Below are 115,343 nucleotides of genomic sequence, written 5' to 3'. Positions count from 1 at the left end.
GACGGTGCGGCGCCGTCCGGGAGATCCTCCGCGTCCACGCCGCCGTCCCGGGCCAGTTCGTGCCTGAGCGCGGCCAGTTCGGAGCCGCCCGCCATGTGGTGGGTGAGCTCCTCCAGGGTGACCCGCTCGCGGGGGGCGTCCAGTTCGACCTCCCCCAGGCGCAGCACCGTGAAGTGGTCGCCGACCAGATGGGCGTGGTGCGGGTTGTGGGTGATGAAGACGACGCCCAGGCCGCGTTCGCGGGCTGCGGCGATGTGCTTCAGCACCACACCGGACTGCTTGACGCCCAGCGCCGCCGTCGGCTCGTCCAGGATCAGCACCCGGGCGCCGAAGTGGACGGCGCGCGCGATGGCCACGGACTGCCGCTGGCCGCCGGAGAGGGTGCCGACGGGTCGCTCCAGGTCGTCCAGGACGATGCCCATGGCGCGCAGCTCCCGGTCGGCGACGCTCTTCATCCTCGCGATGTCCAGCCGCCGGAAGGGCCAGGGGCCGCGGGTGAGCTCCGAGCCGAGGAAGAAGTTCCGCCACACCGGCATCAGCGGCACGGTGGCCAGGTCCTGGTAGACGGTGGCGATGCCGCGTTCCAGGGCTTCGCGGGGGCCGGAGAGGCGCACCGGTTCGCCGTCGATCAGGTACTCGCCCTCGGTGTGCCGGTGCAGCCCGGAGACGATCTTGATGAGGGTGGACTTGCCCGCGCCGTTGTCGCCGAGGACGCAGCTCACCCGGCCGGGGCGCACCTGGAGGTCCACCCCGCGCAGCGCGTGGACGTTGCCGTAGGACTTCCCGACGTTCCGGAGGACGACGACCGGCTCGGCGCCGGCGCCCTCGGCGCTTCCGGTGGTTCCGGTGGTTGCCATGGGGGTCACCTCCTGGTCGCCGAGCGGCGGACCCACAGATTGACGAGAGTCGCGAACAGGAGCATGACGCCGAGGAAGAACTTGAACCAGTCCGGGTTCCAGTTCGCGTAGACGATGCCCTGGGAGACCATGCCGAAGATGAGGGCGCCGATCACCGCCCCGGCCGCGGAGCCGTAGCCGCCGGTGAGCAGGCAGCCGCCGATCACCGCGGCGATGATGTACAGGAACTCGTTGCCGACGCCCTCGGACGCCTGGACGGTGCTGAACGAGAACAGCAGGTGCATCCCGACGAACCAGGCGGCGAACCCGACTCCCATGAACAGCGTGACCTTGGTGAAGGTGACGGGGACGCCGACGGCGCGGGCGCTGTCCTGGTCGCCGCCGACCGCGAAGACCCAGTTGCCGTACCTGGTGCGCAGCAGCAGCCAGGTGGCGAGGGCCGCGAAGAGCAGCCACCACAGCACGGTGATCTTGACATCGACCCCGCCGACGGTGATCTCCGAGGCGAAGACGGCCTTCGCCTGGTCGAAGCCGTCCATGTCGCGGATGGAGTCGCTGGCGACGTTGTCGGTGAACAGCTTGGTGATCGCCAGGTTGAGGCCCTGGAGCATCAGGAAGGTGCCGAGCGTGACGAGGAAGCTCGGCAGCCCCGTCCTGACCAGCAGGAACCCGTTGAGCGCGCCGACCGCCAGGGAGAAGACCAGGGCGACGACGACGCCCGACCAGACGTTCAGGGTGAGCTGGAAGCTGAGGATGGCCGCCGTCAGAGCGGAGCTGGTCACCGCGACGCCGGCGGACAGGTCGAACTCGCCGCCGATCATCAGCAGGGCCACGGCCAGCGCCATGATGCCCATGGTCGAGGCCTGGTAGAGCACGGTGGCCGTGGAGTCGATCTGGCGGAAGGCCGGGGCGGCGGCGAAGAAGAAGGCGTAGACGGCGATCGCGCCGATGAGCGCGCCGATCTCGGGGCGGCCCAGCAGCCGGCGCAGCAGGGAGCGCTCGGCGGTGCGGCCGTCCCGGTCCCGGCCGGGGACCGGGACCGGCGCCTCCTCCGCCGCGGCGGGGACGGGGGCCGCGGGAGTGGCTGCCTGGGACATGCCGGTCACCGGGTTCCCTTCTCGGCGAACCCGGCGATGTCCTCGACGTTGCTCCTGTCGACGAACGCCGGCCCGGTCAGGACCGGTTCCCGGCCGCCGCCGCTGTAGTTGCCGTTGGTCCGGTGGAGCCAGAGGGCGTCGACGGCCAGGTAGCCCTGGAGGTAGGGCTGCTGGTCGACGGCGAACTCGATGTCGCCGTCCTCGACCGCCTCGACCAGGTCCTTGTTGAGGTCGAAGGTGGCGACCTTCGCCTCGCTGCCCGACTCGTCCACCGACTGGACGGCGGTCATGGCGAAGGGCGCGCCCAGGGTGACGACGTAGTCGATGGAGGAGTCCTGGCGCAGCTTGGCCGCGATGGTGGACTTCACCGAGGGCATGTCGGTGCCGTTGACGTAGAGGGTCTCGATCTCGCCCTCGAAGGTCTCCTCGACGCCGGCGCAGCGTCCCTCCAGGCCCACGTGGCCCTGCTCGTGGATCACGCAGAGGCTGCGCCCGGCCCCCAGTTCGTTGAGCTTCTCCCCGAACGCCTCGCCCGCGACCCGGTCGTCCTGCCCGAAGAAGGAGAGCGCGCCCTGCTCCTTCCAGGAGTCCAGGCCGGCGTTGAGGGCGACGACCGGGATGCCCGCCTTGCGCGCCTTGGCGACGGCGGACTTCATGGCGTCGGGCTTGGCCAGGGTGACGGCTATGCCGTCGACCTTCTGGTCGATGGCGTTCTGGACGAGGTTGGCCTGCTCGGACGCCTTGGGGTCGCTGGAGTACACCAGCTCGACGTTGTCCTTGGCGGCCGCCGTCTGGGCGCCCTTGCGGACCAGGTCCCAGAAGGTGTCGCCGGGGGCGGAGTGGGTGACCAGGGCGATCTTCATACGGGGGGTGTCCGCCCGGCCGGTGGACGCCTCCTCCTGGGCTTCCTGCGCCTTCTTGCCGCCGGAACTGCTGGAACAGCCGGCGAGGACCAGAACGCCCGCCGCGCAGGCGGCTGCGAAGGCGGTTCTGCGGGCGTGACGGATGGTGCGGTTCATGGTCGTCCTGCACCTCGCTGGTGGAGTGAACGGAAAGAGGGACCGGGTCGGCCGGGCGGTGGGGAGCGCGTCCCGCGCGCCGGGGGCGCTTCCGGCCGCTGGACCGGGCGCGCCTCCGCGCCGGAGGGGGCGGCTCCTTGAACGCTCGACTGCCCATACTTTGTCATGACAACACTTCATCTTGACGTAACAGGCCGATAACATTGCGCGGAAGCGGTCCGGACGTCCTTATGTAACGACAAATTATGGACGGGGGGTGGCGGCATGTCCGTGCGCGAGGAGCCGCCGCCGGTCCCGCCCGGTAGGGTGCGGCGGACGATCGCCGAGGGGGAGGGGAGGCCGATGGCGGAGGCAGACGCGCCGGACGGGCAGCCGTGGTGGGTGCTGTCCGAGCGGGAGGCCCGGGCCGGGGAGCGGCGCGTACAGCGGGAGACCCCGCCCCACCTGCGCTTCGAGCCCACCCGCACCCTGGCGGCCGTCACCGTGGCGCTGCTCGGGGTGTGCGCGGCGGCGGACGCGTTCTCGCTCGCCGTGAGCGTCTGGCGGTACACGCTCGTCCGGGGGGAGGCCGGCTCGCCGCGGTACGGCGCCGACCCGCTGATGCCGGCGGACCTGCTGTACGCGGCCCCGGGCCTCCTGTGGACCCTCGCCCTGGTGGCGACGGCGATCCCGTTCCTGATGTGGTTCCACCGCTCCCGCCTCAACGCCGAGGCGTTCGACGCGGCGGGGCAGCGGATGGGCGCCGGCTGGGCGGTGGGCGCCTGGTTCGTACCGGTGGCCAACCTCTGGCTCCCCAAGAGGATCGCCGATGACGTCTGGGACGCCAGCAGCCCGCCCGGCGCGGACGGCACGGTCCGCTACCGGGCGTCCAGGGGGCCGCTGAACGCCTGGTGGGCCCTGTGGCTGGCCGCGAACGTCCTCTCCGGGATCGCGGGCGCCTGGTACGAGGAGGCCGAGACCTTCCAGGAGGCCGGGGGCGCCGCCGTCCTCAACGCCCTCTCCGGGGGCGTCGGCGTTCTCGCCGCCGTGCTGGCGATCCGCTTCGTCCGCCGGCTGACCGGCATGCAGTACGCCCTCCACGCGCACCGCCTGGCGCTCGCCGCGGAGCCGACCGCGCGGTGACCATCCGTCCCCGTGCCCGGACCGGGCACGGGGCGCCGGCCGGCCCGCGAGGCCGGCCGGGCCGGCCTGTCAGCCCTCGCGCCCGACGGTGTCCTCACGGGTCGCGCCGGAGGGCCGCTGGTAGACGTCCGGGATGTTGTCGTGGTCCTCGTCCCGGTTCTCCTCCTCCCACAGCCGCTTGTACTTGGCGTTGCGGGCCCGGAGGAAGACGCAGGCGAAGAGCGCGGAGACCAGCGAGCCGATCAGGACCGCCGCCTTGACGTGCTCGGCGGTCTCGGCGTCGGTGAAGGCCAGTTCGCCCACCAGCAGCGAGACGGTGAAGCCGATCCCGGCGAGCATCGCGACGCCCGCCAGGTCCGCCCAGGCCAGGTCCTTGCTGAGCTGGGCCCGGGTGAAGCGGGCGGCCAGGTAGGTGCCGCCGAAGACCCCGACGAGCTTGCCGAGGAACAGGCCGATCATCACGCCCAGCGCCTCGGGCTGGCGGAAGGTCTCGGCCAGCGCGCCGCCGGAGATGCCCACGCCCGCCGAGAACAGGGCGAACACCGGGACCGCGAAGCCGGCCGACAGGGGCCGCACCAGGTGCTCGATCCGCTCGGCCGGGGACTCCTTCTCGGCCGGGTAGCCCTCGCTTCCCTTGAGCGGGACGACCCGCAGCAGCATGCCCATCGCGACGCCGGCGATGGTGGCGTGCACCCCGCTGGCGTGCATCAGCGCCCAGATGACGACGCCGAGCGGCACGTACACGTACCAGCCCCGCACCCGCAGCCTCTGGTGGAGGAACCAGAACACCGCCAGTCCGGCCAGGGCCCCGGCCAGGGCGGTCAGGTTGAGGGCGGAGGTGTAGAAGACGGCGATGACGATGATCGCGCCGAGGTCGTCGACGATGGCGAGGGTGAGCAGGAACGCCCGGATGCCGGAGGGCAGGTTGGTGCCGATCACGGCGAGCACGCCGAGCGCGAAGGCGATGTCGGTGGCCATCGGCACGGCCCAGCCGTCCATCTGCCCGCCGCCCGCGGCGTTGACGGCCACGTAGAACAGGGCGGGCACCACCATGCCGCAGACCGCGGCGACCACCGGGAGCGCCGCCGCGGCCGGACGCCGCAGCTCGCCCAGGAGGAGTTCGCGCTTCAGCTCGATGCCGGCGACGAAGAAGAAGATCGTCAGGAGGCCGTCCGACGCCCAGTGGCCCACCGACAGGTCGAGGTGGAGCTCGGGGATGCCGAAGTGGAAGTCGCGGACGGACTCGTACACGTCCCCCCACGGGGAGTTCGCCCACACCAGCGCCACCACGGCCGCGGCGAGCAGCACCATGCCGCCGACGGTCTCGGTGCGCAGCGCGTCCAGCAGGAAGCGCCGCTCCTGGAAGGGGGGCAGGCCGAACAGGGACGTGCGCTGCTTGGGGGGAGACGACATGGGCGGGCCTTTCGGAGTCGGTTCGCGGACAGGGGTGGAACGTCGCCGACCAGACTTCCCGGCACACCTATGAAGATATGGAACGAGCCGACGCGGTTGATCATGCGGCAGCCCCCTCCACCGTACCCGTACAGACGTCCGGTCATACCCGCGGGGGAGGCGGCATCCGGGGTGGGCGCGCTCCCACCGCCCCCGGCCGCGGCCCGTCCCCGCCGTCCCGCGCGCCGCGCCCCGGCGGCCCGGGGCCGTACGCTGTGCCCGGTGACCCGGGCTGCACGGCCCGGCACGGAGGGTTTGGAACGAGGGACGGAGGGCCGGGCCCGGATGAGGAAGCGCGGCGGAATACCCGACTCCTACCTCGGCGACTACCCCGTCCTGCTCGCGGAGGTCTCCGAGACCGGGCGGCTGCCGCGCCGCGCCGAACTCGACGCCTCCCGCGAGGTGGGCGAGCGCGCCGCCGAGGCGGGCCACGGTCTGCGCGAACTGGTCGGCCTCTACCTGTCCGAGACGCGGCGGCTGTGGGGCACCCTGCCCGGGGTCGCCCGGTCGGCCACGGCCGCGGAGCGGGCCCGCACGGGGGACGCGCTGCTGGCCGCCGTCGAGGCCGTCGTCGCCGCGCTCGGCGAGGGGCACGAGCGGGCCCAGCGGCTGGTCGTGCGGCAGGAGGAGGCCGAGCGCCGCGAGTTCGTGGACGACCTGCTCTACGGCCGCAGCGACCTGGGCCGGCTCGCCGAGCGGGCCCAGCGCTTCGGTCTGCGACTGGCCCGCGCGCACGTGGTCGCGGTGGCCGCGGGCACCGAGAAGTACGACGACGTCCACCCCGCCGTCCGCCGCATCGAGCGCGAGCTGGTGGCCCGCTTCGGCGAACGCGACGTGCTGCTGGCCAGCAAGGAGGGGCGGCTGGTGTGCATCGCCGCCAGCGCGGAGCGGGCGGTGCTGGACGCCTTCGCCCGCCTCGCCGAGAATCCCGGCCCCGGGTACCCGCCGGCCCGGCGCGTGGCGATCGGCCGCGGCCACAGCGGACCGAGCGGTGTGGTGCGCTCCTACGAGGAGGCGCTGACCGCCCTCGACGTCGCCGACCGGCTCGACCTGGAGGGAGTCCGGCTCAACGCCTCGGAACTGCTGGTCTTCCCCGTGCTGCTGCGCGACCGCGCGGCGATGGCCGACCTGGTGCGGAGCGTCCTGGGCCCGCTCACCCAGGCCCGCGGCGGCGCCAAGCCGCTGCTGGACACCCTGGCGATGTGCTCGGCGGCCGGCTACGTGAACGCCGAGGCCGCCCGCCGGCTGGGCGTGAGCGTGCGGACCCTGACGTACCGCCTGGCGCGCATCCGCACCCTGACCGGCTACGACCCGGGCGACGGTCTCCAGCGCTACACCCTGGAGACCGCCGCGATGGGCGCCCGGCTGCTGGGCTGGCCCGACAAGCCGCTCTAGGCGTACCCGGTCCCGCCGGCGGCCGCGCGGTCGGCGGCGGGGAGGAAATCACGAATCCGGCTTGACCCTCACGTTGCGTGAGGCCTGAGGGTGGGGTGCATGAGCGACCACTACAACGCTTTCGACATCAGCCCCGTGCCCGCCCCCGGCCCGGACGCGGTTCCGCCGGAGCCGTTCCGCGGCATCTACGGAATGCCCGCGTTCGCGACGATCCCCACGGACGACCTGGCGGCGTCGGTGGACTTCTGGACTCGCGGGCTCGGGTTCTTCGAACTGTTCGGCATCCCCGGCCGGCTCGTGCATCTGCGCCGCTGGGCGTTCCAGGACGTGCTCCTGGTTGCGGAGGAGAGCGTTCCGGAGCGGGCGCCGGCGATCGGCCTCAGTTTCGCGTGCGTGCTCAGCCAGGTCGATCCCCTCGTCGAGGCCTGTCGTGCGCTGCGCCCGGACTCGGTCGACGGTCCGCGGGACACCCCCTGGAACACCCGTGACGTGGAGGTGATCACCCCCGAGAACGCCCGGATCGTCTTCACCGCGGCGAAGCCCTTCGACCCGGACAGCCAGGAGGCGCGGAACCTTGCGGCCGTCGGAATCACCCCGCCGGGACTCGGCGACAATGAGGGGCATGCCTGATGCCGCTGACGCCGACGGCCTGACCGTCGGCCAGGTCTCGGCGCGTCTGGGCGTGACGGTCCGCGCGCTGCACCACTGGGACGAGATCGGCCTGGCGCGGCCGTCGCTGCGCACGGCTGCCGGATACCGGCTCTACACCGCCGGCGACCTGGAACGCCTGCACCGCATCGTCGTCTACCGCGAACTCGGTCTCGGCCTGGACGGGATCCGGAGCGTCCTGGACGACTCGACCGCGGACGTGCCCGGCGCGCTGCGCGCGCAGCGCGCCCAGGTCGCCGAACGGATCGAGCGCCTCCGGCGGCTCGGCGCCGGACTGGACCGGATGATCGACGCCCACGAGCGCGGCCTGCTGCTGACCGCCGAGCAGCAGGCCGCGATCTTCGGCCCCCGGTGGAACCCGGACTGGTCCGCCCAGGCCCGCCGGCGCTACGGGGACACGGAGCAATGGCGGCAGTACGCCGAACGCTCGGCCTCCCGCGGTCCGGAGGAGTGGCAGGCCGTCGCCGACGCCGTCGCCGAGTTCGACCGCGCCCTCGGGGACGCGATGGACGCCGGCGTCACGCCCGGCAGCCCGGAGGCGAACCGACTCGTCGAGCGGCACCGCGAGGTTTTCGCCTCGTACTTCCCCCTCACCAGGCAGATGCAGGTCTGCCTCGGCCGCATGTTCGAGACCGATCCGGGGTTCGCCGCCCACTACGACGGCATCCGCGCCGGCCTGGCCACGTGGTTCCGCCGGATCATCGACGCCGACGCGCGTGCCCACGGCATCGACCCCGACACCGCGACCTGGGAGTAGGGCGCGGGGCCGGAAGCCCGTACCCGTGGGGTGCCCCACCGCGGCGCTCGGGCCGGGCGTCGAGCGCCGCGGTGGGGCACCCCACGGCCCCCGGCGGCCGATCGGCCGACCGCGGCCGGCCTCGGCCGACTTCGTGAACGGGTACGGCCGGGCGGGAGGCGCTCGGGTGCGGGAGGGGCGGAGGTCAGGCGTCCGCGCGGCGCAGCTCGACCACCGGGATCGTCCGTCCCGCGCGGCTCTGGTGCTCGGTGAAGAACGGCTGCTGCCGCACGGCCTCCTCGAACAGCTCGTCCCGTTCCCGTCCCGAGGGCACGACGGCGGTCGCCGGGAACTCCTCGTCCCCGATCTCGACGGTCACGGCGGGGTGGGCGACCACGTTGCGGTACCAGTCCGGGTGGCGCGGCGCCCCGTTGGCGGAGGCGATGACGCACAGCCGGCCGTTCAGGCGGAGGAACATCAGCGGGGTGGTCCGGCGCTTCCCGCTCCGGGCGCCGGTGTGCGTGAGCAGCAGCAGTTTCCCGGCGTCGATGCGATCGCCGATCATCCCCTTGCCCCCGTTGGCCCGGAACTGCTCGATCACATGCCGGTTGAACGCCGCGATGTCCATGGTCTTCTCCTGACGGTCGGTCGGTTCCCGTCCGGGAACGATAGGGCCGGTTCCTCCGGAAGGGGACGCTCCGCAGCGGTGTCCGGAGCGGTTCCACCTGTTGCCGGACGTGAACAGGGCGTGAAGACTGCCGGATCCCGGCAATGTGGGAGTTGACGCTGACGTGTCAACATACGAGCGCGCCGCAGCCGTCAAGGGGGTGGAGAGATGAGCGAGTTCATGCGTGCCGCCATGGACTTCCCCGCCAGTCTGTTCGGGTTCGGACTCCTGGTGGTGCTCCTCTACTGGCTGTCGGTGCTGGTGGGGGTGGTGGGCGTCGATGTCCTGGACGGGGGAGAGGGCATCGACGCCGACACGCCGCCACCCGGCCCGGCGGGGGTGCTGGCCGCCGCCGGACTGGGCGGAGCACCCGTCACCGTCACCCTGTCGCTCCTGATCGCCCTTGCCTGGTTCGTGTCACTGAGCGGTACCGCCCTGACCGAGAGCACCCCGGCGCGCGTGCTGGTCCTGCCCGCCGCGCTGCTCGCCGCCTGGGGCGGCACCCGGCTGCTGGTCCGCCCGCTGAGCCGGCCGGCGCTCCGCGAGAGCGGGACCAGCCGCCGCGACCTCGTCGGCCGGACGTGCACGATCCGCACCGGCCACGTCAGCCACCGCTTCGGCCAGGCCGAGATCACCACGGACGACGGCTCGACGGTGCTGGTCCAGGTCCGCGCCCGGGGCGAGGACGCCGCCGCCCTCTGCGCCGGGCGCACCGCCCTGGTCTTCGACTACGACGCCGACGGCGAGTTCTTCCACGTCACCCCCTGGGACCCCGCACCGGCCCCCGAACGCCCGGCGCGCTGAGCGCGCCGCACCCGCCCGCGGCACCCCGCACCCTTTCGCACCCCCCGCGTCTTTTCCGCGCAAGCCGCCGTCCGGACGCCCCGCCGCGTCCCCGTGCGCCCGCACCGGCACTCACAAGCTCACAAGCCCGCACGACCCGACAAGGAACCCACCGCCATGGACGCCATCTCCACAGGTCTCGGCGTGCTCCTCGCCGTGCTCCTCCTCATGGGCACCGCCCTGCTGATCGTGGTCAGCCGCCTGTTCCGCAAGGTCGAACAGGGCAAGGCGCTGATCGTCTCCAAGATGCGCAAGGTCGACGTGACCTTCACCGGGACCGTCGTCCTGCCGGTCCTCCACCGGGCCGAGGTGATGGACATCTCGGTGAAGACCATCGAGATCGCCCGCACCGGCAGCGAGGGCCTGATCTGCAAGGACAACATCCGCGCCGACATCCGCATCTCGTTCTTCGTGCGGGTCAACAAGACCGTCGAGGACGTCGTCAAGGTCGCCCAGGCCATCGGCACCGAGCGCGCCAGCGACCGGGCCACCCTCCAGGAGCTGTTCAACGCCAAGTTCTCCGAGGCCCTCAAGACCGTCGGCAAGCAGCTCGACTTCGCCGACCTGTACACCAAGCGCGACGAGTTCCGCGACCGGATCATCGCCGTCATCGGCACCGACCTCAACGGCTACAGCCTGGAGGACGCGGCGATCGACTACCTGGAGCAGACGCCGCTGGCCCAGCTCGACGCGGACAACATCCTCGACGCCCAGGGCATCCGGAAGATCACCGAGCTGACGGCCGCCGAGCACGTGCGCACCAACGAGCTCCAGCGCCAGGAGGAGAAGGAGATCACCCGGCAGAACGTCGACGCCCGGGAGGCCGTCCTGGAGCTGGAGCGCCGCCAGGCCGACGCCGAGATCCGGCAGAAGCGCGAGATCGAGACCGTCCGCGCCCGCGAGGAGGCCGAGACCGCCCGCGTCCAGGCGGAGGAGCGGCTGCGCGCCCACGCCGCGCACATCAAGACCGAGGAGGCCCTCGGCATCCAGAACGAGAACCGCGAACGCGAGATCGCCGTCGCCCAGCTCAACCGCGAGCGGGTGGTGGCCATCGAGAACGAGCGCATCGAGAAGGACCGCCTGCTGGAGGTCATCGCCCGCGAGCGCGAGACCCAGCTCCGCCGGATCGCCGCCGACAAGGAGGTCGAGGCCGAGAAGCGGGACATCGCCGACGTGATCCGCGAGCGGATCGCGGTGGAGAAGACCGTCGCGCAGCAGGAGGAGGAGATCAAGAAGCTGCGCACCGTCGAGGAGGCCGAGCGCGAGCGCCAGGCCCTGATCATCGCCGCCGAGGCCCAGGCCCAGGAGCGGCTGGTGAAGGACATCAAGGCGGCCGAGGCCGCCGAGCAGGCCGCGGAGCACCGGGCCGCCGAGGAGCTGACGATGGCCGAGGCGCGCCGCAAGGCCGCCGAACTGGACGCCCAGGCCGCCGTCCGGCTCGCCGAGGGGAAGAGGGCCGAGGCCGCCGCCGAAGGGCTCGCCGAGGCCGAGGTCAAGGAGCGGATGGCCGACGCCGTCGCCAGGACCCGGCAGGTCGAGGCCGTCGCCGAGCGCGATATCGCCCTGGCCAAGGCCGACGGGCTGCGCGAGAAGCTCAAGGCCGAGGCCGAGGGGCTGACCGAGAAGGCCGCCGCCATGGCCCGCCTGGACGAGGCCGGCCGGGAGCACGAGGAGTACCGCCTGCGGCTGGAGGCGGAGAAGGAGATCCGCATCGCCGGCATCGACGTCCAGCGGCGGATCGCCGAGGCCCAGGCCACGCTGGTCGCCGCCGGCCTGGAGAACGCCAACATCGACATCGTCGGCGGGGACTCCGTCTTCTTCGACAGGCTCGTCGGCTCGATAGCGGCCGGGAAGAGCGTCGACGGCTTCGTGGGCCGCAGCGAGACCGTCCGGGCCCTGGCGGGCCCCTGGCTCGACGCGGAGAACTCCACCTTCACCGAGGACCTCACCGGCATGGTCGCCGGACTCGGCGCCGGAGGACTGCGCGACCTGACCCTCGCCGGGCTGCTCACGCGGCTGGTCGCCGCGGGCGGGCCCGACGCGCCGAAGCTGTCGGCCCTGCTGGACGCGGTCCGCGGCTCGGGCGCGGCCGACCTGCCGCTGTCGGCCCTGGCGGGCGCGGCGGGCGCGGCGGGCGCGGCGGGACGGGCCGCCGCCGCCAACGGGACGCCGGCGGCCCGGTGACCCGGACCGGCCGGCGGGCCCGTGTGCCCGCCGGCCGGCGCGCCCGCCCCGCGCATCCCACAGCGCACACCCCGGGCGACACCCCGGACGAACGCCCCTGGCGAGCGAGGAGTTGACGAGACGTGGAGAACCGAGCCGCGGCGAACCCGGAGGAGACGCGGCTGGACGAGGGCACCCACGAGGTGCTGCGGGCCCGCATGGCCGCGTCGGCCGCGGACCTCGCGTCCCGGGCCCGGGCCCTCAACGCCCGCCGCCTGGAAGCCTTCGGCGGCGGCGGGCTGGAACTGGCCGGCACCACCGCCCTGCGCACCGGGCGCCCCCGCGTGCCGTGCGACGTCGCAGCCGTCGGCGGGGCGCTGCTGCTGGGCGCCAACCCCCCGCCGGGGCACGGGCGTCCGGCCGGGGCGGACGACGTGTTCACGCTGTACCGGCCCGCCGGCGGGGACGGCGCACGGCGCGCGGGGCCGCCCCGCTACGAGCCGGCCGGGCCCGACGCCGTCCCCGGCCTCCTCGACGACCCCCGCCTCCACCGCGACGTCGAGGAGCTGTACCGCTACTACCGCCAGGCCCGCCTGCTGCGGCTGCGCCGCACCGGGCCGCTGCTGCTGGCCGTCTTCCGCACCGGCGAGCGGCTGACCGACATCCGGGTCCTGCGCTGGCGCCTCGACCCGGGCGGCGGCGTCGCGTACCTCGACGACGAGGGCGAGCGCGACCACACCGCCCCGCCCGCCCGCTCCGCCCACGACGTCACCTGGACCCCGGCCGGGCGCGAGGACCACGTCCCCGGGCGGCACCCGCACGTCGCGGTCGCCGGGGAGCTGTACGTCTCCACCGCCGGCGGCGCCCTCACGGTCAAGACCGAGAACGACACCGAGACCGCCGGGGGCGTGTACACCGAGCCCGTCGACGACCCCCTGCAGTCCCTGGCCGACGCCGAGATCGCCCACGCCCGCGTGGGCCCGCTGATCCTGCTGCGCGTCCTGCCGTACAACGAGACGGCCCACCGCCACCTGGTCTTCAACACCCGCACCGGGGAGGTGGTGCGGCTGGACGGCATCGGGCAGGCGTGCCGCCGCCTCCCCGGCGACCAGGGCATCGTCTTCCCCGGCGGCCTCTACCTCGCCGACGCCCCCGCCGGGGCCGCCGCCCGCACCTTCGACACCGACACCGGCGGCCTCGCGTACGAGACCACGGTCCGCTCGCCCAACGGCGAGGACGTGCTGTACGTCTTCCACGCCCCCGGCCGGGGCCGCACCCTGCTGCTGCCGTACAACCTGATCCGCAAGGAGGCCGCGCCCCCGGTCCCCGCCCTGGGCCACGCCCTCTTCGAGGACGGCACCCTGGCCGTGCTGAGGGAGACCGGCGGGGACGGGACGGGGGAGGACGCGGCCCACGCCCACACCGTCCAGGTGTGGCGCACCCCTTTCGTCTCCGAGGCCCGCGCCGCCGCCGTCCCGGCCGGCGACGGCCCGCTCGCCCGCGTCGGCAACGCCGAGCTGGTGCGGGGCATCTCCGACTGCCTGTCCGTCGCCCGGATGGCCGAGGACACCCCGGACGGCCCGGCCACCGCGGCCGCGCTGGAGGCCGTCGCCGCCGCCTGCGCGCGGACCGCCGACCGCCACCACTGGCTGGCCTCGCCGGAGCTGTCGCGGGAGCTGGAGGGGCTGGGCGAGCCGCTGCGGGCGCTGCGGGAGGCCGCCGAGCAGGCCGTCGCCGAGCACGCGCGGCTGGCCGAGCTGCGGGAGCGGGACGCGGCCGCCGTCGAGGAGGCGTCCGAGCGGGCCGCGGCGCTGGTGCGCCGCGCCCGCGGCGAGGCGCCCGGCGACGCGGCGGGCTGGGTCGCCCTGCTCGCCGAGCTGCGCCGGGCGCTGGGCGCGGTGGAGTCCCTGCGCGAACTGCGCCACGCCGACCCCGTCCGGATCGACGGACTCGCCGCGGAGGTGGGCGAGGCCCTGGCCGCCGCCGGGCGCCGCGCACTGGAGCACCTGTCCCGCCCCGGCGCGTTCGACGGCATCACCGCGGCCGTGGAGGAACTGGCCGGGCGGGCGGCCTCCGCCACCACGGCCGCCGGGACCGCGCCCCTGGCCGAGGAGATCGCCGAGCACGCCGACGGCCTCGCCGCCGTCGCCGGCGTGGTCGGCTCCCTGGAGGCGGCCCCCGGCGCGGACGCCACCGTCCGCACCGCCGTGCTGGAGCGGATCGCCGAGGCCACGGCCGCCGTCAACCGCGCCCGCGCCGTCCTCGACGGGCGGCGCCGGGAGCTGCTGGAGGCCGAGGACCGGGCGGAGTTCACCGCCGAGACCGCCCTGCTGGGCCAGGTCGTCGCGGGCGCGCTGGCCGCCGCCTCCACCCCCGAGGAGTGCGACGAGCAGCTCGGCCGGCTGCTGGTGCGCCTGGAGGACCTGGAGTCCCGCTTCGGCGCCCACGACGACTTCCTCGCCCGCCTGGCCGAGCGGCGGCAGGAGATCGAGGAGGCCTTCGCCGCCCGCCGGCAGGCCCGGGCCGACGAACGCGCCCGGCGCGCGGAACGCCTCGCGCGCTCCGCGGCACGCGTCCTGGAGACCGTCGCCCGCCGCTGCACCACCCTGTCAGGCCCCGGAGAGGTGGCCGCCTACTTCGCCGCCGACCCCCTGGTCGCCCGCGTCCGCGCCACCGCCGGCGAACTGCGCGACCTCGGCGACACCGCCCGCGCCGAGGAGCTGACCGGCCGTCTGAAGGCCGCCCGGCAGGAGGCGGACCGCGCCCTGCGCGACCGCGCCGACCTCTACGACGGCCCCCCGGGAGCCGGGCGCACCGTGCGGCTGGGCCGCCACCGCTTCGCCGTCACCACCCGGCCGCTGGAGGTCGCCCTCGTCCCGGACGGCGACGGCCTGGCCTTCGCGGTGACCGGCACCGACTACCGCGCCGCCGTCCGCGACCCCGGCTTCGAGACCACCCGCGCCTTCTGGGACCAGCCGCTGGTCTCGGAGTCCCCGGAGGTCTACCGCGCCGAACACCTCGCCGCCACCGTGCTCGCGGGCCTGCCCGACGACGCCCCCGCGGACACCGGCGACCTGCTGCCCCTGGTCCGGCGGGCCGCGGAGGAGGCGCCCGACGAGGGGTACGACCGAGGCGTCCACGACCACGACGCCGCCGCGATCCTCGCCGCCGTACTGCGGCTGCGCGCGGGCGCCGGACTGCTGCGCTTCACTCCCGCGGCGCGGGCGGCGGCACGGCTGTTCTGGGCGTACGGCACGGACAAGGAGGCCCGCGCCGCCTGGACCGTCCGCGCCCGGTCCCTCGTCAGGGCCCGGGCCGCCTTCGGCGCGCGCGACGCGGTGGACCGGCTCGCCGCCGAACTCGGCTCGGCGGCCGCCGGCTTCCTCGCCTCGGCCGGTCTGCCCGGACCGGGCCGCCCCGGGGCCGTGGGCGCGTACCTGGTGGAGGAACTGGCCGACAGCGGCGGCCGGTTCACCACCGGCCCCGCCGCCCGCACCCTGCTGGACGGCTTCCACGCCGCGCTCGGCGGTGTGGACTCCGCCGCGGCCGAGGAGTTCGCGGAGGACCTGCGGACGCTCGGCGGCGACGGCCCCGAACACCTCGCCGCCCGCCACCAGCTCGCGATGGCCTGGCTCGGCTCCTGGGCGGCGTCCGGCTCCGCGTCCGGCTCCGGCGACCTCGACGCCGGCCTGCCCGAGGCCGTCGCCGCCGTGCTGTGCGGCGGACGCGCGCCGGGCCGGGACGCCGACGCGCCGCTGACCGCCACCGTCACCGGGCTGCTGGGCTCCCACCCGCGGATCACCGGCGGCGCCCTGACCCTGCGCCTGGACGAGTTCCTGGAGCGCACCGGGGAGTTCCGGACCCACCGCGTCCCGGCCCACCGCGCGTACACCCGGCGCCGCGCCGCGCTGCTGGCCGCCGAGCGGGAGAGGCTGCGGCTGGACGCGTACACGCCGCGCGTGCTGCCCGCGTTCGTCCGCAACCGCCTCATCGACGAGGTGTACCTGCCGCTGGTCGGCGACAGCCTCGCCAAGCAGCTCGGCACGGCCGGCGAGGACCGCCGCACCGACAGCCAGGGCCTGCTCCTGCTGCTGTCGCCGCCCGGCTACGGCAAGACGACGCTGATGGAGTACGTCGCCGCCCGGCTGGGCCTGGCGTTCGTCCGCGTCGACGGCCCGGCGCTGGGGCACCGCACCACCTCCCTGGACCCGGCCGCGGCGCCGGACGCCACGGCGCGGCGCGAGGTGGAGAAGATCAACCTGGCGCTGGAGATGGGCGGCGACGTCCTGCTGCACCTCGACGACATCCAGCACACCTCGCCCGAGCTGCTCCAGCGGTTCGTCCCGCTGTGCGACGCCCAGCGCCGCATCGACGGCGTGCGGTTCTCCGACGGCCGCCCGGCCACCTACGACCTGCGCGGCAAGCGGTTCGCGGTGTGCATGACGGGCAATCCCTTCACCGAGTCCGGCGCCCGCTTCCACGTCCCGGACATGCTGGCCAACCGGGCGGACGTGTGGAACCTGGGCGACGTCCTGGCCGGCCGGGAGGAACTGTTCGCGCTCAGCCACGTCGAGAACGCGCTCACCGCCAACCCGGTGCTGGAGCCCCTGGCGGCCCGGGAGCGCGGTGACGTGGAGCTGCTGGTGCGGATGGCCCGCGGCGACGCCGGGGTCCGCGCCGACCGCCTCGCCCACCCCTGCCCGCCGGCCGAGCTGGAGCGGATCCTGGGCGTGCTGCGCGGCCTGCTGCGGGTGCGGCGCACGGTCCTGGCGGTCAACGCGGCCTACATCGCCTCCGCCGCCCAGGACGAGACCACCCGCACCGAACCGCCGTTCCGCCTCCAGGGCTCCTACCGCGACACGGCCCGCATCGCCGGGCGCATCGCGCCGGTGATGACGGAGGGGGAGGTCGAAGCGCTGCTGGACGACCACTACGCCGCCCAGGCCCGCACCCTGGCGGCGGAAGCGGAGGCCAACCTCCTCAAGCTCGCCGAACTGCGCGGCCGGCTGACGCCGGAGCGGGCCCGCCGCTGGGAGGAGGTGAAGGCGGCCTTCCGGGCGCGGGCGGGGGCGCGGGCGTGATCCGGGGGCGTCCCGCGCCTTTCCGGGCGGCTTCCCCGGGGTCCCCGGTGGCTTCCTCCGCGCTTTCCCCCGCGGTTTCCTCAGGCGGGGGCCGCCGTGGCGGTCTCCTCCGCGGCTCCCGCGGCTTCTGCGGCTCCCGCCGTTTCCGCCGCCTCCTCCGCCTCCGCCGCCTCCATCGCCCTGAGGAGGGACCGGACGCTGGTCAGACAGCGGTCGGCGGCCGGCGGGACGAGCCAGTGGAGGCCCGGCGGGCGGAGGCCGGCGGCGTCGGGGACGACGACGTAGGAGCCGCGGCCCAGGACCCGGGCGCCGGGCAGCTCCCAGCGGTCGGCGGCCCGGGGCGGGATCAGGAAGTACACCCGCGACCGCTCCTCCCACTCCTCCCACTCCTCCCCCGGGACTCCCGGCCCCGCCTCGCCCGGCAGGTCCCCTATCACCGGGCCGGGCGGCCGGTCGCCGTACCGGAGCATGGCGTCGAGCACCCTCAGCCCGGCCCGCCCCGGCATCCGGACGGCGTCCCACCAGACGCCCGCGGGGACGGCGCGGTGCGTTCCGCCGTACGGCAGCCAGCTCGGCCGGGCGGCGTGCGGCAGGTCGTGGGGGAGGTGGCGCGCCGGACGGGGGACGGGGGGAAGGCCGGACGCCGGCACGGGGGCGTTCGGGGCGCCGGCCAGGCGGACGCCGTCGCCTCCCGCGCGCTTGACCTCGCGCAGCGCCACATCGGCGTCCAGCAGCAGGTCGGAGAGCCCGTCCGGCGCGGAGGCGGCCGGGTCCCGGACGCAGACGCCGAGCGAGACGGTGATCCCGGTGAGGGTCATGGTGGTGCCGCGGCCGACCGGGACCGGTACGGACAGCTCCCGCACCTCCTGCCGGACGCGCCGGGCGGCGGCCATCGCCTCGCCGGCGCCGGCGTCGGGCAGCAGCAGCAGGAACTCGTCGCCCGCGTGGCCCCCGTAGCGTCCGGCGACCGCCCCCTCGACGCGTCGCAGCACCTCCGCCACGGCGCGCAGCACCGCGTCCCCGGCGAGGTGGCCGTAGGTGTCGTTGACGCTCTTGAAGCGGTCGAGGTCGCCCATGACGAGGGCGAGCGGACGGCGCCGGTCGCGGGCGGAGGCGAGGGCCTGGGAGGCCCTGATCTCCCAGGCCCTCCTCACCAGCAACCCGGTGAGGTCATCGGTCGGGGGACGGTGGCCGCCGTGCGGGCAGCAGGAGGGGGGCGATGCGTGCTCCCCGGACGTCCTGGGCACGGTACTCATCGATCCCCTTCTCCCCCCGATCAGTCAGCCACACGGACAGGGATGAACCAGTGGTTGACTCATGCAGGTCCTGACTCAACCAGTAGTTGAGTGGATGCGATGAGTGAGTCTAGGCTTCCGGACGGTCGGACTGTCAACTCCGCGCCGGGTTCCGGAAGTTATGATGCCGGTGGCAGTCTCCGGTCGGACCAGGTGTGGTGGAGGTGGAAGCGGTGCCCGATCCCAGCGGGCGTCGGACGCTGGCCGAGAACCTCGACCGGCTCTTCGACACCATCCGCCCGGAGGGCCCCCGGGGCAGGCGGTACACCAACGAGGAGGTCGCCACCGCCATCAAGCGGGCGGACCCGGGCATCCGGGTGGGAGGCGCCTATCTGTCCGCCCTGCGGAAGGGCACCAAACGCAACCCCTCCACCGAGCTGCTGACGGCCCTGGCCCGCTTCTTCGGCGTCCCGCCCTCCTACTTCCTCGACGGGGACACGGCGGCCCGGACCGACGCCGAACTGGAACTCGCCAAGGTCGCCCACAACCTGGGCGTCAGAAAGCTCGCCCTGCGCGCCCTGGAGCTCTCCCCCGAGGGGCTCGCCGCCGTGACGAGGATCGTCGAGCACGTGCTGGAGAGCGACCCCAAGTCCCGCACGAAGCCCACCGCGCCCCCACCTCCCGGCGACCGGCCGGCGGAGCGCTGAAACGTTGAACCCGCGGTCCGCGCCCGGAAGTTGCGCGGCACCGGCGCAGCCGTCCCCGGCTCCGGCGGCGAACGCCCGCGCCCGGTCAGCGGTTGAGGTCGAGGACGGGCACCGCGCAGCCCTCGTACGCCTTCGGCTCCACCGTGGCGACGAGCGCGTCCGCGCCCCACTCCGGAAGGTGCCGCGCCGCGTGGACCGCGGCCGCGATGCCCGGCGGCACACCGTCGCGGTGCAGCCTGGTCACCGTGAGCAGGGCCGGGTAGTCCAGGTCCACGGTGTGGACGACCTCCAGCTGCCCGATGTGCTCGGCGATCCCCGGGTACGCGTGGTCGGCTTCGAGGGCCGAGAGGACCGGCACCCACAGGCGGGTCTCCGGCTCGAAGTGGGCCCGGTGGACCAGGGCGGACACCTGCCGGTTCCCCGACAGCGCCACCAGGGTCGGGGCGTCGAGCACCAGATGGTGCAGGATCATGCGGCGGTGCCCTGCTGCCGGGCGTACGCCTCCCGCAGCCTGTGGCCCATCGCCGCGCTCTCCTCGTCCGTCACCTCGACACCGAAGTGCTCGGCCAGGTAGGCCCGGGTCCGCTCCGCCCGCTCCCGCCGCTCCTCCTCGGTCAGCGTCGTCTCCGCGAACTCCTGGACCAGGGAACGGATCGACGTGCCGCGGGACTCGGCGATGACCGCCAGACGGTCGCGCACCTCGGCGGGCACCCGGATCATCGCATCGGACATGCCCCGAGTATACGTCCCCGTATACGCTTCGGGGCCGGACCGGACCGCGCCGGCGAGAGGCTCGACGCGCCCCACCCGCGATGGGGTCCACGGGGGGTTTTGCCCTCCTTGTCAGGTGGGGAACCGCCCCGTTTCTGCCGGGAGTTCCGGTGTGGCCGTGGTCGGGCAGGTCCCGGCCGGCGCCCGGGGTCACGGCGCGAGGACGGTCAGCCGCAGGAGGGCGGCGGCGGCCGTGAGGGCGGGGAGCACGTACCACCACCGGCGCAGCCGCCCGGCCCTGATGAACATCCGGGTCAGCAGCGCTGCCACGGCGGAGACGATCAGGGCGAGGCTTGAGGCGATGCCGGAGTGAATGGCGGCATCCCGCTCCCACGGATCAGCGACTCCGGACATGTATGCGACGGAGAGGAAGTACCCGGACGCCGTGTGCACCAGAGCAAGGAGGGCGGCACGCGCAGCGGTGGCGACGCGGCCGGGGAGTCCCGGACTCCGCTCGTCCTGGGTACGCGTCGGAGAAGGATGGGTGCCGCTCACTCCAGTGCCTCCTTTGCCTGGCCCGGTTTCCGGCCGAACTGACGGCCGCACCGCTGGGCGTCGTCGTCCTCGCAACAGGAGCCGCCGTTGTACCGGGCTGCGAGTCCCTGCACCTGCTCCGGGGCCGCCGGTCCTCGGCGGGCACGAGCCGGCCCGAGGCCAGGAGGGCGTCCGGACGAGCAGGTGCGTACTGCCGTCGACGGACACGGCGCTCACCGGGAACCCGCCCCCTGCGGTCCCGGCACGCCGGTGGGGCGCCGAGTGATCGGCGCCCCACCGGTGCTGCGCGGGAAGGGGTGCGGCGGCTACCGCTCGCCGTCCGCCGCGTCCGCGATCCGGCGCACCGGGTTCGCCGACGGGAGGGCGGTGAGCCGCGGCAGGAGCTGGGCGGTGAGGAGCGTGGACAGCGCCGAGGTGTCGCCGCCGCCCTCCGCGCCGCCGGTGCGGACCACCACCGGCCGCGGGGCGCTGCCCGCCAGGGTCGCGCCGACCTCCAGGCGCCGGCGGGCCAGCTCGTACTGGAGGACCGCCCGGTTGTCGCGGTACGCCTGGGCCAGACGGCGCTGGGCGCGGGCCTCGTTCTCGGCGGCGATCAGCCCGCTGCGTCCGCGGGTCTCGATCTCGAACCGCACCCGCTGCGCGTTGGTCTCCTGTTCCTCCAGGAGCTGGGCGACCTCCTCGCGGGCCCGGTTCAGGGCGGCCTTCACCTCGACGATGCGCGCGTCGCGCACCTTCTTCGCCCGCTCGATGTCCATCCGGAGGCTGTCGATGCGGCGCTTGCGGGTCAGGCCCCACTCCTGGTCGTACGCGGCGCGCTCCTTGGCGACCCGCTCACGGGTGGCCAGGTGCTGCTGGTACTGGGCGGGGAGCTGCACGTCGGGGATGTTGCAGCCGGTGATGCGGACCCCGTAGCGGGAGAGCTGGCGGTTGAGCAGCTCCTGCATGTCGGCGACGTCCGAGCCGCGCAGGTCGTAGGCCCGTTCGGTCTGCATCTTGCGCGCCCGCTGCCGGATGGCGTCCTGCACCGCGCTGGAGAGCACCAGGTCGAAGTTGCCCGCGCCGATGGTGCGCACGAACAGCACCGCGTCGGTGATGCGGAACTTCAGGAAGAACTCGATCGACCGCAGCGGCACGTTCTCCCGGGTCGGGCAGGCCATCACCGGGGCCGAGTAGGGGACCTCGGTGGCGGTGTCCACCACGAAGTCCACCCGCGACCACGGGTGCCACAGGTAGTGGCGGCCGGGGTCCAGGGTGCGGACGACCGCGCCGTAGCGGGTGAGGACCCCGTTGGTGCCCTGCTCGATCTCCACGATCGACGAGCGCCACCACCACAGCGCCCCGGCCAGCAGGGACAGGACGCCGAGGACGTAGGCGAGCGCGGCCAGGGAGTCGCGGGCGGCGCCAGCCACCCCGCCGGAGTCGCCCGCGGAGGACATGACGCCGGTCAGCAGGGCGAACACCCCGAACCACAGCGGCAGCATCCACCACAGCCTGCGGCGGTGGCGGGGGATGATGACCGGGACCAGGGTGCCCGCCTCGCCGCCGCGCAGCAGTTGGGCGATCTCGCTCCAGGGGGCCACCGCCTCGGAGATGACCGACCTGCGGCTGGTGGATACGGTGCTCACTCCGCGGCCTCCTCGGACGGGGCGGACGGGTCGGGCGTGCCGGGCGCGTCGTGAGTGCCGGACGCGTCGGCTGCCTGGGACGGGGCGGACGGGCCGGGCGTGCCGGGAACGGATGCTTCGGGCGCGCCGGGAACGCCGGTTTCGGGAACGCCGGCCCCGGAGTCCGCGCCGCCGGCGCCGGACGGCACGGTCGGCCGCTCCTCCTCCAGCAGGGCGCGGATCTCCTCCTGGCGCTCGGCGATGCGGTCGGAGACCTCCCGGAGCCGGGCGCGCACGGCGGCCATGTCGGCGTCGGTGAACAGCTCCGTGCCGTGCTCGCCGATCATCTCCCGGGCCAGCCGGAGGAAGTCGACCCCCGCGGTGCCGTCGGGGTCCTCCGCGCCGCCGACCCGCACCAACTGCGGCAGGTGGTCCGCCACCCGCTCCAGGGTGTCCAGGACCTGCTGCTGGTAGCGGTACTCCAGGATCTCCGGGGCCTCGGCGGCGGTCACCGCGCGGATGTCCAGGGCCTGCGCCTCCAGCAGCGCCGCGTTGGCCTTCGCCTCCGACTCGGCCTGCACGTAGCGCTGCCGGGCGAGGGCCTGGGCCCGGTTGGTCTCCCGCTCGACGGCGGTGTCCATCTGCGCCTGGTACTGGGCGATCTCCGCCTGGATCGCGGAGAGCGTCTCGTGGAGGGAGGCCAGCTCCTTGGCGAGGTCGCCCTCGTCCTGCTCCTTGCGGAGCTGGAGCGCGTACTCGTGGGTGTAGGCCTCCTTGGCGACCCGCACCATCTCCGGGGCCGCCAGGTCCATGCGGTAGTTGCGGTCGGAGGGCTCGGCGTGCGTGATGTTGGCGTTGGTCAGCTCCACCGCCGGCTGGAACTGCTGGTTGAGCTGCTCCAGGAGCCGTCCGGTGTCCTCGCCGACCATGTCGTAGATGCCGGCGGCCTCCTGCTCGTAGATGAGGCTGCGGATGGTCTCGCTGACCGCGTTGTTCAGCTTCTCCTCGAAGCCGCGGACCGCGCCGAGGGTGTAGACGAACTCCACCGGGTCGTTGATCCGGAACTGGATGAACAGGTCGATGGAGGCCTTCACCCCGCTGCGGGTGGGGGCCTCGCGCACCGGAGCGTTGAACGGGTACTCGCGGGTGGTGTTGAGGATGTACGACACCCGCTTCCACGGGTTCAGCAGGATCACCCGTCCGGGGCCGACCACCTGCTCCAGCTTCCCGAAGCGGGTGATGAGCGCCTGGCAGCCGTCCGGCACCATCACCATGCCCTGCCGCCACCAGACGAAGGCCACCGCCAGGAGCGACAGCACCCAGTAGTGGACGCCGAAGAACGGGTTGGTCAGCGCGCTGCCGCCGCCGGCGGCCACGACGGGGGAGCCCACCGCGCCCACCACGAGCAGCAGCAGCACCGGCAGCATGCTCAGCAGGGAGCGTCCGCGCGGGAGCACCATCGGGCAGATGACGTGGACGGACTCGCCGCCCTCGCGCCGCTGCTCGCTGCGGTTGAGGGCCTCCCCGGCCTCGGCCAGCGGGACGGTCCGCTGCGTCATGACGGTGGCGATGGACCCGCCCTGCTCCCGCGCGGCGGGGAAGTCGGCCGGGTCGATGCCGTCCTCCTGCGGGGCGCCGTCCTCACCGGAGGCGTCCGGTCCGTTCCCGCCGCGTATGCGGCGGCGCAGTTCCTCCTCGGCCACGGCCCGGGGGTCCGCCCCTCCCGCGACCGCCTGTGCGACTCTCCGTACGTTCTGAGCTCGTGCCACGTCTGCCTTTCGCCGTTTCCGGTCGTGGCCGTGCGGTGTGCCGGGCCGTCCCGCGGCACGTGGCGGAGAGGAGGCGGGGCCGGGACCGGGCCCGTTCCACCGCCGGAGCCTTTCCGCGGCACTCGGCCGCATGGTCCACGGAGAACCCCCGGTCACCGCGCCCGCCGGGGCGGCCGACGCGGCGGAAGGGAGTGGCGCCCCCGGCAGGACTCGAACCTGCGGCCAAGCGCTTAGAAGGCGCCTGCTCTATCCACTGAGCTACGGGGGCCTGTGCGGTCGCGGACGGACGGGCGATTGCCCCCGGTATGACCTTGCCACGGCAAGGATAGTTGCCCGGGCGGTTCCTCCCCGTTGCTTCACGTCCACGACACCCTGTGGAGGTTCAGTGAAGCGGTCCCGATAATCGCAGGCGAGTGCGAATCGCGCATCGGTTCGCGCGCTCTGAGGCTCGGGTGTTGTGCACTCGTTATGCCGTCCTGATCTGCCGCCTCACGGGCCACAGGGGTCAAAACACCCTGTTCTGATACGAAAGCACTTCAAAAAACGCCCCAAATTGGGCATTCTGCGCATGTGGCGATCTTGGAGGCTAGGACCGAACTGCTCGACGCGCTCACCACGCTCCGTGACCGCGTCGCCGCAGCCCGCTTTCCGCTGCCGCTTCCCGGGGCCGAACACGCCCGCCGCTCCCGGGCCGAGCTGCTCGCCCAGCTGGACGACTACCTGGTGCCCAGGCTGCGCTCCCCCGAGGCCCCGCTGCTCGCCGTCGTCGGGGGCTCCACCGGCGCGGGGAAGTCCACCCTGGTCAACTCGCTCGTCGGCCGCCGGGTCAGCGACGCGGGGGTGCTGCGGCCCACGACGCGCACGCCCGTACTGGTCTGCCACCCCTCCGACCAGCACTGGTTCGCCGGACCGCGCGTCCTGCCCCGGCTGCGGCGGGTGTGGACCCCGCGGCGGGACGTATCCCACGGCGGGGACGGCCCGGCCGGCGGCCCCGAGGACGACCACGGCACGGACGGCGAGGACACCCCGCCCTCGCTCGCCGTGGAGACCGACCGGACCGTGCCCGCCGGGCTCGCCCTCCTCGACTCGCCCGACGTCGACTCCCTGGTCGTCGCCAACCGCGAACTGGCCGCCGAGCTGATCTGCGCCGCCGACATCTGGGTGCTGGTGACCACCGCCTCCCGCTACGCCGACGCCGTCCCCTGGCACCTGCTGCGCGCCGCCCGGGAGTACGACGTGACGCTGGCCACCGTGCTGGACCGGGTGCCCCACCAGATCACCGACGAGGTCTCCCGCCAGTACGCCGCCCTGCTGGAGCGCGCCGGGCTCGGCGACGTGCCCCGCTTCACCATCCCGGAGCTGCCCGAGTCCGCCCGCGGCGGCTCCGGGCTGCTGCCCGCCACCGCCGTGGCGCCCCTGCGGGAGTGGCTGCTCCACCAGGTCCACGACCCCGCCGCGCGCACGGTCGCCGCCGGCCGGACCCTCACCGGCGCCATCGACTCGCTGCGCTCCCGCGTCCCCGCGCTCGCCAGCGCCGCCGCCGCCCAGCACGCCACCGCGCTGCGGCTGACGCGCCACATCGACACCGCCTACGACGAGGCGGCCGCACAGGTGCGCCGCCGGATCGCCGACGGCGAACTGCTGGCGGGCGAGGCCCTCGCCCGCTGGCGCGGCTTCCCGCAGGACAGCAGCGGCGAGGAACTGCTCGACGCCTTCGCCGACGGCCTGTCCGCCCTGCTGCGCGGAGCCGTCGGCGACGCCGACGAGCGGACGGCCGAGGCGTGGCGCCGGGAGCCCGGGGCCCCGGAGTGCGGCTGCGCAGACGAGCTGGTGACCGAACGGATCGACACCCTGGTGGGGCGGTGGAGACGCGCCGTGGAGGACCTGGCCCGGGCGGCGGCGCGCGCCTCGGACGGCGCCTGCCCGGCGTCCGCCGAACAGGCCGCCGCGCTGCTCGCCGCCCTCCTGCTCGGCGGACGCCGGACCCGGGGCGCGGGCGAGACCCTGGCCGACTCCCTGGGCGGAGCCGTCACCGTCCGCCTGCGCGAGCGGGGCGAGCACCTGCTGGAGACCTGCCTGGAGCGGGCGCTGCGGGGCGAGCGCGACTACCGCACGGCGCCCCTGGAGGACCTCGACGCCACCCCCGGCCAGCAGGTCTCCCTGATCGCCGCACTGTCCGTACTGCAGAGGGAGAGGTGGGCGCGGTGACCGCGGATGTCCACGCGGACGACCGGATCTGGGACGACGGGCTGATCGCCCGGCGGGCCCGCCCCGACGGCGGCCCCTCGGTCCCCGCGGCCACGAGCCCCTGGGAGGACGCGGAGCACGCGCGGACCCTCCCCCGGCGGCTCCCGGGCGAAGGCGGCTGGGAGGACTGGGCGGAGGACGGGACGCGCACCCGCGCCGCCGGGCACGAGGAGCCGCTGCGGGAGAGGCTGCGCGCGCTGCGGGAACTGGTCGGGCTCTCCCGGACGAGACTGGACGGCGAGGTGCTGGCGGAGGCGAACCGGGTCCTGGACGAGGCGTCGGCGCGCCGCGGGCTGTCGCGGACGTACACCGTGGTGGCCGTCGCCGGAGCCACCGGGAGCGGCAAGTCGACGCTGTTCAACACCCTCGCGGGCGTCCAGCTCTCCGAGCCCGGGGTGCGCCGCCCCACCACCGCGGTGCCCGTCGGCTGCGTCTGGGAGGCCGAGTGGGACAGCGGCGCAGACGGCCTGCTGGAACGGCTCGGGGTGCCGCCCCGCGCACGCCGCCGGGTGCAGCCGCGCGACCCCGCGCTGAAGGGGCTCGTCCTCGTCGACCTGCCCGACCACGACTCCGCCGCGCCGGGCCACCGCGAGCAGGTCGACCGGCTGCTGAGGCTGGTGGACGCGGTGGTCTGGGTCACCGACCCGGAGAAGTACGCCGACGCCGCGCTGCACGAGCGCTACCTGCGTCCGCTGGCCGGACACGCCGAGGTGACGTTCGTGGTGCTCAACCAGGCCGACCGGCTGCCCTCCGACGCCGTCGAGGTGGTCATGGACGACCTGCGGCGGCGGCTGGACGAGGACGGCATGGCGCTCGGCGAGCACGGCGAGTCCGGCGCGACCGTCCTGGCGCTGTCCGCCCTCACCGGCGAGGGCGTCGACGAGCTGCGGCACTCCCTGGGCAGGCTGGCGTCGGAGCGGCGGGCGGCGGAACTGCGGATCTCCGCCGATGTGGACGGCGTGGTCGCCCGGCTCCGCCCGGCCTACATGGCCGACACCCCCAGCGGCCCGGTCGGGCTGACGGAACGGGCACGGGAGGAGTTCGAGGACCGGCTGGCGGTGGCGGTGGGCGCGGCGGCGGCCGGGCAGACCGCCGAGCGCCTCTGGCTGCGGCGCGCCGAGCAGGCCTGCGGCACTCCCTGGGCCCGGCTGCTGCGCTGGTACGACGCGCGGCGCGGGTGCGGGGAGAGGGCCGCGGTCCCGGCGGGGCCGGACGACGAGGCGGAGGCCCCCGTGGTGGCCCGGCCCGTCCTGGCGCAGGCGGTGCGGATCCTCGCGGAGGAGGCGTCGGCCGGACTGCCGAGGCCCTGGGCCAAGTCGGTCCGGGACGCGGCCTGGCGTGGCGCCGAGGGGCTGCCGGAGGCGCTGGAGGACGCGATCGCCGGCCTCGGGAGCGACCCGGGGGAGGGGACGGGGAGCGGGACGGGGGAGAGGGCGGCGGCCGGGGGCGGCCCGCGGAACGCGGGTCCGGGCCGCGAGGCCCGGCTGCCCCGGCCGCGCTGGTGGACGGCGGCGGCGTGCGCCCAGTGGCTGTTGCTGGCCGTCCAACTGCTGGGCCTGTACCTGCTGGTGGACCTGTTCGCCGGAGGGCCGGGCCGGGGCGGCGTCTGGCTGCCGGTGGGACTGCTGACGGGCGGCGCGCTGGGCGGCCCGCTGCTCGCCTGGTGCTGCCGGCTCGCGGCCCGGGGACCGGCGCGGGCGTACGGGCTGGCGAAGGAGCACAGGCTGCGGCGGCTCGCCACGGGCTGGGGCCAGGCGTGGGTGCTGGAGCCGGTGGCGGCCGAGCTGCTGCGGTACCGCGAGGTGCGCGAGCAGTACGTCATCGCGGCGGGCGGCACGGCCCGCGCCTGAAGCCGTCCGCGTCCGGGGCGTTCGTACCCGGGCCGTTCGCCGAGGGGCCGTCCGGGCCGCCCGCATCACTCGTGCGGGTGGCCGCGTCGTCCACAACCGGCCGGTACTCCACAGGGCGCGGCGGCGTCCGGCGAGGGCGGGCAGCATGAGGGCACGGCAGCGCCGCGAACAGGGCGGGAGCGGCACGGAACGAGCGTGAGCGGGGGAACCGGCATGAACGAGACCGTGGTGACGGTGGTGGGCAACGTCGCGTCGGCGGTGGAGACGAGGACGACGGCGGCCGGCCACCCGGTGGCCCGGCTGCGGCTGGCCACCACGGAGCGGCGCTACGACGGGCAGCGGGGCGGCTGGACGGACGCGCACACCAGCTTCTACACGGTGTGGGCGTTCCGGACGCTCGCGGAGAACCTCGCGGCGTCCGTCACCGTCGGCGAACCGCTCATCGTCCAGGGGAGGTTGCGGATACGGCAGGGCGAACGGGACGGGCAGCGCTGGACGTCGGCGGACATCGAGGCGACGGCGGTCGGCCACGATCTGACGCGCGGCACCTCGGCGTTCGTCCGCGTCTCCCGGGCCCTCCCCGCGCAGGAACCGGCGGGAAGTCCTTGACCGGTCCACTCATGACTCATCGGTAACTCCGCCCATACCGGAGAAAGCCGGACTCCTGGGCATTCTCTGATAACGATTCAGTCTCGGAGTGTGTAGCAACCGACCCCAGCGGGGACCAGGTTCGATTCGCTCCCTACGATCCCCCCTTGAGACCACGGGGGTTGACGAGGGGACTACCAGACGATGATTTCTGCACGCGGACGGGGAACTGCCCGTTTCGCCGCCGCCGCAGTGGCCACGGGCCTGCTGGCGGCCGGAGCGATAGCCGGCGCGGGGACCGCGGTCGCCGACGAGCACAACCAGCAGCCGGGCGGCGCGAAGGCCACCCTGAACGGCCTGAAGGTGTCCGACTTCGCCGTCATCGACGGCAAGAAGAAGGTCGGCGCGGGTCTCTTCGAGATGACCGTCGACGGCGGCGGCACTCTGAAGACCTACTGCATCGACATCTACCGGCCGACGCAGAGCAAGGCGCGCTACGAGGAGGTGCCCTGGAAGTCCTCGCTGCTCCAGGGCAACAACGAGGCGGGCAAGATCCACTGGATCCTGCAGAACTCCTACCCGCAGGTGAACGACCTCGCCGCGCTCGCGCGGAAGGCCGGTGCGGACACGCTCACCGAGAAGACCGCCGCCGCGGGCACCCAGGTCGCGATCTGGCGCTTCTCCGACAAGGTGAACGTCGAGGCGGTCGACCCGAACGCCGAGAAGCTCGCCGACTACCTGCAGAAGAACGCCCAGAACCTGGCCGAGCCCCAGTCCTCGCTGGTGCTCGACCCGCCGGTCGTCTCCGGCAAGGCGGGCCAGAAGCTCGGCCCGATCACGGTGAACACCAACGCGGAGAGCGCGACCATCGCGCCGGCCGCGGAGGCGACGGGCGCCGGTGTGAAGGTCGTCGGCAAGGACGGGCAGGAGGTGACCTCGGTCAAGAACGGCGACCAGGTCTTCTTCGACGTCCCGGCGGGCGCCGAGGACGGCACCGCGGCGCTGACCGTCGAGGCGGCCACCAAGGTGCCGGTCGGGCGCGTCTTCACCGGTGTCGGCCAGCACGCCGAGAGCCAGACGCAGATCCTGGCGGGCTCCAGCGACTCCACGGTCACCGCGACCGCGACCGCGACCTGGGCCACCAAGGGTCCGATCCCGGCCGTGACCGCCGAGAAGAACTGCGTCAAGGGCGGCGTGGACGTCACCGCCACCAACGAGGGCGACGAGCCGTTCTCCTTCTCCCTCGCGGGCAAGGAGTACGAGATCCCGGCCGGCGGGTCCGAGACGGTGACCGTCCCGGTCCAGGAGGACCAGGCGTACAAGATCACGATCACCGGGCCGAACGGCTTCTCCAAGACCTTCGAGGGCATCCTCGACTGCAAGACCGACAGCGAGGTGACCACCGGCGGCAACGGCGGTGGCGAGGAGTCCCCGAAGCCCTCGACCGAGCCCAGCCCGGCCACCGTCGGCGGCGACTCCGGTGAGGACGCCGACGGCAACCTCGCCGAGACCGGCTCCAACAGCAGCACCCCGATCATCGCGGGTGTGGCCGTCGCCCTGGTGGTCCTCGGCGGCGCGGCGGTCTTCCTCCTGCGGAAGCGGAAGCCCGCCAACGGCACCGACAGCTGATCACGGCTGATCCACGGGCCCGGGGCATGATCCCCTGATGCTCCGGCCCTCCGGCCGCGTGCCGCCGCCCCCGTGCGGCGGCACGCGGCCTTTTCCGTGTCCGCCTTCCGCGCCCCGCCTTCCCCGGCCGCGCCCCGGCCGCGCGAGCGCGGCGCCGTCCGGCGCGCAGCGGCGTTCACGGGGCCGGACCGCCGGGGGCGGCCGGGCCGCTCCGGTGAAAGCGCAGGCCAAGGGCGTGATGCAGGTCGCCGGTCCACTCGTTTTCGTCCCCGGCACCGGGTGCGGCAAGATGGGGTGTATCTGCCCACTCCCTGATTGCCGGACGGTTTCTCTTGGCTGAGTACATCTACACCATGCGCAAGGCGCGTAAGGCGCACGGCGACAAGGTGATTCTCGACGACGTCACGCTGAGCTTCCTGCCTGGCGCGAAGATCGGTGTCGTGGGCCCCAACGGCGCGGGCAAGTCCACGGTGCTGAAGATCATGGCCGGTCTTGAGCAGCCGTCCAACGGCGACGCCTTCCTCTCCCCCGGCTACAGCGTCGGCATCCTCCTCCAGGAGCCCCCGCTGGACGAGTCCAAGACCGTGCTGGAGAACGTCCAGGACGGTGTCGCGGAGATCAAGGGCAAGCTCGACCGGTTCAACGAGATCGCCGAGCAGATGGCGACCGAGTACACCGACGAGCTGATGGAGGAGATGGGCAAGCTCCAGGAGCAGCTCGACCACGCGAACGCGTGGGACCTGGACGCCCAGCTGGAGCAGGCCATGGACGCCCTGGGCTGCCCGCCCGGCGACTGGCCCGTCACCAACCTCTCCGGTGGCGAGAAGCGCCGCGTCGCCCTCTGCAAGCTCCTGCTGGAGGCGCCCGACCTGCTGCTGCTGGACGAGCCCACCAACCACCTGGACGCCGAGTCCGTGCAGTGGCTGGAGCAGCACCTGGCCAAGTACGCCGGCACCGTCGTGGCCATCACCCACGACCGGTACTTCCTGGACAACGTCGCCGAGTGGATCCTGGAGCTCGACCGCGGCCGCGCCCACCCCTACGAGGGCAACTACTCCACCTACCTGGAGAAGAAGGCCTCCCGCCTGAAGGTCGAGGGGCAGAAGGACGCCAAGCGCCAGAAGCGCCTCAAGGAGGAGCTGGAGTGGGTCCGCTCCAACGCCAAGGGCCGCCAGGCGAAGTCCAAGGCGCGTCTGCAGCGGTACGAGGAGATGGCGGCCGAGGCCGACAAGATGCGGAAGCTGGACTTCGAGGAGATCCAGATCCCGCCGGGGCCGCGCCTGGGCAACGTCGTGGTCGAGGTGGAGAACCTCTCCAAGGCGTTCGGTGAGAAGGTCCTCATCGACGACCTGTCCTTCACCCTGCCGCGCAACGGCATCGTCGGCGTCATCGGCCCCAACGGCGCGGGCAAGACCACGCTGTTCAAGATGATCCAGGGGCTGGAGCAGCCGGACTCCGGCACCATCAAGGTCGGCGACACGGTCAAGATCTCCTACGTCGACCAGGCCCGCGAGAACATCGACCCGAAGAAGACGCTGTGGGAGGTCGTCTCCGACGGCCTGGACTACATCAACGTCGGCCAGGTCGAGATGCCCTCGCGCGCCTACGTCTCCGCGTTCGGCTTCAAGGGCCCGGACCAGCAGAAGCCCGCCGGGGTCCTCTCCGGCGGCGAGCGCAACCGCCTCAACCTGGCGCTCACCCTCAAGCAGGGCGGCAACCTGCTCCTGCTGGACGAGCCGACCAACGACCTCGACGTGGAGACCCTGTCCTCGCTGGAGAACGCGCTGCTGGAGTTCCCCGGCTGCGCCGTGGTCGTCTCCCACGACCGCTGGTTCCTGGACCGCGTCGCCACGCACATCCTCGCCTACGAGGGCGACTCCAAGTGGTTCTGGTTCGAGGGCAACTTCGAGTCGTACGAGAAGAACAAGATCGAGCGGCTCGGCCCGGACGCCGCCCGCCCGCACCGCGCCACCTACAAGAAGCTGACCCGGGGCTGAGGGAACAGTTGCGACACGTATTCCCCTGCCCGCTGCGCTGGTCGGACATGGACGCCTTCGGGCACGTCAACAACGTCGTCTTCCTGCGGTACCTGGAAGAGGCGCGGATCGACTTCATGTTCCGGCTGGCGCGGCAGGCGGACTCCGAGTCCTTCACCGGCGGTTCGGTGGTGGCCAGTCACGAGATCACCTACGTGAAGCCGCTGAAGCACCGGCCCGAGCCGGTCACGGTGGAGATGTGGGTGACGCGGATCGGGGCGGCGTCGCTGACGGTCGCCTACGAGGTCAGGGACCGCGCCGGGGAGGGGAGCACCGTCTACGTGCGGGCCTCGACGGTCGTGGTCCCCTACGACCTGGAGAAGGAGCGGCCCCGGCGCCTCACCGACGCGGAGAGGGCGTTCCTCAAGGAGTACCTGGACGACAGCGCGACGGGAGTCGGCGCCGCATGACCGGCCGGCCATCCCGCCTGGTGTTCGCGGACCCCGGGGAGGCGGTGGAACTCGCCGCCTTCCTGGGGCGTCTGCTGCGCTGGGAGAAGAACGCGGCGGTACGGCTGCGGGGCACCGGCGACGGCGTCCTGGGCGTCTTCGGCCGCCCGGCCCGGTTCGAGGTGCTGGCCGTGCGGACGGCCCGGCTGTCGGAGCCCGTGGAGCTGGACGCGACGGTCTCCGCGGGAGAGCTGCTGGAGGGCGTCGAGGAGGAGGCCGGGGCGGTGTCCGTCCCCGGAGCCGTCACCGGACCGCCGTGGGCCGGGATGCTGCCGCCGCGCGGCGGCTGGCAGCCGGTGGGCGACCTGCCCTACGAGTCGGTCCGCGCCGCCGCCGCGTCCGTGGTCGCCGAGTTCCGGCGGCGCAGCGAGGCGCTGCCGCCCGCCGAACGCACCCGGGAGGCGATGGACGCGCTCGCCGAGGAGATCTGGTCCCGCCCCCTGGGCGGCGGGACGGGGCTGCCGCTGCGCGCCGTGCACGCCGCCCAGGCGCTCGGCATGCTGCGGCCGGTCGCCCCCGCCGTCGCCGCCGGACCGCACGGCCTCGTGGGCCGGGGCGGCCCGGCCGGGGCCGGGGGGCCTCGGGTGGCCGTGCTCGCCGCCGGTGCGTGGCTGCGGCTGCGCACCCCCTACGGCTCGACGGCCGTGCGCCGGGGCGGCGGCACGGGTCTGAGCGTCAGCCCGCTGTGACGGGACGGACACCGGACCGGTGCCGCGTGACGCCCGTGCCGTGACGCCGGCCCCGCGACGCCGTCCCTGCGACGTCCCACGAGGCCCTGTGACGTCCCGCGACGCCCCGGACGCTCAGTCCGGGGCGTTGACCATCGAGGCCGCCGCGTAGACCAGGTAGTCCCACAGCTGCCGCTCGTGCTCGGGCTCCAGGTCCAGGCTGTCCACGGCGTCGCGCATGTGCCGCAGCCAGGCGTCGTGGGCGGCGCGGTCGATGGTGAAGGGCATGTGGCGCATCCGCAGCCGGGGGTGCCCCCGCTGCTCGCTGTACGTCCTCGGCCCGCCCCAGTACTGCATCAGGAACAGGGCCAGCCGCTCCTCGGCCGGTCCGAGGTCCTCCTCGGGGTACATCGGCCGCAGCAGCGGATCCTCCGCGACGCCCTCGTAGAACCGGCGCACCAGTCGCCGGAACGTCTCCTCGCCACCCACCTGTTCGAAGAAGGTCTGCGTCTGCAAGCTGCCGCGCGGAATCTCCATCACGCCCCCCATGGTCGCAGATGCCCCGGCGGAGGACGGGGGACGTAGGACGGCTCCCGTCGCCGGTCCTCCGCCGGGGCCCGTGCCCGGCCGGTGCCGCTACGCGTCGTCCCAGCGGAAGAGCCTGGCGGCGATCGCCGTCAGGACCGCGGCGAACAGCAGCAGGCCACCCATGGCGGGGAGGGCGGCGTCCCAGCCCTGGCCGCGGGAGAGGACGCCCTGCATCGCCTCGGTGAGGTGCTTGAGCGGCATCGCCTCGGAGACCGTCCGCACCCAGGCCGGTGCGTTGTCCAGGGGGAAGAAGGCGCCGGAGAGGAAGGCCATCGGCAGGATGACGAGCTGCGTCACGCCGTTGGCGGACTCCTCGGTCTTCGCCCAGGCGCCGACGACCAGCCCCATGGACATGAAGGCCAGCGTGCCGCAGACGACCAGCGGCAGGGACAGCCACCAGTGGCCCGTCAGCTCCAGGCCGTAGAACGGGACGGACGCCACACCGACGAAGACCAGGGTCTGGAGGAGGGCCAGGCCGACGTTCACCCCGACGCGGGCGGCGACGACCGAGCCCGCGCCGACCGGGGCGAGCCACAGCCTGCGCAGGATGCGCTTCCTGCGCCAGTTCACCAGGGTGAGCGCCGACCCGGTGACCGCGCTCATCGACACCGCCCAGCCGAGCAGGCCCGGGGTGAGGAACTGGATCGGCTTCAGGGACTCGTCCTCCACCTGCCCCGCGCTCAGCTCGTACGCCGGGGGACGGCCGGTGGCGGCGATGTTGGCCTGCTGGACGAGCGAGTTCATGACGGCCCGCACATTGCCCGCGCGCGTCGGGTCGGCCGCCGAGTAGCGCATCCGCACCCGGTCGCCGTCCTGCCAGACCACCGCGTCCACGTCGCCCGCGCGGACCTCCTCCAGGGCCCGCTCGCGGTCGCGGGACTTCCGCACCTCCAGGAAGTCGCCCAGCTCCTCGCGCGTCTCGCGCGGCAGGGAGTCCAGCACCTCCACCCGGCCGATCTGGACGATCTCCGAGCGCGGCACCGAGTCGTTCTTGAGCAGGGTGCCCAGGAGGAGCAGGAACATCAGGGGGAACAGCAGCATGAAGAAGACGGCGGTCCGGTCCCTCAGCAGCCCCAGGGTCATGGCCTTGGAGAGGCTGGCGAACGCCTTGGTGTTCACAGGCGGTACTCCCGTCCGGTGAGCTGGAGGAAGACGTCCTCCAGCGAGTCCGCGCCCAGTTCGGCGATCAGGTCGGCGGGGGCGCCCACGCGCAGGACGCGGCCGCGGTCCATCACCGCGACCCGGTCGCACAGCGCCTCGGCCTCGTCCATGTAGTGCGTGGTGAGGACCACCGTGCGGCCCTCGTCGTTGATGGCCCGCAGCAGGTCCCACAGGTTGCGGCGGGCCTGCGGGTCGAGACCGGTGGTGGGTTCGTCGAGGAAGACCAGCTCCGGGTCGTGGACCAGGGCGCAGGCGATGGACAGCCGCTGGGCCTGTCCGCCGGAGAGCCTGTCGTCGCGGGTGCCGGCCTTCTCCGCCAGGCCGACGGTCTCCAGCATGGCGTCCGCGCGCTCGGCGGATATCCCGTACAGGGAGGCGAAGGTGCGGATCTGCTCGCGAGCGGTCAGCTTCTCGAAGAACGCCGAGGCCTGGAGCTGGACGCCGATCCGGCGCAGCAGCGCCGGGTTGCGGGGGAAGGGCGACTCGCCCAGCAGCCGCACCTCGCCCTCGTCCGGCCTGCGCAGCCCCTCGGTGATCTCCAGGGTGGTGGTCTTGCCTGCGCCGTTCGGTCCGAGGATGCCGTAGAACTCGCCGCGTTCGACGGTGAAGGACACCCCGTCGACGGCCTGCACGTCCCCGTACCGTTTGCGCAGTCCCTCGACTGTGATCGCAGCGGTGGTCATGGGACGGAGCGTAACGGCGGAATATCACCTTCCGGGTAGCCGGACGGTCCCGGATGATCTCGCGCGATCCTTCCGGTCGCAGCACAGTGGAGACATGAGGGACGAAAACGGCGGTGAGGGCGCCGGACGGCGGGTGGACCGGGTGGACCGGGAGGACGGGGAACTCGCCGCGCGGGCCCGGACCCTGGCCGGGACGCTGGTGCGGACGATCGAGGCGGAGGGCGCGCTGACCGACCCGGCCTGGAAGGCCGCGTTCGAGGCCGTGCCGCGCCACCTGTTCGTGCCGTACTACTACGTGCCGCGGGTGGGCGGGTACGAACGGCGGCGGCACGACGACCCCGACCCGCTCGGCCGGGAGATGTGGCTGACGGGCGTGTACGAGGACGCGCCGCTGGCCACCCTGCTGCGGGACGGCGAGCCGGTCTCCTCCTCCAGTCAGCCCTCCCTGATGGCGATGATGCTGGAGGAACTGCGGGTCGGGGACGGCATGGACGTCCTGGAGATCGGCACCGGCACCGGCTGGAACGCCGCCCTCCTCGCCCACCGGCTGGGCGACGGGCACGTGACCACCGTCGATCTGGACCCGGAGATCACCCGGCAGGCCCGGGAGCGGCTGGCGGCGGCGGGCAGGCGCCCCGCGGTGGTCACCGGGGACGGGACCCGCGGCTGCCCGGAGCGGGGGCCGTACGACCGGATCATCGCGACCTGCGCGCCGGACACCGTCCCGCCCGCCTGGACCGCCCAGTGCAGGCCCGGCGCGCGCATCCTGACCCCGATGGCCACCGGTCTGCTCGCCCTCCGCGTGGCGGACGCCGGGCACGCGGAGGGCCGCTTCCTGGACGTCCCCGCCTACTTCGTCCCCCTGCGCGCCGACGTCCCGCCGCGTCCGCGCGTCGATCCCGGGGACCTGCCGCGCGAGGCGCTGCGCACGGAGTCGTTCGGATTCCTGCTGTCCCTCACCGGCGGCGGCCCGGACCCGGCCGCCGCCTACGAGACGTGGCGGCGTGCCGGTCGCCCGGACCGCACCCGGTACGGCGTGACGGTGCGCGGCGAGGAGCAGTGGGTCTGGCTGGACGACCCCGCCGGCCCGGACCGCTGGCCGCTGACACGGGGCTGACGCGGGCCGGCGTCCGCCCGCCGGCCCGTCCCGGCGCGGGTCCGCCGGGCGCGGGGTGCCCGCCCCGGCGTCAGCCCCGGTAGAGGGTGATGGTGGTCCAGGCGCCGATGTGCACCCGGTCGCCCTCCTTGAGCGGGACCGGCACGAACGGCTGGATCGGGTCCTCGGCGCCGTTGATGGTGGTGCCGTTGGTGGAGTCCTGGTCGACCACGGCCCAGCTCCCGTCGGGCTGCTGGACCAGCACCGCGTGCTGATGCGAGACGCCCGGGTCCTCCGGGGAGCGGCCCAGGTCGATGTCGGGCGACTCGCCGGTGGAGTGGCGGCGGCGGCCGATGGTGACCTGGGGCCCGGTGAGCTGGACCCGCTGCTCGGCGGAGTACGCAGGAAGGCTGAGGCCGGCCGCCTCCGGGCCGCTGCGCTGCATCATCGCCGTGAAGTACTCGCGGTCCGGGCCGATCGTCACCATCCAGGTCGAGGGCTGCTGCGGCTGCCCCTGCTGGTGGTGCGGCGGCTGCTGGTGCGGGTCCTGGTGCGGGTTCTGGTGCTGGTGAGGCTGGTGGGGCGGGGCCTGGTGCTGCGGGGGCTGCGGAGCCTGGTGCTGCGGCGGTTGCGGATAGCCGTAGCCCTGCTCCTGCTGTCCGTAACCGCTGCCGCCGTGCTGCCCGGGGCCGGGCGCGGTCGGGACCGGGCCGGGCGGCGGCAGCGTCCAGTCGTCGTTCCCGCCGGACTGCGGCTGCGGGGCCTGGTGGGGCGGCTGCTGGTGCGGTGGCTGCGGGTAGCCGTAGCCGGGCCGGCCGGGCTGCTGCCCGAAGTCGGCACGGGCGTACTCCGGTTGTCCGGACGGAGGCGGCGTGTGGTGCTGAGGCGGGACCATCGGCTGCGGAGGCTGGGGCCTCGGCGGCTCGGGCGCGAGCGGCTCGGGGCGGCCCGGCGGGACGGGCCCGGAGGGCTCGTAGTCCATCTGCCGCGGCGGCGCGGGCGGCGGCGGAGGTCCGGGCGGGCCCGCCTGCTGGAAGCCGGGCGGCAGGTTCAGCCCGCCCATGCTGCCGCCGGGCGCCTGGGACGGCGGGGCCGGCGGAGGAGGCGAGGCGTAGCCGGCGGGAGCGGGGGAGGGGGCGGTGAAGTTGTACCGGCACTCCCCGCAGAACGGCGCGTGGCCGTCGCGCGGCGTACGGCACCGCGGGCACAGCTCCGCCTGCATCGTGGCGTCGCCGCCCGGCGCGGGGTAGCCGTAGCCGCCCTGGCCGGGCATCGGCTGCCCCATCGGCGGGTGCCCGGACATGGGCGGCGGAGGGGGCGGGGGAAAGGCACCGGAGGGGGCGCCCGGAGCGGAGGCCATGCGGTGGCCGCACACCTCGCACCAGTCGTCGGCCGCCGACTGGTGGCCGTTCGGGCAGGTAGGCATGTCGGTCCTTCCCCCTCCGTGCAGTTCCGTGTCGCTCGGGTGGCTCGCGTGCAGGCGCGGACCGTCCTGGTGGACCGCACCGAGGGCGCCGCCTCGCCGGCCTCGGAGACGTTCGCCCTCAGTCGAACAGTACCGGGCTGCGCGCCGATCACGTCCACCCCCTTTGACGGCGGAACCACGGCGGAACCGCGGCGGTCCCGCCGCCCGGTGCGCCCGCCGGACGGCCGGGTCCGCCCCGGAAGAGCCGGGCGGATCCGGCCGGCCCGCGCCCGGCGTGCCCCGTCCGGGGCCTCCCCGCCCGCCGCGGCTCCACCGTCCGTGTGACGTTCGCTACGCCCCGGCGCGTCCCGCGTCCACCGCCCGGCCGGACACCGTCCCGCCGTTCCCCGCCCCGTCGGACGGGGCGGGGAACGGCACCACCGCCACCGTCACGTTGTCGTGCCCGCCCGAGTCCAGCGCGTGCCCCACCAGGTGGCGGGCGCACCGCAGCGGGTCGGCGGCGGCGTCGGGCGGGACCACGGCGGCCATCTCCTCGGCGGATTCGGCGTAGTTCCACAGCCCGTCGGTGCACACCACCACCACGCCCGGCCGGTCCGGGGCGAACGCGGCGGTGTGCGGGTCGATCTCGTAGGCGTCCGCGCCCAGCCAGCCGGTGATGGCGTGGGCCCGGGGGTCGGCGTACGCCTCGGCCTCCTCCATCAGGCCCGCGGCCACCATCTGGGCCGCCCAGGAGTCGTCCTCGGTGAGCCGCGCGGGCCGGGCCGAGCGGTCGTCGGGCACCCAGTAGGCGCGGCTGTCGCCGATCCAGCCGACGGTCAGCAGGTCGCCGGCGACGACCGCGCCGACGATGGTGCAGGCCGGGGCGTTCCGCGTCGGGTCCTGGGTCTCCTCCTCCGTGGCCATGGCGCTGACGGCCTCGGCGGCGGCGACCAGGGCCTCGTGGACGGCCTCCCGGACCCGGGCGCCGCGCGGCAGCGAGTCGGCCAGCGACGCGCAGGCGGTCCCGGCGGCGGTGGCCGAGGCCTCGTCGGGCCGGGTCGCCGAGGACACCCCGTCGCAGACGACGGCGATCACGGCCGGCGATCCGTCCGGCAGCGCGGCGGTGGCGACGGCGAAGGAGTCCTCGTTGCGGTGGTGGCGCAGCCCGCGGTCGCTGACCGCGGCCACCCCCTCCGACGCCCGCTCCAGATGGTCGCGTTCGCGCGGCCGGACGTGTCCGCAGTGCCCGCAGCCCTCCGCCCCGCCGCCGGAGCCGGGGGAGTCGGGGGAGTCGCCGGAGCCGGGGGAGCCGTCCGGGCCGGTGGCTCCGGCGCCGCAGGCGGCGCACGCCGGCCGCCGGTCCCCCTCCGGGGCCGCGCCCCCGCCCGTTTCCCGGCCGGCGGACGGCGCGTCGCCGAGCAGGCGCGGGTCCTCGTCCGGAGCCGGGGCGGGCGGGGCCTGGGACGTGTCCGGCGCCCTGTGGGCGTCCGGCGGGTCCGGCACCGGGCGGGGACCCGGCACCGGGTCCGGGCCCGGGGCGGGCGGCGGCAGGGTGAAGTCCGGTTCGCCGGCCGGCGCGGGCCGGGCGGCCTCGGCGGGAGGCGCGGCGGGGGGCGCCGCGGGCATCGGCGGCACCGGGGGCATCGGAGGCACGGACGGCGGCACCGGGGGCATCGGCGGCACCGGAGGCACGGTTGGCGGCACGGACGGCGGCTCCGGCGGTCGCGGGCCGTTCACCACGGCCGCCAGGTCGGCACCGCACGCACCGCAGAAGCGGTCGCCCTCCTCGATGGGCTCCTCGCAGCGAGGGCAGACGGAGAGTTGGTCGAGCTGCGGCATGGTCACACCCACGTTCTGGGGCGGAGACGGTTGGCCCGTTCCACCAGTTCGATCCTTTCGGCGCCGGTCTGCGCGAGCCGGGCGAGCAGCCGGAACGAGCGTTCCAGCCCCAGGCGGAGCCCTGTCTCGTCCATCTCGCAGCCCAGCAGGGGCGGGAGCCGCCCCGGACCGGCGGGCGCGGGCGCGCCCTGCCGGCCCGCCAGCACCCAGTCCAACGCACTGCCCAGTACCTCGGCGGTCAACCGTTCGCGGCGCAGCGCGTCCAGACCCGCGTCCCGCAGCCGCTCCACCTCGCGGGCGGCGGCCCGCAGGTCCTCCAGCAGCGGTTCGTAGGGGGAGCGCCGCCGCAGCCGGGCCCGTACGGCGGCCACCCTCGCGGCCGTGTGGTGGACGGAGGACTCCGGCACGGACTCCAGCGTCCGCACGGCGCCGCGGCGGTCACCGGTCGCCAACCGTACCCGGGCCAGGCCGAACGCGGCGCTCACCCAGCTCCGGTCGGTCGCCCACACCAGGCGGTAGTAGCGCTCGGCGTCCTCCCAGCACTTCAGCGCCTCGGCGCAGACGCCGAGCGCCAGCTTGGGGGCGGGCTCGCCGGGGAAGGCGCCGTGGACCGCGTCGAAGGCCGCCGCGGCCGTCTCCCGGTCGCCGGCGGCCAGGGCGTACAGCCCCCGGTGCCAGACCACCCGCCAGTCGTCGCCGTGCCGTTCCTCCAGCTCGGCCAGCATTCCGGCGGCGACCGCGCGGCCGTTCGCGCCGTCCGCCTCCAGCCATGCGCGCAGCTCCCGCAGCCGCCGCTCCGCCGAGTCGGCCGGCGCGGCCCTCAACGCCGCGATCAGCTCGGCCGGTTCGGCGGCCGGCAGACCCGCGAGGAACCCGGCGTTCGGATCGGCGGGGTCCACCAGGGGAACCGGAAGCGCCAGTGCCGCCGCCCGCGCGTCCAGCGGCTTCGGCGCGGGCGCCGGATCCACCGCGCCCGCGCTCACGACGGAGTGCGCCGCCGGAACGCGCCCCCGGCGCGGACGCCGGGGCGCGCGGACGCCCAGCAGCGAGGTGTCACCGGCGGCGGGCGCCAGCACCTGGGTGTCCACGGCCCTCGTCTCCGGACCGAACAGGGTGGACGCCGAAGGCCGCGGTTCGCCCGTCCGGAGCGCCACGATCTCCCGCAGCACGCCCATGAGCTGCTCGGACATCTCCGCCGCCGAGGCGAACCGCCGCTGCGGGTCGGGGTCGGTGGCCCGCACCAGCAGCCGGTGGAACGACTCGTGCCGCCGGAAGACCGCGATGTGCTCCGGACCCGGCAGGCTGTGCGCGAACACGGTGGTGTAGCCCTGGAAGTCGAAGGTCAGCACGGCCAGCGTGCGCGCCACCGTGTACAGGTCCGAGGCCACCGACGGGCCCGTCTCCGTCACCTCCGGCGCCTGGTAGCCGACCGTTCCGTAGATCGCGCTCTCGTGGTCGTCCATCCGCCGGACCGCGCCCATGTCGATCAGCTTGAGGCGGTCCCCCTGCTGGATGGCGTTGTCGACCTTGAAGTCGCAGTAGAGCAGGTTCCGGGCGTGGAGGTGGCCGAGCGCCTCCAGCGCCTCGATGCCGTACGCGCACGCCTGCTCGACCGGCAGCGGGTCGCGGCGTCCCTGCGGCGTGCGGCGGGAGTTGGCGATCTCCTTGAGCGACCTGCCGCCGACGTACTCCATCACGATGTAGCCGTCGAGGCTGCCGGTGCGCCGGTCCAGGTGCTCGACGAAGTTGTGGATGCGCACGATGGAGGGGTGCTCGATCTCCGCGAGGAACCGCCGTTCGGAGATCGCCGCGGCCATGGCGTCCTCGTCGCCGGTGTCCAGCAGGCCCTTGAGCACCACCCAGCGGCCGGAGACCGCGTGGTCCACCGCCAGGTAGATCCAGCCCAGGCCGCCGTGCGCCAGGCAGCCCACCACCTCGTACTGGCCGTGCACCACGTCGCCCGGCCGCAGCTTGGGGACGAAGGAGTAGGGGTGCCCGCACCGGGTGCAGAAGCCCTCGGCACGGCCCGGCCGCCCGCGCCGCGAGCGCCCCACCGGGGCGCCGCACCCGTGGTTGCCGCAGAACCGCTTCCGCTCGGGCACCTCCGGGTTCTCCAGCACCGCCGTCCGCGGGTCCGGACGCGGCACCGGGGGCACGGACACCAGCCCGGCGCCCAGCGCGCCGCGGGCGGAGGAGGACGACGAGCGGGAGCTGCGCGCGGAGACCGGCCGCCCCGAGGAGCGGTCCGACAGCCGCCCGGACAGCCGCCCGGACGACGGCTGCGACGGTTCCGAGGACGGCTGCGGCGGTTCCGGGGACGGCTGCGGCGGCCCGGGGGAGCGGAAGGCCGCCGGGACGCCCTGCGCGCTCGTCGGCGGGGAGGCCACCGTGCCGTCCGGGGCGACCGGCGGCGCCGTCCCGCAGGCGCCGCAGTACAGCCCGCCGCCGGCGTCCTCGTACGTGCCTCCGCAGCCGGGTCGCCGGCACGCCCGTGCCGCTCCGGCCGGCGCGCTCACCGGACCTCCCCCTCCCCGCCGGACGGCGGCTCCAGGATCTCCAGCACGGCCTGCCGGTAGCGCAGCACCGCCTGCTCGGCGGCCCGCAGGTCGCACGGGGCGCTCCACAGCAGCCGCCGCGCGGCGTCGTACCGCTCCGACAGCAGCGGGTCGTCCGCCGCCCCGTGCCGGGCCGCCCTCGCCCGGTACGCGTCCAGCCGGCCGCGCAGCTCCGCGCGGACGGCCAGCGGCGCGGTCACCGCGGCCAGCGAGGCGCGGGCCCGCTCCAACTCCTCCTCCGCGCGCTCCTCCAGGCTCTCCAGCAGCGGCGACAACCGGTGCCAGCGGGCGTGGCGCCGGTGCTCGACGGCGGCCTCCAACTGCTCGTACAGCACCGTCGGGGGCCCGCTCACCGCGGGCACCTCGGAGGCGGCGATCTTCGCCAGCACCTCGCCGCGCGCCGTGCGCGCCTCCGCCAGGGTCCGGTCCGCGCGGGAGAGGACGTCGCGCAGCCGCATCAGCCGCTGCTCGGCGTCCTGCCGCACCTGGAGCACGGCGTCGATCTCGCGCCGGACGTCCTCCAGGGCGCGGGCCGCCCGGTCGTACCGCCCGGTGTCGGGACGGCCGCCGCCGGGGGCCGAACTCCCGCCCGCGGGGATCCAGAAGGCCAGCGGGTCGGCGACCACCTCGGCGCGCAGCGAGGCCAGCTCCTCGGTGGTGCGCTCCAGCTCGTCGCCCGCCGGGTGCTCCCCGGGGCGCACGCCGACGGAGTGCGCCAGGGAGCGGACGCGCTGGAGCTCGGCGGAGAGCATGTCTATCCGGGCGGGCAGGGCGGACCACACCGAGTCGGCGGCGGCGACCACGTCGAGGGCCTGGGCGTACCAGCCGTTCATCCGGTCGACCAGCTCGGCCAGGCCGATCCGCTCGCCGTCCCCGCCGGGGACGGTCACCGACGGGTTCCGCAGCGCGGCGGTCAGCTCGGCGAGGCCGCCGGGCGTCGGCCGGCGGTGCCGGGCGCGCAGTCCGCGGAGCGACTCCAGGGCGGCGGTGTAGGCCTCGAAGTGCGTCCACAGCAGCGATATGGCCTCCTCGGCCCGCGCCCACCGCTCCTTGGTGACGCCCGTCGGCCCGGCGCCCTCCAGCAGCCTGCGCCCCGCGTGGTCCTGGAGCGAGAGCAGGGACGTTTCGAGCGCCTCGTGCTCCGCGTCCAGCCGTGCCAGGGCACGGTCCACCTCCTCCCGGCTCATCACCGGTTCGCCGGGCTCCGGACCTCCGCCGTCCCCCATCGATCACCTCGCCGTTCTCGTCGCCGGACGTACCCGGCGCGTCATCGGTCCCTGTACGCCGGAGCCGGGGGCGCCGGCTCCGCTGTCTCCATCTTGTCGGCGAGCCACCGTTCGTATGAGGCCATCCACGGACTGTCACCACCGCCGCGGCGGTAGTCCTCCAGCACCTTGTTGACCCGTCGCACCAGATCCTCGTCCTCCAGGTGCATCGCGATGCCGTACGGCTCGACGGTCAGCGGCTCGCCGACGAGGTGCACCGAGGGGTCCTGGGCGGCCTGCCCGGCGGCCAGGGCGCTGTCGGTCATCACCGCGTCCACCTCGCCCAGCTGGAGCAGCACCAGGCAGTCGAGCTGGTTGCCGACGTAGACGGGCAGGGCGCCCCCGTCGTCCTCCTCCAGCAGGGTCTGCGCGGTCGAACCGGCCGCGGTGCACAGCCTCTTGCCGCGCAGCGTCCCGTCGAACCCCGTGACCGGCGAGGACTTCGGGACGAGGATCTGCTGCCCGGCCTCGAAGTACGCCGTGGAGAACGCCACCTGCCTCCGCCGCTCGCAGGTGATGGACATCGTGCGCACCACCATGTCCACCTCGCGCCTTCGCACGGCGGGGATGCGCTGGTCGGTCGGGATGGTCTTGTAGACGATCTCGGGGTCGTCGCCGAGCAGGTCCTCGGCGACGGCCTTCACCAGGTCGATGTCGAAACCGGTGATGCCGCCGGTGGACGGGTCGCGGTAGCCCCACAGGTAGCTGTTCTGGTCGACGCCGACCACCAGCCGTCCCGCACGCTGGATGCGCCGGACCGCGGGCCCGGCCTCCGCCGAGGGCCGCAGGCTCTCGGCGGGGTCGCTGCCGTCGGCGCAGGTCTCCCGTTCGGCTGCGGGCGCCGCCCGCGCGGCGCCCGGCCCGCGCTCCGCCCCCCGGTCGCCGTCCGAGGGCGGCCGCACGGGCGCCGCCGCGGACAGCACCGTCTGGACCAGCAGCACGGCGGACAGGGTCAGCCCGCCCACCGCCACGGCGACGGACGTGCCGGCCCGGCCCCTCCGGGGGCCCCGCCCGGGCGCCACAGGTGCCACAGGTGTTCTCACATGCGCTCCTCCGCCGCTCCTCACCGGTACTCCGACAGCCTGCGGCCGATGCCCAGGACCACGCCCGCGGCGCCGAGCACGGACAGCGCCCCGGCCCCGGCGGGCAGCCCGCCGAGGGCGTCCAGCCCCCGCCCGGCGGCCCGCTCGAACTCCCGCTGCTCGTGCCGCACGGCCTCGGCGAGGCCGGCCTCCACCGCGTCGAACGCGCCCCGCGCGCTGTCCGGGCCGGGCCCGATCACCGTGTCGACCGCGTCGTCGTAGTGGCCGCCGTTCTCCGACTCGCGGGCGGCCGCGTGGTGCTCCCGCCAGTCGGCGGCGGCCCGCAGGGCCTTCTCGACCGGCCGGCGCCCCTCCTCGTCGTCGGCCAGGGCCAGCGCCTCGGCCAGCCGTCCGCCGGGTTCTCCGTCCGCGCCGCCCGCGACCTCGGCCATGCCCTTCCGGTAGCTCTCCTCGTAGGCGGCGCCGCCGCCGCGGGCCACCAGCGTCATGCTCTCGTCGCCGCGGGCCCGCAGGGCGCCCGTCCACGCCTCGTTGAGCACCTGGAGCGACCGGGCGCCGCACCGGTCGGAGGCGTCGAGCGCGGACCGGGCGAGGCCGTGCGCGGACACCAGCCACAGCAGAGCCGCGGCCGTCGCGGCGGTCGCGGCCAGCAGCCCGGGGTTGAACACCCGGTTCGTCCGCAGGTAGTGGCGGCGCTGGGCCCAGCAGAGCGCGGCGAGCGCGGCGGCCCCGGTGAGCAGCGCGGCGACGGGCCAGGAGCGCGCGTCCCGGTGGTCCCGGCCGAGCCGGGCGGTCTCGGACCGGTGGAGCGCCTCCGCGGCGGGCAGCAGCTCCGTGCGCATCTGCTCACTGGCGTGGCGCAGGTAGGCGCCGCCCAGGGGCAGGCCCTGCCGGTTGTTGGCGCGGGCGGTCTCCACCAGGCCGGTGTAGAAGGGGAGCCGCTGGTTCAGCTCGGTGACCTCGGCGCGCCCGCGGTCCGACAGGCCGCTGTTGGCCGCCGCCTCGGCCAGCAGCCGGGAGGCGGTGCGGATGTCCCGCTCGTACCGCTCGCGCAGCTCGGGCGGCTCGTCGCCGCCGGCCAGGAAGGCGGCCGCGGCGGTGGTGTCGGCGTCGGCGAGGGAGCGGTAGACGCTCGCCGCGTCGGCGCTCAGCGGCTGGCTGTGGTGGAGCGCGTCTCCGGCCGCGGCGGCCCGGCCGGAGACCTGCCAGGCGGTCACCGCCCCGAACGCCAGCACCAGCGCGGCCAGGGCCGCTCCGATGATCCGCAGCCGTCCGGGCTCGGTCACCGCCGCCGCGCGCAGCCTGGCCGCGCCCTCGGCCCAGGCCGTACGGCGCGGCGGTCCGGGGACGGCGGAGGAGCCGGGGCCGGACGCGCCCGGGGGCGCCGGCACGGAGGGGGCCGCGGGGGTCGCGGGCGGGCCGCTCGGCGGCTGTGTCACTGGTCGGGACCTCCCCCTCGGTCGCTGACGCACCGGGCCCCGCGTCCTCCCCGGGCGGCGGAGCCGGAGGAGCCCCGTCCAGCAGTATGGCGGCCGGGAGCGGCGACGGCACCGTTCCTCTCATGATCTTGTTCTGATCGCGATCTTCACGGGTCGTCCGCGCCACCCGGACCGCCGGGCGGCGCGGCGTAGTGGGCGCGCAGCCGGGCGCAGGCGGCGGGCCCGGCCCCCAGGCGGTCCAGGGCCATCAGCGCGGCGCCGAGCACCGGAGGCGCGGTGACGGTGTCCACTACGGCCAGGGGCGCGCGTTCGGCGAACAGCTCCAGGAGCGTGTCGCGGAGGAGCCGGTGACGGGCCGCCACGACGCCGCCGCCCAGCACGACCGGAGTGGGGGCGCCGAGCAGGTCCAGGCGTTCCAGCGCGACCGCGGCCATGGCCACGATCTCCTCGGCCTGGCGGCGCACCAGCGCGCGGGCGACCGCGTCGCCGCCGTCGGCCGCCTCGAAGAGGACGGGGACGAGTTCGTGGCGGCGCGCGCCCGGGAGGTCGCCCAGGTGGAACGCCTCGATCAGCGCGTACATGCTGGGCAGCCCGAAGTGGGCGGGCAGCGCCCGGGCCAGCTCGGTGTCCCCGCCCCGGCCGTCCTCGGCGCGGGCGGCGTGCCACAGCGCCTCCTCGGCCAGCCCCCCGCCGCCGCCCCAGTCGCCGGAGAGCCGGCCCAGGGCGGGGAAGCGGTGGGTGCGGCCGTCCCCGGCGACCCCGACGCAGTTGACGCCCGCGCCGCAGACGACGGCGACCCCGTGCCGCACCGAGCCGTCGTCGGGCAGCCCCGCGCGCAGGACCGCGAAGGTGTCGTTGACGACCTCGCCGGTGCGGCCCCAGCCGCGGCCGTCGACCAGGGCCGCCAGCTCCCGCTCCTCGCGCGGCAGGTCGGCGTTGGCCAGACAGGCCGAGACGTGCTCGGCCAGGGGAACGCCCGAGCCGACGGCGTCGGCGTCCAACCCCGCGTCCCTAGCCGCCCGGGCCACGGTCTCGCCCAGGGCCTCGACGGCCGCCTCCGCCCCGGCCGCCGGCGGCCGGAACCCGCCGCCCCGCGCGGCGCCCAGGACGCTTCCGTCCCCGGCGACCAGCGCCACGTCGGTCTTGCTGTTGCCCGCGTCGACGGCCAGGGCCGCGGCCGCGGGGGAGGCGGCCGCCGGGGGGACGGACGTCAGGCCCATGCCAGGTGCTCCCGGTTGTGGGCGATCAGGCGGTCCGTCAGCTCCTCGGCGAGGGCGTACTGCCCGACGAGCGGGTGGGCCAGCAGCGCGGCGAACACCCGGTCCCGGCCGCCGTGGAGGGCGGCCTCCAGCGCCAGGTGCTCGTACGCCGTCACGGCCGAGACCAGACCGGCGTGGAGCGGGGGGAGCGGCGGCACGGGCAGGGGTTCCGCGCCCGCCGGGGAGACCTCGGCCGGCACCTCGATCACCGCGTCGTCGGGGAGGAAGGGCAGGGTGCCGCCGTTGCGGACGTTCACCACCTGCACGCTGCCGCCGCCGGTTCCGTCGTTGGTTCCGCCGCTGCCCAGCAGCGCGGCGGTCAGGGCGACGGCGGCCTCGGAGTAGTGGGCGCCGCCGCGTCCGGCCAGCAGTTCGGGCTTGGTGTCCAGTGCCGGGTCGGCGTACATCTCCAGCAGCTCCCGCTCCAGTGCGGCGACCTCGGCCGCCCGCGAGGGCCTGGTGCGCATCTCGGCCACGACCTCGTCGTGCGCGTAGTAGTAGCGCAGGTAGTACGAGGGCACGGCGCCCAGCCGGTCCAGGAGGGCCCTCGGCAGCCGCAGGTCGGCGGCGATGGTCCCGCCGTGCCGGGCCAGCAGCTCCGGCAGGACGTCCGTCCCGCCCGGCCCGCCCAGGCGCACGCCCAGCTCCCAGGTGAGGTGGTTGAGCCCGACGTGGTCGAGGTGGACCTCCCCGGGGCGGACGTCCAGCAGCGCGGCGAACTTCCGCTGGAGGCCGATCGCCACGTTGCACAGGCCCACGGCCCGGTGGCCCTCGTTCAGCAGGGCGCGGGTGACGATGCCGACCGGGTTGGTGAAGTCGACGATCCACGCGTCCGGGCCGGCGCGGCGCACCCGCTCGGCGATGTCCAGCACGACGGGGACGGTGCGCAGCGCCTTGGCGAGCCCGCCCGCGCCCGTGGTCTCCTGCCCGACGCAGCCGCACTCCAGCGGCCAGGTCTCGTCCTTCTCGCGGGCCGCCTGCCCGCCGACGCGGAGCTGGAGGAGGACGGCGTGGGCGTCCGCCGCCGCCTCGTCCAGGTCGGAGGTGGTGGTGACGGCGGCCGGGTGGCCGGCGCGGGCGAGGATGCGGCGGGCGAGCCCGCCCACCACCTCCAGCCGGTCCGCGGCCGGGTCGGCCAGGACCAGTTCGGTGACGGGGAGGACGTCCCGCAGCCGGGCCAGTCCGTCGACGAGTTCGGGGGTGTAGGTCGAACCGCCACCCACCACTGCGAGTTTCACTGGCCTGCTCCTCCTCGGGAACGGCGGGGATCGGGGAGCCGACGGGGGTCGGCGGGCCGGCGGGAGGTGTCGAACACCTCGTCGCGGGTGGCGGCCAGGGCGCTCTCCAGGGCCCCGCTGAGCACGGGGTGCCCGGTGACGGCGCCGAGGACCAACCGGGGCCGGGGAGCCGCCAGTTCGGCCAGTTCCCGCTGGACCAGCGTGCGCAGCGCCTCGCCCCCGGCGGTCAGCACGCCGCCGGAGAGGACGACGAGCCCGGGGTCCAGGACGGCGACCACCGAGGCGAGCCCGGTCGCCAGGGCGGTGGCCGTCCGGCGCAGCAGCTCGCCCCCGGGGCCGTCCGGGCCGCCGTCCGCCCGGCCGTCCGGGCCGGTGTGCCCGGCCGCCCGGGCGAGCAGGGCCGCCGCCGCCTCCCGCACCGGTCCGGGCGGGGGCGTGAGGCCCAGCTCGCGGGCGGTGCGCACCACGGCGGCGGCGCCCGCCAGCTCCTGGAAGCCCCCGCCGCCCGTCCGGGCGACCCGGCGCATCAGCGGCACGCCGGGCACCGGCAGGAAGCCGACCTCGCCCGCGCCGCCGGTGTGGCCCCGGTGCAGCCGTCCGCCCAGCACCACGGCGGCGCCCAGGCCCTCCTCGTTCCACAGCAGGACGAAGTCGTCGTGGCCCCGGGCGGCCCCCAGCCGCTGTTCGGCGACGGCGGCGAGGTTGACGTCGTTCTCGTACTCCAGGGGCATCGGCAGCGCCGCGGCCAGCTCCTCCTGCAGGGCGGGGGAGTGCCAGCCGGGCAGGTGGGAGGCGTAGCGCAGCCGCCCCGTCCGGGGGTCGAAGGCGCCCGGGGTGCCGATGACGACGCGGTGCAGCCCGTCGCGGGAGAGCCCGGCGTCCCCGGCGGCGCCGTCCACGGCGGCCACCACCTGCCGGACGGCGCTCCCGGGGGACCGCCGCCCGGAGACGGGCACCTCGAAGGCGCCGACGGTCCGTCCGGTGAGGTCGGCGACCGCCGCGCGGACGCGGTCGGCGGTGACGTCCACTCCGGCGACGTGCGCCACGGCCGGGTTGAGGGAGTAGAGGCGGGCGCCCGGCCCGGGGCGGCCCCGGCTGGTGCCGGTGGCGACGACCAGGCCCGCGTCCTCCAGCCGGGCCAGGAGCTGGGACGCGGTCGGTTTGGACAGCCCGGTCAGCGCGCCGATGCGGCCGCGTGACAGCGGGCCGTGGGCGAGGAGCAGTTCCAGCGCCGCGCGGTCGTTCATCGCGCGCAGCACCCGGGGCGTGCCCGGGGTCGTACCGGCCATCGGCTCTCCCGCCCGCCACTGTCAGGAAAGTTTCCAGTCGTGCGGGACAGGACGGTAGACCCGCCCTGGGCACGCGTCAACGGACGGCCGGATCCGGCGCGTTGCCCCCACGCGGTGTTTCCTGGGGCGTTCCCGTGCGGTGGCGCGGTCCGTGCGCGTCCCGGCCTACGGGGCGGACCGGCCGCCGCCCGCGCCCCGGCCCGGTTCCGCGCCCGTCTCCCTCGCCGGGGCCGCCGGGGCCGCCGGGGCCCGCCCGGATTCGGCCGGCTCCGCCGCCGGCGTCCGGCCGCCGTCCTCCGCCGGGGAGCCGGCCGGGGACGATTTCACGGGTGACTTCACGGGTGGCTTCGCGGGGGACTTCACGGAGGAATCCGCCGCAGCCTTCGGAGCCTTCGCGGGGCTCGCGGCCGGGGAGGCGCCCAGGGGCCCGCCCCCGTCCTTCACCAGGGCCGGGCCCAGCCCCTTGGCCAGATCGCGCTCCAGCCCCCTGCCCAGGCCGTGCTCCAGGTCGGCGTCCAGTTTGCGCAGGGCGGTCAGCGACTCCTCGTCCACCATCCGGATGCCCCGCGCGTCCAGCGCCCGCTTGATCCGCCAGCGCAGTTCGCGCTCCACGGGCAGGGCCTTGCCCGGCATGGTCTTCGCCGAGACCCGGATCACCATCGTCTCCAGCGTCACCGAGTTCAGGCCCAGCACCTCCACCGGCGCCCACAGGACCTCGTCCCACGGCGACGTGGTGGACATCTCCTCACCGGCCGACACGACGGCCGACCGGACCTCGTCCAGGTTCTCGTCGGAGCGGACCTCCACGTCCAGGGAGGCCGTCGCCCAGCCCTGGCTGAGGTTGCCGACCCGCTTGATCTCGCCGTTGCGGACGTACCAGATCTCGCCGTCGTCGCCGCGCAGCTTGGTCACCCGCAGCCCGATCTCCAGCACCGTGCCGGTGGCCTCGCCCGCGTCGATCCGGTCGCCGACCCCGTACTGGTCCTCCAGCAGGACGAACATCCCGCCCAACACGTCCGTGACCAGGTTGCGGGCGCCGAAGCCGATCGCCACACCGGCGACGCCGGCGCTGGCCAGCAGCGGCGCGAGGTCGATGCCCAGGGTCGACAGGACGACCAGCGCCGCCGTCCCCATGATCACGAACGTGGCGACGCTGCGCAGCACCGAACCGATCGCCTCGGTGCGCTGGCGCCGCCGCTCGGCGTTGACCAGCAGGCCGCGCAGCGCGTTGCCGCTCGCCTCGGCCTCGGCGTTGCGGTTCATCCGGGCGACCAACCGGGTGATGGCCCGGCGGATCACCGAGCGCAGCACGACCGCTATCACCAGGATCAGCAGGATGCGGAGCCCGGCGGCGAGCCAGGCGCCCCAGTTCTCCTCTATCCAGCCCGCGGCGTTGGTGGCCGTCTCGTGCGCGTCGTCCATCGATTCCACCCTTGCAACACTAACGGGGGACATCCGGTCCGGCCGGGGGCTCGGCACCCGGCGCACGCGGCATGGGGGCGGGGCGGGGCGGGGGAGAAACGGTGTGTGGGCGAAAACACGCTCAGCGCGTTACGCGATCGTGGTGGCGCCGCCACCGGGACGCGGGACACACTGGGGGAGATCGTCCCGGCGCGAGCCACGCGCCGCCGACGTACAAGGAGGCACCGTGCCGCATGTCCTGGTCCTCAACGCGTCGTACGAGCCGCTCGGCGTCGTACCGCTCCGCCGCGCGCTCATCCTCGTCCTGAACGGAAAGGCGACCAGCCTCGAGGATTCCGGCGCCCTGATGCACAGCGCCACCCAAGCCATACCCGCCCCGAGCGTCGTACGTCTGAAGCGCTTCGTACGCGTGCCCTTCCGCGGCACCGTGCCGCTCACCCGCCGCGCCCTGTTCGCCCGTGACGGCGGCAGATGCGTGTACTGCGGTGGCGTCGCAACCAGCGTCGACCACGTCGTTCCGCGCAGTCGCGGCGGGCAGCACTCCTGGGACAACGTCGTGGCGGCCTGCCGCCGCTGCAACCACATGAAGGCCGACCGCCACGTCTCCGAGCTGGGCTGGCGGATGCGGCACCAACCCGCGCCGCCGACGGGCCTGGCCTGGCGGATCATCGGCACGGGGCACAGGGACCCGCGCTGGCTGCCGTACCTGCGGCCGTACGGCGCGGAGGAGGCGCTGGCCCGGATCGACGGCAGGACACCCGCCTGAGATCCGGGCTCCGCTGTTTCCGGGGCCGGCCCGGGGCGCGCCCCCGGGCCGGCCCCGGCCCGCCCGTCACTCCCGGCGGCTCCCGGCGCTCCCTCCGCCCCGGCCGTCGCCGGCGCCGCCGTTCCCGCGGTCTCCGGGGTCTCCGCGGTTCCCGGGGTTCCCGGGGCCCTCGGGGTCCTTGCCGTCCCGCTCGGCGTCCCGCACCGCGTAGACCTCCACGGACCACAGGGACAGCCCGTAGCGGGTCGCCCGCTCGTCGCCCACCACCCGCACGAAGCGGGTGTCGGCCGGAGCGGCCATCCGCACCGTCTCCCGTCCGCCCCGCCCGTCGCGCACGGTCGCGGCCGTGCGCCAGCGCCTGCCGTCGGCGGAGACCTGGACGCGGTAGCGGGAGGCGTGGGCGTCCTGCCAGTGCAGCCGCACCTCGCCGACCCGGGCCGGCCGGTCCAGCTCCACCTGCACCCACTGCCCGTCCTCGGCCGGGGAGGACCAGCGGGTCTCCGGATCGCCGTCGGTGACGGCCGAGGCGGGGAAGTCCCGGGTCTCGTCGGCGGAGGAGCCGGCCCGCGCGCCGCGCGCCAGGTCCGGCCCGCCGGTGGGCGGGTAGGCGCGGACGGTGAGCGTCGCCTCCCGGACCTCGCCCTCCGCGGTGGTGAGGACGACGGGCACGTCGTAGGTGCCCGGCCGGACGTCCTTCCCGGCCAGCACCTCGACGGCCGCCGTCGCCGGGACGCCGCGCCGGAGCGTCACCCGCCGCGGGGCGCGCGCCGTGAAGCCCTCGGGCGCCCGCACCGTCAGCCGGGCGCGCACGTCGGTCGGGCGGTTGCCGGTCAGCCGGGCCTCGACCACGGCCGCGTCGCCGCCGATCACGGCGTTGGCCTCGGTGCGGGACAGCTCCAGCTCGGCGCCGGGGGCGTCGGAGTACCAGGGCGTCAGCTCGTGGATCACCGGGGCCTTCGAGCCGTCCCGCCAGGCCAGCCGTACGGCGTCCACCCGCAGGCCGCCGGCCCGCACCTCCGTCCAGCCGCGGTCGGAGAGGACGCCCAGCTCCTTCCAGCCCTCGCCCGGCACGCGGACCTCGACGGAGGCGCGGACGCCCGAGCCCGGCTCGGACTGGACGGTGACGGCCTCCAGGGCGCGCGGCCGGGGCAGCCGCAGCTCCAGCTCCTCGGAACCGGGGGCGGGCGCCTCGGCGGCGCGGAAGGCGGTGGCCGGATCGCCGTCGGCGGCGTCCTCCGGCGAGGATCCGGGCAGCGGGCCGGGGCCGCCGCGCACCCGCTCCCCGGAGCGCTCGCTCCGGGGGGCCCGGCCGCCGGAGCCCGACCAGTCGTCGGCGATCTTCAGCGCCTCGTCCACGAAGACCGGCAGGACCCCCTCGCCGACCGTCGCGCCGCTCCTGCCGGCCTCGTCGCGCAGCCGCTCCAGCTCCAGCCGCGCCTCCCAGGCCGCCGCGCCGTCCCCGCGCCGCTGGGCGGCCAGCATGTCCAGCGCGCGCTCGCCCGCCCGGCCGTGGCGCGCGAGCTGCCGCACCCAGGGGCGCGCCTCGTCCTTCAGGGCGCCGCCGGCCACGTCCTCCAGGTGGCGGGGGGCCTCGCGCAGCACCGCGAAGGCGTCGCGCAGCCGTCCGGCCGCTTCGGCGAACCGCTTCTCGTCGCGGCCGGCGTGGGCGTCCCAGTAGGCGTCGAGCAGCGGGGCGAGGTAGGCGGACTCCTCGCCGTCCAGCACGGAGGAGGAGTTGTTGGCGGCGAACGCGCGCAGCGCCTCGCGGGTCCTGCCGTCGGAGGAGGCGCCGGGGGAGCCGTCCGGCCCGCCGGTGTCCGCGAGGTCGCCGACGGCCGCCTCCCAGGACTCCCCGGGCCGGTAGCCGCGGGGGTTCCAGGCGTAGTCGGCGACCGTGAACAGCGGGACGCGGGAGGCCGTCGCCTGCTCCATCGCGTTGGCCAGCAGCTCCGCCGAGCCGTTGGCGACGGCCGGGTCGCGGCCGGTGTACGGGCCGAGGAAGATCCGGTCCGCGGCGTAGTCGTTGACCGGGTAGTTGTCCATCGTGACCAGCGGGTGGCGGAAGACGGAGCGGGCCTCGGCCAGCTCGCCCCCGGTGATGGCCGCCGGGACGACCCCGACGCCCGTCCAGGCCACCTCCACGTCCGCGCGCAGCGTCCTGGCGAACACGCGCCGGTACTCGGTGGCGCCGTCCTGGTAGAACTCGGTCGGCAGCACCGACAGCGGTACCGCGCCGCGTCCGGTCCCGTACCGCCCGGCCAGGTGCGCGGCCACCTCGTTGGCCAGCTCGGCGTGGGCGCGGGCGGCCGCGTCGGGGCCGTAGCCGTAGTGGTCGGCGTCCTCGCCGCAGTGCCACTCGTTGTAACTCGCGTCCTCGAAGCGGAGCTGGACGGCCCGCACTCCCAGCGCCACCATGGCGTCGATCTTGCGCAGCAGCGCCCGGCGGTCGTCCCCGGAGACCAGGCACATCGACTGCCCCGGCGAGACGGCCCAGCTCAGCACCACGTGGTTGCGCCGGGCGCGCTCGGCCAGCTCGCGGAACTGCGCGCGCCGCTCGGCGGGGTAGGGGTCGCGCCAGCGGGACTGGCGGAACGGGTCGTCGCCGGGGGCGTACAGGTAGCGGTTCTGCTTGGTGCGGCCCATGAAGTCCAGGTGCGCCAGCCGCTCCTCGTGCGACCAGGCCTCGCCGTAGAAGCCCTCGGCGGTGCCGCGCACGGCCGTGGCCGGCCAGTCCCGCACGGCGACCCCGGCGAACGCGCGGCGCCCGCCCTCGCCGGCGACCACCAGCTGCCGCAGCGTCTGCGCGGCGTGGAACAGCCCGTCCCCGCCGACGCCCGCCAGGGCGACCGTGCCGCCGGGGTCCGCCCGGCCGACCGCGAGCCGGTAGCCGCCCGGGGGCAGGTCGCCGCGCGCGGGGGCGCGCAGGGCGCGCAGCGCCTCCTCCGCGGCGGCGCCCCCGGCCCGGACCACCAGGCCCCGGGCGGAGGACTCCTCGCCCGGCCGTAGGGTCCGCACATCGCGCGCGCCGGCCGCGCGCAGGGCGTCGCGGACGACGTCGAGGGCGTGGGGGTCGGCGTCCCCGTCGGCGATCACGGTGGCCTCGTCGCCGACGGGGACGGGCGCGCCCCGCTCCCGCAGGGACTGCGGGCGGGGCCAGACCGCCGGGACGCCGTCCTGCGCGGTGTGCTCCTCCCGGCCGTCGGCGGCCGGCGCCCTGCCGTTTGCCGTGTCGGGCGCGGGCGGCGCGGCGTGGGCGCCCGGCGCACCCGAGAGCAGTCCTCCGAGAACGGCCGCCACCAGCGCCGTCGCACCGGTCCGGCGCGCGCCGCGGCCATGCGTCGCGTGGTTCACGTCGTAGGCCCTTCTCGCCCGCTCTGCTGTCCGGTCCGTCCCGGCCCGCCCGGCTTGCCGCCGGCCGGGCCCGTCGGCCGCACCGAGCCCACCACCGGCGCGGCGAGGTGTCAACGGCGGCGGCCGAAGTGTCCGGCTTTGTCGGCGCGGCGCGGCGCCGCGGGGCCGCCGCGGGGCCGCCGTGCGCCGCTTCGGGGGGCCGCTTCCCGGGTCCGTCCCGCATCCGTTTCCGGACGGGGCGGCCCGGAGAGCCGCCCCGTCCGGCACGGCAAATCCTGGAGGCGACGACGGCGCCTGGCGAATTCTCTGCGCTGACAAGCGCGCCGCACCGTGAAATCATCGGTCCGGGGCCGGAGTGACCCGGCTCACATTGTTCCGCCGACGGGGACTGTGTCCCTCCCGAGTGGGTAGGGCCCCGATGTCCGACCGAGAAACGAACGGAGGCCCCCTGTGGCCACGTCCGCCGATCTGCTGACCCTCCCGCCCGGACGGGGGCAGGAGCCGCTCGACCTCTCCGGAGTCTCCGACCCCGACTCCGGACTGGACGGCTCCTGCGTCCACGACTACGTCGAAGCCCCCCTGACCAGCGAGCCTCCGCTCGCCGACGCCGCCCCTCTGACCAGCGAGCCTCCCCTGGCCGCCGGGCTTCCCCTGACCAGCGAGCCGACCGGGGTGGGATACGCCGCGGAGTCCGCGGGCATCTAGTTCCCGAGGGGGCCGAGGAGAGCCGAGGGAGATCCAGATGGGCCGACTGGCGAAGCTCGCGGCGGCACACGGAGTCTGCACCTCCTACGATCCCGCCCCCGGACGCACGGTCCGGGTGCCCGAGGACACGGTCGTACGGGTCCTCGCGGCACTGGGCGTCGACGCCTCCACGCCGAAGGCCGTCGACGAGGCCCTGGAGCGCCACGCGCGCGAGGAGGCGGCCCGGCTGCTTCCCCCCACCGTCGTCGTACGGGCCCGGCACGCCTCGCCGGCCGCGGCTCCACCCGCGGCCGTCCGCTGCGGCCTGCCCCCGCTGCCCGACGGCACGGCCCTGCGGGTGGAGGCCGAGGACGGCCAGTGCCTGGAGTGGTGCGTGGAGGAGCTGGCCGGCGACGGCAGGCGGCTGCCACCGGGCTGCCACACGCTGCACGCCGAGGCGCCCGACGGCCGCTCCGGGCAGGCCGCCCTGATCGTCGCGCCGGACCGCTTCCCGCCCCTGGAGGAGCGCTCCTTCGGGCTCCTCGTCCAGCTCTACTCCCTGCTGTCCTCCCGCTCCTGGGGCATGGGCGACCTCGCGGACCTCGCCGACCTGGCCGCCTGGGCCGGACGCGCGACCGGCGCCGGGTTCATCCAGCTCAACCCCCTCCACGCGGCCGTCCCCGCCGCCCCGGGCGACACGATCGACCCCTCCCCCTACCGTCCCTCCTCGCGGCGCTTCGCCGACCCCGTCCACCTGCGGATCGAGGCGGTCCCCGAGTACGCCTACCTCGGCGGCGAGGCGCGGGCGCGGGCGGACGAACTGCTGGCCCGCGCCGCCGAACTGCGCGAGACCACCCTCGCCAAGGACGGCGCCGTCGACCGCGACGCCGTGTGGGCGCTCAAGCTCCGCGCGCTGGAACTGCTCCGCACCGTCCCCCTCAGCCCCGGCCGCCACATCGCCTACTGCGACTTCCTCGCCGAGCAGGGCCAGGCCCTGGAGGACCACGCCACCTGGTGCGCCCTGGCCGAGGTCCACGGCCCCGACTGGCGCTCCTGGCCCGGCGGCCTGGACGACCCGCGCTCGCCCGCCACCGCCCGCGCCCGCAACGACCTGCTGGACAGGGTGGACTTCCACTGCTGGCTGGCCTGGCTCACCGACGCCCAGCTCGCCCGCGCCCAGCGCACCGCCTGCGACGCGGGCATGTCCATCGGCCTGGTCCACGACCTGGCCCTGGGCGTCCACCCCTCCGGCGCGGAGGCCTGGGCGCAGCAGGACCACCTGGCCCCCGGCATGTCCATCGGCGCCCCGCCGGACGCCTTCAACGCCCACGGCCAGGACTGGGGCCTGCCGCCGTGGCGCCCCGACGCGCTGGCCGCCTCCGGCTACGCCCCCTACCGCTCGCTGCTGTCCGGGCTGCTGCGCCACGCGGGCGGGCTGCGCGTCGACCACGTCATGGGCCAGTTCCGGCTCTGGTGGATCCCCGAGGGCCGCCCGCCGACGGAGGGCGCCTACGTCCGCTACGACGCCGAGGCGATGCTCGGCGTCCTCGCCCTGGAGGCCCACCGGGCGGGGGCCGTCGTCATCGGCGAGGACCTGGGCACCGTCGAGCCCGGGGTCCGCGGGGAGCTGGCGGGGCGCGGAGTGCTGGGCACCTCCGTGCTGTGGTTCGAGCGCGACTACGAGCACCGGCACACCCCGCCCGGCGACACGCCCCAGCCGCTGGACCCGCGGCACTGGCGCGCCGACTGCCTGGCCACCGCCACCACCCACGACCTGCCCAGCACCGCCGCCCGCCTCAGCGGCGAGCACGTCGAACTGCGCGACCGGCTCGGCCTGCTGGCCGGCTCGCTGGACGAGGAGCGCGGCCGGGACGCCCGGGAGACCGCCGAATGGGTGGCGCACCTGGACCGCCTGGGCCTGCGTCCGGAGGGCGAGGGCGACGAGGAGGACGAGATCAGGGCGGTCTACCGCTTCCTGGCCCGCACCCCCGCGAAGATGGTCGGCGTCTGGCTGCCCGACGGCGTGGGCGACCGCCGTCCGCAGAACGTGCCGGGCACCTGGGACCAGTACCCCAACTGGCGACTGCCCGTCGCCGACGGCGACGGCCGCCCGGTCACCCTGGAGGAACTCGTCGCCTCGCCCCGGCTGCGGGCCCTCCTGGAGACGGTCAGCGACGAACTGTACGGGCGGCAGGGCACCCGCAGGCGCGTCCAGGGCCACCCTGGACGAGTGGCGCCGCCGGACGTTCGCTAGCGTGGACACCGTGGACACCAAGGTCACCCAGAACACCAGGAACGCCCGCACCGCGGTGCGCGCCGGAGCAGTCACCGCCTTCACCGCGCTGGCGCTCCTGCTCAGCTCCCCCTCCGCCCTCGCCGTCTACCGCGACGACGGCGACGACCCGGGCGCCGGCATCAGCCCGGTCGAGACCATCGGCCTGTTCGTCGTGCTGCCGGTCGTCCTCTTCGCGGTCATCGCCGGACTGGTGATGGTGGCCGACAAGTCCTCGCGCAAGAGCGGCCAGGTCGCCGGGCGGCAGGAGCCGAACCGCGGCTGACCCGCGGCGTTCCGCCGGGGGCGGGCGGCCGGGGCGTGTTCCGGGCGGCCGGAAGTGGCCCACCGATCCGGCCGCCGATTGGACCTGCCGGGGGTGCCGGGCCGGTCCGTAGCGTCGCCGCATGACCTCACGGACCCCGCCGACGCCTCCGGCGTCCGGCTCCGCCCCGCGACGGCTGGCCCTGGCCCAGCTGGTCAACTCCGTCGGGGACGGCGCGTACTACGTCTGCTCCGTGCTGTACTTCACCCGCGTCGTCGGCCTGTCCGCGACGGAGGCCGGAGCCGGCCTCACGCTCGGCTGGGCGGCCGGCGCCGTGGCGGGCGTCCCCCTGGGACACCTGGCCGACCGGCGCGGGCCGCGCGGTGCGGCGGTCGCCCTGGCGGTGGCGACCGCGGCGGCCGTCGCCGTCTTCCTCGCCGTCGAGGACCTCCCCTCCTTCACGGCCGCCGCCGTGCTGTACGCCTGCTGCCAGTGCGGGCTCGGCGCGGCCCGGCAGGCGCTGCTGGCCGCCCTCGTCCCGGAGCGGGAACGCACCCGCGTCCGCGCGTATCTGCAGTCCACCGGAAACGCCGGACTGGCCGTCGGCGCCGCCCTGGGCGGCCTGGCCCTCCACCTGGACACCCCCGCCGCGTACCGGGCGGTCCTGGCGGTGGACGCCGCCGCGTTCCTCGCCGCCGCCCTCGTCCTGTCGCGCCTGCCCGCCGTCCCGGCCGCGCCGGCCGGAGCGGCCGGCGCCCCGCGCCTGGCCGTTCTCCGCGACCGCCCCTACGCGCTGGTCACCGGCCTCCACTCGGTGCTGCTGCTCTACATGCCGCTGCTCAGCGTCGTCGTCCCGCTGTGGACGGTGCAGCGCACCGAGGCTCCCCGCTGGACGGTGGCGGCCCTGCTGGCCCTCAACACCCTGGCCGTCGTCGTCCTCCAGGTGCGGGTGGCGCGCGGGGTCACCGGTCTGCGCTCGGCGACCCGGTACGTGCGCCTGTCGGGCGTGCTGATGCTCGCCTCCTGCGCGGCCTTCGCGCTCTCCTCCGCCCCGTCGTCCCCGTGGGCGGCCCTCGCGGTCCTGACGGCGGCCGCGTGCGCGCAGGTCCTCGGCGAGACGCTCCTCGCCGCCGGAGCCTGGGAGATCTCCTTCGGTCTCGCCCCCGAGGGCCGGCACGGCCAGTACCAGGGCTTCTTCGGAACCGGTACCGCCGTCGCCCGCATGCTCGGCCCCCTGCCGCTGACCTGGCTGGTGCTGGGCGGGGGTCCGGCGGGCTGGCTGGCGCTGGGTGCGGCCTTCCTCGCCTCGGCCTGCGCGATCGCCCCGGCGGTCCGCCGGGCGGAGGCGGCCTGCCCGGGCGGCGGCCTGCCCGCGGGCGGACGGACGCCCGGCGGCGGTGCGGCCGACGCGGCCGGACCCGCCACCGCGGGGTGACGCGGTGGCGGGTCCGGTGCTGGCTCCGGGCCGCCCGCCGCGGAAGGCCGCGGCGGGCGGGCGCGTTCAGTGCCTGCGGCGGTCCTTCCGCCAGTCCTTCTTCCAGCCGTCCTTCTTGGCGTCCTTCAGAGTGGACAGCAGGGCGTAGAAGGAGGGCTTGCGCTCGAAGTCCTCGGTCATGACCGTGGCGGAACCCTCACCCTGGAAGAACACCGGGACCCAGGAGTACTTGTCGGTGAAGCCCCAGATGGTGAAGGAGTTGCAGTCGTCCACCGCCAGGCAGGCCGAGAGGGCCTGCTGGTAGTAGTCGGCCTGCTGCTTGAGCTGCGCCTCGGTGGGCCGGCCGTCCTCCGGCAGGTCCATGCGCACGTCCAGCTCGGTGACGGCCGTCTCCAGGCCGAGCTTGTCGAACCGGCGCAGGTTCTGCTCGAGGCTGGTCGGGAAGCCGTAGCGCAGGCTCAGGTGCGCCTGCACGGAGAAACCGTGCACGGGCACGCCCTGCTTGAGCAGGTCCTGGGTGAGCCGGTAGTAGGCGTCGCTCTTGGCGTTGACGTCCTCGACACCGTAGTCGTTGAAGAACAGCTTGGCCTTCGGGTCGGCCTTGTGGGCCCAGCGGAAGGCGTCGGCGATGATGCCCGGTCCGAGCTCGCGGATCCAGATGTTCTCCTGGGTGCGCAGGTTGCCCTGCTCGTCGAAGATCTCGTTGGCGACGTCCCACTGCTGGATCTTGCCGGCGTAGCGGCCGACGACGGTGGTGATGTGCTCGCGCAGGATGGAGCGCAGCTCCTCCTTGGTGAAGTCGCCCTCCTCCAGCCACGCCGGGTTCTGGCTGTGCCACAGGAGCGTGTGCCCGCGCACGACCTGCTTGTTGCGCTTGGCGAAGTCGACGATGGCGTCGGCCGCCCCGAACTCGTAGCGGTCCCGCTCGGGGTGGATGAACTCCCACTTCATCTGGTTCTCGGGGGAGACCGAGCTGAACTGCTGCCCCAGGAGCTTCCGGTACGGCTTGTCGTGGGTGAAGGGGTCCGGATAGTCCTGCTCGAGGTGGTGACCGCCGCCCGCCACGGCGGTGCCCACGTAGAACCCCTTGGGAGCGGCATCACGCAGCCGGTCGAACTTGGCGCTGGAGTGGCGCGTGCCCTCGTGGTCGGACGGGGCGGCCGTGGCCGGTGCCGCGGCCAGCGGCAGCGCCAGGGCGGCCGTGGCGAGCGCGGTGGCGGCGATACGGACAGATCTCATGCAGAGGGCTCCCTTTTCGGTCGGCCTTCTCAAAGTTTCCGGAAAGTTTCCGGACGTATGGCTCCCGGACGCTAAGGGGCCGCCGACCGGGGCGTCAATACCCGTGCAGACTCCTGTGATCGCCAATGCCGCCCGGGTCCGTGCCCGGGGCAAGACAAAAAGGGAGAAGCGGGTGGTATCGGGCCGGTGGCACGGCCGTCCCCACCGCCCTCGCGGAGGCGGAGGCGGGAGCGGAGGTGCCCGTGGCGGGCCGGGTAGCCCGCCGATGGGCTGCCGGACGTCGGCATGAGAGGGAGGAATTACCGGTACGCGGAGTCGCGGTCCGCGCTCCGCCCCGGCCGCCGGATGCCGGGCGAGCCGTTCACCCTCGCCGTCGGCGCGGGCGGCGGGCCGCGCCCGGCGTCGCGCCACAGCGGGCACGTGGCGTGCGGGGACGGCCGCGGATGCCGGACGCGGGCGAGACGCCTTCGGCCGCGATGCCGTCCGCCGGACGGCCACAGGGGTCCCCGGCCGGCCACTGCTCCGGCGCGGCCTCGTGGCCGTCCGCCGCACGGGCCCCGGACCGGACGCGGAGCACGGGCCCGGACGGGCCCGCCCGGGCCGTGACGCCGGCCCGCCCCGGCATGGGACCTGTAGGGCCGCTTGTGGAGAAAATTCGCCCTTTCGGTTCATTTTCGAAAAGCCCGGCGTCCGGTGCTACGGTCACCGCATGAGTAGCGCAGGCATCCGCGTCGCTCTTGTCCTCCCGACCTCCTGGGAGTGGTACTTCGAGCCGCAGCGGAAGCATTCGATCGCCGGATACGCGGAAAAGGCGCTGAAGATCGCCGGGAAGATCTCCCCCGGTTCCGGAGTGGAGGTCTTCCTGTACGGGGAGCCCGTGAACAGCGAGGGGACGGAGGTGGTCCGCTCCCGGCTGGAGCCCGGCTCCCTCTCCGAGTGGGTGCGGGAGTGGGGCGTCAGGCCGAACGCGCACCGGAGGGTGTACGACGAGCCGGTCCCGGCGAACCGCGCCGAGGAGCACTTCGGCACCGGCGAGCAGCCCTGGTACGGCAGACCCCTCCCGGCGGTGCGCGCGGTGAACGCATGGGCGTCCGGCACGGACGACATCACCTTCGTCATCTTCTGGCTCGACCGGAAGACCGAGACCGAGGAGATGATCCGGTTCATAGGGGAGTCCGGAAACGAGAAGATCTTCTGGCAGTTCTTCGGTGAATCCGAGGAGATCTACGACACGTTCTGGAGCCGGGACAGCCTGAGCCAGCGGCAGGTGCTCCCCAACGTCTGGTTCTGCTTCGACGAGCACTGGAGCCGGCGGGCCATCAGCCGGGGATTCGCGCAGTGGCGGGAGAAGACCGCGGCGAAGACCTGACGGAATTCAGGGGAGCGGGGCCGCGCGGCGGCCGTGCGGACGGCGGACGGGTCAGCCCGCCGGGCCCGCACCGCCATGACGGAGCCAGGTGTAGGCGACCGGCTGGCCCGTGTTCCACTCGGCGGCCGACGCGGCGTCGACCGGCACGAACCCGGCACCCCGGTAGCAGCGCAGGGCCGTGCGGTTGTCCGGGTGGACGCGGAGGAAGACCTCGGAGCGGCCCGCGCGCAGCGCCTCGGCCAGCAGGCCCCGGACCAGTGCCCGTCCCAGCCCCCTGCCGCGGGCATCGGGGGCGACGATGATCCGGGCCAGCTCGACCTCGCCCCCGGCGTCCTCTCCGCCGTCGAACCACAGCTCCCCGTAGCCGACCGGGACGCCGCCCTCGGTCAGGAGGCGGGCCCGGACGCCGTCCTGCCGCCGCCACGCGGCGACCCTCCGCGCCGGCACGGGGAAGTCCCGCTCACCGCACCACAGCAGGGCTTCCCGGGCGGAGCGCGGCCAGCCCGCCACCACGGCGGCGTGGACGGGGGAGAAGGGGATGAGTTCCACGGGTTCCGGTCCCGTCACGTGTCCGCCCCGTCCCTAGGAGGCGATCATCCCGCGGTCCGGCCAGGTGCCGGACGTGCGGTGGAGGCGGGCGATCCTCCGGACCGTGGCGCGGAAGGCGAAGTCGGGCCTGTGGTCGTCCGCCTCGGCCTCACGGGTCTCCTTGTCCACGGTCAGAAGGCGGTCCAGCTCCCCGGGACTCCCGCCGAACGCGTAACGGACGCGGGAGCCGTCCTCGGAGAGCTTGTCGAAGTAGACGAGTATGGCCATTCCGGCCGCCCCTTCCGGTTCCCGGTTCCCGCGCCTGCCGGTGCAGCCTGCCCCGCCGCCCGCGCCCGGGCAAGGTGTTTTCCGGGCCGGACGCGCTGGTCCCCCGCCCGGACGGGGAGTGCGTCCGGGTGACCGCCGAACGGGTGTGCGTGAGGAGCGCGGGAGCTTCTCGGGAGGTTCCGGGAGGAGGGGCGAGCGGCGCTGTCTCCGCTGGTCCCCGCCGTGTTCCGGCCCGCCGCGCGCCGCCTGTGGCCGCCTCCGCCGGTGAGCCCAGCCCGGCCGCCCGTGTCGGTGCGGGGCCTTTTCGGGGTACCCGGACGGCAGGAGCCCATGGCCGGGACGTCCGCGCCGCGCGCTCCGGTCGGGAGGCACCATGATCGAAGGGGAATGGGTCGACACCGACGGCCACCGGGACGCGACCGAGCGGGCCGAACGTGCCACGAGGTTCGCGTGGACCGCGATCACGGGGCTGATGTGGCTGTTCGTCCTCGCCGCGGTGGGGCTCAGCCTCCTCGCCGTGTTCGTCCTCGCGTACGTGGTCTCCGCCGTGCGCTGAGCCCGCACCGCCCGGCCGGGGGCCGCCGGACACCCGGTCCGGCCGCCGTCCACTCGCGGGCCGGGGCGCGGCCCGCCGCGCGGCGCCCGGTCAGGTGCCCGCGCACCTCGAACAGCTCGCCGGGGCCCGGTGCCCCGAGCAGCCGGCCGGGGAGCCGCCCGGGCCTCCTCCCGCGCGGATCGCGGCGGGCGGTCCCCGGACCGTCCGTCAACTCCGCCGCACGGTCATTGTGTTCGGCGCGCCGGATCATGCGCCGCCTCCCCCCGTCGCGAGGACCGGTGGCCACGCCCCGGGCGCTGCCGCCGACACGCCGCCGGAGAGCGGGGTACCCCGGCCGAAGTCTGTCGGTGCGGGATGCCAGCATGTCCGTTCATGAACGCCTCCGCCCTCATCGCACGGCTCGGGCCGCCGAGGCCGGCAGAGCCCCGGGACAGGCACGCGGCACCCGAACCCGTCCCCGTCGACTGGGACGCGGTGGAGGGCTGGCTCGGTCTGGGACTGCCCGCCGACTACAGGGAACTGGCGTCCGCCCACGGACCGCTGGACATCGGCGGGCTCCTCCGGCTGCACGTGCCCTGCGTACAGGGGGAACGCTTCGACTACGGGGACTGGCTGTGGGAGACCCACCGCTGGTGCCGCATCTCCTCCCGACAGGCCACGCCGTACGAGCCCCCGCCGTTCCACCCCGAGCCCGGCGGACTGCTCGCCTGGGGCGAGACGCGGGAGGGCCACTTCCTGTTCTGGGACACCGGGACGTCCGACGACCCCGGCCGCTGGCCCGTCGTCGTGTACGACGGGAAAGCCGCCCGGGGCGGGAGCGCCCCGTGGCGGAACTGGGGGATGCCGTTGGCGGAGGCGGTACCGGCCCTGCTCCGCACCGGCCTCCCGCTTCCCGGCGGCAGGATGCTCGGCCCGCTGCCGCCGACCGTGTGCCGTCCCGCCGTCCTGGCCGGCGCCCGCCCCTGGACGCCGCCGGAACCGGCGCCCCGGGCGGCGGCCGGGCCCGCGGCGGGGTGCTCGCCGGGCACCGCGGACCGAAGGGGCTGACCCGGCCCGCGGGGCGCCGGAACGATGTTCCCGCCGACGGGCGACGGGGACGGCGGCCGGGGGCCGGACGGGATCAGGACACCGACGCGAGCGCGTGCTCGCGGGCCCTGCGGAGCCCCGTGAGGAAGGTCTCGGCCGGCTGGGCGCCGGAGACGGCGAAGGCGCGGTTCAGGACGTAGAACGGCACGCCGGTGACCCCCAGCGCGCGGGCCTCGCGGATGTCCGCCTCGACCTCCCGCGCGTACGCGTCGCCGGTGACGACCCCGCGCGTCTCGTCCTCGTCCAGCCCGATCTCGACGCCCAGCTCCACGAGGGTGTCGGGGTCGTCGAGGGTCCGCGCCTCGACCAGCTGGGCCCGCAGCAGCCGCTCGTGGGCCCGGTCGCCGAGGCCGTGCGCCCCGGCCAGGTGGGTCAGCCGGTGGGCGTCGACGGTGTTGACCATGACCGAGTGCTCCAGGTCGTAGACCAGGCCCTCCCGCGCGGCCAGCTCGGTGACCCGCGCGTTCATCGCGCGGACCTGCTCGGGGGAGCTCCCGGTCTTCTTCGCCAGCATCTCGGGGACGGGCTGCCGCACACCCCGGGGGAAGGACGGGTCGAGTTGGAAACTGCGCCAGGCGACCTCCACCTCACCGGCGTGCTCGAACTCCTCCAGGGCGCGCTCCAGGCGCCGTTTGCCGATGTAGCACCAGGGGCAGACGACGTCCGACCAGACCTCGATCCGCACCGTGCCCGCGGTGCCCGTCGTCCCGCCGGTCTCCGTCCCGCTCACAGGGCGCACACCCCGTCCGCGCAGACGGGGGACCCGTCGGGGCCGCCGGAGCCGAGGACGACCAGCCCGGACGCCGTCTCCGCCCTCGTCTCCGTCCCACCGTCCTCCCGCACCGGTTCCGGTGCGGTCGCCGCTTCCTCCGGCCGGGACACGCTCATCGCCCACCTCGTTCGCTCTCCGTACGGACTCGTGGCGCACCGCGCCACACAGCCGAACCCGGCCGGGGCCCGTCCGCATTCCCGGCAGGGCGGCCGGGCGCCGCTCCGGACGGTCCGGGCCGCCGCACGGCCCTCGCGGCCGTCCGCCCTCAGCGGCGGCGCAGCAGCAGTTCCGTGTTGCGGTCGCCCGGTCCGCCCGCCAGGGCCGTGCGGCGGCCCGGGGCGTTGAAGGCCAGCTCGCGGTAGAGCGAGGCCAGGCCGGTGCGGGAGAGGTCACCGGGGTCGGCGGCGTAGGGGGCCGCCGACTCGACGCAGGTGGTGAAGAGCGACAGCGTCCCGTCGCGGTTGTCGGTCAGCTCGATCACCCGGGCCAGTTGCGGGTGGTCCACGTGGGAGGCCGTGGTGATCTCCCAGAACCCGCGGTGCGGCGTGATCCGGTTGCGGTGGCTGTGCCCGTTGATCCACGCGACCACGTTGCCGTGCCGCTCCAGCAGCGCGAGCAGTTCGGCCCCGCCGGTCCGCACGGAGGCGCTGTAGTGGTGGCTGAAGACGAGGACGTGGTCGCCGTCGTGGCGGGTCAGTTCGCGGTCCAGCCAGCGCAGTTGGGACGCGGTGACGTGTCCCCGGTAGTCGCCGTCCGGGTCGGTGGTGTCCAGGCTGATCCCGATCGTGTTCTCCGATATGCGGAAGCCGTAGTACAGCCGTCCCTCGGCCACGGCCTCCCGGGTGTACCCGTGTCCGGCGGGGCCGGGGCCGGCGTACGCCGGGTCGAGGTGCGCCTCGGCGTACTCGCGGGAGGTGAGGGGCGCGCGGGACGGGTCGGGGGTGACGGTGCGCATCTCGCGGGCGTGGGCGCGCAGCAGCCGTTCGAGGTCCCTGCCCCGGGTGTCGCGGCCTTTCCGCACCGTCTCGTGCAGGGCCGCCGCCTCGGCCTCCGGCAGGGAGTACAGCTTCCGGTCCCCCACGGCGAATTCGGCGAGGTAGGGGCCGGCCGCGTAGTGGCCGCCGTGGAGGTCGTCGTGGTTGCCGACGGTGGAGTACCAGGGGATGGCCAGTCCGGGGCTGGCGATCTGCGCGATCGCCGCGCCGAGGAATCCGTCGACGCGGGGGAGGCCGTGCCGCTTGTCGAGGTCGCGCACCGCGTCCTCCGGATGCCAGTACAGCGGCAGCCCGGAGTTCTGCACGCCCTCGTAGTGCCGCGGGTCGCCGGTGTTGGGGGTGATGCGGCCGCCGCTCATCGCGGTGAGGAACCACTCCAGTTCGGCGCGGCAGTTGTTGTCCGTGTTGTCGCCGGTGGTCATCGCGAAGGACAGCGGCGCGCCGGTGGCCGGGCCGCCGCGCAGCCCGTTGATCCGCTCGACCAGCGAGACCAGGCCGTGGACGGTCAGCGCCTCGTGCGGGCGCCACGCTCCGGGGACGCCGGCGCGCTGGTACTCGAAGCGCACGGGGTGCTGGACGTCCGTCACATGGGCGTCGGTGAGGTGGACGAAGGACGCCAGGACGGTGCGCCGGTCCTCGCGTCCCGCGTCCGCGGCGGCCAGGTCCTGCCGTACCACCCGGTCCCAGCCGGGGCCCTCGCCCAGCCGCCGGTAGGGGCCCGTGCCGCGCGGGGCCGCCACGCTCTCCAGCGTGGTCCCGGCCGGTGAGGGCGCCACCGGCGTGGGGGTGGGGGTGGGCGTGGGCGAGGGGGCGCGGGTGGGTGCGGGCGGCGCGGCTGGGGCGGCGCCGGCCGGATCGCCGCCCCCGCCGAGGGCCGCCCCCAGCCCGGCGGCGACCCCGGCCGCCCCGGCGGCGGCGAGCAGTGTGCGGCGGTCGAGGGCCCGGTGGGCGGGTCGGTTGCGGCCGGACATGATCACATCTCCCCGGTTGCGAACGCGAAGCCGCGGGGCGGGGACCTCCCTGCCCACCGGGATCGTCGACAGCCGTGGTGACGCTCGGTGCAACGGCATGGAAACGCCCGACGCCGAACTCGGTTCATGGATCACATGTGTTCACGACCGCCATGTCCCGCTCGCCGGGCGGTGCGGCTGGGCTCACCGCCCGTTCACCTGCCGGGCCGGGGGCGGCGCTTCACTCCTCGCCGGCTGCCTCTCCCTGCGCCTCTCCCCGTGCCTCTTCGCGTGCCGCGGCGACGGCGGCGGCGAGCGCGTCGGCGATGTGGGCCTCGGTGGCGGCCTTGTCGAGCCCGAGGCCGCTGAGCGGCCCCTCGCCGTTCTCGAGTTCCAGCAGCGCCAGCAGGATGTGCTCGGTTCCGACGTAGTTGTGGCCGAGCCGCAGCGCCTCCCGGAAGGTGAGCTCCAGGGCCTTCTTCCCCCGCGCGTCGAACGGGATGAGCTGGGGCGCCTCCCCGGACGCGGGCGGCAGTGCGGCGGCGAGGGCCTGCCGGACGGAGTCCGGGGAGAGGCCCTGCGCGGCGATCGCCTTCGCGGCGATCCCCCCGGGCTCGCTCAGCAGGCCGAGGGCCAGGTGCTCGGGGCGGATCTCGGCGTGGCCGGCCGCGCGGGCCTCCTCCTGCGCCGCCACCACCGTGTCTCTGGCGCGCGGGGTGAACCGGCCGAAGCCCTGGGCGGGGTCGAGGTCGGGCGCGGAGCCCTTGGGGACGAAGCGCTTCTGGGCCGCCTGCTTGGTGATGCCCATGCTGCGGCCGATGTCGGTCCAGGAGGCGCCCGAGCGCCGGGCCTGGTCCACGAAGTGGCCGATGAGGTGGTCGGCCACCTCGCCGAGGTGCTCCGCGGTGAGGACCGCGGTGGAGAGCTGCTGGAGGACGTCGGTGTGGGTCTTCTTGATGCCCTCGATCAGGTCGTCGAGCCGGACGGAGTCGGGGATGCGCGCTGGATTCTCCATGCGTCAACCATAGGTTGACGCATGGAGCCCGTCAACCCGAAGTTGACGATCGGCGGCCGGGGCCCCGGCGGTCCTCAGGACCCGCGCACCTCGTACAGGAAGCACCCGTACTCCACCGCCCGGACGTGGACCAGTACCGTCCGCGGATCGGCGAACGCCTCCTCCAGCGCGGAGTCGAGAATTCCGTCGAGGACCGGCGGCGGCGCGTCCGGCAGCTCCACCAGCCGCCCGCCCAGCAGGTGCCCGCGGGCGTCGTAGCGGCGCAGGACGCGCCGCAGCCCGGGACCGGCGAACGGGTGGCGGCCCGGTCCGTCCGGGTCGGGCCCGCGGCACGCGGAGGCGTGGACGAACACCGGGCCCTGCTCGTCGTACGCGCCCGGGTCCGCGCCCGTCCGGGCCGCCCACCGGCGCAGCGGCGCGTACGCCACCAGGGCGATCCGCTCGCCGGGCCGGGACGGCCGCAGGCAGCAGCGCAGCGGGGCGCCGCCCTCCCCGTCGGCGAACGGGAGCGCCGGACGTCCGGCGTCGTCGCCCGTGAGCAGCTCCTCCAGCACGTCCGGGGCGAGGGGAAGAAGGGGCCTGCGGGAGGCGCGCGGTGGTGAGCCGATCGTCGTCATGCCCCCACTGTGGCCGTCGTCCACCCCGGTCACCGGCGGAAAAAGGTCATCACGTCCGCCGGGGCCGCCGTGCGAGGATGGCCGGACACACGCGGAGAAGAAGGAGATGACGCAGGTGCCAGGTACGAACCTCACGCGCGACGAGGCGCGGGAGCGGGCCCGTCTGCTCGAGGTGGACGCGTACGACATCGAGCTGGACCTCTCCGGAGCACAGGAGGGAGGCACGTTCCGCTCGGTCACCACGGTGCGCTTCGACGCCCGCGAGGCCGGGGACAGCTTCATCGACCTGGTGGCTCCCACCGTGCACGAGGTCGTCCTCAACGGAGTGCCCCTCGACCCCGCCGAGGTCTTCGCCGACTCGCGCATCGCCCTGCCCGGCCTCGTGGCCGGACGCAACGAGCTGCGCGTCGTCGCCGACTGCGCCTACACCAACACCGGCGAGGGACTCCACCGCTTCGTCGACCCGGTGGACCAGCAGGCGTACCTCTACACGCAGTTCGAGGTGCCCGACGCCCGCCGGGTCTTCGCGAGCTTCGAGCAGCCCGACCTGAAGGCGACCTTCGCCTTCACCGTCACCGCCCCCGAGGGCTGGACGGTGATCTCCAACTCGCCCGCCCCCGAACCGCGGGACAACGTCTGGCGGTTCGAGCCGACGCCGCGGATCTCCACCTACATCACCGCGCTGATCGCCGGCCCGTACCACAGCGTCCACAGCGTCTGGGAGAGCGGCAAGGGGGACGGCCGCACCGTGCCGCTGGGCGTCTACTGCCGCCCCTCCCTCGCCGAGCACCTCGACGCGGACGCGATCTTCGAGGTCACCCGGCAGGGCTTCGACTGGTTCGAGGAGAAGTTCGGCCTCCCCTACCCCTTCGCCAAGTACGACCAGCTCTTCGTCCCGGAGTTCAACGCGGGCGCGATGGAGAACGCGGGCGCGGTGACCATCCGCGACCAGTACGTCTTCCGCTCCAAGGTGACGGACGCCGCCTACGAGACGCGGGCCGAGACGATCCTCCACGAGCTGGCCCACATGTGGTTCGGCGACCTGGTCACCATGGAGTGGTGGAACGACCTGTGGCTGAACGAGTCGTTCGCCACCTACACCTCCATCGCCTGCCAGGCCGCCGCCCCCGGCAGCCGCTGGCCGCACGCGTGGACCACCTTCGCCAACTCCATGAAGACCTGGGCCTACCGCCAGGACCAGCTCCCCTCCACGCACCCGATCATGGCGGACATCAAGGACCTCGACGACGTCCTGGTCAACTTCGACGGCATCACGTACGCCAAGGGCGCCTCCGTCCTCAAGCAGCTCGTCGCCTACGTCGGCGAGGACGCGTTCTTCCGCGGCGTGCAGACGTACTTCAAGCGCCACGCTTGGGGCAACACCCGCCTGACCGACCTGCTCACCGCGCTGGAGGAGACCTCCGGCCGGGACCTGAGGACCTGGTCCAGGGCGTGGCTGGAGACCGCGGGCATCAACGTGCTGCGCCCGGAGATCGCCACCGACGACGACGGGACGATCACCTCCTTCGCCGTGCTCCAGGAGGCCCCGGCGCTGCCCGCCGGCGCCAAGGGCGAGCCCGTGCTGCGCCCCCACCGCATCGCCATCGGCTCCTACGCGCTCCAGGACGGCAGGCTGGTGCGCACCGGCCGCGTCGAGCTGGACGTGGACGGCGAGCGGACCGAGGTGCCCGAACTGGTCGGCGCCCTCCGCCCGGACGTGATCCTCCTCAACGACGACGACCTGTCGTACGCCAAGGTCCGGCTCGACGCAGAGTCGCTGGCCACCGTCACCCGGCACCTGGGCGACTTCGCCGAGTCGCTGCCGCGCGCCCTGTGCTGGGCATCGGCCTGGGACATGACCCGCGACGGGGAGATGGCCACCCGCGACTACCTGGAGCTGGTGCTCTCCGGCATCGGCAAGGAGTCGGACATCGGCGTCGTCCAGACCCTCCAGCGGCAGGTCAAGCTCGCCCTGGACCTGTACGCCGCCCCGAGCTGGCGCGAGACCGGCCTGCAGCGCTGGTCGCAGGCCGCGCTGGAGCGGCTGCGCACGGCCGAGCCGGGCAGCGACCACCAGCTCGCCTGGGCCCGGGCGCTGGCCGCGACCGCCCGCACCGACGAGCAGCTCGGCCTGCTCGCCGGACTGCTGGACGGCAGCGAGAAGATCGAGGGCCTGACGGTGGACACCGAGCTGCGCTGGGCCCTGCTCCACCGGCTGGCGGCCACCGGACGCGCCGACGAGGCGGCCGTCGAGGCCGAGCTGGAGCGCGACCGGACCGCGGCGGGCGAGCGGCACGCGGCGGCGGCGCGGGCGGCCCGGCCGACGGCCAAGGCCAAGGCGGAGGCGTGGGCGTCGGTCGTGGAGTCCGACAAGCTGCCCAACGCGATGCAGGAGGCGGTCATCGGCGGTTTCGTCCAGACCGACCAGCGCGACCTGCTCGCCCCGTACACCGCCAAGTACTTCGACGCGCTCAAGGGCGTGTGGGAGTCGCGCAGCCACGAGATGGCGCAGCAGATCGCGGTCGGCCTCTACCCGGCGCTCCAGGTCTCCGAGGAGACCCTGCGGGCCACGGACGCCTGGCTGGAGTCGGCCGAGCCCAGCGCGGCCCTGCGCCGCCTGGTCACCGAGTCCCGCGCGGGTGTCGAGCGCGCCCTGAAGGCGCAGGCGGCGGACGCCGCCGCGGCGGTCTGACGGCGCCGGACGACACCGGCCGCGCCACGAAGGGCCCTTCGGGCCGCGTCCCCCGCACGGGGCGCGGCCCGAAGGCGTTCCGGCCCGGAACGGCCGCGGGCCGCCGTCGAACCTCTCCGGGACGCCCGCCGTGTACGCATGTGGCAAGACGATCACCGGCCCGACGGGCGCGGTGTGCCGCACCACGCCGTTCGCCGGAACGGTGGGAAACGGAGGAGGAAGACGTGAAGGACACCCTGAAGAAGTCCGCGGTCGTCGCCGCGGCCGCGGCGACGACCGCCGTGTGCCTCCCCGCCGGTTCGGCCCACGCGCTCAGCCGGGTGCTCTGCGACAGCCTCGACTACCTCATGATCGGCGACTGCAACTCCACGCGGGCCCTCTGCTTCGCCGACGCGGGCACGCAGCAGGTGAACATCTACGCGGTGAACGACATCTCGTCGGGCGACAACAAGGTGACCGTCAAGTACCAGGCGGTGCAGAACGGGCCGATCGCCCAGTTCACGCCGGAGAAGTGGGAGTGGGCGGACGCGGAGAAGCCGCTCCACGGGATCACCGGGATCAGGATCTGGTAGTCCGGCCGGCCGGACCCCCTTTCCGGCGGCCCAGCCGGATCGCCGGATCGCCGGAAAGCCGGAAGGCCGGAAAGGGGGTCACCGGGGCAGGACCACCACGCAGGCGGCCGGTTCGCGCTCCGGTGCCGCCATCAGGGCGGTGCGGATCACGGCGGCCTGCTGCCAGGGGTGGTCGCGGAGCTTCGCCGGGGTGATGTGGAGGACCGAGATCCCCAGGCGCTCCAGCGCCTCCCGCTTGCGGGCGTACCGGGACCACACCGCGCCGTCCCCGGGGGCCGTCCCGTGCGAGGCGCTGGTGTCGAGCTCCACGGCGAGGGCCTGCTCGGGCCAGTAGGCGTCCACCCCGCCCAGATGGGGGCCGCCGGGCAGCCACAGGTCGACGTTCCAGCAGGGTTCGGGCAGGCCGTGGGAGCGGACCAGGCCGTACAGCAGGCCCTCGGCCACCGCCCGGCTCTCGGCCAGCACGGCGTCCACTGCGTCCACGACGTGGGGGCGGTTCAGCAGCCGGGCCCGGGACAGCTCGCGGACGACGGCCGGGGCCTCGCAGTGGCCCTCGCGCACGGCCTCCATCAGCAGCCCGCGCACCGCCGCGGCGTCGCCGAGGAAGCCGATCGCGTCGGCCAGGGCGCGCTCCACGGGGGCCACGGGCAGGCCGGTGATCTCCTGTGGCCGCGGCAGGGACCGGGTGCGCACCACCCGGGCGCAGCCGGTGGAGCGCAGCCGCCGGGTACGGGGGACCAGCACGTCGATGTGCTCCAGGGAGAGCAGCGGGGGTGCGCAGGAGAGGCCGTACAGGGCGAGCGCGGCCAGCCCGGTGATCATCGCCTCGGGGCCGTCGCCGGCGGCGGGGACGGCGGCCGAGGCGGTGCACGCGGCGCCGGCCCGGACGGGGAAACGCTCCCTGCTCGCGTACAGCAGCACGGCCTGCAGCCGCTCCTCGCTGGTGGGCGGGCCGGGGTGGAGCAGGTAGACCCCGGGCAGCGGCATCTGCCAGGGGCCGCCCGGCCGGCAGCGCTCGCCGGCGGTGGCGGCGCTGACACCCTGCTCGCGCAGGGTGCGGGCCGTCACCACCCGGCGCTCCGTGTGCGGGGTCCGGAGGGCGGGGCGGGGGGAGAGCGGGGTGTTGTTCATGTCCCGGCGATTCCCGCCCCCGTCCCGCCCTCCAACCTCCGTTACACGGCTGTCGACGAATCCGGACAAGCCCGTCCTAAAGTACGGGCGTTCGAGTGCCGATCAGGGGCGGGCGGTCAGGCGCCGGGGAAGAGGAGGAAGTCGGTGACGAAGCAGGCCGTGTCGCCGTCCTCCGTCCGGCCGATCCAGGTGGGGTGGAAGCCGTCGTCCGCGCCGGAGGCGAAGGCGACGACCTCGCAGACGTCCGTCCCGCCGCCCGCCACCCCCGGGGCCGGGTCCGCCCGGCACGGCGGGAGCGTGCCGGGCGGACCGGTTCCCGGCCCCGGGCGGGGCCGGGGGCGGGCTCAGGCGGACGCCGCCGCGTCGCACCGCTGCGCCCGCAGGGCGCGGGCCGTGTCGTCGCGGGCCTCCAGCACCAGCCGCCGCAGCGCCGGGGGCGCGTCCTCGTGCGCGGCGAGCCAGGCGTCCGTCAGCTCCAGCACGGTCTCGTTGTCCTGGAGGGCGGGGTAGAGGCCGCGGACGACCGCCATGCCGATCTCGATCGACCGCTCGGCCCAGACCCGCTCGATCGCCTCGAAGTACCGCTCGGCGTAGGGCGCCAGCAGTTCCCGCTGCCCCGGCTGGTCGAAGCCGGAGATGGTCGCCTCCACCAGCGCGTTGGAGAGCCGGTCGGAGTCCACCACGTCCGTCCACGCCCGTTCCTTGACCCGGGAGTCCGGCCGCGCGGCCAGGCAGCGCACCTGGTGGCGCTTGCCGGAGGCGGTGTCGTCGCGGGCCAGTTCGGCCGCCAGCCGCGCCTCGTCGGCGACGCCGCGGGCGGCCAGGGACTCCAGGAGGGTCCAGCGCAGCTCCTGGTCGATCTCCAGCCCGTCGATCCGCCCGGTCCCCTCCAGCAGCGTGTCCAGCATCTGCAGGTCGTGCTCGTCGTGCGCGACGGCGGCGAAGAACCGCGCCCAGGCGAGCTGGTGGTCGCTGCCCGGCCCGGCCTGCCGCAGGTGCCGCAGCGCGCCGTGGGCGAGGGCGCGGCCGCACTCCTCGCGCGCGCCGGGCGCGACGTAGTGCACCAGGGCCGTGCGCGCCCAGGCGTGGAGCATCTGCACCACGCCGATGTCGCTCTCCTGGCCGCCGAAGCGCAGCAGCAGGTCGAGGAAGTCGCGTGCGGGCAGCAGCGCGTCACGGGTGAGGTTCCACAGCGCCGACCAGCACAGGGCCCGCGCCAGCGGGTCGGCGATCGACCCCAGGTGGCCGCGGAGGGTCTCCAGGGACGCCTCGTCGAAGCGGACCTTGCAGTACGTCAGGTCGTCGTCGTTGACGAGGACCAGTTCCGGGCGCTCGGCCCCGGCCAGCTCCTCCACGACCGTCCGCGCCCCGGTGACGTCCACCTCCGCGCGGGCGTAGCGCTCCAGCGGGCCGCCCGCGCTCTGCCGCCGGTACAGGCCGACCGCGACCCGGTGCGGGCGCAGCGTCGGGTGCTCCTCGGGCGCCTCCTGGGTGACGGCCAGTTCGGTGATCCGGCCCGAGGACCCGTAGGTGACGTGCGGTGTCAGAGAGTTGACGCCGGCCGTCTGGAGCCAGGCCCGGGACCAGGCGGCCATGTCCCGCCCGGAGGTCTCCCCCAGCACCGTCAGGAGGTGTTCGAGCCGGGTGTTGCCCCACGCGTGGCGCTTGAAGTACCGGCGCGCGCCCTCCAGGAAGGCGTCGCGCCCCGCATAGGCGACGAGCTGCTTGAGGACGGAGGCGCCCTTGGCGTAGGTGATGCCGTCGAAGTTGAGCTTGGCGTCCTCCAGGTCCCGGATGTCGGCGGTGATCGGGTGGGTGGAGGGGAGCTGGTCGGCGCGGTACGCCCACGCCTTGCGGCGGTTGGCGAAGGTGATCCAGCCGTTGGCGAACCGGGTGGCCTCGACCATGGAGAAGGAGCCCATGAAGTCGGCGAAGGACTCCTTGAGCCACAGGTCGTCCCACCACTCCATGGTGACCAGGTCGCCGAACCACATGTGCGCCATCTCGTGGAGGATGACGTTGGCCCGGTTCTCGTAGGCGGCGTCCGTCACCTTGCCCCGGAAGACGAACTCCTCCCGGAAGGTCACGCACCCCGGGTTCTCCATCGCGCCGAGGTTGTACTCCGGCACGAACGCCTGGTCGTACTTGCCGAACGGGTACGGGTAGTCGAAGTGGTCGTGGAAGAAGTCCAGGCCCTGCTTGGTGACGGTGAAGATGTCGTCGGCGTCGAAGTGGGGAGCCAGGCCCTTGCGGCACAGCGCGCCCAGCGGGATCACCAGCTCGCCCCCGTCGGGCAGTTCGCGCCGGTAGACGTCGGTGACGTGGTGGTACGGGCCGGCGACGACGGTGGTGATGTACGTCGAGATCGGCTTCGTCGTCGCGAACCGCCAGACGGCCGCGCCGTCGCCGGCCGGCTCCGGCTCGCCCTCGCGCGCGCCGTTGCTCAGCACCGTCCAGCCCTCGGGGGCGGTGACGGTGAAGGTGAAGGGCGCCTTGAGGTCGGGCTGCTCGAAGTTGGCGAAGACCCGGCGGGCGTCGGCGGGTTCGTACTGGGTGTAGAGGTAGGTCTCGCCGTCCTCCGGGTCGACGAAGTGGTGCATCCCCTCGCCGGTGCGGCTGTACGCGCACCACGCGTCCACGGTGAGGGTGTTCTCGGCGGCCAGGCCGTCGAGGGCGACGCGCGTGCCGTCGAACACCTCGGCCGGGTTCAGCTCGCGGCCGTTGAGGGTCACCGAGGAGACCGAGGGGGCGAGCAGGTCGGCGAAGGTGGAGGCGCCGGGCTCGGCGCAGCGGAAGCGGATCGTGGTGGTGGAGCGGAAGGTGCGCGGCCCGTCCCCGGTGTGGGGCCCGACGGCGGACCGCAGGTCGAGCGCGACGTCGTAGCCGTCCACACTCAGCAGCCGGGCGCGCTCCCGGGCCTCGTCACGGGTCAGGTTCTCACCGGGCACGGTGTGACTCCTCGTCTCACATGGCGAACACAGAAGAAGCTCAGGATCGCATGCGGTGTACGCCGTCGCGCGGCCGGTCGCGCGACGGCGGCCGGACCGGGAGCGGGGACCGGGAATCAGCGGACCGCTCCCCGGCGTTCCCCGCTGTGCGTGTCCCCGCGGGCGCCGCCCTCCCGCCGTGCCCGCCGGTGACCGCTGCCCGCTGTCGCTGTCGATTCCGCAGGACGAAGGAGACCCGCATGCCCCGGACGCCCGAGAGCACGGACAGGACCCCGGCCGACTTCTGGTTCGACCCCCTGTGCCCGTGGGCCTGGATGACCTCCCGCTGGATGCTGGAGGTGGAGAAGGTCCGGCCGGTGGAGGTGCGCTGGCACGTGATGAGCCTGGCCGTGCTCAACGAGAACCGGCTGGACGAGCTGCCGCAGGACTACGCCGAGATGCTGCGGACCGCCTGGGGTCCGGTGCGCGTGCTGATCGCCGCCGAGCAGAAGCACGGCGCCGAGGTGCTCGGCCCGCTCTACACCGCCATCGGCACCCGCTTCCACAACCAGGGCCGTCCCAACGAGCGCGGGACGATCGTCGACGCCCTGGCGGAGGTCGGCCTTCCGGCGGAGCTGGCGGACGCGGCGGACACGGACGCGTACGACGAGCGGCTGCGGGCCTCGCACGAGGAGGGCATCGGCCTGGTCGGCCAGGACGTCGGCACCCCGGTGATCGCCGTGCCGGGCGCGGACGGGAAGCAGGTCGCCTTCTTCGGTCCGGTCGTCACCCCGGCCCCCAAGGGCGAGGCCGCGGCCCGGCTGTGGGACGGCACGCTGCTGGTGGCCTCCACCCCGGGCTTCTACGAGCTGAAGCGGACCCGCACCGAGGGGCCGCGGTTCGACGACTGAGCCGGCTCCCGGCTCCGGTCCCACAGGACGGCACGGCCCCCGCGCACCAGGACGGCGCGGGGGCCGTGCCCTTTCCCGCGCCCTCCGTCCCGCCCCCGTCCGCGGCCTGTGACGGGTGAGAAGACGACCACGTCCGCGGCGGAGGCCCGAGGCGGGGAGGGCGGCCCGGCGCACGACCGCCGGGCCTTGTTGCACATTAGGCGCAGTTGAGAATCGAAGGCAACAAGGCGGTGGCGCGATGCGCTCCCGGGCCGTCGGGACCCCGCCGGCCCGGGCCGGGCTACCGGACGCGCGCCGCCGCCCGCTGCCGGAGCAGGCCGGCCACGGCCAGGGCCAGGGTGAGGCCGGCGGTGAAGGCGAGCTGGATACGGGTGGCGTCCTCGCGGAGCATCAGCAGCAGCACCGCGGCCACCGCCGCCAGCGACACCCAGGTCAGCACGGGGAACAGCCACATCCGCACCACCAGCTTCTCCGGCGCCTCGCGCTCCAGCCTCCGGCGCGTGCGGAGCTGGGAGACGGCGATGAAGCCCCACACCACCAGCACGGCCGCGCCCACCATGTTCAGCAGCCAGGTGAACACGGTGTCGGGCCACCAGAAGCTCAGCAGCACCGCGAAGAACCCGAAGGCCGAGGAGGCCAGCACCGTCCGGCGCGGCACACCGCCCGTCGTCTTCCCCAGGAAGGCGGGGCCCTCGCCGCGGCGGACCAGCGAGTAGGCCATGCGGGAGGCGCCGTAGATGTTGGCGTTCATGGCCGACAGCAGGGCCACCAGCACCACCGCGTTCATGATCTGCGCGGCGGCCGGGATGCCCAGGTGGTCCAGCACGGCGGCGTACGGGCCGGACAGCACCGACTCGTCGTGCCAGGGGATCAGTGTGACGATCACCAGCATCGAGCCGACGTAGAAGACCGCGATGCGCCACATCGCCGTGCGCACGGCCTTCGCCACCCCCCGCACCGGGTCGTGGGACTCGGCCGCCGCGATGGTCACCGTCTCCAGGCCGCCGTAGGCGAAGAGGGAGGCCAGCAGCCCGGCCACCAGGCCCTCGGCGCCGCCGGGGAAGAACCCGCCCTCGCCGGTGAGGTTGGCGGCGCCGGGGGACTCGGTGCCGGGCAGCAGGCCGAGCACGGCCGCGGCGCCCAGGAGGAGGAAGAGGACGATCGCGGCGACCTTCAGGGCGGCGAACCAGAACTCGTACTCGCCGAAGTTCCGCACCGACAGCATGTTGATCCCGCAGAAGACGGCCATGAAGACGGCGACCCACAGCCAGTCCGGCGTGCCCGGGAACCACCCGGACATGATCGCCGCGGCGCCCAGCGCCTCCACGGCGACGGCCACGCACAGCAGCGTCCAGAAGATCCACCCGGAGGTGAAACCGGCCCAGGGGCCGATCGCGCGCTCGGCGTGCACGGAGAAGGAGCCGGAGGCGGGATGGGCGGCCGACATCTCGCCGAGCATCCGCATCACCAGCATCACCAGCAGTCCGGAGAGCGCGTACGCCAGCACGATCGACGGTCCGGCGGCGGCGATGCCCGCCCCGGACCCGACGAACAGGCCCGCGCCGATCACGCCGCCGAGGGCGATCATGGACAGGTGCCGCTGCCGGAGGCCGTGGGCGAGGGGGGAGCTTTCGGGGCCGTCCGGGCTCCCGGTGGGGGAGCCGCCGGTCTTCAGGTCGGGCGTTCCGGGCATGGGAGAGGTGCCGTCCAAGAGGGGTCGGGAGTTCGGAATACGATGTTCCGGATTGGGTCAGTGTGGTGGCAGGCACCGCGCCAGGGCAATGAAGCACGCGACCTGTCCGCCATGCGGACGCCGTGGTGACCCTCCGTACGCCCCGGTGGGCGCGCCGGAAACACGGCAGGGGTCCCCCGGTCCGCCGTCGGCCGTACCCCACAACCCGGCCCGGCCGTCTTTTGTCGCCAATCTCACGGGGGAGCGGGGGCTAACGTCGGTTAACGTCAGGACGTTCCCCGAGTCCCAAGACAGCCACCCGACCGTCGCCGCGGCGGTCGCAACGACACCGGAGCCGTGAGATGAGCACTCCTGCCGTGAACAGCGCCATCGTCCGCCCGGGCAGCGTCCTCGCCGACGTCCTGCCCGCCTCCACCGCCGCCCGCGCCCGGCTGCGGGACGCGGCGCTGGTCGTCGGCGGCGCCGTGCTCACCGGCGTGGCCGCGCAGCTCGCCGTCCCCGTGCCGGGCTCCCCCGTCCCGGTCACCGGCCAGACCTTCGCCGCCCTCCTCGTCGGAGCCGGACTGGGCGCCCGCCGCGCCCTCGCCTCCCTCGGCCTGTACGCCGCCGCGGGCGCGGCCGGGGTGCCGTGGTTCTCCGAGGGCGCCTCCGGCGCGGCGATGCCCACCTTCGGCTACATCCTCGGCATGCTGCTGGCCGCCGTCGTCGTCGGCGCCCTGGCCCGCCGCGGCGGCGACCGCGGAGCGCTCCGCACCGCCGGGACCATGGCCGTGGGCACGGCGGTCGTCTACGCGGTCGGCGTTCCCTACCTGGCCCTGTCCACGGGCATGTCCGCCGGCGAGGCCGTCGCCGCGGGCCTGGTGCCCTTCCTGGTCGGCGACGCGCTCAAGGCGGCCCTGGCCATGGGAGCCCTCCCCGCGGCCTGGAAGCTGGTCGGCCGGAACTCGTGAACAGCGCCCCGAATAGACTCGGCCCCATGCGCGTCTACCTCGGCTCGGACCACGCCGGCTACGAACTGAAGAACCACCTCGTCCAGTGGCTGAAGGAGGCGGGGCACGAGCCCGTCGACTGCGGCCCGCACATCTACGACGCCGCGGACGACTACCCGCCCTTCTGCCTGCGCGCCGCGGAGCGCACGGCGGCCGACGGCGAGTCCCTGGGCATCGTGATCGGCGGCTCGGGCAACGGCGAGGCCATCGCCGCCAACAAGGTCGACGGCGTACGGGCCGCCCTCGCCTGGAGCGTGGAGACGGCGCGGCTCGGCCGGGAGCACAACAACGCCAACGTGATCAGCATCGGCGCCCGGATGCACACCGCCGAGGAGGCCGTCTCGTTCGTGGAGACCTTCCTCGCCACCCCGTTCACCGGCGACGAGCGGCACGTCCGCCGCATCGAGATGCTCGCCGACTACGAGCGGACCGGTGAGCTCCCGCCCATCCCCGCCCACCACCCGAAGCAGGACTGACCCGCACGTGCCGGAAGGCCACACCATCCACCGGCTGGCCGCCGACCTCGACGGGAGGTTCGGCGGCCGGCCCGTGCGGGCGTCCAGCCCGCAGGGCAGGTTCGCCGACGGCGCCGCCCTCGTCGACGGCCGGACGTTCACCGGCGCCGACGCCCACGGCAAGCACCTCTTCCTCGGCTTCGAGGGGGCGGCCGGGGGCGAGTGGATCCACATCCACCTCGGCCTGTACGGCGCCTTCGCCCACGGCGACGGGCCGCCCCCCGTCCCCGTCGGGCAGATAAGGCTCCGGCTGTCCACCGCCGAGGCCCCCCACGCGTACGCCGACCTGCGCGGCCCCAACACCTGCGAGCTGATCACCGAGGAGGGCAGGCGGGCGGTCGGCGAGCGGCTGGGCCCCGACCCGCTGCGCGCCGACGCCGACCCCGAGCGGGCCTGGGAGCGGATATCGCGCAGCCGCACCACGATCGCCGCGCTGCTGATGGACCAGAAGGTCGTCGCGGGCGTCGGCAACGTCTACCGCGCCGAGGTCCTCTTCCGGCACGGCATCGACCCCCACCGGGCGGGCAGGGAACTCGCCCGCGCCGAATGGGAGGCGATCTGGGCGGACCTGGCGGAGCTGATGCGCGAGGGCGTGCGCAACAACCGCATCGACACCGTACGGCCCGAGCACACCCCCGAGGCCATGGGGCGCCCGCCGCGCGTGGACGACCACGGCGGCGAGGTGTACGTCTACCGCCGCGCCGGAATGCCCTGCCACATATGCGGCGACGAGATCCGCACCGCCCCGCTCGTCGGCCGCAACCTGTTCTGGTGCCCCACCTGTCAGAAGGAGTGACCCCGGGCCGGGCGGCCCGGGCGCCGGACCCGGTGGATCAGAACCCGTGCGGCAGCCACGGCGCCACGGGGGAGGAGAACGCCGCCGCGGCCGCGGCCAGCGTGCCCGGCCGCAGTTCCCGCACCCGCCCGGCGCCGGCCAGCGCCGTCAGGGACACCCCGCCCAGGTAGGCCGCGCCCAGCTCCCGCACGGTCAGCGCCAGATCGGCGTCGTCGCCGGTGCGGACGCAGGAGGCGCCCGAGCCGTCGCCGGTCAGCCGCCAGCGCCCGGAGTTCCACGGGCAGAAGGCGTCCTCGACCTCCAGCACCACGTCCACCCCGGCCGTGTACGTCCGCGCCGCCAGGGCCGCGCCCACGTCGACCGGGCGCAGGTGCAGCGAGTCGCGGAGCCGGACACCGCAGCGCCGGACGTCCGAGACCAGGTGGAGCAGCGGGTCGTCCTCCGGGCGGTTCCGGGCCACCAGCGCCGAGGTCAGGTCGATCCCGAACAGGAAACGCCACAGCGCCGCGTACGCCGCCGGGTCCAGCGCCTCCAGATCGCGCAGCACGACCGTCCCCTTCGCCCCGGCCGCGTCCCACTCCGGCTTGACCGCGAACCGGGCGTACCCGCGCAGCTCGCCGCCGGACTCGGCCAGCACGCACTGCAGCGGCGACGCGCCGCCCCGCTCCCCCTCCGGGTCCAGCACGCCCAGCCGCTCCCACCCCGGAGCCCGCCGGAGCATGCCCGGACGGGAGGCCACCCGGCGCGCGTAGAGCTCCTCGCACTCCTTGAGCACTCCGGCGGGATCGGCCCGCCGGAGCCGGACCGCGTCCGTGCCCGGCGGCACCTCCAGGCGCACCCGGGAGGTGTCGATCTCGACGGACATCTGCCGGGTGGCGATGCCGTAGCCGAAGCGCCCGTAGATCGCCGGCTCGGAGGCGGTCAGCACCGCCAGCGGTTCCCCGGCCGCCCGCAGGTCGTCGAGCTGGCGCCGCATCATGGCGCGGAGGATGCCGCGCCGCCGGTGCGTCGCGGAGACGCTCACCGCCGTCACCCCGGCCGCGGGCACGACCGCGCCGCCCGGCACCGACAGGCCGAAGGAGAACGAACCGGCCGTGCCGACGATCTGCCCGTCGTCCCAGGCGGCGATCGCCCGGTCGGACTCGGTCAGGTCGCGCCACAGCGCCCGTTCCTCGGGAGCCTCGGGCACCCCCCCGAAGGCCAGTTCGAGATGGCCGTACCACTCTTCCCACTGGTCGCGGCCGAGTGCCCGCAGATCCGTGCTCGTCATGGACCCATCCCTATCAGGCGGGTGGAACGGGGGCGACTGAATATCGAACAGGGTTTCCGCCGCCCCGAATCGGGAATCGACGCGCCCCCGAACGGGTGGATAAGGTCCGGGTTATGGCAGGTCGTACGGGCAAGCCCCTTCCGACGACCCGGTGGTCCCGGGCCCGCAAGGCCCTGCACCGGGTCCGCACCGCCCTGCGCCGGTCCGCCGTCGACTACTTCCGCGGAGACGGTTCCGACTGGATCGCCTTCGCCGCGCTGACGGCGACCGTCCCCGCCCTCGCCTACGCCACGATCGCCGAGCCCCTGTGGTTCGCGCCCGAGAGCCTGGTGCTGCCGATCGTCGCGGGCGGACTGCTGCTGCGCCCCGCGAACCTGCTGATCCTCTACGCCGCCGCGGCCGGCGCGCTGATCGTGGAGGCCACGGTGCTCGGCCCGTACACCACGGGGCCGGGCCGGGTCACGCCCGGCACCATTCTGGTGGTCGGCGCGGTCGGGCTCTCCGGCCTGCTGATCGCCCAGTTCCGCAGCCGGGTCGGCGTGCCCTGGAGACGCGGCGGCACCATGCTCTTCGACCTGCGCGAACGCATCCGGGTCCAGAGCAAGCTGCCGAAGCTGCCCAGGGGCTGGCACCGCGAGATGGCCCTGCGGCCGGCGGGCGGCCAGTTCTTCTCCGGCGACTTCGTCGTCGCCGCCCGCACCGGGCCCGACCGCCGCATCCTGGAGGTCGTCCTCACCGACGTCTCCGGCAAGGGCATGGACGCCGGATCCCGCGCGCTGCTGCTGTCCGGGGCCTTCGGGGGGCTGCTGGGCTCCCTGCCCCCGCACGCCTTCCTGCCGGCCGCCAACGCCTACCTGCTGCGCCAGGACTGGCAGGAGGGCTTCGCCACCTCCGTCCACCTCGTCCTGGACCTCGACAGCGGCGACTACGAGCTGTACTCCGCCGGGCACGTCCCCGCGCTCCAGCTCCACGCGGGCAGCGGACGCTGGGAGGAGAAGGCGGGGGAGGGACCGCTCCTGGGCGTCTACGACGGAGCCCAGTTCGACGCGGTCAAGGGCAGTCTGCGCTCCGGCGACGTCCTGATGCTCTTCACGGACGGCCTGGTGGAGACCGCCGAGCGCGAGCTGACCGAGGGCATGGACCGGCTGACGGCGAGGCCGACCGCTATGTCGTCACCGGGTTCGAGGGGGCCGCGTGGCACCTGATCGAGGCCGTCGCCCGCGACGTCAACGACGACCGGGCCCTGCTGCTGATACGCCGTGACTGACGCCGTGACCGACCGGGAGGACACCATGGGGGCGCCGACGGCCGGAGGGTGGCCCGCCACCGAGGCGGAGGCGGTGGCCGAGCAGGAGCGGATCCGCGCGGCGGCGGACCTGTCGAGCCCCGGGCCCGCGCCCGGGGAGGTGCGCAGGATCGCCGGGGTCGACGTGACGTACGACGAGGAGAGCGACCTGCTGGTCGCGGCGGCCGTGGTGCTCGACGCGGACACGCTGGAAGTGGTGGAGGAGGCCGTCCACACCGGCCGCAGCCGCTTCCCGTACGTCCCCGGCCTGCTCGCCTTCCGGGAGCTGCCCGGGGTGCTGGCGGTGCTGGAGGAGCTGAGCGCCCCGCCCGAGGTGGTGGTCTGCGACGGCTACGGCTACGCCCACCCGAGGCGGGCCGGGCTGGCGGTGCACCTGGGCGTGCTGACCGGGCTGCCGTGCTTCGGGGTGGCCAAGTCGCCCTTCGTCTTCGACCACGCCGAGCCGGGGCCGCTGCGCGGCGACTCCTCACCGCTGCTGGACCCGCTCCGGTCCCCGCCGGAGGTGGTGGGCCGGGCGCTGCGCACCCGGCCCGGGGTCAAGCCGGTGTTCGTCTCGGCCGGCCACGGGATCTCCCTGGACCACGCCTGCGCCCACACGCTGCGACTCACGCCGCGCTACCGCCTCCCGGAGACGACGCGCGGCGCCGACGGCCTCAGCCGCAGGGCCCTGAGGGAACTCAAGGCCGGGCGGCGGGAGCCGTACGGCGCCGCGGAACGGTAGACCCACGGGCGGCCGGCGGGGGCGCTCAGCGGGAGGCGGGCACCCTGGCGGCGGGGACGTCCGCGCCTCCGCCGCCCTGCCCGGCGGCGCGCTCACGGGCGGCCTCGGCGGCGTCCTTCCTGAAGAACCACGCCATCCTGGGCTCCATCACGAACCGGAACGTCCGCTGCACCGGACCGGTGCACAGCAGCGTGCCCACGGCCGCGGCGACGGCCGTCACGGCGAGGATGCCCAGCGGCTCGGTGAGCCAGGCGTGGGTGTCCATCACCTCCTCGGCCCGGAGCCACCGGATGAGGAAGCCGTGCAGCAGGTAGCCGTACAGCGTCCCGGCGCCCAGCGCGGTGAACCACATGTGGCGCCGGGGGACCAGGGCGAGGAAGCAGGCGGTCAGCAGCAGCGAGCAGCCCAGCAGCGCCAGGTTCATCAGGACGCCGACCCACCAGGGCACTCCCAGCTCCGGGCCGCTGTCGCGGTGGTAGAACCACTCGAAGTTCATCCTCGGCGCCGCCCAGTAGGAGAACGCCAGGGCCACCGCCATGACCGGCACGGCCAGCAGCCGCGCCTCGCGCCGCCGCACGAGTTCGAAGTGCTCGGGCCGCAGGCACAGCCCGATGACGAAGAACGGCAGGAACTGCAGCACCCGCTGGAAGTCCAGGTCGTTGCCGATGTCGGGGGAGGCGGAGGCCAGGAGCGAGATCGCCAGGGCCAGCGGAACGGGCCAGCGCACGATCTTCCACAGCGGGGTGGTCAGCCGCCACACGAACAGCGCCACCAGGAACCAGGTCAGGTACCAGGGGTCGAGCAGGCTGACGGGGTAGTCGGTCACGCCCTCCACACGGCGCTTGACGAGCAGGGTGTAGGCGGTCTCGAAGACCACGTACGGCACGACCACGCCGGTCACCAGCCGCCGCAGCCGGTCCGGGCGCATGTCGAAGCTGCGGGAGAAGTAGCCGGAGATCACGATGAACGCCGGCATGTGGAAGGTGTAGAGGAAGTTGTACGCCGCGTTCACGGCCCGTGAGTCGGAGAGCATCAGTCCCCAGGTGTGACCCACGACGACCAGGACGATGGCCAGGTACTTGGCGTTGTCGAAGAACGCGTCCCGCTGCCTGGTCCCGCCGGACTGCCGGACTCTCCCGGGTCTTCCCGCGGGTCCGGCCGGTGGGGCCTCGGGGCCGGCCGGGACCGGCTGCTCGCCCGTGTCGAGCCGGGCGGGGGGAAGCGGGGAGCGCTCGTAGCCAGCGTGGAACATCTGCCGCACCTTAGTGGAAGGCCTTCCGTGGGTGAATTCGCGGTGATCCGAGTACCCCCGGCGGATGAATTATTCCAGACCGCCGATGGATTGCCCTGCCCCGGAGCCTGTGGGACAGGAAGTGTCCGGCAAGGGGCTTTTGACCGCATTCGAGCGCGCCTTATGGGCGAAATGCCCGCCAAGGTGGCGTTGTTTTTTGATCGATTCGGTTCCCGGGTGATTCGTGCCACAATGCCGCCGAATTCACTTCCGGAGAGCCGCCGGCGGCGTCGGCGGATGATCCGGACGGGGTGGTCGTTGCATGTTGCACTCAACGGGTCCGGCAGACGTCTCCGGGACCCCGGCGACCCGGCGCCGCGCCTTCGGGCGGCCGGCCGGGGAGGGGCGCCGGGAGCGGCCGCGGTGACACGCCCGGGCCCGGCCGATCCGCCGACGGCCTACGTGCGCACGGCAGTTGGTGGCACGATGGTGCTCTGCGGGGACGCGGCGGAGGGTTCCCGGGCCGGCGCGGCCGGCGCAGAGGCGTTGCGACCGAGGGTGTGATCAGTTGTGGCCATTTCACTGTCAGTGGTGCTGCTCTTGGCGGTCATCATGGTCGTGCTCATCCGCGGCGGTTCCCTGAAGGCCGGGCCCGCGCTCGTCGCGGTCCTCTTCGGTTTCTTCCTGGCCTCCACGGGCATGGCCCCGGCGATAAACCGCTTCTTCAACTCGCTCGCCGAGTCGATCAACCAGATCAGTCTCTGAGGACCGGTTCCCGAAGACGGCGAACGGCCCGGCTCCCGAGAGGGAGCCGGGCCGTTTCCCGTGGAGCGGGCGACGGGAATCGAACCCGCGTAGCCAGTTTGGAAGACTGGGGCTCTACCATTGAGCTACGCCCGCAGCGCCACCGCGGATCACGGACAGGCAGATCATAGCCAACCGGTCACACCGCGTGCGGCACGCTCTGCATCGTACGGCATGTACGCTACGTGTCGCACGGACGGGGTGTGGCGCAGCTTGGTAGCGCGTCCGCTTTGGGAGCGGAAGGTCGTCGGTTCGAATCCGGCCACCCCGACCACGTACTATGAAAGACGCGCCTGCCGGTGTCGTGTCTGCGTACGGGGCGCCTCGAGAAGTAAGAGTTCCCAGCAGTCAGCCCCAAGGAGACCGACCGTGAAGAGCGCCGTGGAGACCCTGAACCCCACTCGGGTTCGGCTCACTGTCGAGGTGCCCTTCGAGGAGCTGAAGCCCAGCCTCGACGCGGCGTACAAGAAGATCAACCAGCAGGTCACGGTGCCCGGCTTCCGCAAGGGCAAGGTCCCCGCCCGGGTGATCGACCAGCGCTTCGGCCGTGGTGCGGTCCTTGAGGAGGCGGTCAACGACGCGCTCCCGAAGCTCTACCAGGAGGCCGTCGAGGAGGGCGAGCTCAGCCCGCTGGGCCAGCCCGAGGTCGACATCACCGAGCTGAAGGACAACGAGCTCCTCGCCTTCACCGCCGAGGTCGACGTCCGCCCCGCGATCGAGATCCCGGACTACTCGGGCATCGAGGTCACCGTCGACGCCGTCGAGGTCGCCGACGAGGACGTGGAGAAGGCGGTCGGGCAGCTGCGCGAGCGCTTCGCCTCCACCACCGTGGTCGAGCGCCCCGCCGCCGAGGGGGACGTCGTCAAGGTCGACCTGGAGGCCAAGGTCGACGGCGAGGTCCTGGAGGACGGCGTCGCCAAGGGGATCGACTACGTCATCGGCTCCGGCGAGCTGCTGGACGGCATCGACGAGGCCGTCACCGGCCTGGAGGCCGGCGGCTCCGCGACCTTCACCTCCGAGCTCAAGGGCGGCTCCGCCGCGGGCCGCGAGGCCGAGGTGAAGGTGGACGTCACCTCCGTCTCCGCCCGTGAACTCCCCGAGCTGGACGACGACTTCGCCCAGATGGCCAGCGAGTTCGACACCATCGAGGAGCTGCGGGCCGACACCCGCAAGCGCCTGGAGCGGATGAAGAAGTACGACCAGGCCACCCAGGCCCAGGAGAAGGTGCTCGACGCCCTGATCTCCCTGGTCGAGGTCCCGATCCCGGAGAAGCTCCTCCAGGACGAGATCAACACCCGCAAGCACAACCTGGTCAACCACCAGCTTCCGCAGCTCGGCATGGACCTCGCGGCCTACCTGCGGATGCAGGAGAAGTCCGAGGAGGAGTTCGAGGCCGAGCTCAAGGAGCAGGCGGAGAAGGGCATCCGGACGCAGTTCATCCTGGACGAGCTGGTCGCCAAGGAGAAGCTGAACGTCAACCAGGAGGAGCTCACCGAGCACCTGGTGCGCCGTGCCCAGTCCTCCGGCATGAGCCCCGACCAGTTCGCCCAGGCCATCGTCGAGAGCGGCCAGGTGCCGATGCTGGTCGGCGAGGTCGCCCGCGGCAAGGCTCTCGCGCTGGTCGTGGAGGCCGCCAAGGTCACCGACAGCAACGGTGAGGTCGTCGACCTGGAGGACGAGGAGGACGAGGCCGAGGACGGCGAGACCGCCGAGGCCGCGACCGCCGAGGCGGAGGGCGCCGAGACCTCCTCCGAGGAGTCCGCCGAGCAGGGCGGGGAGAAGTCCGAGGGCTGACCCCGGGGCGCCACCCGCCTGCCCGAACGTTCCAGGGAACGGGCCCGTACGCGAACCGCGTGCGGGCCCGTTCGCGTACGGCGGAACACGCCGACCTCACCTGCGGGAACGCTCCCTGCGCTAACAGCGAACAGTTCTCGGACCGGGATGGCGCAGTCGGACCCGCGCGTTAGGGTCCAAGTACACGAAGACTCAGAGACGGCCCAGTGAGAGACGAGCCGTCCGTTACACGAGCAGGTGGACACGTGAAGCTTCCGATGCCCTACGCCGCCACCGAGCCGACCATCGGTGGCCTCGGCGACCAGGTCTACAACCGACTGCTCAACGAGCGGATCATCTTCCTCGGCCAGCCGGTCGACGACGAGATCGCCAACCGGATCACCGCTCAGCTGCTCCTCCTGGCCGCTGACCCGGACAAGGACATCTACCTCTACATCAACAGCCCGGGCGGCTCGATCACGGCCGGCATGGCGATCTACGACACCATGCAGTACATCAAGAACGACGTGGTGACCATCGCGATGGGCCTGGCCGCCTCGATGGGCCAGTTCCTGCTCAGCGCGGGCACCCCGGGCAAGCGCTTCGCGCTGCCGAACGCCGAGATCCTCATCCACCAGCCCTCCGCGGGCCTGGCGGGATCGGCCTCCGACATCAAGATCCACGCCGAGCAGCTGCTGCGCACGAAGAAGAAGATGGCGCGCCTGTCGGCGCTGCACACCGGCCAGACCGAGGAGCAGTGGAACCGCGACGCCGACCGCGACCGCTGGTTCACCGCCCAGGAGGCCAAGGAGTACGGACTGATCGACGAGGTCTACGGCTCTGCCTCGCAGCTTCCGGGCGGTGGCGGCACGGGCGCGTGAGCCCGGACGTTCCGCAGCCCCACGACCGCAGCCAGCTCACCTCACCAGGACGGTGCACAGCCCCATGAACAGTCAGCACACCTTCCCCGGCGCCGGGATCTACGACCGGCTCCAGGCCCGCTACGACGGGCCGGCGGCCGAGGCCCGGTACGTCGTTCCGCGCTTCGTGGAGCGCACCTCGCAGGGCGTGCGCGAGTACGACCCGTACGCCAAGCTCTTCGAGGAGCGCGTCATCTTCCTCGGCGTGCAGATCGACGACGCCTCGGCCAACGACGTCATGGCGCAGCTGCTGTGCCTGGAGTCGATGGACCCCGACCGGGACATCTCGGTCTACATCAACTCGCCTGGTGGCTCCTTCACGGCGCTGACGGCCATCTACGACACGATGCAGTTCGTCAAGCCGGACATCCAGACGGTCTGCATGGGCCAGGCGGCCTCGGCCGCGGCCGTGCTGCTCGCCGCCGGCACGCCCGGCAAGCGGATGGCGCTGCCCAACGCCAGGGTGCTGATCCACCAGCCGTACACCGAGACCGGCCGCGGCCAGGTCTCCGACCTGGAGATCGCGGCCAACGAGGTGCAGCGGATGCGGACGCAGCTGGAGGAGATGCTCGCCAAGCACTCCAACAAGCCGATCGAGCAGATCAGCCAGGACATCGAACGGGACAAGATCCTCACCGCCGAGGAGTCGCTGGAGTACGGGCTGATCGACCAGATCATCTCCACTCGCAAGACCTCGGTCGGGCTCGGATAATTCCGCCGAACCCGCTTGATTCCCCTGAATACCCGCGTCCCCCTCGGGTCGAGTCGGTCCGAGGGGGGCCCATTCGGGGGGTCGGGCAGGGTACCGTCTTAGGGGGTCCGGGGGCCGCCCCCGCCAAGGCCCAGAGCAAGCACCCGGGTTCGTGGAACTCGACGGATCCCAGGCGAAGGAGAAGCACCTCGTGGCACGCATCGGAGACGGCGGCGATCTGCTCAAGTGCTCGTTCTGCGGCAAGAGCCAGAAGCAGGTGAAGAAGCTCATCGCGGGGCCGGGCGTGTACATCTGCGACGAGTGCATCGACCTCTGCAACGAGATCATCGAGGAGGAGCTCGCGGACACCTCCGAGACGCGCTGGGACGAGCTGCCCAAGCCGCGGGAGATCTACGAGTTCCTGGAGAGCTACGTCGTCGGTCAGGAGGCCGCGAAGAAGGCCCTCTCCGTCGCCGTCTACAACCACTACAAGCGGGTTCAGGCGGGTGAGAACGGCGGTTCGCAGGGCCGGGACGACGGCATCGAGCTGGCCAAGTCCAACATCCTCCTCCTCGGTCCCACGGGCTCCGGCAAGACGCTGCTGGCGCAGACCCTCGCCCGGATGCTGAACGTCCCCTTCGCCATCGCCGACGCCACCGCCCTGACCGAGGCCGGCTATGTGGGCGAGGACGTCGAGAACATCCTCCTGAAGCTGATCCAGGCCGCCGACTACGACGTGAAGAAGGCCGAGACCGGGATCATCTACATCGACGAGATCGACAAGGTCGCCCGCAAGAGCGAGAACCCCTCCATCACCCGGGACGTCTCCGGGGAGGGCGTGCAGCAGGCGCTGCTGAAGATCCTGGAGGGCACCACGGCCTCCGTGCCGCCGCAGGGCGGGCGGAAGCACCCGCACCAGGAGTTCATCCAGATCGACACCACGAACGTGCTGTTCATCGTGGGCGGCGCCTTCGCCGGCCTGGAGAAGATCATCGAGTCCCGGGCGGGCGCCAAGGGCATCGGCTTCGGCGCCACGATCCGCTCCAAGCGCGAGATCGAGGCGAGCAACCAGTTCGAGGACGTCATGCCCGAGGACCTGGTCAAGTTCGGCATGATCCCGGAGTTCATCGGCCGCCTGCCGGTCATCACCTCCGTCCACAACCTCGACCGCGAGGCCCTGCTGAAGATCCTGGTCGAGCCGCGCAACGCGCTGGTCAAGCAGTACCAGCGGCTCTTCGAGCTCGACGGGGTGGAGCTGGACTTCGACCGCCCGGCGCTGGAGGCCATCGCCGACCAGGCGATCCTCCGCGGCACGGGAGCACGGGGCCTGCGCGCGATCATGGAGGAGGTGCTGATGTCGGTGATGTACGAGGTGCCCTCCCGCAAGGACGTGGCCCGCGTGGTGATCACCGCCGACGTCGTCCACTCCAACGTCAACCCCACCCTGGTGCCGCGGACCCGCGGCGACCAGGGCCCGCGGGAGAAGAGCGCGTAGGGCCGAGCCGCAGTCGTGAGGGAAGGCGCCCGGCGGGAGATCCCGCCGGGCGCCTTCGCCGTGTCCGCCGCCCGCGCATCCGTGCCGTCCGGGAGCGGCGGGTCACTTCGCGACGCGCAGGTCCTGGCGCATCTTGCCGAGCAGCTCGGCCATGCCGTCGAGGTCGTGCGGAGCCTGCCTGCCCACCGGCGTGACCGTGCCGAAGGTGCTGTAGTCGGCCCAGGCGCACACGTGGATGGACTCCGGGTCGCCGGGCTTCACCTCCGTGCCCTCGGCGGGGACCATCTTCTGGCACTGGACCAGGGCTCCGTCGGCTCCCTCGGGGGTCACCTCCTGGGGCTCGCCCTCGAACTCGGTCTTCTGGTTCGAGGGGTCCTTCTGCATCTCGGCCCGCATGAGGGCGAAGAAGGCGTCGAGGGTCTTTCCGGGGTCCTTCACCTCGCCGTAGACGCCGGAGAAGACCACCATGTCCGTCAGCGTCGCGATGGAGTCCTCCGCGGCGCCGGTCGGCTTGGTGCCGCTGTAGCCGGCGGCGACGCTGGTGGGGTTGCCGACGGGAAGCTTGGTCTTCAGGGTGTCGTCCTGCCCGCTCCGGCCGTCCGTGTTGGGGACCTTGTACATCCCGCCGGCGGTGTCCTTCAGCTCCAGCTTGTGCGGGCCGTCGTCCGCAAGGTCGCCGCCACCACCGCCGAAGACCAGCCAGGCGCCCACCGCGAGCGCGGCCACGACCGCGACGGCGCCGATGACGATGCCGGCCTTCTTGCCACCGCCGCCGCCCTGCTGGGGCGGGGGGACGTAGGGGCCGGGCTGCTGGGGGTACCCCGGCTGCTGGCCGTAGGGATCGGGCTGCTGGGGATAGCCCGGCTGGGGCCCGTACGGGCCGGGCTGCGGCGGGTAGCCACCCTGCTGGGGGTGGCCCTGCTGCTGGGGGAAACCGTGCTGCTGCGGATATCCGGGCTGCTGCGGGTAGCCGTACCCGGGCTGGCCCTGCGGCTGCTGCGGGTAGCCGTAGCCCGGCTGCTGCGGAGGCTGCTGGCCGTACGGGCCGGGCTGCGGCGGCGGCTGGCTGTAACTCATGACGGGTTCCCCCTTTGTTGGACATGCACATGAACAGCAGCCCCCATCCTCGCGGATGGCGGCTCTCCCCGGCGCCGCCGGTCCCCAAACCGATTCGAGACTGCGACAATGTCGCCCGTACACTGGCGGTCGTGACCGAGAACACTCAGCAGAGCCCGACCCCCGCCGGGGCGGAGCCGTCGAACAGCGCCCATGCCAGTCTGCCGACCCAGTACGTTCCGGCCGAGGTAGAGGGGAAGCTGTACGAGCGCTGGGTAGAGCGCGGTTACTTCGAGGCGGACGCCGGCAGCGACAAGCCGCCGTACACGGTCGTCATCCCCCCGCCCAACGTCACCGGCAGCCTCCACCTGGGCCACGCCTTCGAGCACACGCTGATCGACGCCCTCACCCGCCGCAAGCGCATGCAGGGCTTCGAGACGCTGTGGCAGCCGGGCATGGACCACGCGGGCATCGCCACCCAGAACGTCGTCGAGCGCGAGCTGGCCAAGGAGGGCAAGTCCCGCCACGACCTGGGCCGCGAGGCGTTCGTCGAGCGCGTGTGGCAGTGGAAGGCCGAGTCCGGCGGGCAGATCTCCGGCCAGATGCGGCGCCTGGGCGACGGCGTCGCCTGGTCGCGCGAGCGCTTCACCATGGACGAGGGGCTCTCCCGCGCAGTCCAGACGATCTTCAAGCGGCTCTACGACGACGAGCTGATCTACCGGGCCGAGCGGATCATCAACTGGTGCCCGCGCTGCCTGACGGCCATCTCCGACATCGAGGTGGAGTACGCCGACCAGGACGGCGAGCTGGTCTCCATCCGCTACGGCGAGGGCGAGAACTCCATCGTCGTCGCCACCACCCGCGCCGAGACGATGCTCGGCGACACCGCCGTGGCGGTCCACCCCGGTGACGAGCGCTACGCCCACCTCGTCGGCACCGAGATCGAGCTGCCGCTCACCGGCCGCCGTATCCCGATCGTCGCGGACGAGCACGTCGACCCGGAGTTCGGCACGGGTGCCGTCAAGGTCACCCCGGCCCACGACCCGAACGACTTCGAGATCGGCCGCCGCCACGACCTGCCCGCCGTCACGGTCATGGACGAGCACGCCGTGATCACCGCCCACGGTCCGTTCCAGGGCCTGGACCGGCTGGAGGCCCGCTCGGCGGTCGTCGCCGCGCTGCGCGCCGAGGGGCGGATCGTCGCCGAGAAGCGCCCGTACGTCCACTCCGTCGGCCACTGCTCGCGCTGCAAGACCACCATCGAGCCGCGGCTGTCGATGCAGTGGTGGGTCAAGGTCGGTCCGCTGGCGAAGGCCGCGGGCGACGCGGTCCGCGACGGCCGGGTCTCCATCCACCCCAAGGAGATGGCCAAGCGCTACTTCGACTGGGTGGACAACCTCCACGACTGGTGCATCTCCCGCCAGCTGTGGTGGGGCCACCGCATCCCCGTCTGGTACGGCCCGAACGGCGAGACGGTCTGCGTCGGACCGGACGAGGAGCCCCCGAGCGGCGAGGGCTGGCACCAGGAGAGCGACGTCCTGGACACCTGGTTCTCCTCCGGCCTGTGGCCCTTCTCCACGCTGGGCTGGCCGGAGAAGACCGAGAGCCTGGAGAAGTTCTATCCGAACTCCGTCCTGGTCACCGGGTACGACATCCTCTTCTTCTGGGTCGCCCGGATGATGATGTTCGGCCTGTACGCGATGGACGGCACCCCGCCGTTCCACCAGATCGTGCTGCACGGCATGGTCCGCGACCAGTTCGGCAAGAAGATGTCGAAGTCCTTCGGCAACGTCGTCGACCCGCTGGACTGGATGGACAAGTACGGCTCCGACGCCGTCCGCTTCACCCTGGCGCGCGGCGCCAACCCCGGAGTCGACGTGCCCATCGGCGAGGACTGGGTCCAGGCGTCCCGCAACTTCGCCAACAAGGTCTGGAACGCCACCCGCTTCGCGCTGATGAACGGCGCCACGGTCGAGGGCGACCTGCCCGCGCCCGAGGAGCTGTCGCCGACCGACCGCTGGATCCTCTCCCGGCTGAACACGGTCGTGGCGGAGGTGGACGCGTACTACGACGACTACCAGTTCGCCAAGCTCTCCGACCTCCTCTACCACTTCGCGTGGGACGAGGTCTTCGACTGGTACGTCGAGCTGTCCAAGACCACCTTCGCCGAGGGCGGCCAGGCCGCCCGCCGCTCCGCCCGCGTCCTGGGCGAGGTCCTGGACGTCACGCTGCGGCTGCTCCACCCGGTGATGCCGTTCGTCACCGAGGCGCTGTGGACGACGCTGACCGGCGGGGAGTCCGTCGTGATCGCCGACTGGCCGGCCGACTCCGGCTTCCGCGACGCGGCGGCCGAGCGGGAGATCGCCGAGCTCCAGCAGGTGATCACCGAGGTCCGCCGGTTCCGCGCCGACCAGGGCCTCCAGCCCGGCCAGCGCGTCCCGGCCCGGCTGACCCTGGACGGCACGGCCCTGGCGGCGCACGAGGCGGCCATCCGCTCCCTGTCCCGGCTCACGCCGGCGGGCGAGGACTTCCAGCCCACCGCGTCCCTGCCGGTGGCGGGCGCGAAGGTCGAGCTGGACCTCTCCGGGGCGATCGACTTCGCGGCCGAGCGCAAGCGGCTGGCGAAGGACCTGGCGGCGGCGGAGAAGGAGCTGGCCCAGACCACCGCCAAGCTCGGCAACGAGGGCTTCCTCTCCAAGGCCCCCGACCAGGTGGTCGAGAAGATCCGCGCCCGCAAGGCGCAGGCCGAGGCGGACATCGCCCGGATCTCGGCCCAGCTGGAGGCGCTGCCGCAGGGCTGACGCCGCCGGCACACCGGCACGACGGTACGGCCGCGGCCGCCACCCCCGCCCGGGCGTGGCGGCCGCGGCCGTCTCCGTACACTGAAACAGTGAGTGAGCACCCCCCGCACGACGGTTCCGGCAACGGCCACGACGACGAGCCCGACCTGGTCGAGAAGTTCGACGAGATCATCGGCGCCGAGACCGACCGCGACCCCGACATGGCCGTGATCGAGGCGGGCAGCCGCACCCTCCGCACCCAGGCGGGACCGCCCCCGGGCGACCTGCCCACCCGGCCCGCGGACCCCGAGCTGGACCGGGCGCTGCGCGAGGTGGAGGACGAGCTGGTGGGGCGCTGGCCGGAGACGCGGCTGGACCCCTCGCTGAAGCGCATCGCCGCCCTGATGGACGTCCTGGGCGAACCCCAGCGCTCCTACCCTTGCATCCACATCACCGGCACCAACGGCAAGACCACCACCGCCCGGATGATCGAGGCGCTCCTGAGCGCCTTCGACCTGCGCACCGGCCGCTACAGCAGCCCGCACGTGCAGGCCATGACCGAGCGGATCAGCCTGGACGGCGCGCCCATCGCACCCGAGAGGTTCATCGAGACGTACCGGGACATCAAGCCGTACGTCGAGATGGTCGACGCCTCTTCCGAGCACCGGCTGTCGTTCTTCGAGGTGCTGACCGGCATGGCCTACGCCGCCTTCGCCGACGCCCCCGTGGACGTGGCGGTCGTCGAGGTCGGCATGGGCGGGACCTGGGACGCCACCAACGTGATCGACGCGGGCGTCGCCGTCGTCACCCCGATCTCGCTGGACCACACCGACCGGCTCGGCGACACGCCCGGGAAGATCGCGGAGGAGAAGTCCGGCATCGTCAAGCCGGGCGCCACCGTCGTCCTGGCCCAGCAGCCGGTGGAGGCCGCCTCGGTGATCCTGCGCAGGGCCGCGGAGACGGACGCCACCGTCGCCCGCGAGGGGCTGGAGTTCGGCGTCGTCGCCCGCGAGGTCGCCGTCGGCGGCCAGCTGCTGACCCTGCGCGGGCTGGGCGGCGAGTACCCGGAGGTCTTCCTGCCGCTGCACGGCGCCCACATGGCGCACAACGCCGCCGTGGCGCTGGCCGCCGTGGAGGCGTTCTTCGGCATCGGCGCCGAGCAGGTCCGCACCCTGGACATCGACGCCGTCCGCGCCGCCTTCGCCTCCGTGACCTCGCCGGGGCGCCTGGAGGTGGTGCGCCGCAGCCCGACCGTCGTGCTGGACGCCGCCCACAACCCGGCGGGCGCGCGGGCCACGGCCGAGGCGGTCACCGAGGCGTTCGGCTTCAGCCGCCTGGTCGGGGTGGTCGCCCCCAGCGCCGACAAGGACGTGCGGGGGCTGCTGGAGGCCTTCGAGCCGATCTTCGCCGAGGTCGTGGTCACCCGTAACACCACCACCCGCGCCATGGACGTGGACGAACTCGCGGCGCTGGCCGTGGAGGTCTTCGGCGAGGAGCGGGTCCAGGTCGAGCCCCGGCTCGACGACGCGCTGGAGGAGGCCGTCACCCTGGCCGAGGAGGAGGGCGAGTACGCCGGTGCCGGCGTACTCGTCACCGGCTCGGTCTTCACCGTCGGCGAGGCCCGGCTGCTCCTCGGAAAGGACCGTTGATGCGCACGCTCTGCGCCTCCACCCTCATCGGCGAGTTCCTCGTCATCGGTTTCGCCGGACTGGTGGCGATGAGACTCGGCGACCTGCCGGCGACGACGGTGTGGACCGTCAGCGGTGTGGCGATGGCGCTGTGCCTGGTGCTGTGCGGCGTGCTCGGCCGGCCCGGGGCGCTGCAACTGGGCTGGGCGCTGCAGATCGGTCTGATCGCGTCCGGCTTCGTCGTCCCGGCGATGTTCTTCCTCGGCGCGCTCTTCGCCGGGCTGTGGTGGGCGTCGGTCCACTTCGGCCGGAAGATCGACGAGGCCAAGGCCCGCTTCGCGGCCGGGGCCGACACCGTCTGACAGGTGGCGCCGCCGGGTTTCCGGCGGCGCCGCTGTAGCCTTTCGAGCACTTGTGAATCCCTTGTTCCGCCGCACTCCGAAGGAGCCGCAGCCCATGAGCCAGCGCACTCTCGTCATCCTCAAGCCCGACGCGGTCAGGCGGGGCCTGATCGGCGAGATCGTCGGACGGATCGAGCGCAAGGCCGACTGGCGGATCAGCGCGATGGAGCTGCGCACGCTGGACCGCGAGACGCTGGAGCAGCACTACGCCGAGCACGTCGGCCGCCCGTTCTACGAGCCGCTGCTGGAGTTCATGGCGTCGGGTCCGGCCGTGGTGATGGTGGTCGAGGGCGAAAGGGTGATCGAGGGCGTCCGCGGTCTGGCGGGCCCGACCGACCCGATCGCCGCGCCGCCCGGCTCCATCCGGGGGGACTTCGGAACGATCGTGCGTGAGAACCTCATCCACGCCTCGGACTCCGAGGAGTCCGCGGAGAGGGAACTGAAGATTTTCTTTCCCTCACACGGATGACGGCGTGTCATCTTCGCGAATCTCTTGACCTGGGGCGATCGATGGAATTCGATCGCCCCACAGTGAATCCACCCCCACTCGGGGGAACGAATCACCCGGACGCGACGTCAGCCCTTACGGGGATGGCACGCGTTCCGCCGACAATGACGGAGGAGGAACCCTCCCGCCGCGTTCGAACGAGCGCGACTACGATGGAAACTTCTCCGCGCCCCTCAGCGCACGCTGTCGTCCTCCCTCTCACATCGCTCCAGTTGGAAGGCCTGACGTATCCTCATGGCGAACAACATGTCGTTCATCGGCCGTGACATGGCTGTCGACCTCGGGACCGCCAACACGCTGGTGTACGTCAGGGGTCGCGGAATCGTCCTCAACGAGCCGTCGGTCGTCGCCATCAACACCAACACCGGCGGAATCCTCGCGGTCGGCGCCGAGGCGAAGAAGATGATCGGCCGCACCCCTGGCAACATCGTGGCGGTCCGCCCCCTGAAGGACGGCGTCATCGCCGACTTCGAGATCACCGAGCGGATGCTCCGCTACTTCATTCTCAAAATCCACAAGCGGCGTTACCTCGCGCGCCCCCGGGTGGTCGTCTGCGTTCCCTCCGGTATCACGGGCGTCGAGCGCCGTGCGGTCATCGAGGCCTCGACGCAGGCCGGTGCCAGGCAGGTGCACATCATCGAGGAGCCGATGGCCGCCGCGATCGGTTCGGGCCTTCCGGTCCACGAGGCGACGGGCAACATGGTCGTCGACATCGGCGGCGGCACCACCGAGGTCGCGGTGATCTCCCTCGGCGGGATCGTCACGGCCCAGTCCATCCGCGTCGCGGGCGACGAGCTGGACAACGCGATCATCCACCACATCAAGAAGGAGTACAGCCTCCTCCTCGGTGAGCGCACCGCCGAGAGCATCAAGATCTCGATCGGCTCGGCGTACGACATGGAGGCCGACGAGCACACCGAGGTCCGCGGCCGCGACCTGGTCAGCGGGCTGCCGAAGACCGTGGTGATCTCGGCCGCCGAGATCCGCAAGGCCATCGAGGAGCCCGTCAACTCCATCGTGGACGCGGTGAAGACGACCCTCGACAAGTGCCCGCCCGAGCTCTCCGGCGACATCATGGACCGCGGCATCGTGCTCACCGGGGGCGGCGCCCTCCTGCGCGGTCTGGACGAGCGGCTGCGGCGGGAGACGGGCATGCCCATCCACATCGCCGAGAACCCGCTGGACTCCGTGGCGCTGGGCTCCGGCAAGTGCGTCGAGGAGTTCGAGGCGCTCCAGCAGGTGCTCGACTCGCAGCCGCGCCGGTGACGGCGGCGGGACCGGGGAGCCCTCCCGGTCCCGCCGCCGTCACCGGGCACGGCGCGGAGCCGTCCGGGCCGCGGCGCCCCGCCCGGCCGCCGGGCGCGCCGCGGACACGGAACGACACCACGGTCAGACAACTCCGACAACGGGAAGGCACGGCCGTCGCACGTGAGAGACACACGAGAGAGCCGGCTGCTGCTCGTCCTGCTGGTTGCCATCGCGTTCGCACTGATCACGGTGGACATCCGCGGGGGCGAGCGCTCGCCGCTCGACGGAGCACGGGAGGTCACGGCATCCGTCCTCGGTCCGGTGGAGAACGGCGTCGCCACCGCCGTCGATCCCGTGGGCAACGCCATCGCCGCCGTACGGGACTCCGGTGAGCGCCACGACCGGATCAGCCAACTGGAGCGAGAGAACGCGGAGTTGAAGCAGCTTCTCGCCGACTCCGAACGGGACGGCACCCGGGCGCGCGAACTGGACAGGCTCCTCAGGACCGCGGGCGCCGGGCAGTACGGCATCAAGGCCGCCCAGGTCATCGGGATCGGCGCCGCCCAGGGCTTCTCCTGGACCGTCACCCTCGACGTCGGGGAGCGGGACGGCATCAGGCGCGACATGACCGTCATCAACGGCGACGGGCTCGTCGGCCGGGTGACCACCGTCGGGCCGAGCACCTCCACCGTGCTGCTCGCCAACGACCCCGACTTCACCGTCGGCACCCGGGTGGAGGGCACGAACGAGCTGGGCTTCGCCAACGGCCGCGGCGACAGCGCCCTGACCGTCCAGCTCCTCAACAGCAAGGCCGAGGTGAAGAAGGGCGACCGCCTGGTCACCTTCGGCTCCAGCAACGACAGGCCGTTCGTCCCCGGCGTGCCGGTCGGGGAGGTCATCCAGGTCGACCCGCACAGCGGCGGCCTCACCAGGACGGTGCGGGTGCGGCCGTACGTGGGCTTCACCAAGCTCGACACCGTCGGCGTCGTCGTCAAGGCGCCGCGCGCCGATCCGCGCGACGCGGTGCTCCCGCCGAAACCGAAGGCCAAGCCCGCCCCGACGGTCACGGTGACCGCCACCCCCTCCGCGGGCGCCGGCCCCTCCGAGGGGGCCGCCCCCTCCGGCGGAGCCACCCCCTCCGCCGGGGCGACCCCCGACCCCGGCCCCTCCAGGAGCTGACCTACAGCGATGCACCTCAACCGGATCCTGCTCTCGACCGCGCTCCTCGTCGTCGCCCTGGTCGTCCAGGTCAGCGTGCTGGCCCGGCTCCAGCTCCCGGGCGCCGTCCCGGACCTGCTGCTGCTGACCGTCCTCGGCCTGGCACTGGTGTACGGCCACACGGGCGGCGCCCTGGTCGGCTTCGGCGCCGGACTGCTGGCCGACCTGGCACCGCCCGCCGACCACGCCGTGGGCCGGTACGCCCTGGTGCTGTGCGTCGTCGGCTACGCCGCCGGCCTGACGAAGCCGGAGAACGGCCGGCACCGCAGCGCCACCGTCCCGATGCTCGTCGTGGCGGGCGCCGCGCTCTCCTCCACCCTGCTGTACGCGGGCGTCGGCGCGCTGGTGGGGGACACCGCCGCCCGCCACGTGGGCCTGGGCGGACTGCTGCTGACGGCGACCGTCTACGACCTGCTGCTCGCACCGTTCACCGTCCCGGCGGTCATGGCCCTGGCCCGCCGCACCCAGCACGACCCGCTCGCCGAGGCGGCGGGCAGCGCGACGGGCGCCACGGCGAGCGGCGCCTCCGGATACGGCGGCGGGCTGCTCGGCACGGGCCGCGCCCGGTGGCTGGGCGGCAGGACGACCCGCGTGAGGGGCGCCCGGAGCGGCAGGCTCCTGACGCGGACGTCCAGGAACAAGGTGGGACGGATCAGGGGAGTCAAGCGGCTGTGACGGAGGCGGAGCAGTGAGCAACATTCCCGAGACCGGGCGCACGCCCAGGGTCACCATCCGGCTGGTCGCCATCCAGATCCTGGTCTTCTCGCTGATGTTCACCCTCGGCGGGCGGCTGTGGTACCTCCAGATCCGCAACGGCGAGGAGTACGCGGAGAAGGCCGCGGGCAACCACGTCCAGCAGGTCGTCCAGCCGGCCGTGCGCGGTGCCATCCTCGACGCCCGCGGAGTGCCGCTGGCCGACAACGAGACCCGGCTGGTGGTCTCCGCCAGCCGCACCGAGCTGATGAAGATGGAGGACGGCGGCAAGGCCGTGCTCACCCGGCTGGCCGACGTCCTGGGCATGACCTACAAGGAGGTGTCCGAGAAGATCCGCCTCTGCGACGCCGAGACGCCGCAGCCGTGCTGGAACGGCTCCCCCTACCAGCCCATCCCGATCACCGACGAGGCCACCACGCAGCAGGCGCTCCAGATCCGCGAGCGCGCCGAGGACTTCCCCGGCATCACCGCCGAGCCCACCGCCGTCCGCCGCTACCCGGCCCCGTACGGCGCCCACACCGCGCAGGTACTGGGCTACCTCTCGCCGGTGACCGACGAGGAGATCGAGAAGGCCAAGGACAGCGACTCGCCGCTGCTCAGCTCCGACCAGATCGGCCGCTCCGGACTGGAGCGCAGCTACGACGCCGCACTGCGCGGCGACGCGGGCGTGACGCGGTACAGGGTGGACAACCTCGGCCGGGTCATCGGGGAGGCCGAGAGCGACGAGGGCGAGCCCGGCTCCAGCCTGGTCACCAGCATCGACGCCCGCGTCCAGGCCGTCGCCGAGAAGGAGCTGGCCAGGGCGATGAAGGAAGCCCGCAAGGTGTTCGACGACAACACCGGCGAGAACTACAAGGCGGACGCGGGCGCGGTCGTGGTGATGGAGTCCAAGACCGGCCGGGTCGTGGCGATGGCCTCCCTGCCGGACTACGACCCCAACGCCTGGGTGGGCGGGATCTCCGCCAAGGACTACGCCGAGCTCACCGGGAAGAAGTCCAACCACCCGCTGCTCAACCGGGCCATCCAGGGACAGGCGGCGCCCGGTTCGATCTTCAAGGTGATCCCGACCGCCGCGGCCGTCAAGGCCGGCTACGAGTTCGACGGACGCTACAACTGCTCGTCCTCGTACAGCATCGGCAGCCAGGTCTTCAAGAACTTCGAGTCGCAGAACCACGGCATGATCGACCTCGGCCGCGCGCTGGAGGTCTCCTGCGACACCGTCTACTACGCCCTCGCCCACCAGGAGTGGAAGAAGGACGGGGGAGCGAACCCGAAGAAGAACCCCAAGGACTGGTTCTACAGGATGGCCCACGAGTTCGGCCTGGGCGAGACCACCGGGATCGACCTGCCCAACGAGGTCGCCGGCCGCGTCCCCGACCGGAAGTGGAAGCAGGAGTACTGGGAGGCCAACAAGGACTCCTGGTGCGAGTACGGCAAGAAGGACGGGGACTACGTCGAGAAGATCGCCTACGAGAACTGCCTGGAGGGCAACAAGCTGCGCGCCGGCGACAGCGTCAACTACTCCATCGGGCAGGGCGACACCCTGGTGACGCCCATTCAGATGGCCGTGATCTACGGAGCCCTCAGCAACGGCGGCACCATGTACGAGCCCACCGTCGGCAAGGCGGTCATCAGCCCGGACGGCAAGCGCGTCAAGGAGATCGAGCCGAAGAAGAGGGGCAGGCTGCCGATAGACCGCAAGACCCTCCGGCAGATGGACAAGGCACTCGAAGGCGTCGCCACCCGCGGAACCGCGGCCTGGCGCTTCGCCGACACCGGCTGGCCCCAGGACAAGATCCCCATGCACGCCAAGACCGGTACCGCCGAGGTCCACGGCAAGCAGACCACCTCGTGGTTCGCCACGTACACCGAGGACTACACGATCGTCATGACGATCTCCCAGGGCGGCACCGGCTCCGGCGCCTCCGGCCCCGCCGTGCGCAACATCTACGACGCGCTGTACGGGGTGGACGACGAGGGCAGGATCCACAAGGACAAGGCGCTGCTGCCGAAGCCGCAGAAGGAACTCCCGGAGATCAACCCGGACGGCACGATCGAGGCCCAGCGGCAGAAGGGCTTCACACCGTGAGCACCCATTCCTACGAGGGGCGGCCCTGGCAGGAGCGGTCGGCCTGGAGCAGGATCACGGCCCGCGACTCCGTCGTGCGGCGCCTGGACTGGACGCTGCTGCTCGCCTGCATGGCGCTGTCGGTCCTCGGCGCCCTGCTGGTGTGGTCCGCCACCCGCAACCGCACCGAGCTGAACGAGGGCGACCCGCAGTACTTCCTCTGGCGCCACCTGCTCGGCCTCGCCGGCGGCATCGCGCTGGCCGTGGGCACCATCTGGCTGGGCCACCGCAGGCTGCGCGGCGCGGTCCCGGTGCTGTACGGGCTGTCGGTGCTGCTGGCGCTGCTCGTGCTCACCCCGCTCGGCGCGACGATCAACGGCCAGCGCGCGTGGCTGAAGCTGGGCGGCGGATTCTCGCTCCAGCCGGCCGAGTTCGCCAAGATCACCATCATCCTGGGGATGGCGATGATACTGGCGGCCCGGGTGGACGCCGGGGACCGCGTCCACCCCGACCACCGCACGGTGGTGCAGGCCCTGGGCCTGGCCGCCGTACCGATCGGGATCGTCATGCTGATGCCCGACATGGGCTCGGTGATGGTGCTGGCCGTGATCGTGCTCGGGGTGCTGCTGGCCTCCGGGGCGTCCAACCGCTGGATCATCGGCCTGCTCGCGGCGGGCGGCATCGGCGCGGTACTGGTCTGGCAGCTCGGCGTGCTCGACGACTACCAGATCAAGCGGTTCGCGGCCTTCGCCAACCCGGCCCTCGACCCGTCCGGCGCGGGCTACAACACCAACCAGGCCCGTATCGCCATCGGCTCGGGCGGGCTCTACGGAAAGGGCCTGTTCGAGGGCACCCAGACCACCGGGCGGTTCGTCCCCGAGCAGCAGACCGACTTCGTCTTCACCGTCGCGGGCGAGGAACTGGGCTTCCTCGGCGCGGGCCTGATCATCTTCCTGATCGCCGTGGTGCTCTGGCGCGCCTGCCGCATCGCGCGGGAGGCGACCGATCTGTACGGCACGATCGTCGCCGCCGGGATCATCGCCTGGTTCGCGTTCCAGTCCTTCGAGAACATCGGGATGACCATGGGCATCATGCCGGTCGCCGGCCTGCCGCTGCCCTTCGTCAGCTACGGGGGCACCTCGATGTTCGCGGTGTGGATCGCCATCGGACTGCTCCAGTCGATCCGGTCGCAGCGCCCCGTGTCCGCCTGAGTCCGGGCGGCGCGGGGCGTCCGCTCCGGCAGGCGTTACGCTGGATGGTCACTTCCGTCCGCAGATCAGCAGATCCCAGCACCGAGGACACCACCCATGCCTGTCGAGTCGGTCTTCCCGCGCCTGGAGGCCCTCCTCCCGCACGTCCAGAAGCCGATCCAGTACGTCGGCGGAGAGCTGAACTCCACCGTCAAGGACTGGGACGCCTGCGATGTCCGCTGGGCGCTGATGTATCCCGACGCCTACGAGGTCGGCCTGCCCAACCAGGGCGTCATGATCCTCTACGAGGTCCTCAACGAGCGCGAGGGCGTGCTCGCCGAGCGCACCTACAGCGTCTGGCCGGACCTGGAGAAGCTCATGCGGGAGCACGGCGTCCCGCAGTTCACGGTGGACGCCCACCGCCCGGTCGGTGCCTTCGACGTGCTCGGCGTCTCCTTCTCCACCGAGCTGGGCTACACCAACCTCCTCACCGCGCTCGACCTGGCGGGCATCCCCCTGGAGGCGAAGGACCGCGGCCCGGACCACCCGGTGGTCATCGCGGGCGGCCACGCCGCCTTCAACCCCGAGCCGATCGCGGACTACGTCGACTGCGCGGTCATCGGCGACGGCGAGCAGGCCGTCCTGGAGATCACCGAGATCATCCGGGACTGGAAGGCCGAGGACCGCCCCGGCGGGCGCGACGGGCTGCTGCTGCGCCTGGCGCAGACCGGCGGCGTGTACGTGCCGAGGTTCTACGACGTGGAGTACCTGCCCGACGGGCGGATCGCCCGCGTCGTCCCCAACCGCTCCGGTGTGCCGTGGCGTGTGACCAAGCACACCGTGATGGACCTCGACGAGTGGCCCTACCCCAAGAAGCCGCTGGTGCCGCTGGCCGAGACCGTCCACGAGCGGATGAGCGTGGAGATCTTCCGCGGCTGCACCCGGGGCTGCCGCTTCTGCCAGGCGGGCATGATCACCCGCCCGGTGCGCGAGCGCTCCATCACCGGCATCGGCGAGATGGTCGAGAAGGGCCTGAAGAACACCGGTTTCGAGGAGGTCGGCCTGCTCTCGCTCTCCTCCGCCGACCACAGCGAGATCGGCGACATCGCCAAGGGCCTGGCGGACCGCTACGAGGACGACAAGATCGGCCTGTCGCTGCCGTCCACCCGCGTCGACGCCTTCAACATCGACCTGGCCAACGAGCTGACCCGCAACGGCCGCCGCTCCGGCCTGACCTTCGCCCCCGAGGGCGGCAGCGAGCGCATCCGCAAGGTCATCAACAAGATGGTCTCCGAGGACGACCTGATCCGCACCGTCGCCACCGCCTACGGCAACGGCTGGCGGCAGGTGAAGCTGTACTTCATGTGCGGCCTGCCGACGGAGACCGACGAGGACGTCCTGCAGATCGCCGACATGGCCGGCAAGGTCATCGCCAAGGGCCGTGAGGTGTCCGGCTCCAACGACATCCGCTGCACCGTCTCCATCGGCGGCTTCGTGCCCAAGCCGCACACCCCCTTCCAGTGGGCCCCGCAGCTCTCCGCCGAGGAGACCGACGCCCGCCTGGAGAAGCTCCGCGAGAAGATCCGCGCCGACAAGCGGTACGGCCGCTCCATCGGCTTCCGCTACCACGACGGCAAGCCCGGCATCGTCGAGGGCCTGCTCTCGCGCGGCGACCGCCGCGTCGGCGACGTCATCCGCGCGGTCTACGAGGCCGGCGGCCGCTTCGACGGCTGGCGCGAGCACTTCTCCTACGACCTGTGGATGGAGTGCGCCGAGCGCGCGCTGGCCCCCCACGGCGTGGACGTCGACTGGTACACCACGCGCGAGCGCACCTACGAGGAGGTCCTGCCCTGGGACCACCTCGACTCCGGTCTCGACAAGGACTGGCTGTGGGAGGACTGGCAGGACGCCCTCGACGAGACCGAGGTCGAGGACTGCCGCTGGTCCCCGTGCTTCGACTGCGGCGTCTGCCCGCAGATGGGCACCGAGATCCAGGTCGGCCCGACGGGCAGGAAGCTGCTGCCGCTGACGGTCGTCGACAAGTAGCCCCGCCGGTCCCGACCGATCGCGGACCGCCTCCGAACCGCCTCCGGCCGGCGCCGACCCTCCGGCCGGAGGCGGGCGTGCACTGGGAGACTGCTGCCATGCCGGAGCTGATCGCCCCCACCGTCCGAGTCCACGCCTCCTTCGTCGGGGCGATGGAGGAGTTCGCGGCGGAGGGCCGCGGAGCGCCGGACGACAACTCGATGGTCGGCCGCGACCTGCGCGAGTACCGCGGCCGCTGGGAGGACCCGGAGGTCTTCGCCGCGTACGTCGCCCGGGTCCGCGCCGACGCCGAGGAGGGCTCCCCGCGCCCGTCGGGGCACGTGCCGTGCACCACCCTGTGGTGGGTCGACGGCGACACCTACCTCGGTCGCATCGCCATCCGCCACCGGCTCAACCCCTTCCTCCTCGACTACGGCGGGCACATCGGCTACGACGTGCGCGCCTCGGCCCGCCGCCGCGGCCACGCGACCGCCATGCTGCGCGCGGCCCTGCCGGTGGCCCGCTCCCTGGGCATCGATCCGGCCCTGATCACCTGCGACCACACCAACATCGCCTCCCGGAAGGTCATCGAGGCGTGCGGCGGAGTCTTCGAGGACCGGAGGGGTGTGAAGCTGCGGTACTGGGTACCGACCGCATCGAACCCGGGAGCCGCGTAACCTGGGGGAAAGGAACAAGGCCCCACGCCGGGCCCAGGACAGCACGAAGGACTGAGGGACACTGGGCAAGCGACAGCCCGAAGGCCCGCCGCCCGCACCCGCGGTGCAGCGCATCCGACTGCGCTACACCAAGCGCGGCCGCCTCCGGTTCACCAGCCACCGCGACTTCCAGCGCGCCTTCGAGCGGGCGCTGCGCCGGGCCGACGTGCCCATGGCGTACTCCGCGGGTTTCACCCCGCACCCCAAGGTCTCGTACGCGAACGCGGCGCCGACCGGCACGGGGAGCGAGGCCGAGTACCTGGAGATCGCCCTCACCGAACGGCGCGACCCCGAGGAGCTGCGGCGACAGCTCGACGACTCGCTCCCCGGCGGACTCGACGTCGTCGACGCGGTGGAAGCCCGCACCAGCGGTTTCGCCGAGCGGCTCACGGCCTCCTGCTGGGAGCTGCGGCTGGACGGTGTGACACCGGAGGAGGCGGGGAAGGCGATCGAGGTGTTTCTCGCCGCCGACTCGGTGGAGGTCCAGAGGCAGACCAAGAAAGGCATGCGCACGTTCGACACACGCGCCGCGGTGGCCTCACTGGAGGCCGTCCCGGCCGGGTCCGATAGGCCGGGGGAGTCCCCCTGTGCGATACTGCGCCTGGTAGTGCGGCACCAGACACCCGCCGTACGACCCGACGACGTCCTGTCCGGCCTCCGAGCTACGGCCGACCTGGCGCCGCCGGTCCCCGCAGCGGTGACCAGGCTGGCGCAGGGGCCGCTCGATGAGGAGACCGGCACGGTGACCGATCCGTTCGCGCCCGACCGCGACGCAACACCCGTCGCGACGGCGCCGGACGTCACCGCATAGGCCGACGCCGCCGCGCCGCCGATGTGCGAGGCACCAGGGAGCCACCCGGGTCCGGCCGTCAGGCAGGCGCACCGACCAGCAGACTTTCGCCGGTTCCGGGCCCGACGGCACGGGACCGGCGAGCGAGACGACAGCTCCCGTGCGGCGCCCGCGCCCCGGACGACGGCCCGCGCACATCGAGCGGAGCCCGACCGGACCGAGGTACGGCGCCCGGGAGCGTGACGGGAGAACCGCCCGCATGCGCGAACCCACGGAATCCGCGGAGACCACCGCGAACGACAACGACAGGACGTCCCCCGCCACCGGCGGAGAGACCCCGACCGCACACGAGACCCCCGGCGACACCCCGCCGCCGCGCCGCCGCCGGCGTGCCGTGTCCCGCCCGGCGGGACCGCCCGCGGTCACCACCGCGGAGCCGGAGGTCGTCGCCCCGGCGGCCGCGCAGGCCGGTGAGCCGCCGGCGGAGACCCCCTCCGCCCCGGCTCCCGAGGCCGAGCCCGCACCCCCGCGGTCCCGGCGACGCGTGGTGCGCCGGGCCACCGCTCCGGCGGGACCGCCTGAGACGGCCGAGACGGTGCTGCCCGCGGCGCGGACCGGCACCGGTGCCGCGGAGACCGGTCAGGAAGCCGGGCAGGAGGCCGCCGAGAAGCCCGCCGAGACCGCCGCCGAGGCGGCCGGGGAGCAGCCGGCTCCCGCCCGTACCCGGCGGCGCACCACCCGCCGGGCGTCCGCTCCGGCGGGACCGCCGCAGCAGGCGGAGGAGAAGGCCGGAGACCAGCCCGCCGAGCCCGAGCAGTCCGTCCGGGCCGCGGAGGCCGGTCAGGAAGCCGGGCAGGAGGCCGCCGAGAAGCCCGCCGAGACCGCCGCCGAGGCGGCCGGGGAGCAGCCGGCTCCCACCCGTACCCGGCGGCGCACCACCCGCCGGACCGCCGCCGAGAAGACCGAGGCGCGGAAGACCGACGGCGGGAAGACCGATGCGGGGAAGCCCGAGGCCGCTCCCGCCGCCCGGACCCCCGAGGCTCCGGAGAAGCCCGCCGCGGCCGAGGCCGGAGAACCCCAGCGGCGCGTGAGGAAGAAGCCGCCCATGGCGGTGTTCCAGGCCCCCGTGTTCACCGAGCCGGTGTTCCAGACCCCGGAGACCGCCGCCATCGCCGCCGCGGCCGAGGCCGCGGCACTGGAGGAGCCGGACGACGAGGACGAGGAGGAGACCGGGTACGGCGAGTACGCCGACGAGGGCTCCTACGCCGAGTCCGCCGCGTCCTCGCGTCGCCGTCGTCGCCGCCGCCGTCGTGGCGGTGAGGAGGCCGAGCGGGCCGAGCACCCCGAGGACGACACCTCCGCCGGCGGTGCCGAGGAGGCCGAGGGCTTCGAGGAGCCCGACGAGACGGACGAGGAGGCGGAAGACCAGGCCGAGGACTTCGAGGAGTCCGACGAGCGCCCCGCACGCCGCCGTCGCCGCGGCGGACGCCGCCGCCGTCGCGGCGGTGACGCCGAGGGCTCCGACGAGGACCGGGCCGACGAGGAGGACGAGGGCGAGGAGAGCGGCGAGGAGAGCGGCGAGGAGCCCCCGGCCCCGGCCGAGGAGGAGCACCGCGCCGAGCAGGGCGAGGAAGAGGCCGCCGGGAGCGCCGCGGACGAGCACTCGACCGCGTCCAGCAGCACCTCGCGCCGCCGCCGTCGCCGCCGCCGTCGCAGCGGTGACGCCGAGACCGCGGGCGCCGAGCTCGCCCCCGACGACCCCGAGCGCACCGTCGTCAAGATCCGCGAGCCGCGGAAGAAGCGGGACGAGGCCGCCGAGAGCGCCGACGGCGTGCAGTCCATCAAGGGTTCCACCCGTCTGGAGGCCAAGAAGCAGCGCCGCCGCGAGGGCCGCGAGCAGGGCCGCCGCCGCGTCCCGATCATCACCGAGGCCGAGTTCCTGGCCCGCCGCGAGGCGGTCGAGCGCGTCATGGTGGTCCGCCAGAGCGGCGAGCGCACCCAGATCGGCGTGCTGGAGGACGGTGTCCTCGTCGAGCACTTCGTCAACAAGGAGCAGTCGACCAGCTACGTCGGCAACGTCTACCTGGGCAAGGTCCAGAACGTCCTGCCCTCCATGGAGGCCGCGTTCGTCGACATCGGCAAGGGGCGCAACGCCGTCCTCTACGCCGGCGAGGTGAACTTCGAGGCCCTGGGGATGTCCGGGGGGCCGCGCCGCATCGAGAGCGCGCTCAAGTCCGGCCAGTCCGTCCTCGTCCAGGTCACCAAGGACCCGATCGGGCACAAGGGAGCCCGGCTGACCAGCCAGGTCTCCCTCCCCGGCCGTTACCTGGTCTACGTGCCCGAGGGCTCGATGACCGGCATCAGCCGCAAGCTTCCGGACACCGAGCGGGCCCGGCTCAAGCAGATCCTCAAGCGGATCGTCCCCGAGGACGCGGGCGTCATCGTCCGCACCGCCGCCGAGGGCGCCAGCGAGGAGGAGCTGCGCCGCGACGTCGAACGGCTCCAGGCGCAGTGGGAGGAGATCCAGAAGAAGGCCCGCAAGGGCAACGCGCCGACGCTGCTCTACGGCGAGCCGGACATGACCGTCCGCGTCGTCCGCGACATCTTCAACGAGGACTTCTCCAAGGTCATCATCAGCGGCGACCAGGCGTGGGAGACGATCCACGGATACGTCTCGCACGTCGCGCCGGACCTGGCCGGCCGGCTGCAGAGGTGGACCTCCGAGGTCGACGTCTTCGCCACCTACCGGATCGACGAGCAGCTGATGAAGGCGCTGGACCGCAAGGTCTGGCTGCCAAGCGGCGGATCGCTGGTCATCGACCGCACCGAGGCGATGGTCGTGATCGACGTCAACACCGGCAAGTTCACCGGCCAGGGCGGCAACCTGGAGGAGACGGTCACCAGGAACAACCTGGAGGCCGCCGAGGAGATCGTGCGCCAGCTCAGGCTGCGCGACCTCGGTGGCATCATCGTGATCGACTTCATCGACATGGTGCTGGAGTCCAACCGCGACCTGGTCATGCGGCGCCTGCTGGAGTGCCTTGGCCGCGACCGGACCAAGCACCAGGTGGCCGAGGTCACCTCGCTGGGACTGGTCCAGATGACCCGCAAGCGGGTGGGGCAGGGGCTGCTGGAGTCCTTCTCCGAGACCTGCGTGCACTGCAACGGCCGCGGCGTCATCGTCCACATGGACCAGGTGCAGGCCCAGGGCGGCGGTGGTGGCAAGCGCGCCCGGAAGAAGGGCAAGGGCGCCGCGCAGCAGCCCGTCCCCGAGATTCCGGCCGCCGCCGAGGAGCCCGCAGCCGCTGAGCCGGAGGAGGAGCCCGCGGCGGAGGCCCCGGAGACCCCGGCAGAGGTCGCGGCGGAGACCGCCGAGCCCACGGCACTGCCCGAGCCGGCGTTCGCCCCGGACGAGGAGCTGTACAGCAGCGCCGCCGAGGCGGAGGAGGCCGCCCGGCGCGGCCGCAGGCGCCGGCGTGCGGCCCGCAAGGTGTCGGCTCCGGCGGGTCCGCCGAAGGCGGCCGCCGAGGCCGAGGCTGCGGTGACCGTGGTCCCGGCGGCCGAGGAGCCCGTCGAGTCCGGGAAGCAGGCCGTGGAGTCCGCCGGGCCGGTGGAGCCGGTCCGTGAGGCCCCCGCCCCGGAGGCGGAGGCCCCCGCGGCCGAGGAGCCCGTGTCCGGGGCCGCCGGTGCGGTGGAGACGCCCGGAGCCGTGGAGGAGCCGCGGCCGCGCACCCGCCGGCGTGCGGCCCGCAAGGTGTCGGCTCCGGCGGGTCCGCCGAAGGCGGCCGCCGAGGCCGAGGCTGCGGTGGTGGTGGTTCCGGCGGCCGGGAAGCAGGCCGTGGAGCCCGCCGGGCCGGTGGAGCCGGTCCGTGAGGCCCCCGCCCCGGAGGCGGAGGCCCCGGAGGCCCCCGCGGCCGAGGCTCCCGCGGAGGAGCCCGCGCCCCCGGCGCGGCCCCGCCGCCGCGTGGTGCGCCGGGCCGCCGCTCCGGCCGGCTCTCCGGAGGCGGCGGAGATCACGGAGCCCGTCGTCGTCACGGAGACCACGGACGGGTCCGAGGCCGCCGGTGAGCCGGAGCCGGAGGAGGAGCCCGCCCCGGCGAAGAAGACGGCCCGCAAGACGGCCGCGAAGAAGACGGCGGCCAAGTCGACGGCGGCGAAGAAGACCACCGCCAAGAAGACCACCGCGAAGAAGACGGCGGCCAAGTCGACGGCCAAGACGGCGGCGAAGACGGCGGCGAAGAAGACCACCGCCAAGACCACCGCGAAGAAGAGCACCGCCAAGAAGACGGCCGCGAAGAAGACGGCGGCCGGGAAGACCGCGGCGGCGGAGCAGCAGACCCCGCCGTCCGTCTCGGCGCAGGCCGAGGACTGACGGGTCCGGCCGGCTCCCGGGCGCCGATGGCGCCCGGGAGCCCGGTTTGACCCTTCGACTTCCCGACCCGTAGTCTTGACCGTCGGCGTGTCGATGAACACGCCAGGCTCCTGAGCACATCCCTCCACGGGTTCCGCGCGATGTCGCGGAGCGCGAGGAGAGGCCGCTCAACCCCCTGGGATACCACGGGCCGGCCCGTGTCGGGCGGCTGGCATCAGGGGCTCCACCCACGAGCGAGAGAGAGTTCCGCGTGTACGCGATCGTGCGCACCGGCGGCCGCCAGCAGAAGGTGTCCGTCGGGGACGTGATTGAGGTTGACCGTATCTCCAACAGCAAGGTCGGCGACAGCGTCGAGCTCTCGACCCTGCTCATCGTCGATGGCGACGCGGTCACCAGTGACCCCTGGGTCCTGGCCGGTGTGAAGGTCCACGCCGAGGTCGTGGACCACCACAAGGGTGCCAAGATCGACATCCTGAAGTACAAGAACAAGACCGGCTACCGCAAGCGGATCGGTCACCGCCAGCTGCACACCGCGCTGAAGATCACCGGCATCGACGCCCCGGCGACGAAGTAAGGGACTGAGGAGAGATGGCACACAAGAAGGGCGCATCGTCCACCAGGAACGGTCGTGACTCCAACCCGCAGCGGCTCGGCGTGAAGCGCTTCGGCGGCCAGGTCGTCAAGGCGGGCGAGATCCTGGTCCGCCAGCGCGGCACCCACTTCCACCCGGGTGCCGGCGTGGGCCGCGGCGGCGACGACACGCTGTTCGCGCTGTCCGCCGGTGCGGTGCAGTTCGGCACCTACCGCGGCCGCAAGGTCGTGAACGTCGTCCCGGCCGGCGAGTAATCCGGCACGGCACGACACCACTTTCCGAGGGCGGACCGCCTCCCGCCGTACGCGCGCCGCGCGTACCGGCGGGGAAGCGGATCCGCCCTCGGCGCGTTACACCCATGGCGCCGCCGACGGGACCGCGACGCTCCCCGGCCCGGCCGGTGCGGCCGGTCCCGGCGGACGCCAGCCAGTACACCCTTGATCGACAGCCGGGAGGCACTCCGTCATGACCACCTTCGTGGACCGCGTCGAGCTCCACGTCGCCGCGGGTAACGGAGGCCACGGCTGCGCCTCCGTACACCGCGAGAAGTTCAAGCCGCTGGGCGGCCCGGACGGCGGGAACGGCGGCCGGGGCGGCGACGTGATCCTCGTCGTCGACCAGTCCGTGACCACGCTGCTGGACTACCACCACACCCCGCACCGCCGGGCCGGCAACGGCAGGCCGGGCGAGGGCGGACACCGCTCGGGCGCCGACGGCAAGGACCTGGTGCTGCCCGTGCCGAACGGCACGGTCGTCCTCGACAAGCAGGGCAACGTCCTGGCCGACCTGGTCGGCCACGGCACCACCTTCGTCGCCGGCCGCGGCGGCCGGGGCGGTCTGGGCAACGCCGCGCTCGCCTCGCCCCGCCGCAAGGCGCCGGGCTTCGCGCTGCTGGGCGAACCGGGGGAGACCCGCGACATCGTCCTGGAGCTGAAGACGGTGGCCGACGTGGCGCTCGTGGGCTACCCGTCGGCGGGCAAGTCCTCGCTGATCTCCGTCCTCTCCGCCGCCAAGCCGAAGATCGCCGACTACCCCTTCACCACGCTGGTGCCCAACCTGGGCGTGGTGACGGCCGGCTCGACCGTCTACACCATCGCCGACGTACCCGGCCTGATCCCCGGCGCCAGCCAGGGCAAGGGGCTGGGCCTGGAGTTCCTGCGGCACGTCGAGCGCTGCGCGGTCCTGGTCCACGTACTGGACTGCGCGACGCTGGAGTCCGACCGCGACCCGGTCACCGACCTCGACGTCATCGAGGCCGAACTGGCGCAGTACGGCGGATTGGAGAACCGTCCGCGGATCGTGGCCCTCAACAAGGTCGACGTCCCCGACGGGCAGGACCTCGCCGACATCATCCGCCCCGACCTCGAGGCCCGCGGCTACCGGGTCTTCGAGGTCTCGGCCGTCAGCCACAAGGGCCTGAAGGAGCTGTCCTACGCCCTGGCGGGGATCGTGGAGGAGGCGCGCGCGGCACAGCCCAAGGAGGAGGCGACCCGCATCGTCATCCGGCCCAGGGCCGTGGACGACTCGGGCTTCACCGTCACCAAGGAGGGCGAGGGCTTCTTCCGCGTGCGCGGCGAGAAGCCGGAGCGCTGGGTCCGCCAGACCGACTTCAACAACGACGAGGCCGTGGGCTACCTCGCCGACCGCCTCAACCGCCTCGGCGTCGAGGACGAGCTGATGAAGGCGGGCGCCCGCGAGGGCGACGGGGTGGCGATCGGTCCCGAGGAGAACGCCGTGGTCTTCGACTGGGAGCCCTCGGTGTCCGCGGGCGCGGAGATGCTCGGCCGCCGCGGGGAGGACCACCGCCTGGACACCCTCCGCCCCGCCGCCCAGCGCCGCCGGGAGCGCGACGCGGAACGCGACGAGACCCTGCGGGAGTACGAGGAGTTCGACCCCTTCGCGTGACCGTCCGCACGACCGGCCGGTCTGCCCGGCAGCGGAACGGGGGAGGGCCCGGCGCTTTCAAGCGCCGGGCCCTCCC

At 73.9% G+C, this 115,343-nt stretch carries 91 protein-coding genes, 3 tRNA genes and 2 pseudogenes (1 of these 96 only partly in view); 54 read left to right on the top strand and 42 right to left on the bottom strand.

The features are described 5' to 3' along the window. The 3 genes in view from ABD358_RS06035 to ABD358_RS06025 are tightly spaced (at most 5 nt apart) and all read right to left on the bottom strand, a layout consistent with a single transcriptional unit that may run on beyond the window. A protein-coding gene (locus tag ABD358_RS06035) for an ATP-binding cassette domain-containing protein (protein WP_344629784.1) crosses the window boundary here: on the bottom strand, positions 1-857 show its 5' portion. Its footprint begins 28 nt before the window's first position; 857 of the gene's 885 nt are visible here — the first part of the coding sequence; it begins with the start codon at positions 855-857; the stop codon falls past the left edge of the window. 5 nt (positions 858-862) lie between these two features. Further along, complete coding sequence (locus ABD358_RS06030) at positions 863-1,954, bottom strand: ABC transporter permease (protein WP_344629783.1); 1,092 nt, start codon at positions 1,952-1,954, stop codon at positions 863-865. A gap of 5 nt (positions 1,955-1,959) precedes the next feature. Then, complete coding sequence (locus ABD358_RS06025) at positions 1,960-2,973, bottom strand: sugar ABC transporter substrate-binding protein (RefSeq protein WP_344629782.1); 1,014 nt, start codon at positions 2,971-2,973, stop codon at positions 1,960-1,962. Positions 2,974-3,315: 342 nt separating this feature from the next. On the opposite strand from ABD358_RS06025, the gene ABD358_RS06020 reads away from it, so the two are divergent. Beyond that, positions 3,316-4,095 (top strand): DUF4328 domain-containing protein, encoded by a 780-nt coding sequence (locus ABD358_RS06020; RefSeq protein WP_344629781.1) that lies wholly within the window; start codon positions 3,316-3,318, stop codon positions 4,093-4,095. 69 nt (positions 4,096-4,164) lie between these two features. Here ABD358_RS06020 and nhaA read toward each other — a convergent pair whose 3' ends face one another. Continuing rightward, positions 4,165-5,508: a Na+/H+ antiporter NhaA gene (gene nhaA / locus ABD358_RS06015; RefSeq protein ID WP_344629780.1), complete on the bottom strand. Its 1,344-nt coding sequence runs from the start codon at positions 5,506-5,508 to the stop codon at positions 4,165-4,167. 324 nt (positions 5,509-5,832) lie between these two features. On the opposite strand from nhaA, the gene ABD358_RS06010 reads away from it, so the two are divergent. The 3 genes from ABD358_RS06010 to ABD358_RS06000 all read left to right on the top strand — a co-directional run bounded on the left by ABD358_RS06010 (position 5,833) and on the right by ABD358_RS06000 (position 8,368). Further along, on the top strand, positions 5,833-6,942 hold the full coding sequence (locus ABD358_RS06010) for a PucR family transcriptional regulator (protein WP_344629779.1): 1,110 nt from the start codon (positions 5,833-5,835) through the stop codon (positions 6,940-6,942). A gap of 99 nt (positions 6,943-7,041) precedes the next feature. Next, the gene (locus tag ABD358_RS06005) at positions 7,042-7,572 is read left to right on the top strand and encodes a VOC family protein (protein WP_344629778.1); all 531 of its coding nucleotides are present in this window, start codon (positions 7,042-7,044) and stop codon (positions 7,570-7,572) included. After that, entirely contained in the window at positions 7,565-8,368 is an 804-nt protein-coding gene (locus ABD358_RS06000; RefSeq protein ID WP_344629777.1) for a MerR family transcriptional regulator, read from the top strand. The genes ABD358_RS06005 and ABD358_RS06000 overlap by 8 nt, the downstream gene beginning before the upstream one ends. 184 nt (positions 8,369-8,552) lie before the next feature. Here ABD358_RS06000 and ABD358_RS05995 read toward each other — a convergent pair whose 3' ends face one another. Next, positions 8,553-8,975, bottom strand: a complete 423-nt coding sequence (locus ABD358_RS05995) for a nitroreductase family deazaflavin-dependent oxidoreductase (protein ID WP_344629776.1) — start codon at positions 8,973-8,975, stop codon at positions 8,553-8,555. Positions 8,976-9,182: 207 nt separating this feature from the next. Between ABD358_RS05995 and ABD358_RS05990 the strand changes: the two genes are divergently transcribed. The 3 genes from ABD358_RS05990 to ABD358_RS05980 all read left to right on the top strand — a co-directional run bounded on the left by ABD358_RS05990 (position 9,183) and on the right by ABD358_RS05980 (position 17,101). Next, entirely contained in the window at positions 9,183-9,818 is a 636-nt protein-coding gene (locus tag ABD358_RS05990) for a DUF1449 domain-containing protein (RefSeq protein WP_344629775.1), read from the top strand. A 156-nt stretch (positions 9,819-9,974) separates the two neighbouring features. Further along, a complete protein-coding gene (locus ABD358_RS05985; protein WP_344629774.1) occupies positions 9,975-12,041 on the top strand; it encodes a flotillin family protein in 2,067 nt (688 codons plus the stop codon). Positions 12,042-12,238: 197 nt separating this feature from the next. Then, on the top strand, positions 12,239-17,101 hold the full coding sequence (locus ABD358_RS05980; protein ID WP_344629809.1) for a DNA repair ATPase: 4,863 nt from the start codon (positions 12,239-12,241) through the stop codon (positions 17,099-17,101). Between the two features lie 80 nt (positions 17,102-17,181). Here the strand turns inward: ABD358_RS05980 and ABD358_RS05975 are convergent, their stop codons facing one another. Then, entirely contained in the window at positions 17,182-18,357 is a 1,176-nt protein-coding gene (locus ABD358_RS05975) for a GGDEF domain-containing protein (RefSeq protein ID WP_344629773.1), read from the bottom strand. Between the two features lie 212 nt (positions 18,358-18,569). On the opposite strand from ABD358_RS05975, the gene ABD358_RS05970 reads away from it, so the two are divergent. Further along, positions 18,570-19,043, top strand: a complete 474-nt coding sequence (locus tag ABD358_RS05970; protein ID WP_344629772.1) for a helix-turn-helix domain-containing protein — start codon at positions 18,570-18,572, stop codon at positions 19,041-19,043. 85 nt (positions 19,044-19,128) lie between these two features. Here the strand turns inward: ABD358_RS05970 and ABD358_RS05965 are convergent, their stop codons facing one another. The 6 genes from ABD358_RS05965 to ABD358_RS05940 all read right to left on the bottom strand — a co-directional run bounded on the left by ABD358_RS05965 (position 19,129) and on the right by ABD358_RS05940 (position 23,950). Then, positions 19,129-19,515 carry a PIN domain-containing protein gene (locus ABD358_RS05965; RefSeq protein ID WP_344629771.1) on the bottom strand — a complete coding sequence of 129 codons (387 nt, stop codon included), beginning with the start codon at positions 19,513-19,515 and terminating at the stop codon, positions 19,129-19,131. Then, the gene (locus ABD358_RS05960) at positions 19,512-19,775 is read right to left on the bottom strand and encodes a hypothetical protein (RefSeq protein ID WP_344629770.1); all 264 of its coding nucleotides are present in this window, start codon (positions 19,773-19,775) and stop codon (positions 19,512-19,514) included. The genes ABD358_RS05965 and ABD358_RS05960 overlap by 4 nt, the downstream gene beginning before the upstream one ends. Positions 19,776-19,964: 189 nt before the next feature. Further along, a complete protein-coding gene (locus ABD358_RS05955) occupies positions 19,965-20,168 on the bottom strand; it encodes a hypothetical protein (protein WP_344629769.1) in 204 nt (67 codons plus the stop codon). Between the two features lie 446 nt (positions 20,169-20,614). Continuing rightward, complete coding sequence (locus ABD358_RS05950; RefSeq protein ID WP_344629768.1) at positions 20,615-21,934, bottom strand: SPFH domain-containing protein; 1,320 nt, start codon at positions 21,932-21,934, stop codon at positions 20,615-20,617. Continuing rightward, on the bottom strand, positions 21,931-23,616 hold the full coding sequence (locus tag ABD358_RS05945; protein WP_425576254.1) for an SPFH domain-containing protein: 1,686 nt from the start codon (positions 23,614-23,616) through the stop codon (positions 21,931-21,933). Before ABD358_RS05945 ends, ABD358_RS05950 begins: the two co-directional genes overlap by 4 nt. A 258-nt stretch (positions 23,617-23,874) precedes the next feature. After that, a tRNA-Arg gene (locus tag ABD358_RS05940) sits at positions 23,875-23,950 on the bottom strand. Between the two features lie 311 nt (positions 23,951-24,261). On the opposite strand from ABD358_RS05940, the gene ABD358_RS05935 reads away from it, so the two are divergent. The 7 genes from ABD358_RS05935 (at position 24,262) to ABD358_RS05905 (ending at position 33,170) form a co-directional block, all read left to right on the top strand. Then, positions 24,262-25,890, top strand: coding sequence for a dynamin family protein (locus ABD358_RS05935; protein WP_425576264.1), 1,629 nt, complete (start codon positions 24,262-24,264; stop codon positions 25,888-25,890). Then, complete coding sequence (locus ABD358_RS05930; protein ID WP_344629766.1) at positions 25,887-27,779, top strand: GTPase; 1,893 nt, start codon at positions 25,887-25,889, stop codon at positions 27,777-27,779. Before ABD358_RS05935 ends, ABD358_RS05930 begins: the two co-directional genes overlap by 4 nt. A gap of 213 nt (positions 27,780-27,992) precedes the next feature. Then, positions 27,993-28,388, top strand: a complete 396-nt coding sequence (locus ABD358_RS05925; RefSeq protein WP_344629765.1) for a single-stranded DNA-binding protein — start codon at positions 27,993-27,995, stop codon at positions 28,386-28,388. Between the two features lie 183 nt (positions 28,389-28,571). Further along, positions 28,572-29,996, top strand: coding sequence for a Cys-Gln thioester bond-forming surface protein (locus ABD358_RS05920; RefSeq protein WP_344629764.1), 1,425 nt, complete (start codon positions 28,572-28,574; stop codon positions 29,994-29,996). A gap of 332 nt (positions 29,997-30,328) precedes the next feature. After that, the gene (ettA, locus tag ABD358_RS05915; RefSeq protein WP_344629763.1) at positions 30,329-31,993 is read left to right on the top strand and encodes an energy-dependent translational throttle protein EttA; all 1,665 of its coding nucleotides are present in this window, start codon (positions 30,329-30,331) and stop codon (positions 31,991-31,993) included. An 8-nt stretch (positions 31,994-32,001) separates the two neighbouring features. Further along, positions 32,002-32,442 (top strand): acyl-CoA thioesterase, encoded by a 441-nt coding sequence (locus ABD358_RS05910; RefSeq protein WP_344629762.1) that lies wholly within the window; start codon positions 32,002-32,004, stop codon positions 32,440-32,442. Next, entirely contained in the window at positions 32,439-33,170 is a 732-nt protein-coding gene (locus tag ABD358_RS05905) for a DUF8010 domain-containing protein (RefSeq protein WP_344629761.1), read from the top strand. Before ABD358_RS05910 ends, ABD358_RS05905 begins: the two co-directional genes overlap by 4 nt. Positions 33,171-33,284: 114 nt before the next feature. Here ABD358_RS05905 and ABD358_RS05900 read toward each other — a convergent pair whose 3' ends face one another. The 3 genes from ABD358_RS05900 to ABD358_RS05890 form a co-directional block, all read right to left on the bottom strand. Next, positions 33,285-33,698 carry a globin gene (locus ABD358_RS05900; RefSeq protein ID WP_344629760.1) on the bottom strand — a complete coding sequence of 138 codons (414 nt, stop codon included), beginning with the start codon at positions 33,696-33,698 and terminating at the stop codon, positions 33,285-33,287. A gap of 87 nt (positions 33,699-33,785) precedes the next feature. Then, entirely contained in the window at positions 33,786-34,856 is a 1,071-nt protein-coding gene (locus ABD358_RS05895; RefSeq protein WP_344629759.1) for an ABC transporter permease, read from the bottom strand. After that, positions 34,853-35,581: an ABC transporter ATP-binding protein gene (locus ABD358_RS05890; RefSeq protein WP_344629758.1), complete on the bottom strand. Its 729-nt coding sequence runs from the start codon at positions 35,579-35,581 to the stop codon at positions 34,853-34,855. The genes ABD358_RS05895 and ABD358_RS05890 overlap by 4 nt, the downstream gene beginning before the upstream one ends. Positions 35,582-35,675: 94 nt before the next feature. Between ABD358_RS05890 and ABD358_RS05885 the strand changes: the two genes are divergently transcribed. Continuing rightward, positions 35,676-36,698 (top strand): methyltransferase domain-containing protein, encoded by a 1,023-nt coding sequence (locus ABD358_RS05885; protein ID WP_344629757.1) that lies wholly within the window; start codon positions 35,676-35,678, stop codon positions 36,696-36,698. Between the two features lie 70 nt (positions 36,699-36,768). Here the strand turns inward: ABD358_RS05885 and ABD358_RS05880 are convergent, their stop codons facing one another. The 10 genes and pseudogenes from ABD358_RS05880 to ABD358_RS05835 all read right to left on the bottom strand — a co-directional run. Beyond that, positions 36,769-38,103, bottom strand: a complete 1,335-nt coding sequence (locus ABD358_RS05880) for an FHA domain-containing protein (RefSeq protein ID WP_344629756.1) — start codon at positions 38,101-38,103, stop codon at positions 36,769-36,771. 330 nt (positions 38,104-38,433) lie between these two features. Further along, positions 38,434-39,921 carry a protein phosphatase 2C domain-containing protein gene (locus ABD358_RS05875; RefSeq protein ID WP_344629807.1) on the bottom strand — a complete coding sequence of 496 codons (1,488 nt, stop codon included), beginning with the start codon at positions 39,919-39,921 and terminating at the stop codon, positions 38,434-38,436. Positions 39,922-39,923: 2 nt separating this feature from the next. Next, complete coding sequence (locus tag ABD358_RS05870; protein ID WP_344629755.1) at positions 39,924-42,437, bottom strand: serine/threonine-protein kinase; 2,514 nt, start codon at positions 42,435-42,437, stop codon at positions 39,924-39,926. After that, positions 42,434-43,702: a hypothetical protein gene (locus ABD358_RS05865; protein WP_344629754.1), complete on the bottom strand. Its 1,269-nt coding sequence runs from the start codon at positions 43,700-43,702 to the stop codon at positions 42,434-42,436. Before ABD358_RS05865 ends, ABD358_RS05870 begins: the two co-directional genes overlap by 4 nt. A gap of 41 nt (positions 43,703-43,743) precedes the next feature. Beyond that, complete coding sequence (locus ABD358_RS05860) at positions 43,744-44,784, bottom strand: glutamate ABC transporter substrate-binding protein (RefSeq protein ID WP_344629753.1); 1,041 nt, start codon at positions 44,782-44,784, stop codon at positions 43,744-43,746. A gap of 20 nt (positions 44,785-44,804) precedes the next feature. Further along, a complete protein-coding gene (locus ABD358_RS05855; protein WP_344629752.1) occupies positions 44,805-46,223 on the bottom strand; it encodes a hypothetical protein in 1,419 nt (472 codons plus the stop codon). Between the two features lie 146 nt (positions 46,224-46,369). After that, entirely contained in the window at positions 46,370-47,443 is a 1,074-nt protein-coding gene (locus ABD358_RS05850) for an N-acetylglucosamine kinase (RefSeq protein WP_344629751.1), read from the bottom strand. Further along, on the bottom strand, positions 47,434-48,720 hold the full coding sequence (locus ABD358_RS05845) for a family 4 glycosyl hydrolase (protein ID WP_344629750.1): 1,287 nt from the start codon (positions 48,718-48,720) through the stop codon (positions 47,434-47,436). The genes ABD358_RS05850 and ABD358_RS05845 overlap by 10 nt, the downstream gene beginning before the upstream one ends. After that, positions 48,717-50,009 carry an ROK family transcriptional regulator gene (locus ABD358_RS05840; protein ID WP_344629749.1) on the bottom strand — a complete coding sequence of 431 codons (1,293 nt, stop codon included), beginning with the start codon at positions 50,007-50,009 and terminating at the stop codon, positions 48,717-48,719. Before ABD358_RS05840 ends, ABD358_RS05845 begins: the two co-directional genes overlap by 4 nt. Positions 50,010-50,531: 522 nt before the next feature. Continuing rightward, a pseudogene (locus ABD358_RS05835) lies at positions 50,532-51,464 on the bottom strand (mechanosensitive ion channel family protein); the annotation flags it as partial. Positions 51,465-51,657: 193 nt separating this feature from the next. Between ABD358_RS05835 and ABD358_RS05830 the strand changes: the two are divergent. Beyond that, a complete protein-coding gene (locus ABD358_RS05830) occupies positions 51,658-52,197 on the top strand; it encodes an HNH endonuclease (protein WP_344629748.1) in 540 nt (179 codons plus the stop codon). A 66-nt stretch (positions 52,198-52,263) separates the two neighbouring features. On the opposite strand, the gene ABD358_RS05825 is transcribed toward ABD358_RS05830, so the two are convergent. Next, a complete protein-coding gene (locus ABD358_RS05825; RefSeq protein ID WP_344629747.1) occupies positions 52,264-55,548 on the bottom strand; it encodes a beta-N-acetylglucosaminidase domain-containing protein in 3,285 nt (1,094 codons plus the stop codon). Positions 55,549-55,998: 450 nt separating this feature from the next. Between ABD358_RS05825 and ABD358_RS05820 the strand changes: the two genes are divergently transcribed. The 4 genes from ABD358_RS05820 to ABD358_RS05805 all read left to right on the top strand — a co-directional run bounded on the left by ABD358_RS05820 (position 55,999) and on the right by ABD358_RS05805 (position 60,204). Further along, positions 55,999-56,253 (top strand): hypothetical protein, encoded by a 255-nt coding sequence (locus ABD358_RS05820; protein WP_425576253.1) that lies wholly within the window; start codon positions 55,999-56,001, stop codon positions 56,251-56,253. Positions 56,254-56,290: 37 nt separating this feature from the next. After that, a complete protein-coding gene (gene malQ / locus ABD358_RS05815; RefSeq protein ID WP_344629746.1) occupies positions 56,291-58,486 on the top strand; it encodes a 4-alpha-glucanotransferase in 2,196 nt (731 codons plus the stop codon). Position 58,487: 1 nt separating this feature from the next. Then, positions 58,488-58,790: a hypothetical protein gene (locus ABD358_RS05810; RefSeq protein WP_344629745.1), complete on the top strand. Its 303-nt coding sequence runs from the start codon at positions 58,488-58,490 to the stop codon at positions 58,788-58,790. Between the two features lie 121 nt (positions 58,791-58,911). Next, positions 58,912-60,204, top strand: coding sequence for an MFS transporter (locus tag ABD358_RS05805; protein WP_344629744.1), 1,293 nt, complete (start codon positions 58,912-58,914; stop codon positions 60,202-60,204). Between the two features lie 66 nt (positions 60,205-60,270). Here ABD358_RS05805 and ABD358_RS05800 read toward each other — a convergent pair whose 3' ends face one another. Further along, complete coding sequence (locus ABD358_RS05800; protein ID WP_344629743.1) at positions 60,271-61,443, bottom strand: endo-1,4-beta-xylanase; 1,173 nt, start codon at positions 61,441-61,443, stop codon at positions 60,271-60,273. Between the two features lie 709 nt (positions 61,444-62,152). Between ABD358_RS05800 and ABD358_RS05795 the strand changes: the two genes are divergently transcribed. Then, entirely contained in the window at positions 62,153-62,812 is a 660-nt protein-coding gene (locus ABD358_RS05795; protein WP_344629742.1) for a VWA domain-containing protein, read from the top strand. Between the two features lie 51 nt (positions 62,813-62,863). Here the strand turns inward: ABD358_RS05795 and ABD358_RS05790 are convergent, their stop codons facing one another. Both ABD358_RS05790 and ABD358_RS05785 read right to left on the bottom strand, forming a co-directional pair. Then, positions 62,864-63,379, bottom strand: coding sequence for a GNAT family N-acetyltransferase (locus ABD358_RS05790; RefSeq protein WP_344629741.1), 516 nt, complete (start codon positions 63,377-63,379; stop codon positions 62,864-62,866). 15 nt (positions 63,380-63,394) lie between these two features. Next, complete coding sequence (locus ABD358_RS05785) at positions 63,395-63,628, bottom strand: hypothetical protein (protein ID WP_344629740.1); 234 nt, start codon at positions 63,626-63,628, stop codon at positions 63,395-63,397. 373 nt (positions 63,629-64,001) lie between these two features. Here ABD358_RS05785 and ABD358_RS05780 point away from each other — a divergent pair, with 373 nt between their 5' ends. Continuing rightward, the gene (locus ABD358_RS05780; RefSeq protein WP_344629739.1) at positions 64,002-64,184 is read left to right on the top strand and encodes a hypothetical protein; all 183 of its coding nucleotides are present in this window, start codon (positions 64,002-64,004) and stop codon (positions 64,182-64,184) included. 372 nt (positions 64,185-64,556) lie between these two features. After that, positions 64,557-65,231 carry an SMI1/KNR4 family protein gene (locus ABD358_RS05775; RefSeq protein ID WP_344629738.1) on the top strand — a complete coding sequence of 225 codons (675 nt, stop codon included), beginning with the start codon at positions 64,557-64,559 and terminating at the stop codon, positions 65,229-65,231. A 73-nt stretch (positions 65,232-65,304) separates the two neighbouring features. Here the strand turns inward: ABD358_RS05775 and ABD358_RS05770 are convergent, their stop codons facing one another. From ABD358_RS05770 to ABD358_RS05750, 5 genes are all read right to left on the bottom strand, one after another. Then, a complete protein-coding gene (locus ABD358_RS05770) occupies positions 65,305-66,000 on the bottom strand; it encodes a DsbA family oxidoreductase (RefSeq protein WP_344629737.1) in 696 nt (231 codons plus the stop codon). Further along, a complete protein-coding gene (locus tag ABD358_RS05765; protein ID WP_344629736.1) occupies positions 65,997-66,158 on the bottom strand; it encodes a hypothetical protein in 162 nt (53 codons plus the stop codon). Before ABD358_RS05765 ends, ABD358_RS05770 begins: the two co-directional genes overlap by 4 nt. Before the next feature lie 149 nt (positions 66,159-66,307). Then, complete coding sequence (locus tag ABD358_RS05760; protein WP_344629735.1) at positions 66,308-68,008, bottom strand: TIGR03767 family metallophosphoesterase; 1,701 nt, start codon at positions 68,006-68,008, stop codon at positions 66,308-66,310. Between the two features lie 220 nt (positions 68,009-68,228). Continuing rightward, positions 68,229-69,002, bottom strand: coding sequence for a Clp protease N-terminal domain-containing protein (locus tag ABD358_RS05755; RefSeq protein ID WP_344629734.1), 774 nt, complete (start codon positions 69,000-69,002; stop codon positions 68,229-68,231). 74 nt (positions 69,003-69,076) lie between these two features. Then, a complete protein-coding gene (locus ABD358_RS05750) occupies positions 69,077-69,619 on the bottom strand; it encodes a DUF1203 domain-containing protein (RefSeq protein WP_344629733.1) in 543 nt (180 codons plus the stop codon). A 115-nt stretch (positions 69,620-69,734) separates the two neighbouring features. Here ABD358_RS05750 and pepN (ABD358_RS05745) point away from each other — a divergent pair, with 115 nt between their 5' ends. Together pepN (ABD358_RS05745) and ABD358_RS05740 are read left to right on the top strand one after the other, a co-directional pair. After that, complete coding sequence (pepN, locus tag ABD358_RS05745) at positions 69,735-72,311, top strand: aminopeptidase N (protein WP_344629732.1); 2,577 nt, start codon at positions 69,735-69,737, stop codon at positions 72,309-72,311. A 224-nt stretch (positions 72,312-72,535) separates the two neighbouring features. Continuing rightward, positions 72,536-72,883, top strand: a complete 348-nt coding sequence (locus tag ABD358_RS05740) for a beta/gamma crystallin domain-containing protein (protein WP_344629731.1) — start codon at positions 72,536-72,538, stop codon at positions 72,881-72,883. A 78-nt stretch (positions 72,884-72,961) separates the two neighbouring features. On the opposite strand, the gene ABD358_RS05735 is transcribed toward ABD358_RS05740, so the two are convergent. The 3 genes from ABD358_RS05735 to pepN (ABD358_RS05725) form a co-directional block, all read right to left on the bottom strand. After that, entirely contained in the window at positions 72,962-74,014 is a 1,053-nt protein-coding gene (locus ABD358_RS05735) for a hypothetical protein (RefSeq protein WP_344629730.1), read from the bottom strand. Between the two features lie 116 nt (positions 74,015-74,130). Next, on the bottom strand, positions 74,131-74,277 hold the full coding sequence (locus tag ABD358_RS05730; protein WP_344629729.1) for a DUF4241 domain-containing protein: 147 nt from the start codon (positions 74,275-74,277) through the stop codon (positions 74,131-74,133). 81 nt (positions 74,278-74,358) lie between these two features. Continuing rightward, the gene (gene pepN, locus ABD358_RS05725; protein ID WP_344629728.1) at positions 74,359-76,962 is read right to left on the bottom strand and encodes an aminopeptidase N; all 2,604 of its coding nucleotides are present in this window, start codon (positions 76,960-76,962) and stop codon (positions 74,359-74,361) included. A gap of 239 nt (positions 76,963-77,201) precedes the next feature. Here pepN (ABD358_RS05725) and ABD358_RS05720 point away from each other — a divergent pair, with 239 nt between their 5' ends. Next, positions 77,202-77,852: a mycothiol-dependent nitroreductase Rv2466c family protein gene (locus tag ABD358_RS05720; protein WP_344629727.1), complete on the top strand. Its 651-nt coding sequence runs from the start codon at positions 77,202-77,204 to the stop codon at positions 77,850-77,852. A 280-nt stretch (positions 77,853-78,132) separates the two neighbouring features. Here ABD358_RS05720 and ABD358_RS05715 read toward each other — a convergent pair whose 3' ends face one another. After that, positions 78,133-79,545, bottom strand: coding sequence for an amino acid permease (locus tag ABD358_RS05715; protein WP_425576252.1), 1,413 nt, complete (start codon positions 79,543-79,545; stop codon positions 78,133-78,135). A 341-nt stretch (positions 79,546-79,886) separates the two neighbouring features. Between ABD358_RS05715 and ABD358_RS05710 the strand changes: the two genes are divergently transcribed. The 3 genes from ABD358_RS05710 to ABD358_RS05700 are packed head-to-tail and all read left to right on the top strand — an operon-like array spanning position 79,887 to position 81,845. Further along, positions 79,887-80,495, top strand: a complete 609-nt coding sequence (locus tag ABD358_RS05710; protein ID WP_344629726.1) for a biotin transporter BioY — start codon at positions 79,887-79,889, stop codon at positions 80,493-80,495. A gap of 26 nt (positions 80,496-80,521) precedes the next feature. Continuing rightward, positions 80,522-81,010 carry a ribose-5-phosphate isomerase gene (locus ABD358_RS05705; protein ID WP_344629725.1) on the top strand — a complete coding sequence of 163 codons (489 nt, stop codon included), beginning with the start codon at positions 80,522-80,524 and terminating at the stop codon, positions 81,008-81,010. 7 nt (positions 81,011-81,017) lie between these two features. Continuing rightward, complete coding sequence (locus ABD358_RS05700; protein WP_344629724.1) at positions 81,018-81,845, top strand: Fpg/Nei family DNA glycosylase; 828 nt, start codon at positions 81,018-81,020, stop codon at positions 81,843-81,845. Positions 81,846-81,882: 37 nt separating this feature from the next. On the opposite strand, the gene ABD358_RS05695 is transcribed toward ABD358_RS05700, so the two are convergent. Continuing rightward, entirely contained in the window at positions 81,883-83,115 is a 1,233-nt protein-coding gene (locus tag ABD358_RS05695; protein ID WP_344629723.1) for a GNAT family N-acetyltransferase, read from the bottom strand. 113 nt (positions 83,116-83,228) lie between these two features. On the opposite strand from ABD358_RS05695, the pseudogene ABD358_RS05690 reads away from it, so the two are divergent. Together ABD358_RS05690 and ABD358_RS05685 are read left to right on the top strand one after the other, a co-directional pair. Further along, positions 83,229-84,382 (top strand): annotated as a pseudogene (locus ABD358_RS05690) (PP2C family protein-serine/threonine phosphatase). A gap of 25 nt (positions 84,383-84,407) precedes the next feature. Next, the gene (locus ABD358_RS05685) at positions 84,408-85,142 is read left to right on the top strand and encodes an endonuclease V (RefSeq protein WP_344629804.1); all 735 of its coding nucleotides are present in this window, start codon (positions 84,408-84,410) and stop codon (positions 85,140-85,142) included. A 25-nt stretch (positions 85,143-85,167) separates the two neighbouring features. Here the strand turns inward: ABD358_RS05685 and ABD358_RS05680 are convergent, their stop codons facing one another. Further along, positions 85,168-86,394: an acyltransferase family protein gene (locus ABD358_RS05680; protein ID WP_344629722.1), complete on the bottom strand. Its 1,227-nt coding sequence runs from the start codon at positions 86,392-86,394 to the stop codon at positions 85,168-85,170. A 549-nt stretch (positions 86,395-86,943) separates the two neighbouring features. On the opposite strand from ABD358_RS05680, the gene ABD358_RS05675 reads away from it, so the two are divergent. Further along, the gene (locus ABD358_RS05675) at positions 86,944-87,138 is read left to right on the top strand and encodes a hypothetical protein (RefSeq protein ID WP_344629721.1); all 195 of its coding nucleotides are present in this window, start codon (positions 86,944-86,946) and stop codon (positions 87,136-87,138) included. Positions 87,139-87,199: 61 nt separating this feature from the next. On the opposite strand, the gene ABD358_RS05670 is transcribed toward ABD358_RS05675, so the two are convergent. Beyond that, positions 87,200-87,273, bottom strand: a tRNA-Gly gene (locus ABD358_RS05670). Between the two features lie 101 nt (positions 87,274-87,374). On the opposite strand from ABD358_RS05670, the gene ABD358_RS05665 reads away from it, so the two are divergent. The 5 genes from ABD358_RS05665 to clpX all read left to right on the top strand — a co-directional run bounded on the left by ABD358_RS05665 (position 87,375) and on the right by clpX (position 92,056). Then, positions 87,375-87,451 (top strand) — tRNA-Pro (locus tag ABD358_RS05665). Between the two features lie 95 nt (positions 87,452-87,546). After that, positions 87,547-88,971, top strand: coding sequence for a trigger factor (gene tig, locus ABD358_RS05660; protein ID WP_344629720.1), 1,425 nt, complete (start codon positions 87,547-87,549; stop codon positions 88,969-88,971). A 257-nt stretch (positions 88,972-89,228) separates the two neighbouring features. After that, a complete protein-coding gene (locus ABD358_RS05655; protein WP_324921986.1) occupies positions 89,229-89,831 on the top strand; it encodes an ATP-dependent Clp protease proteolytic subunit in 603 nt (200 codons plus the stop codon). 64 nt (positions 89,832-89,895) lie between these two features. Continuing rightward, the gene (locus ABD358_RS05650; protein WP_344629719.1) at positions 89,896-90,582 is read left to right on the top strand and encodes an ATP-dependent Clp protease proteolytic subunit; all 687 of its coding nucleotides are present in this window, start codon (positions 89,896-89,898) and stop codon (positions 90,580-90,582) included. 190 nt (positions 90,583-90,772) lie between these two features. Beyond that, positions 90,773-92,056 (top strand): ATP-dependent Clp protease ATP-binding subunit ClpX, encoded by a 1,284-nt coding sequence (gene clpX, locus ABD358_RS05645; protein WP_344629718.1) that lies wholly within the window; start codon positions 90,773-90,775, stop codon positions 92,054-92,056. Between the two features lie 102 nt (positions 92,057-92,158). On the opposite strand, the gene ABD358_RS05640 is transcribed toward clpX, so the two are convergent. Further along, a complete protein-coding gene (locus ABD358_RS05640; RefSeq protein WP_344629717.1) occupies positions 92,159-93,133 on the bottom strand; it encodes a hypothetical protein in 975 nt (324 codons plus the stop codon). Between the two features lie 131 nt (positions 93,134-93,264). Between ABD358_RS05640 and ABD358_RS05635 the strand changes: the two genes are divergently transcribed. The 16 genes from ABD358_RS05635 (at position 93,265) to obgE (ending at position 115,267) form a co-directional block, all read left to right on the top strand. Next, positions 93,265-95,913 (top strand): valine--tRNA ligase, encoded by a 2,649-nt coding sequence (locus ABD358_RS05635; RefSeq protein ID WP_425576251.1) that lies wholly within the window; start codon positions 93,265-93,267, stop codon positions 95,911-95,913. Positions 95,914-96,002: 89 nt separating this feature from the next. Then, a complete protein-coding gene (gene folC / locus ABD358_RS05630; protein WP_425576250.1) occupies positions 96,003-97,541 on the top strand; it encodes a bifunctional tetrahydrofolate synthase/dihydrofolate synthase in 1,539 nt (512 codons plus the stop codon). Further along, positions 97,541-97,882 (top strand): DUF4233 domain-containing protein, encoded by a 342-nt coding sequence (locus ABD358_RS05625; RefSeq protein WP_344629716.1) that lies wholly within the window; start codon positions 97,541-97,543, stop codon positions 97,880-97,882. Before folC ends, ABD358_RS05625 begins: the two co-directional genes overlap by 1 nt. A gap of 94 nt (positions 97,883-97,976) precedes the next feature. Continuing rightward, positions 97,977-98,390: a nucleoside-diphosphate kinase gene (gene ndk, locus ABD358_RS05620; RefSeq protein WP_344629715.1), complete on the top strand. Its 414-nt coding sequence runs from the start codon at positions 97,977-97,979 to the stop codon at positions 98,388-98,390. A gap of 285 nt (positions 98,391-98,675) precedes the next feature. Continuing rightward, a complete protein-coding gene (locus tag ABD358_RS05615) occupies positions 98,676-99,695 on the top strand; it encodes a rod shape-determining protein (RefSeq protein ID WP_344629801.1) in 1,020 nt (339 codons plus the stop codon). Positions 99,696-99,857: 162 nt separating this feature from the next. After that, on the top strand, positions 99,858-100,856 hold the full coding sequence (gene mreC, locus ABD358_RS05610) for a rod shape-determining protein MreC (protein ID WP_344629714.1): 999 nt from the start codon (positions 99,858-99,860) through the stop codon (positions 100,854-100,856). Positions 100,857-100,865: 9 nt separating this feature from the next. After that, entirely contained in the window at positions 100,866-101,570 is a 705-nt protein-coding gene (gene mreD, locus ABD358_RS05605; RefSeq protein WP_344629713.1) for a rod shape-determining protein MreD, read from the top strand. A gap of 13 nt (positions 101,571-101,583) precedes the next feature. Continuing rightward, positions 101,584-103,698 (top strand): penicillin-binding protein 2, encoded by a 2,115-nt coding sequence (gene mrdA, locus ABD358_RS05600; RefSeq protein ID WP_344629712.1) that lies wholly within the window; start codon positions 101,584-101,586, stop codon positions 103,696-103,698. Then, positions 103,695-104,888, top strand: coding sequence for a rod shape-determining protein RodA (rodA, locus tag ABD358_RS05595; protein ID WP_344629711.1), 1,194 nt, complete (start codon positions 103,695-103,697; stop codon positions 104,886-104,888). Before mrdA ends, rodA begins: the two co-directional genes overlap by 4 nt. Positions 104,889-104,984: 96 nt before the next feature. Continuing rightward, a complete protein-coding gene (locus tag ABD358_RS05590; RefSeq protein WP_344629710.1) occupies positions 104,985-106,913 on the top strand; it encodes a TIGR03960 family B12-binding radical SAM protein in 1,929 nt (642 codons plus the stop codon). A 98-nt stretch (positions 106,914-107,011) separates the two neighbouring features. Continuing rightward, positions 107,012-107,569: a GNAT family N-acetyltransferase gene (locus ABD358_RS05585; protein WP_344629709.1), complete on the top strand. Its 558-nt coding sequence runs from the start codon at positions 107,012-107,014 to the stop codon at positions 107,567-107,569. A 103-nt stretch (positions 107,570-107,672) separates the two neighbouring features. Further along, complete coding sequence (locus ABD358_RS05580) at positions 107,673-108,419, top strand: TIGR03936 family radical SAM-associated protein (RefSeq protein ID WP_344629708.1); 747 nt, start codon at positions 107,673-107,675, stop codon at positions 108,417-108,419. Positions 108,420-108,657: 238 nt separating this feature from the next. Next, a complete protein-coding gene (locus tag ABD358_RS05575; protein ID WP_344629707.1) occupies positions 108,658-112,770 on the top strand; it encodes an Rne/Rng family ribonuclease in 4,113 nt (1,370 codons plus the stop codon). 250 nt (positions 112,771-113,020) lie between these two features. Next, a complete protein-coding gene (rplU, locus tag ABD358_RS05570) occupies positions 113,021-113,344 on the top strand; it encodes a 50S ribosomal protein L21 (protein ID WP_031507467.1) in 324 nt (107 codons plus the stop codon). A 14-nt stretch (positions 113,345-113,358) separates the two neighbouring features. Then, positions 113,359-113,616: a 50S ribosomal protein L27 gene (gene rpmA / locus ABD358_RS05565; protein ID WP_344629706.1), complete on the top strand. Its 258-nt coding sequence runs from the start codon at positions 113,359-113,361 to the stop codon at positions 113,614-113,616. Positions 113,617-113,827: 211 nt separating this feature from the next. After that, the gene (obgE, locus tag ABD358_RS05560; RefSeq protein ID WP_344629705.1) at positions 113,828-115,267 is read left to right on the top strand and encodes a GTPase ObgE; all 1,440 of its coding nucleotides are present in this window, start codon (positions 113,828-113,830) and stop codon (positions 115,265-115,267) included. Positions 115,268-115,343: the final 76 nt, after the last annotated feature.

This window comes from Streptomyces glaucosporus, from assembly GCF_039533345.1.
Taxonomy (GTDB): Bacteria; Actinomycetota; Actinomycetes; order Streptomycetales; family Streptomycetaceae; genus Streptomyces; species Streptomyces glaucosporus.
Note: the sequence above shows the minus strand (reverse complement) of the source record. Positions and strands in the feature narration are given on the sequence as shown.

Bases quoted from the DNA above. Each gene is read 5' to 3' on its own strand.
- ABD358_RS05955 (WP_344629769.1), bottom strand. From the start codon at position 20,168: ATGTCCGGAGTCGCTGATCCGTGGGAGCGGGATGCCGCCATTCACTCC.
- ABD358_RS05805 (WP_344629744.1), top strand. From the start codon at position 58,912: ATGACCTCACGGACCCCGCCGACGCCTCCGGCGTCCGGCTCCGCCCCG.
- ABD358_RS05960 (WP_344629770.1), bottom strand. From the start codon at position 19,775: ATGTCCGATGCGATGATCCGGGTGCCCGCCGAGGTGCGCGACCGTCTG.
- ABD358_RS05650 (WP_344629719.1), top strand. From the start codon at position 89,896: ATGAACAGTCAGCACACCTTCCCCGGCGCCGGGATCTACGACCGGCTC.
- ABD358_RS05965 (WP_344629771.1), bottom strand. From the start codon at position 19,515: ATGATCCTGCACCATCTGGTGCTCGACGCCCCGACCCTGGTGGCGCTG.
- ABD358_RS05590 (WP_344629710.1), top strand. From the start codon at position 104,985: ATGCCTGTCGAGTCGGTCTTCCCGCGCCTGGAGGCCCTCCTCCCGCAC.
- ndk (WP_344629715.1), top strand. From the start codon at position 97,977: ATGAGCCAGCGCACTCTCGTCATCCTCAAGCCCGACGCGGTCAGGCGG.
- ABD358_RS05640 (WP_344629717.1), bottom strand. From the start codon at position 93,133: ATGAGTTACAGCCAGCCGCCGCCGCAGCCCGGCCCGTACGGCCAGCAG.
- ABD358_RS05885 (WP_344629757.1), top strand. From the start codon at position 35,676: ATGAGGGACGAAAACGGCGGTGAGGGCGCCGGACGGCGGGTGGACCGG.
- nhaA (WP_344629780.1), bottom strand. From the start codon at position 5,508: ATGTCGTCTCCCCCCAAGCAGCGCACGTCCCTGTTCGGCCTGCCCCCC.
- ABD358_RS06020 (WP_344629781.1), top strand. From the start codon at position 3,316: ATGGCGGAGGCAGACGCGCCGGACGGGCAGCCGTGGTGGGTGCTGTCC.
- ABD358_RS06030 (WP_344629783.1), bottom strand. From the start codon at position 1,954: ATGTCCCAGGCAGCCACTCCCGCGGCCCCCGTCCCCGCCGCGGCGGAG.
- ABD358_RS05655 (WP_324921986.1), top strand. From the start codon at position 89,229: ATGCCCTACGCCGCCACCGAGCCGACCATCGGTGGCCTCGGCGACCAG.
- ABD358_RS05685 (WP_344629804.1), top strand. From the start codon at position 84,408: ATGGGGGCGCCGACGGCCGGAGGGTGGCCCGCCACCGAGGCGGAGGCG.
- obgE (WP_344629705.1), top strand. From the start codon at position 113,828: ATGACCACCTTCGTGGACCGCGTCGAGCTCCACGTCGCCGCGGGTAAC.
- ABD358_RS05890 (WP_344629758.1), bottom strand. From the start codon at position 35,581: ATGACCACCGCTGCGATCACAGTCGAGGGACTGCGCAAACGGTACGGG.
- malQ (WP_344629746.1), top strand. From the start codon at position 56,291: ATGGGCCGACTGGCGAAGCTCGCGGCGGCACACGGAGTCTGCACCTCC.
- ABD358_RS05875 (WP_344629807.1), bottom strand. From the start codon at position 39,921: ATGCCGCAGCTCGACCAACTCTCCGTCTGCCCTCGCTGCGAGGAGCCC.
- ABD358_RS05800 (WP_344629743.1), bottom strand. From the start codon at position 61,443: ATGAGATCTGTCCGTATCGCCGCCACCGCGCTCGCCACGGCCGCCCTG.
- ABD358_RS05755 (WP_344629734.1), bottom strand. From the start codon at position 69,002: ATGGAGAATCCAGCGCGCATCCCCGACTCCGTCCGGCTCGACGACCTG.
- ABD358_RS05780 (WP_344629739.1), top strand. From the start codon at position 64,002: ATGATCGAAGGGGAATGGGTCGACACCGACGGCCACCGGGACGCGACC.
- ABD358_RS06000 (WP_344629777.1), top strand. From the start codon at position 7,565: ATGCCTGATGCCGCTGACGCCGACGGCCTGACCGTCGGCCAGGTCTCG.
- ABD358_RS05880 (WP_344629756.1), bottom strand. From the start codon at position 38,103: ATGCCTACCTGCCCGAACGGCCACCAGTCGGCGGCCGACGACTGGTGC.
- ABD358_RS05750 (WP_344629733.1), bottom strand. From the start codon at position 69,619: ATGACGACGATCGGCTCACCACCGCGCGCCTCCCGCAGGCCCCTTCTT.
- ABD358_RS05980 (WP_344629809.1), top strand. From the start codon at position 12,239: ATGGCCGCGTCGGCCGCGGACCTCGCGTCCCGGGCCCGGGCCCTCAAC.
- ABD358_RS05720 (WP_344629727.1), top strand. From the start codon at position 77,202: ATGCCCCGGACGCCCGAGAGCACGGACAGGACCCCGGCCGACTTCTGG.
- ABD358_RS05760 (WP_344629735.1), bottom strand. From the start codon at position 68,008: ATGTCCGGCCGCAACCGACCCGCCCACCGGGCCCTCGACCGCCGCACA.
- rpmA (WP_344629706.1), top strand. From the start codon at position 113,359: ATGGCACACAAGAAGGGCGCATCGTCCACCAGGAACGGTCGTGACTCC.
- ABD358_RS05705 (WP_344629725.1), top strand. From the start codon at position 80,522: ATGCGCGTCTACCTCGGCTCGGACCACGCCGGCTACGAACTGAAGAAC.
- ABD358_RS05575 (WP_344629707.1), top strand. From the start codon at position 108,658: ATGCGCGAACCCACGGAATCCGCGGAGACCACCGCGAACGACAACGAC.
- ABD358_RS05775 (WP_344629738.1), top strand. From the start codon at position 64,557: ATGAACGCCTCCGCCCTCATCGCACGGCTCGGGCCGCCGAGGCCGGCA.
- ABD358_RS05995 (WP_344629776.1), bottom strand. From the start codon at position 8,975: ATGGACATCGCGGCGTTCAACCGGCATGTGATCGAGCAGTTCCGGGCC.
- ABD358_RS05625 (WP_344629716.1), top strand. From the start codon at position 97,541: ATGCGCACGCTCTGCGCCTCCACCCTCATCGGCGAGTTCCTCGTCATC.
- ABD358_RS05680 (WP_344629722.1), bottom strand. From the start codon at position 86,394: ATGTTCCACGCTGGCTACGAGCGCTCCCCGCTTCCCCCCGCCCGGCTC.
- ABD358_RS06010 (WP_344629779.1), top strand. From the start codon at position 5,833: ATGAGGAAGCGCGGCGGAATACCCGACTCCTACCTCGGCGACTACCCC.
- ABD358_RS05975 (WP_344629773.1), bottom strand. From the start codon at position 18,357: ATGAGTACCGTGCCCAGGACGTCCGGGGAGCACGCATCGCCCCCCTCC.
- ABD358_RS05765 (WP_344629736.1), bottom strand. From the start codon at position 66,158: ATGAGCGTGTCCCGGCCGGAGGAAGCGGCGACCGCACCGGAACCGGTG.
- ABD358_RS05920 (WP_344629764.1), top strand. From the start codon at position 28,572: ATGATTTCTGCACGCGGACGGGGAACTGCCCGTTTCGCCGCCGCCGCA.
- ABD358_RS05795 (WP_344629742.1), top strand. From the start codon at position 62,153: ATGAGTAGCGCAGGCATCCGCGTCGCTCTTGTCCTCCCGACCTCCTGG.
- ABD358_RS05840 (WP_344629749.1), bottom strand. From the start codon at position 50,009: ATGGCCGGTACGACCCCGGGCACGCCCCGGGTGCTGCGCGCGATGAAC.
- ABD358_RS05735 (WP_344629730.1), bottom strand. From the start codon at position 74,014: ATGAACAACACCCCGCTCTCCCCCCGCCCCGCCCTCCGGACCCCGCAC.
- ABD358_RS05715 (WP_425576252.1), bottom strand. From the start codon at position 79,545: ATGCCCGGAACGCCCGACCTGAAGACCGGCGGCTCCCCCACCGGGAGC.
- ABD358_RS05905 (WP_344629761.1), top strand. From the start codon at position 32,439: ATGACCGGCCGGCCATCCCGCCTGGTGTTCGCGGACCCCGGGGAGGCG.
- mreD (WP_344629713.1), top strand. From the start codon at position 100,866: ATGCACCTCAACCGGATCCTGCTCTCGACCGCGCTCCTCGTCGTCGCC.
- ABD358_RS05900 (WP_344629760.1), bottom strand. From the start codon at position 33,698: ATGGGGGGCGTGATGGAGATTCCGCGCGGCAGCTTGCAGACGCAGACC.
- ABD358_RS05865 (WP_344629754.1), bottom strand. From the start codon at position 43,702: ATGGGGGACGGCGGAGGTCCGGAGCCCGGCGAACCGGTGATGAGCCGG.
- ABD358_RS05615 (WP_344629801.1), top strand. From the start codon at position 98,676: ATGTCGTTCATCGGCCGTGACATGGCTGTCGACCTCGGGACCGCCAAC.
- ABD358_RS05985 (WP_344629774.1), top strand. From the start codon at position 9,975: ATGGACGCCATCTCCACAGGTCTCGGCGTGCTCCTCGCCGTGCTCCTC.
- ABD358_RS06005 (WP_344629778.1), top strand. From the start codon at position 7,042: ATGAGCGACCACTACAACGCTTTCGACATCAGCCCCGTGCCCGCCCCC.
- ABD358_RS05710 (WP_344629726.1), top strand. From the start codon at position 79,887: ATGAGCACTCCTGCCGTGAACAGCGCCATCGTCCGCCCGGGCAGCGTC.
- ABD358_RS05850 (WP_344629751.1), bottom strand. From the start codon at position 47,443: ATGGGCCTGACGTCCGTCCCCCCGGCGGCCGCCTCCCCCGCGGCCGCG.
- ABD358_RS05925 (WP_344629765.1), top strand. From the start codon at position 27,993: ATGAACGAGACCGTGGTGACGGTGGTGGGCAACGTCGCGTCGGCGGTG.
- ABD358_RS05990 (WP_344629775.1), top strand. From the start codon at position 9,183: ATGAGCGAGTTCATGCGTGCCGCCATGGACTTCCCCGCCAGTCTGTTC.
- ABD358_RS05695 (WP_344629723.1), bottom strand. From the start codon at position 83,115: ATGACGAGCACGGATCTGCGGGCACTCGGCCGCGACCAGTGGGAAGAG.
- ABD358_RS05785 (WP_344629740.1), bottom strand. From the start codon at position 63,628: ATGGCCATACTCGTCTACTTCGACAAGCTCTCCGAGGACGGCTCCCGC.
- ABD358_RS06025 (WP_344629782.1), bottom strand. From the start codon at position 2,973: ATGAACCGCACCATCCGTCACGCCCGCAGAACCGCCTTCGCAGCCGCC.
- ABD358_RS05585 (WP_344629709.1), top strand. From the start codon at position 107,012: ATGCCGGAGCTGATCGCCCCCACCGTCCGAGTCCACGCCTCCTTCGTC.